Genomic DNA, 113,134 nt, shown 5'->3' on the forward strand with positions numbered 1-113,134 from the left:
GTCGTGGTCGTCTTCGTCGTCGTCGTGATGGCCTTCGTGGCCGGCCTCGACTACGGGTTCTCGAAGCTCAGCCTCTGGATCTTCGGCTGACCGAGCCGCACCGCCTCCACCACAGCCTCCCGACCCGGGCCGATTCTTCGGCCCGGGTCGAGCTGTCGGCGCCGGACGTACGGGGCCGCTACCGTTGACTCGGTACTGTTGAAGTCTCCGAGGCATCCGTCGGCGCCCGCGCGAGCGAGCGGCGCCGGAGCGGTCCCGGAGCGCGCCACCTTCACCATCTCCAGGAAAGAAGCAGCCACCGTGTCTGAGTCCCCCCTGTACGACGCCGACGAGACCGTCCGCGAGGCGGATGTCGCCGCCGAGCTGGACGCGGCCGAGCTGGCTGACGACGCCGAGTCCGCCGAGCAGATCGTGGACGCCGCGGACAGCGACGAGGACGAGGTCGAGGCGTTCGACGAGGCCGAGGCCGGCGAGCCCGCCGAGGAGGCCGCGCTGCACGTGGAGTCCGAGGAGTCCGTGGAGTCCGAGGAGTCCGAGGAGTCCGACGAGGAGCCCGCCGCCGAGGCCGAGGCCGTCGAGCCGGCCGTCGAGGTCGACCCGGTCGCCAAGTTCCGCGAGGACCTGCGCTTCATGCCCGGCGAGTGGTACGTGATCCACACCTACGCCGGCTACGAGAACCGGGTGAAGCAGAACCTGGAGCAGCGCGCGGTCTCCCTCAACGTGGAGGAGTACATCTTCCAGGCCGAGGTGCCCCAGGAGGAGGTCGTCCAGATCAAGAACGGCGACCGCAAGACCATCCGCCAGAACAAGCTCCCCGGCTACGTCCTGGTGCGCATGGACCTCACCCCGGAGTCCTGGGGCGTCGTGCGCAACACCCCCGGTGTCACCGGCTTCGTCGGCAACGCCTACGACCCGTACCCGCTGACCCTGGACGAGGTCGTCAAGATGCTCGCCCCGGACGTCGAGCGCCAGGCGGCCAAGGAGGCCGGCAAGGCCTCGCCGGTGCGCCCGGTCGAGGTCCAGGTGCTCGACTTCGAGGTCGGCGACTCGGTCACCGTCACCGACGGCCCCTTCGCCACCCTGCAGGCGACCATCAACGAGATCAACCCCGACTCCAAGAAGGTCAAGGGCCTGGTCGAGATCTTCGGCCGGGAGACCCCGGTCGAGCTCTCCTTCGACCAGATCCAGAAGAACTAGTCGTCACGTTCTCGGGTTTCGGGGCGGGGGCTGCGGCTCCCGCCCCGAAACCCGTTTTGGTCCAGCGGCGCATCCGCGTTAGCCTGGTCCGATGTGTGTGCTGGCGACCGGGTGTCGCCCCGGTTCGGCACACACCAGCAATCACCTCTCGGAAGGACCCGGAGAGACATGCCTCCCAAGAAGAAGAAGGTCACGGGGCTTATCAAGCTCCAGATCAACGCCGGTGCGGCCAACCCGGCGCCGCCGGTCGGCCCCGCGCTGGGCCAGCACGGCGTCAACATCATGGAGTTCTGCAAGGCCTACAACGCTGCGACCGAGTCGCAGCGCGGCATGATCGTGCCGGTGGAGATCACGGTCTACGAGGACCGCACCTTCACCTTCATCACGAAGACGCCGCCGGCCGCGCGCCTCATCCTGAAGGCCGCGGGCGTCGACAAGGGCTCCAGCGAGCCGCACAAGACCAAGGTCGCGAAGCTCACCAGCGCCCAGGTCCGCGAGATCGCCTCCGCCAAGATGCCCGACCTGAACGCCAACGACCTGGACGCGGCGGAGAAGATCATCGCCGGCACCGCCCGGTCGATGGGCATCACCGTCGAGGGCTGAGCAGCCCCGTCCCGCCAGGGACTGATGTCTCAGTCCCGCCCCCCGTGGTAGGGCCTGCGCAGGCCCGAGGCACCACAACTCCCATCACCATTCAGGAGCAGCAGTGAAGCGCAGCAAGGCTCTGAAGGCCGCGGACGCTCAGGTCGACCGCCAGCGCCTTTACGCCCCCCTCGAGGCGATCCGCCTCGCCAAGGCGACCAGCACCACCAAGTTCGACGGCACCGTCGAGGTCGCCATGCGTCTGGGCGTCGACCCGCGCAAGGCCGACCAGATGGTCCGCAGCACCGTGATCCTCCCGCACGGCACCGGTAAGACCGCTCGGGTCCTGGTCTTCGCGACCGGCGAGCGTGCCGAGGCCGCGCGTGCTGCGGGCGCCGACATCGTCGGTGCCGACGAGCTCATCGACGAGGTCGCCAAGGGCAAGCTGGACTTCGACGCCGTCGTCGCCACCCCGGACCTCATGGGCAAGGTCGGCCGTCTCGGCCGCGTGCTCGGTCCCCGTGGTCTGATGCCGAACCCGAAGACCGGCACCGTCACCCCGGATGTCGCCAAGGCTGTCAACGACATCAAGGGCGGCAAGATCGAGTTCCGCGTCGACAAGCACTCGAACCTGCACTTCATCATCGGCAAGGTCTCCTTCACCGACGAGCAGCTGGTCGAGAACTACGTCGCCGCGCTGGACGAGGTGCTCCGCGCCAAGCCGTCCGCCGCCAAGGGCCGCTACATCAAGAAGACCGCGGTCTCCACCACCATCGGCCCCGGCATCCCGGTGGACCCGAACCGCACCCGCAACCTCCTGGTCGAGGAGGACCCGGCCGCCGTCTGAGCCATGGGCTCCGACCGGTAGTCGCGTCCTGGGCGCAGCAGTAGTCCGTACGGCGGGCCCGTACCCCCTTCTTCGGGGGTGCGGGCCCGCCGTCGTTCCCGGGGACGGTCCGCCGGCGGCGGAGACGGGCGCCGCGGGCGGGTTGTGTCCGGATCGAGACCGGCGCGGGGGTCGAGCTCCGCGCCCCGCGTCGTACGCTCGGCCGGTCCGACGATATGACCGGACCTTCGACCCCGAGCCGACCGCCGGAGTGTGCAGTGCCGCCCGCCCTTCGCCCCGCCGTACAGGGGACCGCCCTGCTGCTGCTCGCCGGCGTCCTGACCGCCTGCAGCCTGATGGCCGTCTCGGGGGACCGAACCCCGGACGACGGGGCCGCGACCGTCCGGCCGCCCAAGCAGGTGCTGCTCTCGGCCGCGCAGGCCCTGGACGACGTGGGCGGCGCGCGGATCGAGGCGGTGGAGGAGGGGCCGGACGGGCGCCGCACCGCCTCCGGCACGGTGTCCTGGGGAGCCCGGGACGACGCGGAGCTGACCGTCACCGACGAGCGGGGCAGCGGCCGGTTGCGGGTCCAGGACGGCACCCTCGACCTCGGCTACGACGGGGCCCCGGGCCGGCGCGCGGAGCGGGCCGACGCCGAGTCGCTCGACCCGCGCGGCAACGGCGGTGGGTACGCGGGCGGCTGGTTCACCGGACTGGTCACCAACCCGGGCGGCCGTGCCCACGCCATGGCGCTGGCCGGCAAGCTCACCTCGCTCGGCGGCGAGCAGCTGGCCGGCACCACCGTGGCGCACTACCGGGGCTCGGCCTCGGTCGCCGAGTTCTTCGCCGCCGACGAGGGGATCGGCGAGGCGCGGCTCGCCGCGGTGCTGGTGTACTACCGCGAGCGCGGGGTCGCCACGATCGGCTACGACTTCTGGGTCGCGCCCGGCGACCACCTGCTGAGGCTCCGGGCCACCGCCCAGGGCAGCGCGGGAACCGTGGTCACCACGACCGACGTCTCGGAGACGGGGACAGCCCCGGAGGGCCCGGCCGCGGCGGGGTGACCCGGCCGGGGATATCCGCTGGGGAGTGGGCTCGGCGATTGGCTAGAGTCTGCTGGGGAACGACCCGGGACCGGGTCGCAACGGGGGGATCTGCTCATGCGCGCTCTGCGGCTCGGCGCCGTCGTCGTCACGTCCGCCGTCCTGGTCGCCGTCCTCGCGGCCTGTGGCAGCAGCGGCACCTCGGACGCCGGGACGGATCCGAAGTCCGCGGCCGACGCGCTCGCGGGCCAGGTGGCCGACCTCGACCCCAAGACGGCGCTGGCCGCCTCGGCCCTGGTGATGCAGAAGGCCGGCAACGGCAGCATCAGTGTGGTCACGCCCGAGGAAACCGGCACCGGCGCCGCCGACTGGAGGCAGAAGCTCGCGGTCGACCTGGTCGGCCAGGGGAGCGGTGGCACCAAGGCCCGCGTCATCGGCGACGACCTCTACCTGGGCGGCGGCCCCGCGACGGCCGCGCTGGGCGGCCGGCACTGGGCCAGGATGGACCCCAAGGACCCGGTCCTCGGGCCGACGGCCGGGGTCTTCCTGACCACCGCGCAGATGGTCAACCCGGTCCTCCAGCTGACCGTCGCGGCCCAGGCCGGCAAGCCGGCGAAGGTCGGAGCGGAGACCGTCGACGGCGTCCAGACCACGCACTTCCACGCGGTCGAGGACACCGCCAAGCTCGTCGAGGGCCTGGGTGCGCTCAGCGCCGACCAACGGGCCGCCGTGCAGAAGTCGCTCGACGAGGACGGCAAGACGCTGACCGTCGACCTCTGGATCAACGCCAAGCAGGAGCTCGTACAGCTCAGGGAGTACGGCGACAAGGGCGGCGAGAAGTCGGCCGTCACGGTCAAGTACTCCGGCCTGGGCGCCGCTCCCAAGATCGAGGCACCCGCCGCGAGCGACGTGGGCAAGGCGGCCGACCTCGCCAAGCTCTTCAACTGAGCCCACCAGGCTCGTCTTCACCGGCTTCCGCTCCGGGCGCACCGTGCGCCCGGGAGCTCCTCGGAGGGGAATCATGGCTGGAACCACCACCCGCAACACCGCCGTGACCGTCGTGCTGGCCGCGCTGGCCCTGACCGCGACCGCCTGCAACGGCGACGACAAGAGCGGCAACGCCGCACCCGCCGCGCCGACCTCGGCCGCCGCCCAGCCGGCCACGGCCACGGCCGCTCCGACCGCCGAGCCGACCAAGGAGGCCCCGGTCAAGCTGACCCCGGCGGCCTACCTGAAGCTGGTCACCGAGAAGACCGGCGCGCAGACCTCCGCGAAGATCACCGAGGAGATCAGCGTCGGCGGCGGGAGGATCACGGCGGCCGGGGCCATCTCCTGGGCCGCAGGACTCCAGGGCGAGTTGCAGATGGACATGTCGGCGACGCCGGCGGGCAAGCAGCTCTCCGGGCTCACCGGCGGTTCGACCCTCACCGCCCGGTACCTCAAGGACGGGATGTACATGCGGGTGGGCGGCCAGGCCGCCCAGGAGCTCGGCGGCAAGCACTGGCTGCACTACACCTACGAGGACCTCGGCAAGGCCCAGGGCGGGATCGGCGGCAACCAGCTGAAGAGCGCCGACCCGGTCGAGGGCGTGCGGACCCTGATCGCGTCGGGCAGGGTCAGCGAGGCCGGCAAGGAGACCGTCGGCGGCAAGCAGACCACCCACTACACCGGCGAGCTGACCGTCGCCGACCTGGCCGCCGCGGCGAGCGGCAGCGGGCTGACCGACGAGCAGCTCGCCCAGGTGAAGAAGAACCTCGGTGCCGCCGGGGTCACCAGCGAGACGGTCGACGTCTGGGTCGACTCGGACAACCTGGTGGTGAAGCGGACCGAGGAGGCCGACACCAAGGCCGGCCCGTTCAAGGTCACCGTCACCTACTCGGACTACGGCACCAAGGTCGCCACCACGGCGCCGGACGCCTCGGACGTCGCCGAGTTGGCGGATGTCGCCGGGGCGGCCAAGGGGGGCGCCGCGAGCTGACCGGCCCGCTGGTGGCATGGTGGCTCGCGGGGACGCGGCGGCGCGGGGCGGACGGTCGGTGACGGGACGGAACGGGGAGACGGGCATGGCGGTTCGGCGGCGGCTGGCGGCCGGGACGGCCGCGGTGCTGCTGGCGGGCGGCCTGACGGCGTGCGGGGGCGACGGGGCGGCCGTGCCGACGCCCCCGCACACGCCCACGCCGACGCCGACCAGTGCCTCCCCGACCGGCCCGGCGAAGCCGACCGACCGCTCGCCGCACGGCGTCCTGCTCTCGGCCCAGCTCGCCGCCCAGACCGCCCGCCGGGCCAAGGTGAACTACCGGCTGGGGTCGGACGCCGGCACCGGCCCGCTGTTCTGGCTGCCGAAGACGGCGCTCCAGGTGAAACGCACCACTCCGGCCGAGGCCGAGCAGCTGATCGTCGTCGACACCGTCGCCTACCAGGGCGGCGACGCGGCCGCCACGGCCCGGCTCGGCGGCCGGCACTGGGAGCGGTTCTCCGTCCCGCCGGGGCCGGACGGCCACAAGGAGATCCCGTACGCAGGTCTGATCGACCTGCTCAACCCGGCCGAGGCGCTGGCCGCCGCCACCGCGGACGGGGTGGAGGCGCAGTTCGTCGGTGAGGAGAAGTTCGAGGACGCGACGGTGGCGCACTACCGGGTCACCACCGACGCCGAGCGGTATGCCGCGGCGCAGACCCAACTGGGCCCGGCCCGGCGGGACGGGCTGCGCGCCGCGCTGACCCCGGGCGGCTCGGTCTCGCTGACCCTGGACCTGTGGCTGAACGACAAGGACCAGCTGGTGAAGCTGCAGCGCACCGGCACGGGGGAGATCGGCCGGGCGGACGACACGGTGCTCTACTCGGAGTTCGCCGGGCCCCTCTCGGTGCAGGCCCCGGCCGAGGGGGACACCGTGGACGCCGGCACCCGCAGCGTCTCCCCGCTGGCCCGCTGACCCCGCCCGCCGGCCGGCGGCGGAGCCCGGTGGCGCCCCTGCGGCAGCCCCGGGGAAGCCCCGCGACGGGCGATTTGCCCCGGACGGCGGAGTCCGGCTACTGTTGCCGAAGCCAAAGACCGCTGGTTGTCGCGGTGCGTCCGAAAGGGTGTTCGCGGCCGAAGGATCTGCGCTTCGTCGCAGGCAGCCCGCGCAGGACTGTTTGGAGCTTGGACTTCCGGGTCGTGTGTGTCCGCACACGGGACCTGTCGAGGTCGTGCTGAGCCCCGTGCGCCTGCGCACCGGGGCTCATCTGCTTTTCCGCAGAGGCCTTCCTTCCGTCCGGTGGTCCGCGGCGCGAATGGTCGACTCTCGCGGTCGGCCGGACTTCGACATCACGGAAGGAGGCGTAAGCCTATGGCTAGGCCCGACAAGGCTGCTGCCGTCGCCGAGATCACGGAGATGTTCCGTGGCTCGAACGCGGCCGTGCTGACCGAGTACCGCGGTCTGACGGTGAAGCAGGTCAAGACCCTGCGTCGCTCGCTGGGTGACAACGCCCAGTACGCCGTGGTGAAGAACACGCTGACCAAGATCGCGGCCAACGAGGTCGGGATCACGGAGCTCGACGACCTGTTCGCCGGTCCGACGGCTGTTGCCTTCGTCACCGGTGACCCGGTGGAGTCGGCGAAGGCTCTGCGTGACTTCGCCAAGGAGAACCCCGCTCTCGTCATCAAGGGCGGTGTTCTTGATGGCAAGGCACTGTCCGCCGATGACATCAAGAAGCTCGCGGACCTTGAGTCCCGCGAGGTGCTGCTCGCCAAGCTGGCGGGTGCCCTGAAGGCCAAGCAGTCCCAGGCTGCCGCGCTCTTCCAGGCCCTGCCGTCGAAGCTCGTCCGCACTGTGGACGCGCTGCGCGACAAGGTCGAGCAGGGCGGTGCCGGTACGCCGGCTCCCGCCGCCGAGGACGAGGCCGCGGAGTAATTCCGCAGGCTCACGCCTCGCTGCGGGCCCGTGCCCGCCCAACCCGTACATACGGCACCACCTGCCGATTTAGTGGAAGGACGCCATCATGGCGAAGCTGTCCCAGGACGAGCTGCTCGCGCAGTTCGAGGAGCTCACCCTCATCGAGCTCGCCGCCTTCGTGAAGGCCTTCGAGGAGAAGTTCGACGTCACCGCTGCCGCCCCGGTCGCCGTCGCCGCCGTCGGTGGCCCGGCCGCCCCGACCGAGGCCGCTGAGGAGCAGGACGAGTTCGACGTCATCCTCGACGCCGCCGGCGACAAGAAGATCCAGGTCATCAAGGAGGTGCGCACCCTGACCTCCCTCGGCCTGAAGGAGGCCAAGGACCTCGTTGACACCGCTGGTGCCAAGGTCCTGGAGAAGGTCGCCAAGGACGTTGCCGAGAAGGCCAAGGCCGCCCTTGAGGGCGCCGGCGCCAAGGTCACCGTCAAGTGACTCTCTCCCGGCCCTAGCGGCCGGGAGGTGCCCCCACGCCCCCTCTGAGGGGCGGGAGCTCCGAGGCCGGGCCGATCACCCTTGCGGGTGGTCGGCCCGGCCTTTTCGCGTTCCCGCTCCCGGGGCGCTCCGCGCGGTCGAACCACCGGTCTGGCCGAGAGCGCACTCGGCACTGTCGGTGCGGGCGGGTATGGTGATCGCTGTCGCCGGCAGTGGCCCCGACCACGGCATCTGTAACGCCGGGCGGGTCCGCGCCGATGGACAGGTCGAGGCCCGCACCGGAGGCGGGCCCTTGACGAACCAGGCGCGGCGCGCGATTCTCAAGGCGCGAGTCCGCCCCGGTTGGTCCACCACTGGATGCATAACCAGTGGCTCCGGCGGGAAGTGACTCCACGTGAGTGGTGGAGGTCCGGGAGTTCCCGGGCCGTGCAGTACCCGGTGGGCGTCCGCGTCCGCCGGCGACCGGGAGGAGTCTCCGATTCGGTTTCCGAATCAGAGCTGGACAGCAGTGTGCCGTTTGGCTACACTGTCCCTTTGCGCTGCCTGTTAGCTGCTCCGTGACTCGTCGCCCGGAGTCTGCGTTGCCCTGAAGGGGTCTGGCATCGCCTCCGCAAAGCGGCTCTGACCTGGGATTTCCCCCGGCGGAGGCCGACGGCGACGGAGGCGGATCCAAGCCCGTGAAGGCCCGGCTGGTATGCGCGTAGTGAGCTCCGAGCCCTCGGAAGGACCCCCCTCTTGGCCGCGCCGCGCAACGCCTCGAACAATTCCGCCGCATCCACCGCCCCGCTCCGCGTCTCCTTCGCGAAGATCAAGGAGCCCCTTGAGGTCCCGAACCTCCTGGCCCTGCAGACCGAGAGCTTTGACTGGCTGCTCGGCAACGCGGCCTGGAAGGCCCGGGTCGAGCAGGCGCTGGAGTCTGGTCTGGACGTCCCCACCAAGTCCGGTCTGGAGGAGATCTTCGAGGAGATCTCGCCGATCGAGGACTTCAGCGGGTCGATGTCCCTGACCTTCCGCGACCACCGTTTCGAGCCGCCGAAGAACTCCATTGACGAGTGCAAGGACCGCGACTTCACGTACGCGGCTCCGCTCTTCGTCACGGCCGAGTTCACCAACAACGAGACCGGTGAGATCAAGTCTCAGACGGTCTTCATGGGCGACTTCCCGCTCATGACCCACAAGGGCACGTTCGTGATCAACGGCACCGAGCGTGTCGTCGTGTCGCAGCTGGTCCGCTCCCCGGGTGTGTACTTCGACTCCACCCTGGACAAGGTGTCCGACAAGGACATCTACTCCTGCAAGGTCATCCCCTCGCGTGGTGCCTGGCTGGAGATGGAGATCGACAAGCGCGACATGGTCGGCGTCCGCATCGACCGCAAGCGCAAGCAGTCCGTCACCGTGCTGCTCAAGGCGCTCGGCTGGACCAACGAGATGATTCTCGAGGAGTTCGGCGAGTACGAGTCGATGCGCGCCACCCTGGAGAAGGACCACACCCAGGGCCAGGACGACGCGCTGCTGGACATCTACCGCAAGCTGCGCCCGGGCGAGCCGCCGACGCGTGAGGCCGCGCAGACGCTGCTGGAGAACCTCTACTTCAACCCGAAGCGCTACGACCTCGCGAAGGTCGGCCGCTACAAGGTCAACCGCAAGCTGGGCAACGCCGAGTCGCTGGACTCCGGCGTGCTCACCGAGCCCGACATCATCGGTGCGATCAAGTACCTGGTGAAGCTGCACGCCGGTGAGACCGAGTGGCGCGACGAGAACGGCCGCGACATCGTGGTCGAGGTCGACGACATCGACCACTTCGGCAACCGCCGCCTGCGCAACGTCGGCGAGCTCATCCAGAACCAGGTCCGTACGGGTCTCGCCCGCATGGAGCGCGTCGTGCGCGAGCGCATGACCACCCAGGACGTCGAGGCGATCACGCCGCAGACCCTGATCAACATCCGGCCGGTCGTCGCCTCCATCAAGGAGTTCTTCGGCACCAGCCAGCTGTCGCAGTTCATGGACCAGACGAACCCGCTGTCGGGCCTGACCCACAAGCGCCGTCTGTCCGCCCTCGGTCCCGGTGGTCTCTCCCGTGAGCGCGCCGGCTTCGAGGTCCGTGACGTGCACCCCTCGCACTACGGCCGCATGTGTCCGATCGAGACCCCGGAAGGCCCGAACATCGGTCTGATCGGGTCGCTGGCCTCGTACGGCCGGGTCAACGCCTTCGGCTTCATCGAGACCCCGTACCGCAAGGTCGTCGACGGTGTGGTCACCGAGCAGGTGGACTACCTGACCGCCGACGAGGAGGACCGCTACGTCATCGCCCAGGCGAACGCGCCGCTGACCGCGGACCTGCACTTCGCCGAGCCGCGCGTCCTGGTCCGCCGCCGTGGTGGCGAGATCGACTACATCCCGGGCACCGAGATCGACTACATGGACGTCTCGCCGCGCCAGATGGTGTCGGTCGCGACCGCCATGATCCCGTTCCTGGAGCACGACGACGCCAACCGCGCGCTCATGGGCTCGAACATGATGCGCCAGGCGGTGCCGCTGCTGAAGAGCGAGGCCCCGCTGGTCGGTACCGGCATGGAGTACCGCTGCGCCGTCGACGCCGCGGACGTGATCACCGCCGAGAAGGCCGGTGTCGTCCAGGAGGTCTCGGCCGACTACGTCACCGTGGCCAACGACGACGGCACGTACACCACGTACCGCGCCGCCAAGTTCACCCGCTCGAACCAGGGCACCTCCTTCAACCAGAAGGTGCTCGTGGACGAGGGCGCCCGGGTCGAGGCCGGCCAGGTGCTGGCCGACGGCCCGTGCACCGACGAGGGCGAGATGGCGCTCGGCAAGAACCTCCTCGTGGCGTTCATGTCGTGGGAGGGCCACAACTACGAGGACGCGATCATCCTGTCGCAGCGCCTCGTGCAGGACGACGTCCTCTCCTCGATCCACATCGAGGAGCACGAGGTCGACGCCCGTGACACCAAGCTCGGCCCCGAGGAGATCACCCGGGACATCCCGAACGTCTCCGAGGAGGTCCTCGCCGACCTCGACGAGCGCGGCATCATCCGCATCGGCGCCGACGTCGTCACCGGCGACATCCTGGTCGGCAAGGTCACCCCGAAGGGTGAGACCGAGCTGACCCCGGAGGAGCGCCTGCTCCGCGCGATCTTCGGTGAGAAGGCGCGCGAGGTCCGCGACACCTCGCTGAAGGTGCCGCACGGTGAGTCCGGCAAGGTCATCGGCGTCCGCGTCTTCGACCGCGAGGAGGGCGACGAGCTTCCCCCGGGCGTGAACCAGCTGGTCCGCGTCTACGTGGCCCAGAAGCGCAAGATCACCAACGGTGACAAGCTCGCCGGCCGCCACGGCAACAAGGGTGTCATCTCCAAGATCCTCCCGGTCGAGGACATGCCCTTCCTTGAGGACGGCACCCCGGTCGACATCATCCTCAACCCGCTGGGTGTCCCGTCCCGAATGAACCCGGGACAGGTCCTGGAGATCCACCTCGGCTGGCTCGCCCAGCAGGGCTGGGACGTCTCCGGCCTGGCCGACGAGTGGGCCCAGCGCCTGCAGGCGATCGGCGCGGACAAGGTCGAGGGCGGCACCAACCTCGCCACCCCGGTCTTCGACGGCGCCCGCGAGGACGAGATCACCGGTCTGCTGGACAACACCACCCTCACCCGTGACGGTGAGCGCCTGGTGAACTCCACCGGCAAGGCCCGGCTGTTCGACGGCCGCTCCGGCGAGCCGTTCCCGATGCCGATCTCGGTCGGCTACATGTACATCCTCAAGCTGCACCACCTGGTCGACGACAAGCTGCACGCCCGCTCGACCGGCCCGTACTCGATGATCACCCAGCAGCCGCTCGGTGGTAAGGCGCAGTTCGGTGGTCAGCGCTTCGGTGAGATGGAGGTGTGGGCCCTTGAGGCATACGGCGCCGCGTACGCGCTGCAGGAGCTGCTCACCATCAAGTCCGATGACGTTCTCGGCCGCGTGAAGGTCTACGAGGCCATCGTCAAGGGCGAGAACATCCCCGAGCCCGGCATTCCCGAGTCCTTCAAGGTCCTCATCAAGGAAATGCAGTCGCTCTGCCTCAACGTGGAGGTGCTGTCCTCGGACGGCCAGTCCATCGAGATGCGGGACTCCGACGAGGACGTGTTCCGCGCCGCCGAGGAGCTCGGCATCGACCTGTCCCGGCGCGAGCCGAGCAGCGTCGAAGAGGTCTGACGGAGGTTGGGCCGGCTGCCCGCTGAGCAGCCGGCCCGCCCCCAGGCCCCCCTCAGACCACACGAACGACTCTCGACTTACGAAAGAGGGCTTGACGACCAGTGCTTGACGTCAACTTCTTCGACGAGCTCCGCATCGGCCTGGCCACCGCCGACGACATCCGCCAGTGGTCGCACGGCGAGGTCAAGAAGCCGGAGACCATCAACTACCGCACCCTGAAGCCCGAAAAGGACGGACTCTTCTGCGAGAAGATCTTCGGCCCCACCCGGGACTGGGAGTGCTACTGCGGCAAGTACAAGCGCGTCCGCTTCAAGGGCATCATCTGTGAGCGCTGCGGCGTCGAGGTGACCCGTGCCAAGGTGCGCCGTGAGCGGATGGGCCACATCGAGCTGGCCGCTCCGGTCACCCACATCTGGTACTTCAAGGGTGTCCCGTCCCGCCTGGGCTACCTGCTGGACCTGGCGCCGAAGGACCTTGAGAAGGTCATCTACTTCGCCGCCTACATGATCACCTGGGTCGACGACGAGCGCCGTCAGCGTGACCTGCCGTCCCTGGAGGCGCACGTCTCGGTCGAGCGCCAGCAGATCGAGAACCGCCGCGACTCCGACCTCGAAGCCCGCGCCAAGAAGGCCGAGACCGACCTGGCCGAGCTGGAGGCCGAGGGCGCCAAGGCCGACGTGCGCCGCAAGGTGCGCGAGGGCGCCGAGCGCGAGATGAAGCAGCTGCGCGACCGCGCGCAGCGCGAGCTCGACCGCCTCGACGAGGTGTGGGCCCGCTTCAAGAACCTCAAGGTCCAGGACCTCGAAGGCGACGAGCTGCTCTACCGCGAGCTGCGCGACCGCTTCGGCACCTACTTCTCCGGCTCGATGGGCGCGGCGGCCCTCAAGGACCGCCTGGAGACCTTCGACCTGGCGGAGGAGTCCGAGCGCCTGCGCGAGATCATCCGCACCGGCAAGGGCCAGAAGAAGACCCGTGCGCTCAAGCGCCTCAAGGTCGTCTCCGCGTTCCTGCAGACCACCAACAAGCCCAACGGCATGGTGCTGGACTGCGTCCCGGTCATCCCGCCGGACCTGCGTCCGATGGTCCAGCTGGACGGTGGCCGCTTCGCGACCTCCGACCTGAACGACCTGTACCGCCGCGTCATCAACCGCAACAACCGCCTGAAGCGGCTTCTCGACCTCGGCGCGCCCGAGATCATCGTGAACAACGAGAAGCGCATGCTCCAGGAGGCCGTCGACGCGCTGTTCGACAACGGCCGCCGCGGCCGTCCGGTCACCGGTCCGGGCAACCGCCCGCTGAAGTCCCTCAGCGACATGCTGAAGGGCAAGCAGGGTCGTTTCCGCCAGAACCTGCTCGGCAAGCGAGTCGACTACTCGGCCCGTTCGGTCATCGTCGTCGGCCCGCAGCTCAAGCTGCACCAGTGCGGTCTGCCGAAGGCCATGGCGCTGGAGCTCTTCAAGCCGTTCGTGATGAAGCGCCTGGTCGACCTGAACCACGCGCAGAACATCAAGTCGGCCAAGCGCATGGTCGAGCGCGCCCGCCCGGTCGTGTGGGACGTGCTCGAAGAGGTCATCGCCGAGCACCCGGTGCTGCTGAACCGTGCACCCACCCTGCACCGCCTCGGCATCCAGGCCTTCGAGCCGCAGCTGGTCGAGGGCAAGGCCATCCAGATCCACCCGCTCGTCTGCACCGCGTTCAACGCGGACTTCGACGGTGACCAGATGGCCGTCCACCTGCCGCTCTCCGCGGAGGCGCAGGCCGAGGCCCGCATCCTGATGCTGTCCTCGAACAACATCCTGAAGCCGGCCGACGGTCGCCCCGTCACCATGCCGACCCAGGACATGGTGCTCGGTCTGTTCTTCCTCACCTCGGACCGCGAGAACGTGAAGGGCGCCGGCCGCTCCTTCTCGTCGACCGCCGAGGCGATCATGGCCTTCGACGCCCGCGAGCTGGACGTCCAGGCCCCGATCGAGCTGCGCCTGCCCATCGGCACCGTCCCGCCCCGCGGCTGGACCGCTCCGGTGGACGAGGAGGGCCGCCCGACCTGGTTCGAGGGCGAGTCCTTCCGCCTGAACACCACCCTGGGCCGTGCGCTCTTCAACGAGCTGCTGCCCGAGGACTACCCGTTCGTCGACTTCGAGGTGGGCAAGAAGCAGCTCTCCGCGATCGTCAACGACCTGGCGGAGCGCTACCCCAAGGTCGTCGTCGCGGCGACCCTGGACAACCTGAAGGCGGCCGGCTTCCACTGGTCGACCCGCTCGGGTGTCACCGTCTCGATCTCGGACGTCATCGTCCCGCCGAGCAAGCCCCAGATCCTGGAGGGCTTCGAGGCGAAGGCGGAGAAGGTCCAGAAGCAGTACGAGCGCGGTCTGATCACCAACGACGAGCGCAAGCAGGAGCTCGTCGGCATCTGGACCCAGGCGACCAACGAGGTCGCGGACGCCATGGCCGCGAACTTCCCGAAGACGAACCCCATCTTCATGATGGTCGACTCGGGTGCTCGTGGAAACATGATGCAGATGCGCCAGATCGCCGGTATGCGTGGTCTGGTGTCCAACGCGAAGAACGAGACCATCCCGCGACCCATCAAGGCGTCGTTCCGTGAGGGTCTCTCCGTGCTGGAGTACTTCATCTCCACCCACGGTGCCCGTAAGGGTCTCGCGGACACCGCCCTCCGTACCGCCGACTCCGGTTACCTCACCCGTCGTCTGGTCGACGTCTCCCAGGACGTCATCATCCGCGAGGAGGACTGCGGCACCGAGCGCGGCCTGAAGCTGGCGATCGGTTCCGTCGGCGCCGACGGCGTGCTGCGCAAGGCCGACGACGTCGAGACCAGCGTCTACGCCCGCATGCTGGCCGAGGACATCACGGTGGACGGCAAGCTCCTCGCCACCGCCAACACCGACCTCGGTGACGTGCTGATCGACGAGCTGATCCGCCACGGCATCAGCGAGGTCAAGACCCGCTCGATCCTGACCTGTGAGTCGGCCGTCGGCACCTGTGCCATGTGCTACGGGCGCTCGCTGGCCACCGGCAAGCTGGTCGACATCGGTGAGGCGGTCGGCATCATCGCCGCCCAGTCCATCGGTGAGCCCGGTACCCAGCTGACCATGCGTACCTTCCACACCGGTGGTGTGGCCGGTGACGACATCACCCAGGGTCTGCCGCGTGTCGTCGAGCTCTTCGAGGCCCGTACCCCCAAGGGTGTGGCCCCGATCTCGGAGGCGCAGGGCCGGGTCCGCATCGAGGACACCGAGAAGACCCGCAAGCTGGTCGTCACGCCGGACGACGGCACCGACGAGATCGCCTACCCGGTCTCGAAGCGTGTGAAGCTGCTCGTCAGCGAGGGCGAGGCGGTCGAGGTCGGCCAGAAGCTGACCATGGGTGCCACCAACCCGCACGACGTCCTGCGCATCATGGGCCAGCGCGCCGTCCAGGTCCACCTGGTCGCCGAGGTCCAGAAGGTCTACAACTCGCAGGGTGTGTCGATCCACGACAAGCACATCGAGATCATCATCCGGCAGATGCTCCGCCGCGTGACGATCATCGAGTCGGGCGACGCCGAGCTGCTCCCGGGCGAGCTCGTCGAGCGCGGCCGCTTCGAGCAGGAGAACCGTCGCGTGGTCTCCGAGGGCGGTCACCCCGCCTCCGGCCGTCCGCAGCTGATGGGTATCACCAAGGCCTCGCTGGCCACCGAGTCCTGGCTGTCGGCCGCCTCCTTCCAGGAGACGACCCGGGTCCTCACCGACGCGGCGATCCACGCCAAGTCGGACCCGCTGCTGGGCCTCAAGGAGAACGTCATCCTCGGTAAGCTCATCCCGGCCGGTACGGGTCTGCCCCGCTACCGCAACATCCGGGTCGAGCCGACCGAGGAGGCCAAGGCCGCCATGTACTCGGCCGTCGGTTACGACGACTACGACCTGTCGCCCTTCGGCGCCGGCTCCGGCCAGGCGGTCCCGCTGGACGACTACGACTACGGCCCGTACACCGGCTGAGTCCACGGTCACTGAACGCCGCAGGGCGGTCACCCCATTCGGGTGGCCGCCCTGCGGCGTTCCCGCGGCCGGATCCGTCGCGCGGGGGAGGCGGGGAAACCGCTCCGGCGGGCGAGGCGCCGGCGGGACGGCCCGGGGGAGCCTCGGGGCATCGGAGCACGGATGCGGGAGGAGCAGGGATGAAGCGGGTGCTGGGTGCGATGGCGATCACGGGGGCGGTGCTGGCCGGGATGTCGGGGTGCTTCGTCGGGGACGACGGCGAGCGGCGGGACGTCGGCTACGCGGTGGCCGAGCCGGTCCGGGTGCTGGTCGTCCAGGGCCGCACCGGCGGGGTGGTCGTGCGCGGTGGCGGCGGCAGCGAGGTGCGGGTCACCGAGCACCAGAGCTACCGGGGTGAGGCGCCCCGGAGCAGCCACGTGCTGAAGGACGGAACGCTGACGCTGACCTACGACTGCGAGGACTGCGGGCTCGGTTACGAGGTGGACGTGCCGGCCGGGACGGCCGTGCGGGTGACGGCGCAGACCGGCGGCGTGCGGCTGAGCGGGCTGGCCGGCGAGGTGGAGGCGACGGTCTCCACCGGCGGCGTGGAGGCGACCGGGCTGACCTCGCGGACGGTGCTGCTGCGGTCCGGCACCGGCGGGATCGAGGCGTCCTTCGCCGCCGCGCCGGCGAAGGTCGAGGCGCGGACCGGGACCGGCGGGGTCCGGCTACGGGTGCCGGCCGGAGACGCCTACGCGGTGGACGCGAGCGCCGGGACGGGCGAGGTGGACGTGGCGGTGCCGCAGCAGCCGGGGGCGCCGCGCGGCATCCTCGCCCGGGCCGAGACGGGTGGCGTGACGGTCGGGCATGGCTGAGATCCGCGTGCCGAGCGTCCTGCCGGTGGGGCATGATCTTCTCCGCGGGGGCGGTGCCCCCGGACTCGGGGGAGGGGTCGTGGTGGGACGAGTGGCACAGTGGTGGGCCCGGTCGGCCGGGGGGAACCCGTATCTGCTGGATGTCCCGCTGGCGTTGTTCTCGTTCGCGGTCTCGCTCTGGTCGGTCCGGAACGACGACACGGACTGGCCCTGGTGGGTCTACGCGATGACGATCGGCACCGCCCTGCCGCTGCCCTGGCGCCGCCGGGCACCGCTGACGGTGGCCGCGCTCAGCGGCCTGGCGTCGATCCCGGTGTCGGTGGTCGCCCATTCGGTGATGCCGCAGATCCCGGTGTACGCGGTGGTCACCATCTACACGGTGGCGGACCGGGCCCGCGACTGGCAGCGGGGGTTGCTGCTGGGGATCCTGGTGGTCTCCAACATCCTGGGCACGCACTCGGTGAACGGCGCGTTCTTCAGCCTGCTGCTGACCATCGGCACCTTCGTCTTCGGCTCGCTGGTGCGCGAGCTGCGCCGGCTGGCCCGGGTGGAGGCGGACCGGGCGCTGGAGGCCGGGCGGCGGGCGGCCAGCGACGCGGCCCGCGCGGTGGCCGAGGAGCGGGCCCGGATCGCCCGGGAGATGCACGACATCCTGGCGCACGCGGTCTCGTTGATGGTCGTTCAGGCCGAGGCGGGGCCGCTGGTGGTGCGCGACAATCCGGACCGGGCGATCCGCGCCTTCGACGACATCGCCGGCGCGGGCCGCGATGCGATGGTCCAACTCCGTCGGGTGCTCGGGGTGTTGAAGGAGGACGGCGCGGCGCCGGAGCTGTCCCCGCAGCCGCGGCTGGCCGAACTCCCGGCGCTGGCCGAGCGGGTGAGCGGTACCGGGCCGGCGGTCGAGCTGGAGGTGGACTCCTCCGCCGGGCCGTGGCCGGTCGAGGTGGAGGCGGCGGCCTACCGGATCGTCCAGGAGGCGCTGACGAACGCCGTGAAGCACGCCGAGGCCTCGCGGGTGTCGGTGCGGGTGGTCCGCGCGGGGGAGGAGCTGTCGGTCACGGTGGCCGACGACGGGCGCGGGCTGCGGCTGTCGTCGGAGCACGTGGCGAGCGGCTGGTCCGGCGGTCGCGGCCTGGTCGGCATCCGGGAGCGGGCGGCGGCCTGCGGCGGCCGGGCCGAGGCCGGGCCGGGCCCGGGCGGCAGGGGTTTCCTGGTGAGCGCCCGGCTGCCCCTGGGCGCAGCGGGCCTGGTGGAGAGGGTGGGCTGATGCAGCCGATACGGGTGGTCGTCGCGGACGACCAGGAGCTGGTGCGGGCCGGGTTCGGGATGATCCTGGACGCGCAGCCGGACATCGAGGTGGTGGGCGAGGCCTGCGACGGGGCCGAGGCGATCGAGGCGGTGCGGGTGCACGAGCCCGACGTGCTGCTCCTGGACGTCCGGATGCCGGTGATGGACGGGCTGGAGGCGGCCCGGCGGGTCTGCGCGGAGCACCCGGCCACCAAGGTGATCATGCTGACCACCTTCGACGTCGACGACTACGTCTTCGACGCGTTGTACGCCGGGGCCAGCGGCTTCCTGCTGAAGGACGTCCGCCGGGACGACCTGGCGCACGGCGTGCGGATGGTGGCCTCCGGTGAGGCGCTGCTGGCACCGTCGGTGACCCGCCGGCTGATCGGTGAGTTCGCCGCCCGCCGGCCGGGCGGGCCGGGCGCCGCGGTCCCGGGGGTGCAGGGCGTCCGGGCGCCGGCCCGGCTGCTGGAGCAGCTGACCGCGCGGGAGCAGGAGACGCTGCGGCTGCTGGCCCGGGGGCTCTCCAACGCGGAGATCGCGGCCGAGCTGGTGGTGAGCGAGCACACGGTGAAGACGCACGTCAGCAATGTGCTGGCCAAGCTCGGACTGCGGGACCGGGTGCACGCGGTGGTGTTCGCCTACGAGGCCGGGGCGGTCGTCGCCGGGCAGGGCTGAGCGCGGCCCCGGGCTGCGCACGGTGCGGGGCCGGGCGCGGCTCACCCACGCGGGGGAGGCGGCCACTTCGCCGGTACGGGCGATCCGCGACGAGGGCCGCAGCGGACAGCATCGGTGGTGTCGGAACGGACCGCAGATTCGGAGCGCAGCCATGGACACCTCGAAGCCCGCCCGCCTCATCCCGCTCGCCGTCGTCGGCGCCCCCGCCCTGATGGGCCTGTACGGCGGCATCCGGCTGCTGGAGGGCTCCCGCGACCCGGGCCCCGGCTGGCTGGTCGGCCACGGTCTGATGTTCGTCGGACTGCTGCTGTTCGGCGTGGTGCTGGCAGCGCTGCGCCGGGGGCTGCGGCCCCGCGGGGCGGCGGGCCGGCTCGCCGCCGACGCGGCGGCCGGGACGGCCTTCGCGGGCCTGGCGGCCTCGCTGGGGCAGATCGGCATCGACCTGTACGTCGGGGCGGTGGCCGTCGACAAGGCGGACCAGCACCGGCTGTTCGACGCCGTCCAGAGCCGGCCGGGGGTGCTGCCGGCGTTCTACTCGGTCGGTCCGACGCTGTTCTACGTCGGCCTGCTGGCTCTGCTGGCGGCCGCCGCGGCGGGCCGGACGCGCACGCTGCGCTGGTGGAGCCCGGTGCTGGTGCTGGTCGGCACCGCGATGACGGCGGCCGACCTGGCGCTGATCCCGGTGGCCGCGGTGCTCTACCTGGTGGCCCTGGCCCCGCTGGCGGGCTTCACCGGACTGCGCCGCCCGGTGGCCGCCCAAGCCTGAGCGGGGCGGTGCCGGCCCGGGCGGGACGGCCAGGTCCGGGCGGTGGCGGGGCGTGGGCGGAATTCGCTGGCGCCCCCGACGGCCGGACCATACCGTCCGGGGCATGAACGCGAAGCGTCCGCTGATCGCCGTACTCACCGGAGCGGGCATCTCCACCGACTCCGGAATCCCCGACTACCGCGGCCCGAACGGGCTCTGGCAGCGAGACCCGAGCGCCCAGGACCTGGTCACCGTCGGCCCGTACCTGGCCGACCCGGACGTCCGCCGCCGGGCCTGGCTACTGCGCCGGGACGCCGGCTCCCTGACCGCCGAGCCGAACGCCGGCCACCGGGCCCTGGTCGAGCTGGAACGCAGCGGGCTGCCGATGCGGGTGCTCACCCAGAACGTCGACGGCCTCCAGCAGCGGGCCGGCCTGACGCCCCGCAAGGTGCTCGAACTGCACGGCACCGCACAGGAGGTGCAGTGCGTGGACTGCCGGACGGTCGGAACGATGGCCGGGGCGCTGGAGCGGGTGGCGGCCGGCGAGCCGGACCCGGCCTGCCGGGACTGCGGCGGCATCCTCCGGCCCCGCACGGTGATGTTCGGCGAGGCTCTGGACCGGACGGTGCTCCAGCAGGCCGACACCGTCGCCAGGTCGTGCGACCTCTTCGTCGCGGTCGGCACCAGCCTCCAGGTCTTCCCCGTGGCGGGACTGCCGTTGGAGGCGGTGCGGAGCGGCGCCCGGCTGGTCATCGTGAACGGCGAGCCCACCCCCTTGGACGAGGCGGCGGCCGAGGTGGTCCGCGAGCCCATCTCCACGGCGCTCCCGGCACTGGTCCGCCGGCTGGTGGAGCAGTACGGGTAGTCGGCCGGGCCCCGGAGGACCGGGAGAAACCGATCCCGGAAGGGACTTAAACCGGACAGGCTGCGTGCGTACGATGATCATCCCGGCTCCCCCTCACGGCCAGGAGTGATCGATCGATGACGACGACGGCGAAGTTCGACCCCTGGTCGGCGGCGTTCGTGGCCCACCCGTACGACGCGTACGCCGAGCTGCGCGAGCACGCGCCGGTGACGTACTTCGAACCGACCGGCCAGTGGCTGGTGTCCCGGTACGAGGACGTCAGCGCGCTGCTGCGGGACCGGCGGCTCGGGCGGACGTACACCCACCGCTTCACCCACGAGGAGTTCGGCCGGTCCGCACCCGACCCGGCTCACGAACCGTTCCACACGCTCAACGACCACGGGCTGCTCGACCTTGAGGGCCCGGACCACACCCGGATCCGCCGGCTGGTCTCCAAGGCGTTCACCCCGCGGATGGTCGAGGGCCTGCGGCCGACCGTGCAGCGGCTCGCCGGCGAACTGGTCGACGGGCTGCTCGCGGCCGGCGGCGGCGACCTGATCGCCGCCGTCGCCGAACCGCTGCCGGTCGCGGTGATCGCCGAGATGCTCGGCGTCCCGGAGGCGGACCGGCACCTGCTGCGGCCCTGGTCCGCCGACATCACCGGCATGTTCGAGCTCAACCCCACCGAGGAGGCCGCCCGCCGGGCCGTCACCGCGAGCACCGAGTTCTCCGAGTACCTGCGGGCGCTGATCCGCGAGCGCCGGGCCGCCCCCGGCGGCGACCTGATCAGCGCGCTGATCCAGGCCCAGGAGGGCGCGGACGCGCTCAGCGAGCAGGAGATGGTCTCCACCTGCGTGCTGCTGCTCAACGCCGGCCACGAGGCGACCGTCAACACCACCGGAAACGGCTGGTGGGCGCTGTTCCGCAACCCCGACGAGCTGGCCCGGCTGCGCGCCGACGTGGACGGCCTGCTGCCGACCGCCGTCGAGGAGCTGATGCGCTGGGACACCCCGCTGCAGATGTTCGAGCGCTGGGTGCTGGAGGACATCGAGGTGCGCGGCGCCACCATCCCGCGCGGCGCCGAGATCGCCCTGCTCTTCGGCTCCGCCAACCGCGACCCGGCCCGTTTCGCCGACCCCGACCGGCTCGACCTCGGCCGTGCCGACAACCCGCACATCACCTTCGGCGCGGGCATCCACTTCTGCCTCGGCGCCCCGCTCGCCAGGCTGGAGCTGAGCGAGTCGTTCGGCGCGCTGCTGCGCCGGGCGCCGGGCCTGCGGCTGGTCCGCGACCCCGAGTGGCGTCCGGGCTACGTGATCCGCGGGCTGCAGGAGCTGCCGGTCGAGGTCTGAGCGGCCGGGCGAAGCGGGCGGGGGCGAGCGGGGCCGCCGGCCGGTGCGGGCCGTGGAACCGGTCCGGCGGCGGGCACGTCGAATCGCCATGACGAGCCGTACGCACGGAACCCGGTTCCCCGTCCGCCGCCCGGCGGTCCTGCTCCTCACCGCCGCGCTCGCCGCGCCGCTGCTCGCCGGGTGCGGCAGCGGCGCGGCCGGCGCGCCGATCGTCGTCCGGGCCTCCGCACCCGCCTCCCTGCCGCCGGCCGACCCGGTCCGGCTCGCCGCGACCGCGGCCGCCGCCAACGCCTTCGGCCTCGACCTGCTGCACACCCTGACCGCGACGCCCGACCAGGCCGGCCGGAACCTGGTGCTCTCCCCGTCCGGCCTGGCGACCGTGCTCGCCATGGTGCTGCCCGGCGCCCGCGGCACCACCGCCGACGAACTCGCCAAGGCGCTGCACACCGACCTCACCCCGCAGCAGTACGCCGTCGCGATGGGCGCCCTCGGCCGCGGCGTCCCGCCCGCCGACGGGCTGACCCTCCGGCAGGCCGACGACCTCTGGGTCCAGCAGGGCTTCCCGCTCGGCCAGGACTACCTGGCCACGCTGGCCGCCGCCTTCGACACCGGCGTCCACCCGGTCGACTTCCTGAAGCACCCGGACGATGCCCGCAAGACCGTCAACGCGGCGGTGGAGAAGGCGACCGAGGGCCGGATCAAGGACCTCTTCGGCCCGAACGGGCTCAACCGGGACACCCGGCTGGCGCTCACCGACGCGCTCTACCTCAAGGCGAAGTGGGCCTCCCCGTTCAAGGCCGGGAACACCGCGGACCGGCCGTTCCACCGTCTCGACGGCTCCACCCCGGCGGTCAGCACGATGAGCCAGAGCGCGCCCCTGCGCTACGCCGAGGGCTCCGGCGGCATCCTCGGCGAGCCGTGGCAGGCCGTCGAGCTGCCCTACGCCGGCGGCCGGCTCGCGATGGATGTGGTGGTGCCCGCGCAGGGAGGGTTCGAGGCCTTCCGCAAGGGTCTGGACCAGACGCAGCTGGCCCTGATCCTGGACTCGCTCGCCGAGCGGCAGGTCGACCTGGCGCTGCCGCGCTTCCACTTCGACACCGCCAACGAGCTCACCCCCGCACTGCGCGCGCTCGGCGTCCAGGCGGCCTTCGGCCCCGCCGACTTCGGCGGCATCCCCGGCCCGGGCACCGACGAACGGCTGGTGATCGGCACGGTCGTGCAGAAGGCCGCCGTCCAGGTGGACGAGGAGGGCACGGTGGCCGCCGCCGGCAGCGGCGTCAGCCTGGAGGCGGCGGCCGCGCAGGCCCCCAAGCAGCCCGCCGTGCTGCACGTCGACCGGCCGTTCCTCTTCGTGGTCCGGGACACCGCCAACGGGCGGCCGCTCTTCCTCGGCCAGGTCACCGACCCCCAGGCGCACTGAGCCGGGACCCCGTACTGAGCCGGGACCCCTCGGCCCGCGACCGGGGCCGACCGGGGCCGACCGGGGCCGACCGGGGCCGCTACCAGGCCGGGTACCGGTCGCCGAGCGCCGGGTGGGCCGGCTCCCGGCTGCCGAACAACACCAGCAGGTCGTCCGCGACCCGCAGCAGCGTCTCGTTGCCCTCCACCGCGTCGGTCCAGGCCGTCGGCAGGGCGGCGGCGCCGTACGCCGCGCCGACCAGGTTGCCGCAGACCGCACCGGTGGAGTCGCTGTCCCCGGAGTGGTTCACCGACAGCAGCAGCGCGCTCCCGGCCGGGTCCGGTCCCGAGGCGGTGGCCAGCAGGCAGTACACCGCGATGGCCAGGCACTCCTCGGCGATCCAGCCGAGCCCGACCCGCTCGACCGCCTCCGCCGACGGCTCGGCCTCCTCGGCCACCCGGACGGCCCTCGCCAGCGCCTGGACGGTCTCCTGGGAGGCCGGCCAGTCCCGGGTCTGCTCGACGGTCAGCCCGACCGCCGTCCACGGCTCCACCCCGTCCGCCAGCCGCTCCACCAGCGACGCGAACGCGCCCGCCGCCAGGTAGCCGGTCGGGTGCCCGTGGGTCAGCTGTGCGCACTGCGCCGCCAGCCCGAAGGACTGCTCCGCGCCCAGCCGGGCCAGCCCGAACGGCGCCGAGCGCATCACCGTGCCGCACCCCTTGGAGTGTGCGTTGATCGGCCCGGGCTGCCCGAACGGGGCCGGCGCCTCGAACTCCGGGTGATAGGACACCCCGGTCAGGCAGGCGTTGCCCGGCGCCCGCCGCGCGTACAGGAACGGCTGCCGCAGCAGCCAGCCGTCGTACGGGCGGGGGAGCGGGTGGCGGTCCGGCGCGCCCTGGTTCTGCGTCAGCAGCCAGCGCCGGTAAGCGCCGTGCACGGCCTCCGGCACCGAGCCGCCGCCGCCCGACCAGCCGCGGACGAAGCCGCGGATCAGGCCCTCGGCGGTGAACAGCGTCATCTGGGTGTCGTCGGTGACCTCGGCGATCCGGCCGCCGGACGGCAGCCCGGCCACGCCGGCCCGGCCGTACTGCCCGCGGATCTGGTGCAGCTGCTGGAACTCCACCGGCCAGCCCAGGGCGTCGCCGACCGCGCCGCCGAGCAGCGCGCCGCGCACCCGGTCCGGGTATTTGGGCTCGGTCACCGTCGCTCCCCCTCGTTCGTCCCGGAGTCCGTTCTATCAGGCCGGCCCGCGGCCGCCGGACCGTCCCGGCCGGGACGACCCCGATCTCCCCGGGATCCGCCCGCTACCGGCGGATCTCCCCGGCCCGGCCGTGCAGAGCGGCCCGGTCGGCCGCCGCACGGCCCGCCACCCAGCCCTCGCCGTCACTCACCCGGACGCGCTGCGAGACCAGCTTCGGGAACATCCGCCCCACCTCCTGGTCCACCGCCTCGGTGCGGGCCGCCAGCGCGGGCAGCAGCCGCTCGTCCGGCACCAGGTGCTCCTCGGTGCCGTCCTCGCGCAGGTGCCGCCCGGCCGCCGCGTCCTCGGTGACCCGCTCGGTCGCGGCGGTCAGCCGCTCGCGGATCCGCGCCGCGTACGCCACCAGGAAGGACTGCCGGAACGCCTTGGTGCGCGAGGCGCCGTCCAGGTGCTGACGGGAGCCCGCCTTCTGCATCGCGTGCGTCATCTGCACCAGCAACGAGGTGTAGAGCAGCTCGACGCCGTCCAGGTCGCCGTCGAAGCCGACGACCGTGCAGAAGCCGAACTCCTTCGCCCAGACCACCCGGCACCGGTTGGCCGCCGCCACCGCGTCCAGCAGCATCGTCTTCGGGCCCTCGTACGGGTTGTCCACGCCGATCCGCAGCGCCCCCGGGGCGTTCCGGTCGGTGCCGACGGCCGCCAGCAGCGCCTCGTCGATGCTGTGCTGCGCCATCAGCTGCTGGGCCTTGGCGGTCAGCGCCTCGGCCTCCTCCGGGTACTCGGTGGACTCGGCCTTCGCCAGCAGCGCCCGGATCCGGGAGAGCATCCGCGGCTCACCCGGCACCGGCCCCTGCGCCCGCTGCTCCACCCGGGGCGCGCCCCCGGCCCGGCCGCCGGGCCCGGGGGCCGGGCCGACCGGTGCGATCGGGGGCAGCCGGCCCCACGTCCGCAGCAGCTCCAGTGCCGTCGTCGCCAGCGCGAAGCGGTCCAGCCGGTGCCAGTGGGCGAAGGCGGCCAGGTACGCCTCGTCGCCCTGCCACCAGACCTCGGCCTCCAGCTCGCGCAGCTGCTCCTGCCAGCGCCGGTCCAGGACGGCCGCCGGGTGGCGCCGGCCCTCGGCGGCGATCAGGTCCACCGCCAGCGCCAGGTGCACCGGCTTCAGCTCCCGCCGGACCACCCGGGCCAGGTCGGCCGGCCGCCAGCCCGCCGACCAGCAGCGCCCGACCGCGGTGTTCGCGTACCCGAGCAGCGCCCGGCTCACCGCCGGCCACTGGGCCGGGACGGCTGCCAGCAACGAGGCGCCGGTGTCCAGGGCGAGGTCCAGCCCGTCCTCGGGTGCGGTCAGCACCGCCCGGACCGCCTGGTCCAGCAGCGGCGCCGCGCCCCCGTCCGCCCCGGCCTGCCCCTGCTGCCTGCGCCTGCCCACGGTGTGCCTGCCCTCGTCGCTCGTCCCGCCCTGCGGTCAGGACAGCCTCCCGCCCATGATGCCGGAGCGCCTGGCCCGGAGACCGGAGCGGGCGCCCCGCACGGGCGGCCGGGGTGCCGCACCCGGTGCCCTGCGCCCGGCCCGGCCCGGCCTCGGCGGGGTCCCGGGACGGTGCCGCGAACGCCGGACAGCGGGCCGGAGCCGTCCGTGCGGGTGGGGCGCGGGACCGGCCCGGAGACGGCTGCGCAAAGTGGCAACTACTCAGGGCCCGGGTTCGTCCTGCACTATGAAGGGCAGTGAGCGCGCGGGGCGCGCCGGGGTGTCGGAGGTGTCGGATGGCCGTTCAGCCGTGGGGCGAGCAGGGCTCCGGGTACGGGGCGCCACCGCCGCACGTGCCGGTCAAGCCGTATGCCCAGCCGTGGCAGCCCGCGCAGGCACCGCACGTGCCGCCGGCACCGCACGTGCCGCAGGCGGCCATGCGGGCCGCGCACACGGACCGGGACCGCACGGTGGACGTGCTGAAGGCCGCGTACGCCGAGGGGCGGCTCTCCGCCGACGAGTACGGTCAGCGCTTCGAGGCCGCGAGCTCTGCGCAGACCTACGGCGAGCTCGCCCGGCTGGTCGCCGACCTGCCGTCCGGCCCGATGGTCACGCCGATGACGATGGCGGGCGCGCCGGTGCCGCAGACCTTCCTGCCGCCCCCACCGCCGCCGTCGCGGCCGACCAACGGCGCCGCGATCGCCTCGCTGGTGCTCAGCCTGGTCGGGCTGGGGCTGCCGGCGGTGATCGCCGGCCACATCGCCAAGGGCCAGATCCGCGAGCGCAACGAGGACGGCGACGCGATGGCCACCGTCGGTCTGGTCCTCGGCTACCTGGAGTGCGTGATGTGGAGCCTCTTCATGCTGGTGGTGCTCTCGGTCGGCTGAGCCCGGCGTCGGCCGCCGCCCCGGTGGCGCTTCCGGTGGCGGGCACCGCCGAGGTGTGATAGAGCGGCATGAGGAGCGGCCCGACACCGGGCGGCCGCGCGCGGGACACCCGCGCGACACCCGGCCGACGGCCGCGACCTGCGGCGTTCCATTTGTTTTGACCGCGCCCGATGCGCTAGGTACGCTCTGACCTTGTGCCTGGGGTGTCCCCGGGTCCTTGTGCGTGCATGCACACCGGTCGCCGCGCCAAGCCGGAGCGCCTCTTCGGCGCGCCGCGCGTGAGCGCCGTCGCTGTACAGCAGCCCATGGGATTCCGTGCCGGAATAAGCCCAACACACCCGACCGCGTGGGTCGACCACGGGGCCGTGTGCGACGGGAACACCGCAGGTTAGTTCCACCAAGCCTTGGCACACAGAAAACGGAGAAACGGTGCCTACGATCCAGCAGCTGGTCCGAAAGGGCCGGCAGGACAAGGTCGAGAAGAACAAGACTCCCGCGCTGAAGGGCTCCCCGCAGCGCCGTGGGGTCTGCACGCGTGTGTACACGACCACCCCGAAGAAGCCGAACTCGGCTCTCCGCAAGGTCGCCCGTGTGCGCCTCACCAGCGGGATCGAGGTCACCGCTTACATCCCGGGCGAGGGCCACAACCTGCAGGAGCACTCCATCGTGCTGGTGCGCGGTGGTCGTGTGAAGGACCTTCCTGGTGTCCGCTACAAGATCATCCGCGGTTCGCTCGACACCCAGGGTGTCAAGAACCGCAAGCAGGCCCGCAGCCGCTACGGCGCCAAGAAGGAGAAGTAAGAATGCCTCGTAAGGGCCCCGCCCCGAAGCGCCCGGTCATCATCGACCCGGTTTACGGCTCCCCGGTCGTCACCCAGCTGGTCAACAAGATCCTGCTGCACGGCAAGCGCTCCACCGCCGAGCGGATCGTCTACGGCGCCCTTGAGGGCGTCCGTGAGAAGACCGGCTCCGACCCGGTCGTGACGCTGAAGCGCGCGCTGGAGAACGTCAAGCCGGCCCTCGAGGTCAAGTCCCGCCGTGTCGGTGGCGCGACCTACCAGGTTCCGGTCGAGGTCCGCCCGGGCCGCGCCAGCACCCTGGCGCTGCGCTGGATGGTCGGTTACTCCCGCGCCCGTCGCGAGAAGACCATGACCGAGCGCCTCATGAACGAGATCCTCGACGCCAGCAACGGTCTGGGCGCTTCCGTGAAGCGTCGCGAGGACACCCACAAGATGGCCGAGTCCAACAAGGCCTTCGCGCACTACCGCTGGTAGTCCGTACCCCGTCACTAGACAGAGAGAGAACGAGCCACCATGGCTGCAACCTCCCTTGACCTGGCCAGGGTCCGCAACATTGGGATCATGGCCCACATCGACGCGGGCAAGACCACCACCACCGAGCGGATCCTGTTCTACACCGGTGTCTCGTACAAGATCGGTGAGGTCCACGATGGCGCTGCCACCATGGACTGGATGGAGCAGGAGCAGGAGCGCGGCATCACGATCACGTCGGCCGCGACGACCTGTCACTGGACGGTCGACGGCGTCGACAACACCATCAACATCATCGACACCCCGGGCCACGTCGACTTCACCGTCGAGGTGGAGCGTTCGCTGCGCGTGCTCGACGGTGCCGTGACGGTGTTCGACGGTGTCGCGGGTGTCGAGCCCCAGTCCGAGACCGTGTGGCGGCAGGCTGACCGTTACGGCGTCCCGCGCATCTGCTTCATCAACAAGCTGGACCGCACGGGCGCGAACTTCTTCTTCTGCGTCAAGACCATCGTGGACCGCCTCGGCGCGACCCCGCTGGTCATGCAGCTGCCGATCGGTGCCGAGTCGGACTTCCAGGGCGTCGTCGACCTGGTCCGCATGAAGGCGCTGGTCTGGTCCGCCGAGGCCGCCAAGGGCGAGATGTACGACGTCGTCGACATCCCGGCCGACCTGCAGGAGCAGGCCGCGGAGTACCGCGAGCAGCTGATCGACACCGTGTCCAACGTCAGCGACGAGATCATGGAGCTCGCCCTTGAGGGCGAGGAGATCCCGGTCGAGCTGCTGCAGGACGCGATCCGCAAGGGCACGCTGAACTCGGACTTCACCCCGATCTTCTGCGGCACCGCGTTCAAGAACAAGGGCGTTCAGCCCCTGCTCGACGCCGTCGTCAAGTACCTGCCGTCCCCGCTGGACATCGAGTCCATCGAGGGCACCAAGCCGGGCGACGACACCGTCAAGATCTCCCGCAAGGCCTCGGACGACGAGCCGCTCGCCGCGCTCGCGTTCAAGATCATGTCGGACCCGCACCTCGGCAAGCTCACCTTCGTCCGGGTTTACTCGGGCCGCCTGGAGTCCGGCACCTCGGTGCTGAACGCCGTCAAGGGCAAGAAGGAGCGCATCGGCAAGATCTACCGCATGCACGCGAACAAGCGTGAGGAGATCGACTCGGTGGGCGCCGGCGACATCATCGCCGTCATGGGCCTGAAGCAGACCACCACCGGTGAGACGCTGTCCGACGAGAAGAACCCGGTCATCCTGGAGTCCATGGACTTCCCGGCCCCGGTCATCCGCGTCGCGATCGAGCCCAAGTCCAAGGGTGACCAGGAGAAGCTGGGTGTCGCCATCCAGCGTCTCGCCGAGGAGGACCCGTCCTTCCAGGTCAACACGGACGAGGAGACCGGCCAGACCATCATCGCGGGTATGGGCGAGCTGCACCTTGAGGTGCTCGTCGACCGTATGCGCCGTGAGTTCAAGGTCGAGGCCAACGTCGGCAAGCCGCAGGTCGCGTACCGCGAGACGATCCGCCAGGCCGTCGAGCGCATCGACTACACCCACAAGAAGCAGACCGGTGGTTCCGGTCAGTTCGCCAAGGTGCAGATCGCGATCGAGCCGCTCGAGCAGACCGAGGGCTACGAGTTCGTCAACCTGGTCACCGGTGGTCGTGTGCCGCGGGAGTACATCCCGTCGGTCGACGCCGGCTGCCAGGAGGCCATGGAGTTCGGTGTGCTCGCCGGCTACCCGCTCCAGGGTGTCCGCGTGAAGCTGCTCGACGGTGCGGCGCACGACGTCGACTCCTCCGAGCTCGCGTTCAAGATCGCCGGTTCGATGGCCTTCAAGGAAGGCGCCAAGAAGGCCAAGCCGGTCCTTCTTGAGCCGATGATGGCCGTCGAGGTCACCACGCCCGAGGACTACATGGGCGACGTGATCGGCGACATCAACTCTCGCCGTGGCCAGATCCGGTCCATGGACGAGCGTCACGGTGCCCGCGTCGTCACGGCGCTGGTGCCCCTCTCCGAGATGTTCGGCTACGTCGGTGACCTGCGCAGCAAGACCTCCGGTCGCGCGAGCTACTCGATGCAGTTCGACTCGTACGCCGAGGTTCCGCGGAACGTGGCGGACGACATCATCGCCAAGGCCAAGGGCGAGTAAGGACCGGCGCCAGCCGGCCCCTTATCCGAGGCCGCAGTACGTCCCGACATTCGGGACGATTGCGAACCCTTAGGCTATTAGGAGACAACCCGGGAGGATCCAGCCGGATTCTCCCGGGGGCCTCCGGCCCCCACCCGCGGGACGGCATGGGGTGCTCCGGCACCCCGTACCCAACCCGATCAAAGACCAACTGACGTCAGCACGGCGTACAGAACTGTCCTCAGGAGGACTGCAGTGGCGAAGGCGAAGTTCGAGCGGACGAAGCCCCACGTCAACATCGGCACCATCGGTCACATCGACCACGGTAAGACGACCCTTACCGCGGCCATCACCAAGGTGCTGCACGACGCGTACCCGGAGATCAACCCCTTCACGCCGTTCGACCAGATCGACAAGGCGCCGGAGGAGCGGCAGCGCGGTATCACCATCTCGATCGCGCACGTCGAGTACCAGACCGAGGCGCGTCACTACGCCCACGTTGACTGCCCGGGTCACGCGGACTACATCAAGAACATGATCACCGGTGCGGCCCAGATGGACGGTGCGATCCTCGTCGTCGCCGCCACCGACGGCCCGATGCCGCAGACCAAGGAGCACGTCCTCCTGGCCCGCCAGGTCGGCGTCCCCTACATCGTCGTCGCCCTGAACAAGGCCGACATGGTGGACGACGAGGAGATCCTGGAGCTCGTCGAGCTCGAGGTCCGTGAGCTCCTCTCCGAGTACGAGTTCCCGGGCGACGACCTGCCGGTCGTCCGCGTCTCCGCGCTGAAGGCGCTGGAGGGCGACAAGGAGTGGGGCGAGAAGCTCCTCGGCCTGATGCACGCGGTCGACGAGAACATCCCGACCCCGGCCCGCGCCGTGGACCAGCCGTTCCTGATGCCGATCGAGGACGTCTTCACGATCACCGGTCGTGGCACCGTCGTCACCGGTCGCATCGAGCGCGGCATCCTCAAGGTCAACGAGACCGTTGACATCATCGGCATCAAGGAAGCCAAGACCACCACCACGGTCACCGGCATCGAGATGTTCCGCAAGCTGCTCGACGAGGGCCAGGCCGGTGAGAACGTCGGTCTGCTGCTCCGTGGCATCAAGCGCGAGGACGTCGAGCGCGGCCAGGTCATCATCAAGCCGGGCTCGGTCACCCCGCACACCGAGTTCGAGGCCCAGTCCTACATCCTGTCGAAGGACGAGGGTGGCCGCCACACCCCGTTCTTCAACAACTACCGCCCGCAGTTCTACTTCCGTACCACGGACGTGACCGGCGTCGTGACCCTCCCCGAGGGCACCGAGATGGTCATGCCGGGCGACAACACCGCCATGTCGGTCGTGCTGATCCAGCCGATCGCCATGGAGGAGGGCCTGAAGTTCGCCATCCGTGAGGGTGGCCGCACCGTCGGCGCCGGCCAGGTCACCAAGATCATCAAGTAATTGACGATCTAGACCTGCCTGCTCCACAGGCATCCGAAGGGCCCCGCACACCCCGGTGTGCGGGGCCCTTCGGCTTCTCACCAGCGCCTCATCGGCCTTCACGGACCGCTCAGAGGCGGCTGCTATCTTTGCCGAAACCAAGCCCAGCAGCGGAAAGCGGGACCAGCTCATGCCCACGGCTCCCCAGTTGTCGATCGTGATACCGATCTACAACGAGCAGGAAGCGCTGCCGCTGACGGTCGAGCGACTGCGACCGATCCTGGACGGGCTCGACGTCACCTACGAGGTCGTCGGCGTCGACGACGGCAGCACCGACGCCACCCCGGTGCTGATGCAGAAGATCCGGCAGGACTGGCCCGAGTTCCGCATCGTGCGATTCGCCCGCAACTCGGGGCACCAGGCGGCGCTGACCGCCGGCATCCACCGGGCCTTCGGCGACCACGTGGTCTCCATCGACGCCGACCTGCAGGACCCGCCCGAGAAGATCCCCGAGATGCTCTCGCTCGCCCGCGAGCAGAACCTCGACATCGTCTACGGGGTGCGCGGGGACCGCGGCACCGACACCTTCTTCAAGCGCCACACGGCCGGCGCGTACTACTGGCTGATGCGCAAGCTGGTCGGCAAGCGGATGCCCAACCAGGCCGGCGACTTCCGGCTGCTCAGCCGCTCCGCGGTCGACGCGCTGAAGGCGCTGCCCGAGCAGCAGCCGGTCTACCGGATGCTCGTGCCGTGGCTGGGCTTCCCGAGCGGTGAGGTCGTCTACGTGCGCGAGGAGCGGGTGGCCGGCAGCACCCACTACCCGCTGTCCAAGATGCTCCGGCTCGCCCTCGACAGCATCACCAACTTCTCCGCCAGCCCGCTGCGGCTGGCCACCTGGCTGGGCCTGCTGAGCTTCCTGGTCTGCATCGGCCTGGCGGTCTACACCACCGTCGAGTACGCGCTCGGCTCGACGGTGCCGGGCTGGTCGTCGCTGTTCATAGGGATGCTCTTCATCGGTGCCGTCCAGCTGGTCTGCGTCGGCCTGCTCGGGGAGTACGTCGGCCGGATCTACTCGGCCGTCCAGGCCCGGCCGGCCTACTTCGTCGGCTACGACTCCGCCGACGACGAGTCGGAGGGGCGGGCCTGATGGCGTCCGCCGGCGGCCCGACGCCGCCCCCCTCGCCGCCCGCCCCCGCGCCCGCCGCGTCGCCGGCGAGCGGATCGACCCGGCGTCAGCTCCCTTCGTTCCTGGTCATCGGCGTCCTCAGCACGCTCTTCTACCTGCTGCTGTTCGTCGTCGCGCGCTGGTTCACCGGCCCGCAGGCCGCCAACCTGATCGCACTCGCCGTCAGCGCGGTCGCCAACACGGCCGCCAATCGGCGTTTCACCTTCGGGATCGCCGGGTCGGAGGGGATGATTCGTCATCAGCTCCAGGGTGCGGTGGCCTTCCTGATCGGTCTCGGCCTCAGCGCCGGGGCGCTCGCCCTGCTCGACCTCGCCGTCCCGGACGCGTCCCGGGTGGTGGAGGTCGCCGGCCTGGTGGCCGCGAACGGGCTCGCCACCGTGGCCCGGTTCCTGTTGTTGAAGGTCTGGGTCTTCCGGAGCAAGCCGTCCGGGCAGTCGGACAGTTGACGGCGTCCCCGCGATCGTTCGGGGACGCAGGCTGTCTATATGATTGCCCTTTGTAGCCTACCCGTGCGCTGTTGTGTCGTTTCGGTGGACGGGGGGCCCGCCTGGCCCAGAGGGGGGCGATGGCGGAGATCCGACCGAAGGGGCACTCCGCGTGTCGACCGCACAGTCCGAGCTGACCACAGGAGCTCGGAGCCGGCAACAGCCGGCCGAGCCGGCCGGACCCGTCGGGCCGAGAAGCCGGGCCGGGGCCCAGCCGCCCCGGCGCAACCCGCTCCACCTGGCCCTGGCCGTGCTGCTGTCCTGGCTGGTGCCGGCCGGACTGGTGGCGGTGCACCTCGGCGTCCTGCTCCTGCCGCTGCTCGTTCTGGCGGTCGCCGTCGTGATCCGCACCGGCGGCGTGCTGCTGGACCGCCTGGTGATCGCCGGCCTGATCGTGGCCGGTTCGGTGCTCACCCTCGGCCTGCTGTACTCGCTCTGGCCGTGGGGCCTCGCCCCGGTGCCGACCACCGGGGTGATGTTCACCCTGATCTCGGTCGGCGGCTGGCTCGCGCGCCGGCGCCCGCGGCTGCCGCTGCGCTTCCGCGGATCGGACCTCCTGGTCCTGGGCACCGTCGCGGTGGTGGGCCGCTACCTCTTCCACCCGCTGATGGGGGAGACGGCGGCCGAGCGCGTCGCGCTGTTCGCCACCTCCGAGGACCGGCTCGCGCACTTCTCCTTCTTCTCCGGCATCCAGGGCGTCGGCGGCTTCAACTTCCTCCACCAGGAGGCGGCCAAGGCGTACCTCATCCCGCCGTCCGAGGTGACCTACCCGCAGGGCTCGCACTTCCTGCTGGCCTGGGTGGACGCGCTGGTCCACTCCTCCGCCGACCCCGGCGCGATGATCTACACGGTCAACCGCTACTTCCTGTACCTGCTGGTCTGCTACGCGCTGTTCTGCGGCGGGCTGGTCTGGGCCGCCCGCTGGATCGGCGGGCCGCGGCTGCGCGGCTGGCGGTGCACCGCGGTCTGCGCGACCGTCGGCGCCGTCATGCTGGCGACCAACTATCTGGACCTGCTCGCCCACGGTTTCGACTCGACCTTCATCGGGCTCTTCTTCGTGACCCTGACGCTCGCGGTCGCCGTCCGCCCGGCCATGGGGGTGGGCGAGTTCCTGCTGGCCGGCGCCGCCGGCATGATCACGGTCACCTACGCGTACAACATCTACGGCGCGTTCGCCGGCGTCGCGCTGTTCGGCGCGCTCGTCGTGCACCGCCGCAGGTTCGCCGGCCGCTGGCCCTGGGTGCTCGGCGCGCTGGTGGTGACGCTCGGTGTCGCGGCACTGCCGAGCGCCCTCTCGCTGATGGGCGACCTGGACGTGGCCAGCGCCTCCAACATGAACGGCCCGTCCGTCAGCGCGGACAACTCGGTGCTGATCGGCGGCGGGCTGCTGGGCCTGCTGGCCGCGGTGATGCCGCGTAACCGCCGTACGGCCACCGGCCAGGCGCACCTGGCGGTGCTGCTCGGCACCGGCGCGCTGCTGAGCGCCTTCGCGCTGTACCAGCTGCACACCATCCAGCGGTACTCCTACTACTTCCACAAGATGACCGGCGTCGGCGTGGTGGTGAGCCTGGTCTCACTCGGCGCGGTCGGCGTCGTCCTGCAGGGCCAGTACCGGGGGAGCGCCCGGACGCTGCCGCGGCGGGCCGGCGAGCTGGTCGTCTCCGTCCTGACCGTCGCCACCGCGCTCAGCCTCTTCGCGGGCGTCCAGTGGGGCTTCCTCAGCACCAAGGACAAGCGCGCCGACTGGTACGCCAACCCGCTGGTGGCCTGGGGTCGCGGCGAGTGGCGCAGCGACATGGGCCCCAAGGGCGCCGAGGCGCTGCAGCTTCCCGGTGTGACCGGACCGGTCGTCTTCCTGGTGGCGAACGACGACTACAAGAACCTCAAGGCGACCTGGCTCGCCTCGCTGCTCAACCGGCGCGGCGGCGACATGGCCGCGCTGTACGACATGCACCCGCACATCGGCATCGGCGGTCCGTCCCCCAAGGAGGAGGACTACCGCAAGTCGGTCGGCAAGCTGAAGGAGTTCATCGCCAAGCTGCCGGCCCCGCCGACGATCGTGACCGCCGATCGCCCCGTGGGTGATCGGATCAAGCGGGACCTGGCCGCCCAGGGCGTCAAGGTGACGGTGCTGAGCGATCCTCAGAACCTCTGGACCGAACCGTGGAAGCGCACCTTCCCCGGTGGCTGACGGCCCCGGGAGGGTCACCGGCCATTCACGGTGACCCGCTACTATTCACAGCAATCGCACGGAGGGGGCCGACCGCGTGCGGAGACGGGAGCCCAGGTCGGCCGGTGAACTCGGTGATCATGTGATGAAGAACCCGATCGCCAAGCTGCTCGGGATTCTCCCCCCGGGGGCCCGGCTCGTGGTCGGTGGCACGGTTGTGCTCGGAGCCTCGGCGTACGTCTACATGGCGCTCGTCGGCTACAGCCTCGGCACCGCCGGGGCCGCCCGGGTGACGATGCTCTGGACCATCGTCATGTCGGTCGGCTGGGGGCTGTTCCAGCCGGTCGAGCTGGAGCTGACCAGGCTGGTGGCCGCCCGCAAGGTGGCCGGAGCCGGCGCACTGCCCGCCGTCCGGCGGATGCTGCTGCTCGCGCTGGCGATCCTGGCCGGTGCCTGCGGCGTCCTGGCCGCCGCCGCGCGCCCGATCGCCGACCTGCTCTTCAGCGGCGACAGCTCGCTCGTGCTGGCGCTCGCCGGCGGGCTGGCCGGCCTCGCGGTGAGCTCCGTCTCCCGCGGCGCCCTGGCCGGCCTCGGCCTGTTCGGCCCGTACGGCACCCAGCTGGCCGTCGACGGCGCCCTGCGGATCGGCCTGGCCGCGCTGACCGCCGTGGCCGGGCTGCACTCCGCCCTGGCCTTCGGCCTGATCCTGGTGGTGGCCCCGGTCGTGGCGGCCCTGATCGGCCTGCGCGGAATCCTGGCCGACCGGGCACCCGGCCCCGAGGTGGCCTGGAAGGAACTCACCGGCGGCCTGGGCCTGCTGATCGCCTCGGTGATGCTCTCCCAGCTGGTGGTCAACGCCACCGTGGTCTGCGTCCGCCTGCTCGCCCCCAGGCACTCCGAGGCCTCCGACGCGCTGGTGTTCGCGCTCGGCCAGGCCGTGGTGATGGCCCGGGTGCCGCTCTTCGCCTACAGCGCGCTCCAGGCCTCGATGGTCTCGGCGCTCTCCGGCGCGGCCGCGGCGGGGGACCACAGCGAGTTCCGCAAGGTGCTGACCCGGACCACCGCGGTGGTCGCGGCGATGTGCATCGGCGGCGGTCTGCCGGTCATCGCGCTCGGTGCCTGGCTCAACCCGCTGCTCTTCAACGCCAAGGACCTGCTCGGCCCGCTCGACTTCACCTGGCTGGTCCTCGGGACGCTCTGCTACGTCCTGGCCACCGTCTTCGGCCAGGCCCTGATGTCGCGCTCGCAGCACCGCCTCCAGTTGGTGGGCTGGGCCGCGGGTTCCGTAGCATTGGTGGCCGTCGCGTGCGCCCCCGGTGCCGTCGGCCTGCGCGCCGAGCTCGCCTACCTGGCCGGTGCGGCGGTCAGCGCCGTGCTGATGCTGTGGGCCCTGTACCGCGCCATGCCCTCCCGTCCCCGCCCGTCCGGCGACGCCCGCCCGCGCCCGGACGGGGACCGGGCGACCGAGCCGCTGCGCACCCCGTGACGGTGAGGACCCGACTGTGACTGGCCGACGACGCCCATGAGCAGCACCGACGACAGACCGACCCAGGCACGCACCGGCGTGCCGATCGCCAAGCATGGAGCCCCTGTGTCCGAGTACGACAACGTCTGGCTGGTGATCCCGGCCTACAACGAAGGCCAGGTGATCGCCGAGGTCGTGGAAGGGGCACGCAAGACCTTCCCCAACATCGTCGTGGTGGACGACGGCTGCACCGACGACACGGCGCAGCACGTCATGACGACCGGTGCGCACCTCGTCCGCCACCCGGTGAACCTCGGCCAGGGCGCCGCGCTGCAGACCGGTCTGAAGTACGCGCTGGAGCAGCAGGGCGCGGAGTACTTCGCGACCTTCGACGCGGACGGCCAGCACCAGACCGGCGACGTCGAGAAGATGGTGGCGCTGCTGCGCCAGGGCGAGGCCGACATCGTGCTCGGCTCCCGCTTCATCGAGCAGACCGGCCAGGTGCCGTGGATCAAGCGCGTGGTGCTGCGGACGGCCGCCGCGGTCAGCCCCACCGCCCGCAAGCTGAAGCTCACCGACGCGCACAACGGTCTGCGCGTCATGAACCGCGAGGCCGCCGGCCGCATCCGGATCACCATGAACGGCATGGCCCACGCTTCGGAGATCGTCTCCTTCCTCGCCGGCTCGGATCTGCGGGTCGCCGAGCTGCCGGTGGACATCCTGTACACCGACTACTCTCGCGCCAAGGGTCAGTCCCTGATCAATGGCGTCAACATCCTCTTCGACATCTCGCTGCGGGAGCGTAACCGCCGATGAACCACCTCTGGATTCAGCTGATCCTCGTCGTGGCCGCCGTGGCCATGGCCCTCCTGTTCGTCCGGCGCTGGGACGCCGCGAACACCAGGGCGTGGAAGCGCATCGCCTTCTCGCTCTTCGTGGTCGCGAACATCGTCGCGATCCTGTGGCCGACCGGCGTGACCAAGCTGGCCACCGCCCTGGGCGTGGGCCGCGGCACCGACCTGGTGCTGTACCTGATGGTGATCGCCATGGGCTTCCTGACGCTCAACACCTACCTGCGCTTCCGCTCGCTGGAGAAGAAGATCACCGACCTGGCGCGCACGGTGGCCATCACCGAGGGCATCCGCCACAACAACGACCGCCTCGACGTCCCGGTCAGCTCCGAGCGCTGACCCGGGCCCGCCGGGCGAGGACACCGACGAGAGAACGGGACCCCCGTGCGGGGTACCGTTCCTCTTCGCGTCACCGGGCAGGCGCGCCGGTGCACCGAAGCGCGATCAAGACCAGGAGGTGCGGCGCCGCCATGAGCGTCGATTTCGTCATTCCGTACTACGGCGACCCGGAGTACCTGTTCGCCACCATCGACAGCATCCGGGCGCAGCACCAGGAGGACTGGCGGCTGACGATCGTGGACGACCAGTACCCGGGCTTCCGGGCGCTGGAGTACATCGAGAGCCTGGGCGACGAGCGGATCCGCTACGTCCGCAACGAGGAGCGGCTGGGCCCCAACGGGAACACCTACAAGGCCTCGACCCTGGCCGAGCGCGAGTTCGTCTCGATGATGGGTGCCGACGACCTTCTGGAGCCGGACTACCTCGACGTCGTCCTGGAGCGCCTGCGGGCCGACCCGAAGGCGATCGCGGTCCAGCCCGGGGTGCGGGTGATGGACAGCGAGGGCACGATCCTCACCTCGGTCGGCATCGGCGACAAGGTCAAGCGCAAGATCAGCGCCCCGGCCCGCAAGGCCGGCGTGATCAGCGGCGAGGAGGCGGTGAAGAGCCTGCTCTCCGGCAACTGGCTGTACACACCCTCGCTCACCTACCGCCAGTCCGCCCTGTCGAAGATCCCCTACCGGCCGGACATCGACGCCATCCACGACCTGGCCTTCATGGTCGACATGCTGATGGAGGGCGGCAACCTCCTGGTCGACGAGCGCGAGGTGTTCCGCTACCGCCGCCACCAGGCCAGCGACTCCTCGACCCGGGTGAAGGACGGCAAGCGCTTCGACGAGGAGCTGCACTACTACGGGCTGATCGCCAAGGAACTGCGCGCCAAGGGCTGGAACGCCGCCGCCCGCTCCGCCGACCTGCACCTGTCCTCGCGTCTGCACGCGCTGATGGTGGCGGCCGGCCGACTCGGCGCCGGTGACTTCGCGCACGCCGGGGCCATGGTGGGACGGGCCGTCCGCACCGGCTGACCGCCCGGGCAGCGCCGAAGCAGGCATTCGGCGGAGGCCGGGGGACCGGGCGGCGCCCCCACGACGTCCGATTGACCGTCGCCACATCCGCGCCACTCCACGAAAGCGACTGACATGACTGATCTGGCTGCCGACCCGGTCGGCGGCTCCACCACGGAGCCGCGCCGGCCGGGCGGTGTGACGACGGAACCGGTCGGCTCGCGGGCTCCGGGCCTGCTGGCCCGGCCCTGGGCGGCCCGCACCGCCGAGGCGGTGGTGTCGGTCGTGGCGGCCTTCGGCTTCGCCCTGCTCTGCACCCGCATCGACGTCAACCCGCTAGCCCGGGTCGGCCAGGTCAGCGGCCTGGCCATGATCCAGAAGTACGCGGCGCTGGTGGGCCTGCCGGTCCTGGCCGTGCTGCTCTACACCGCCTACCGCGGCAGCGTGGCGCGCGCCCAGCTCGCCCAGCGGCTGGTCTGCGCCGCCGTCGCGGGTCTGTCCACCGGCGTGGTGGCCGGCGGCATCGTGGTGGCGCTGAACGGCACCCAGTGGGGGCTCGGCGGCCAGGAGGGCGACCCGGGCAACCTCATCGGCATGGCCAACGACATGCTGCGCGGCCAGGGCGTTCCCGGCGTCTACCCGCCCGGGTTCCCGGGGGCGCTGGCGATCTGGTCGAAGCTCTTCTACGGCGGTGTCGGCGGCGGTGGCTACGCGCTCAAGGACCTCCAGCTGATCTGCAGCGCGCTGGTCGGCCCGATGGCCTACCTGTCCTGGCGGCTGCTGCTGCGTCCGTTCTGGGCCCTGCTGATCGCCGTCCCGTCGGCGATCCTCTTCCTCGACCCGATCCGCCCGTACAGCCACGTCACCATGATCGTGATGGTGCCGATGCTGGCGGGCGCCCTGCGCGAGCTGCGCCGCGCCCACGAGCTGTCGACCCGCTCGGTCGTGCTCCGCGCCCTGGGCTTCGGCGGCTCGTTCGGCGTGATGTTCCTCTGGTACAACGGCTGGTTCGTCTGGGCGGCCCCCGGGGTCTTCGTCCTGACGATGTTCGTCGTTCCGTGGCGGCAGGGCGCCGCGCGGCTCAAGCGGGCCCTGCTGTTCGTCGGCGTGACGGTGCTGAGTGCCGGCGTCGTCGCCTCGCCGCTGCTGTACCAGCTGGTCAAGCTGGGGGCGCAGGCCAAGGACCGGTACGCCTACCTGCCGGTCTACATCGACCCGGCGTACATCATGGGCTGGGCCTCGGACCGTTCCGGCCGCCTCACGTACCACGACTGGCCGTGGCACGGCGAGCTCGCCGGCCAGAGCGCCTACACCCTGCTGCTGCTGGCCGGCGCGGCGCTGGCGCTGGGCCTGGGCCTGCGCAGCATCGCGGTCCGGACGGTCGCGGCGACCCTGATCGGCGCCTGGCTGCTGCGCTTCTGGTTCGCCTCGCACCTGGCCCAGGACAAGGCGATCCAGCTCTACCCGCGCACCACCTGGATCATCCTGTACGCCCTGATGATCCTCGCCGTGCTCGGCCTGATGTTCGCCGTTCAGCGTGGGACGAGCTGGGTCCGCACCCTCCAGCGGGTCGAGGACGGCAAGCCGGTGGCGGGGGCGATCCGCCCGGCGGTCACCGGCCGGATGGTCGCGGGCGCGGTCTGTGCGCTCGCGCTGTTCGCGACCATGGGCGCCTCCTGGTCGGCCGACCGCTACATGCCGACGACCGACCCGAAGGCCATCCCGGACGGCAAGTCGGAGATCATCGACATGGGCGCGGACGCCTGGCGTGCGCACATCCTGGTGAACCGCGACGGGAAGTGCCCCAAGTACGACCCGGCCGGTCCGACGGACTGCGCGCCGGTGAACTACAAGCTCAAGGAGTACAACAACGAGCCCGACAAGGGGCAGCTGTGGTGCGCCAACGTGAAGTCCGAGGAGTGGGCCCTGGTCTGCGGCTCCAAGCGCCCCTGGTAGCGGAGCGGATCGGCTGAGCGGCCCCGGTGTGGTACGGACCACGCCGGGGCCGATTGGCATCCGGGCTGCTCCATGTGGCAGTATGTCCAAGTTGCTCGGTTGAGTGCCGATGCTGCGCGCCTCCCGCCGGGAGGACCGGAAGCGAGTCCCATGTACTCGTCGTTCCCGTGATGGCCGTTCATGTGTTCACGTGAAGTGTGTGAATGCAGTGGTGTGAAGTCGACACCGCGGCAGCTGCGGGGCGGACGTACGGGAATCTTCCGGGAAGCGTGGGCGGGGCCTCGACCCGACATCCGGTGGGTGCAAGACCTCACCGACTCACAGCGAGAACACCGAGAAGAGGACACACTCTTCCGGTTTTTTGCAAGCGGGAGTGCGACACGCCCGACCGCGTGGGTCGAAGGTAACCACCCGGGGATGCCACCGGACACAGTCCACCCGGACGAATCCGGCCGTAGAAGCAGCAGACGACACAAAGGACTACTGAGTAGCCATGGCGGGACAGAAGATCCGCATCCGGCTCAAGGCCTACGACCACGAGGTCATCGACTCCTCGGCGAAGAAGATCGTCGAGACGGTGATCCGTACTGGTGCGCAGGTCGCGGGCCCGGTGCCGCTGCCCACTGAGAAGAACGTGTACTGCGTCATCCGCTCGCCGCACAAGTACAAGGACTCGCGCGAGCACTTCGAGATGCGTACTCACAAGCGTCTGATCGACATCCTCGACCCCACGCCGAAGACGGTTGACTCGCTCATGCGTCTCGACCTGCCGGCTGGTGTCGACATCGAGATCAAGCTCTGAGAGGCGCACCGAAGATGGCTAAGCAGATTAAGGGCATCCTGGGCGAGAAGCTCGGCATGACCCAGGTCTGGGACGAGAACAACCGGATCGTTCCGGTGACCGTCGTCAAGGCTGGGCCCAATGTCGTGACCCAGGTCCACACCGCCGACAGCCCGGCCGGCTACGACGCCGTCCAGATCGGCTTCGGCGAGATCGACCCCCGCAAGGTGAACAAGCCCCTCGCGGGCCACTTCGCCAAGGCCGGTGTCACCCCGCGCCGCCACCTGGTCGAGCTGCGTACCTCGGACGCGTCCGAGTACACCCTGGGCCAGGAGATCACCGCCGAGCTGTTCGAGGCGGGTGTCAAGGTCGACGTGACCGGCACCTCCAAGGGCAAGGGCTTCGCCGGTGTCATGAAGCGTCACAACTTCAAGGGTCTCGGCGCCGGCCACGGCACCCAGCGCAAGCACCGTTCGCCCGGTTCCATCGGTGGCTGCGCCACCCCGGGCCGCGTGTTCAAGGGCCTGCGCATGGCCGGTCGGATGGGTCACGAGCGTGTGACCACCCAGAACCTGACCGTGCACGCGGTCGACGCGGAGAAGGGCCTGCTGCTCATCAAGGGCGCCGTCCCGGGCCCGAACGGCGGCCTCGTCCTCGTCCGCACCGCGGCGAAGGGGCTGTGAGGAAATGAGCACCATTGACATCCTGTCGCCGGCTGGCGACAAGACCGGCAGCATCGAGCTGCCGGCCGAGATCTTCGACGCGAAGGTCAGCGTTCCGCTGATGCACCAGGTCGTCGTGGCGCAGCTCGCTGCGGCTCGTCAGGGCACCCACAAGACCAAGACTCGTGGCGAGGTCCGCGGCGGCGGCAAGAAGCCGTACCGCCAGAAGGGCACCGGCCGCGCCCGTCAGGGCTCGACCCGTGCGCCGCAGTTCGCCGGCGGTGGCGTCGTGCACGGTCCCGTGCCGCGCGACTACTCGCAGCGGACCCCGAAGAAGATGATCGCCGCCGCCCTGCGCGGTGCGCTCACGGACCGGGCCCGCCACAACCGCATCCACGTCGTCACCGACGTGACCGCGACCGAGGCGCCGTCGACCAAGGCCGCCAAGAGCCTGTTCGGCAAGATCACCGACCGCAAGAACGTCCTCCTGGTCGTCGAGCGCTCGGACGAGCTGGGCCTCAAGTCCGCTCGCAACCTGCCGCACGTGCACATCCTGGACGCCGGTCAGCTGAACACCTACGACGTGCTCGTCTCCGACGATGTGGTCTTCACCCAGGCCGCCTTCGAGCGTTTCGTGGCCGGTCCGGCCGCGTCCGCCAAGGCCGTTGCCGCTGAGGGCGAGCTCGAAGGGAGCGCCGCCTGATGAGCGACGTTACGAGCAAGACGTTCACGGACCCCCGTGACGTCCTGGTGAAGCCGGTCATCTCCGAGAAGAGCTACAGCCTTCTCGACGAGAACAAGTACACGTTCATCGTGTCGCCGGGCGCCAACAAGACCCAGATCAAGCAGGCCGTCGAGGCGGTCTTCTCGGTCAAGGTCGAGGCTGTCAACACGATCAACCGTCAGGGCAAGCGCAAGCGCTCCAAGACGGGCTTTGGCAAGCGCAAGGACACCAAGCGCGCCATCGTGACGCTGGCCGAGGGCAACCGCATCGACATCTTCGGTGGTCCGGTCTCCTGAATAGGGAGATCGTGATCGTCGATTAGGACGAGGACGAGAGAGCCAAATGGGCATCCGCAAGTACAAGCCGACTACGCCGGGCCGTCGTGGCTCCAGCGTGGCCGACTTCGTAGAAATCACGCGGTCCACGCCGGAGAAGTCGCTGGTTCGCCCCCTGCACAGCAAGGGCGGCCGTAACAACGCCGGTCGTGTCACCGCTCGCCACCAGGGTGGCGGTCACAAGCGCGCCTACCGCGTGATCGACTTCCGTCGTCACGACAAGGACGGCGTGCCGGCCAAGGTCGCGCACATCGAGTACGACCCGAACCGCACCGCGCGCATCGCGCTCCTGCACTACGCGGACGGCGAGAAGCGCTACATCATCGCTCCGCGCGGCATCACGCAGGGTGACCGGATCGAGAACGGCCCCGCGGCCGACATCAAGCCGGGCAACAACCTGCCGCTGCGCAACATCCCGGTCGGTACCACCATCCACGCGGTGGAGCTGCGTCCCGGCGGCGGTGCCAAGCTGGCCCGCTCGGCCGGCTCCGGCATCCAGCTGCTGGCGCGTGAGGGCAAGATGGCGCACCTGCGCATGCCCTCCGGTGAGATCCGCCTGGTGGACGCGCGCTGCCGCGCCACCGTCGGCGAGGTCGGCAACGCGGAGCAGTCGAACATCAACTGGGGCAAGGCCGGCCGTATGCGCTGGAAGGGCGTTCGCCCGACCGTGCGTGGTGTGGCCATGAACCCGATCGACCACCCGCACGGTGGTGGTGAGGGTAAGACCTCCGGTGGTCGCCACCCGGTCTCGCCGTGGGGTAAGCCCGAGGGCCGTACCCGTCGCCCGAACAAGGCGTCGGACAAGCTCATCGTGCGCCGCCGCAAGACCAACAAGAAGCGCTAGGAGCAGGTCAGATGCCGCGCAGCCTCAAGAAGGGCCCCTTCATCGACGGCCACCTCATCAAGAAGGTGGACGCTCAGAACGAGGCGGGTACCCAGAACGTCATCAAGACCTGGTCCCGTCGCTCCGTGATCTCCCCGAGCATGCTCGGCCACACGATCGCGGTTCACGATGGTCGCAAGCACGTCCCGGTGTTCGTCACCGAGTCGATGGTCGGCCACAAGCTGGGCGAGTTCGCTCCGACCCGCACCTTCCGCGGCCACGTCAAGGACGACCGCAAGTCGAAGCGTCGCTAGTCGCCTGAGCTTCACCGCCAGAACGACTCAATGACTTACTCCATTAAGGGGACAACCATGGAAGCCAGGGCCCAGGCGCGGTACATCCGCGTCACGCCCATGAAGGCCCGCCGCGTGGTGGACCTCATCCGTGGCCTGAACGCCACGGAGGCCCAGGCCGTCCTGCGTTTCGCTCCGCAGGCCGCCACCGTGCCGGTCGGCAAGGTGCTCGACAGCGCCATCGCCAACGCCGCGCACAACTACAACCACTCCAACGTGGACGACCTCTACATCTCTGAGGCGTACGTTGACGAGGGTCCGACCCTGAAGCGGTTCCGTCCGCGCGCCCAGGGCCGTGCCTACCGGATCCGCAAGCGGACCAGCCACATCACCGTGGTCGTCAGCAGCAAGGAAGGGACCCGGTAATGGGCCAGAAGGTTAACCCGCACGGGTTCCGCCTCGGCATCAGCACGGACTTCAAGTCCCGCTGGTACGCCGACAAGCTGTACAAGGACTACGTCAAGGAAGACGTCGCCATTCGTCGCATGATGACGAAGGGCATGGAGCGCGCCGGCATCTCCAAGGTCGAGATCGAGCGCACCCGCGACCGCGTCCGCGTTGACATCCACACCGCTCGCCCCGGCATCGTCATCGGCCGCCGTGGCACCGAGGCCGACCGCATCCGCGGCGACCTCGAGAAGCTGACCGGCAAGCAGGTCCAGCTGAACATCCTCGAGGTCAAGAACCCCGAGCTGGACGCCCAGCTCGTGGCTCAGGGCGTCGCGGAGCAGCTGTCCTCCCGCGTCTCCTTCCGCCGTGCCATGCGCAAGTCGATGCAGGGCACCATGAAGTCCGGCGCCAAGGGCATCAAGGTCCAGTGCTCCGGTCGTCTCGGCGGCGCCGAGATGAGCCGTTCGGAGTTCTACCGCGAGGGCCGTGTGCCGCTGCACACCCTGCGCGCGAACGTCGACTACGGCTTCTTCGAGGCCAAGACGACCTTCGGCCGCATCGGCGTGAAGGTCTGGATCTACAAGGGCGACGTCAAGAACATCGCCGAGGTCCGCGCTGAGAACGCCGCTGCCCGCTCGGGCAACCGCCCGGCCCGTCCCGAGGGTGGTCGTCCCGCCCGCGGTGGCGAGCGCCGTGGTGGCGAGCGCGGTGGCCGCGGCCGTCGTCCCGCCGCCGAGGCCCCCGCGGCCCCGGTGACCGAGGCTCCGGCTGCTGAGAACACCGGAACGGAGGCCTGACCCCAATGCTGATCCCCCGTCGGGTCAAGCACCGCAAGCAGCACCACCCGAAGCGCCGCGGCGCTTCGAAGGGTGGCACCGAGCTGGCGTTCGGCCAGTTCGGCATCCAGGCCGTGACCCCGGCCTACGTGACGAACCGTCAGATCGAGTCCGCTCGTATCGCGATCACCCGTCACATCCGTCGTGGCGGCAAGGTCTGGATCAACATCTACCCGGACCGCCCGCTGACCAAGAAGCCGGCCGAGACCCGCATGGGTTCCGGTAAGGGTTCGCCGGAGTGGTGGATCGCGAACGTGCACCCGGGTCGGGTCATGTTCGAGCTGTCGTACCCGAACGAGAAGGTTGCTCGTGAGGCGCTCACCCGCGCTGCTCACAAGCTGCCGATGAAGTGCCGGATCGTCCGGCGCGAGGACGGTGAGAGCTGATGTCGGCCGCTACCAAGGCTGCTGACCTCCGCCAGCTGGACAACGAGGCTCTCGTTGCCAAGCTGCGTGAGGCCAAGGAGGAGCTGTTCAACCTCCGCTTCCAGGCGGCGACCGGGCAGCTCGACAACCACGGACGGCTGAAGCTCGTCCGTAAGGACATCGCGCGGATCTACACCCTGATGCGCGAGCGCGAGCTGGGCATCGAGACGGTGGAGAGCGCCTGATGACTGAGAACACCAACGAGACGCGCGGTTTCCGCAAGACCCGTGAGGGTCTCGTCGTCAGCGACAAGATGGACAAGACCGTCGTCGTCGCCGTCGAGGACCGCGTCAAGCACGCTCTGTACGGCAAGGTCATCCGCCGTACGAACAAGCTGAAGGCGCACGACGAGCAGAACGCGTGCGGCATCGGTGACCGGGTCCTCCTCGCGGAGACCCGCCCGCTGTCCGCGACGAAGCGCTGGCGCGTCGTCGAGATCCTCGAGAAGGCCAAGTAACGAAGCCGATGAGGTACGGCCGTATGTGCACCGGGTCCCCCGTGGACGCCGGTGTGAGCAGCGGCCGGCCCGTCGACTCTCGTTGACGATCAGGAGAAAGCTGTGATCCAGCAGGAGTCGCGACTGCGCGTCGCCGACAACACTGGTGCCAAGGAGATCCTTTGCATCCGTGTTCTCGGTGGCTCCGGTCGCCGCTACGCCGGTATCGGGGACGTCATCGTCGCGACCGTCAAGGACGCGATCCCCGGTGGTTCGGTGAAGAAGGGTGACGTCGTCAAGTGCGTCGTCGTCCGCACCGTCAAGGAGCGTCGTCGTCCGGATGGCTCGTACATCCGTTTCGACGAGAACGCCGCGGTCGTTCTGAAGAACACCGAGGGTGACCCGCGCGGCACCCGCATCTTCGGCCCGGTCGGCCGTGAGCTGCGCGACAAGAAGTTCATGAAGATCATCTCGCTTGCGCCGGAGGTGCTCTGACTCATGGCGAACAGCATGAAGATCAAGAAGGGTGACCTGGTCCAGGTCATCACCGGCAAGGACCGCGGCAAGCAGGGCAAGGTCATCCAGGCCCTCCCCGCCGAGAACAAGGTCCTGGTCGAGGGTGTCAACCGGGTCAAGAAGCACACCAAGCCGGGCCCGGGCACCCAGGGTGGCATTGTCACCGTCGAGGCCCCGGTGCACGTCTCCAACGTCCAGCTGGTCGTGGAGAAGGACGGCAAGAAGGTCGTCACCCGCGTTGGCTACCGCTTCGACGACGAGGGCAACAAGATCCGCGTTGCCAAGCGAACCGGTGAGGACATCTGATGTCTGAGACGTCTGTTGAGAAGGTGACCCCCCGTCTCAAGGAGCGTTACAACTCCGAGATCAAGGGTCAGCTGCAGGAGCAGTTCTCGTACGAGAACGTCATGCTGACGCCCGGCCTGGTCAAGGTCGTCGTCAACATGGGTGTCGGCGAGGCCGCCCGTGACAGCAAGCTGATCGAGGGCGCGATCCGCGACCTGACCGCGATCACCGGTCAGAAGCCGGCCGTGACCAAGGCTCGCAAGTCCATCGCGCAGTTCAAGCTGCGCGAGGGCCAGCCGATCGGCACCCACGTCACCCTCCGTGGTGACCGCATGTGGGAGTTCCTGGACCGTCTGGTGACGCTGGCCCTGCCGCGTATCCGTGACTTCCGTGGCCTCTCCCCGAAGCAGTTCGACGGCCGTGGCAACTACACCTTCGGTCTGACCGAGCAGGTTATGTTCCACGAGATCGACCAGGACAAGGTCGACCGTCAGCGCGGTATGGACATCACCGTCGTGACCACCGCTCAGACCGACGACGAGGGCCGGGCGCTCCTGCGCGCCCTGGGCTTCCCGTTCAAGGAGGCGTGAGCCAATGGCGAAGAAGTCCCTCATCGCGAAGGCCGAGCGGAAGCCGAAGTTCGGCGTCCGGGCCTACACCCGGTGCCAGCGCTGCGGCCGTCCGCACTCGGTGTACCGCAAGTTCGGCCTCTGCCGTGTCTGCCTCCGTGAGATGGCGCACCGCGGCGAGCTGCCGGGCGTGACCAAGAGCTCCTGGTAGTCCAGGCGGTTCTAGTCAGCTAGCGAAGCAGAGGTGCCCGACCCCACATCGCCCGTTTTTGGGCTCCCGTACGGAATCCCGTAAGGTAGTGGGGTCGGGCCCCCTGTCACGGCCGTCCCATGGCGGCAGGTGATCCTCTTCGGAGGGCTCGCACCCAGTCTTACTACGTCGTAGGTCCCCTGCGTCTGTGCCCCGTACTCCACAGGAGTACGGGGGACCTTGCGCGGAGAAACCACGGCGAGAGAGGCCTGAGGCCATCATGACCATGACCGACCCCATCGCAGACATGCTCACGCGTCTGCGTAACGCTAACTCGGCGTACCACGACTCCGTGGCGATGCCGGCCAGCAAGATCAAGGCGCACGTCGCCGAGATCCTGCAGCAGGAGGGGTACATCTCCTCCTACAAGGTTGAGGAGCCCGCTGAGGGCGAGGTCGGCAAGAAGCTGACCATCGAGCTCAAGTTCGGCCCCAACCGTGAGCGCTCGATCGCTGGCATCAAGCGGATCAGCAAGCCGGGCCTGCGGGTCTACGCAAAGTCCACCAACCTGCCGAAGGTCCTCGGCGGCCTGGGCGTGGCGATCATCTCCACGTCCTCCGGCCTCCTCACGGACAAGCAGGCTGCCAAGAAGGGCGTAGGCGGAGAAGTTCTCGCCTACGTCTGGTAATTCGGGAAACGGAGGTACAGCAATGTCGCGCATTGGACGGCTGCCCATCCCGGTTCCCGCCGGCGTGGACGTCACCATCGATGGCCAGGCGGTCTCGGTGAAGGGTCCCAAGGGCACCCTCACCCACGTTGTCGCCGCGCCGATCGAGATCGGCAAGGGCGAGGACGGCACTCTGGCTGTCACCCGCCCCAACGACGAGCGTCAGTCGAAGGCCCTGCACGGCCTGACCCGCACGCTGGTGGCGAACATGATCACCGGCGTGACCGCGGGCTACCGCAAGTCGCTGGAGATCAGCGGTGTTGGTTACCGAGTCGCTGCGAAGGGCTCCTCCATGGAGTTCCAGCTCGGCTACAGCCACCCGATCCTGGTCGAGGCCCCGGAGGGCATCTCCTTCGTGGTCGAGTCGCCCACCAAGTTCCACGTGGACGGCATCGACAAGCAGAAGGTCGGCGAGGTCGCCGCGAACATCCGCAAGCTGCGCAAGCCCGACCCGTACAAGGCCAAGGGTGTCAAGTACGCGGGCGAGGTCATCCGCCGCAAGGTCGGAAAGAGTGGTAAGTAAGCGATGAGCGTCTCTGTCAAGATCGGCAAGGGCAACGCCTACAAGAGCGCCGCTCGCAAGCGCCGCGCGATCCGCGTTCGCAAGCGCGTCGTCGGCACCGAGGTGCGTCCGCGTCTCGTCGTGACGCGCTCGAACCGTCACATGGTCGCCCAGGTCATCGACGACGCCAAGGGTCACACCCTGGCGTCGGCGTCCACCCTCGACGTGTCCATCAAGGGCGCCGAGGGCGACAAGACCGAGCTGGCCAAGAAGGTCGGGAGCCTGGTCGCCGAGCGCGCCAAGGCCGCCGGCATCGAGGCGGTCGTCTTCGACCGCGCGGGCAACCGGTACGCCGGCCGCATCGCCGCCCTGGCGGACGCGGCCCGTGAGGCCGGGCTCGACTTCTAAGCCGCTCGTCGGCTCTGTCGACGGACGTAAACGAGAGAGGTAATTCCAATGGCTGGACCCCAGCGCCGCGGTAGCGGCGCCGGTGGCGGCACCGGTGGCGAGCGGCGCGACCGTAAGCGTGACGACCGGGGCGGCGCCCAGGTTGTCGAGAAGACCGCTTACGTCGAGCGCGTCGTCGCGATCAACCGTGTCGCCAAGGTTGTCAAGGGTGGTCGTCGTTTCTCCTTCACCGCGCTGGTCGTGGTGGGCGATGGCGAGGGCACCGTGGGTGTTGGTTACGGGAAGGCGAAGGAGGTTCCGGCCGCCATCGCCAAGGGTGTTGAGGAGGCCAAGAAGAACTTCTTCAAGGTCCCCCGTATCCAGGGCACCATCCCGCACCCCGTTCAGGGCGAGAAGGCCGCCGGCGTCGTGCTGCTGAAGCCGGCCGCCCCCGGTACCGGTGTTATCGCCGGTGGCCCGGTGCGTGCCGTCCTGGAGTGCGCCGGCATCCACGACATCCTGTCGAAGTCGCTCGGCTCGGACAACGCGATCAACATCGTGCACGCCACCGTGGCTGCTCTGAAGGGCCTCGTGCGCCCCGAGGAGATCGCCGCCCGTCGTGGCCTGCCGCTGGAGGACGTGGCCCCCGCCGCTCTGCTGCGGGCGCGTGCTGCTGGGGTGAGCGCCTGATGGCTCGCCTGAAGATCACGCAGACCAAGTCGTACATCGGCAGCAAGCAGAACCACCGTGACACCCTGCGTTCGCTTGGCCTCAAGCGCATGCACGACGTCGTGGTGAAGGAGGACCGTCCCGAGATCCGCGGGATGGCCCACACGGTCCGTCACCTGGTGACGGTTGAGGAGGTGGACTGATCATGGGCGACAACCCGATCAAGATCCACAACCTGCGGCCCGCCCCGGGTGCCAAGACCGAGAAGATCCGTGTGGGTCGTGGTGAGGGCTCCAAGGGTAAGACCGCCGGTCGTGGTACCAAGGGCACCAAGGCCCGCTACCAGGTTCCGCAGCGCTTCGAGGGTGGCCAGATGCCGCTCCACATGCGTCTGCCGAAGCTGAAGGGTTTCAAGAACCCGTTCAAGATCACGTTCCAGGTCGTCAACCTCGACAAGCTGGCCGAGCTCTACCCGCAGGGTGGCGAGGTCACCGTCGAGGACCTGGTCGCCAAGGGCGCGGTTCGCAAGAACTCCCTCGTCAAGGTGCTCGGCACCGGCGAGATCTCGGTTGCGCTGCAGGTGACGGTCGACGCCGTCTCCGGCTCCGCCGCCGAGAAGATCACCGCCGCCGGCGGTACCGTCACCGAGCTCGTCTGAGCCCGCTGACCTTCCGCGAGCCCCGCACCGCCCGTTCCGGGTGGTGCGGGGCTCGCGCCTTTCCCCGGCTGCGGCGGCGCGCCGGCCGGGCCGCGTTCCCCGGCGGCCGGGGCCCTCGTTCTTTTGTGTGGCAAACCCGGGCATCCCGTACCCCGTGAGTGGGGGAGGGGCCGTACGCGCTTCTTTCGAGTGGCCGCGCACTGTTAGAGTCCCTGGAGTTCCCTTGTAGGCTGCGCGTAGGCTCGCCTGTGCCGTCTGTACGGGGGCCCGAACCGCAAACTCCCCATTCAGGACCGACCCTCCCGCCGACGACGCGCGGGAGGCGCAGGAGGCACCGTGCTCAGTGCGTTCGCGCGGGCGTTCCAGACGCCCGACCTGCGCAAGAAGCTGCTGTTCACGCTGGGCATCATGGTGCTGTTCCGGCTGGGATCGCACATCCCGGTACCCGGGGTGGATTTCCAGGCCGTCAACGCCTGTGTGAAGGAGACCAAGAACAGCGGCCTGTTCGGGCTCGTCAACCTGTTCAGCGGTGGCGCGCTCCTCCAGCTGACGATTTTCGCGCTCGGCATCATGCCGTACATCACGGCCAGCATCATCCTCCAGCTCCTCACCGTCGTGATCCCGCGACTTGAGGCGTTGAAGAAGGAGGGCCAGGCCGGGACCGCCAAGATCACCCAGTACACCCGCTACCTGACCATCGCGCTCGCCGTGCTCCAGGGCACCGGCATCGTGGCGACGGCGTCCAGCGGTGCGCTGTTCTCGGGCTGCCCGTACGCGAACCAGATCGTGCCGGACACCGGCGTGTTCCGGATCGCCGTCATGGTGCTCACCATGACCGCCGGCACGACCGTGATCATGTGGCTCGGCGAGCTGATCACCGACCGCGGCATCGGCAACGGCATGTCGCTGCTGATCTTCACCTCGATCGCGGCGCAGTTCCCGTCCTCGATGTGGGCGATCAAGCAGTCCGGCACCATCGGCGACGGCTGGGTCGAGTTCCTCTCCGTGGTCGCGGTCGGCATCATCGTTGTGATGCTGGTCATCTTCGTGGAGCAGGCCCAGCGCCGGATCCCGGTCCAGTACGCGAAGCGGATGATCGGCCGCCGCGCGTTCGGCGGCACCTCGACCTACATCCCGCTCAAGGTGAACCAGGCCGGTGTCATCCCGGTCATCTTCGCCTCGTCGCTGCTGTACATCCCCGCGCTGGTGGTTCAGCTGACCAACAGCCAGGCCAGCTGGGCGGTGTGGATCCGGACGAACTTCGTCAAGGGTGACCACCCGATCTACATGGCCACCTACTTCCTGCTGATCGTCTTCTTCGCCTTCTTCTACGTCGCGATCTCCTTCAACCCCGAAGAAGTTGCCGACAATATGAAGAAGTATGGTGGGTTCATCCCGGGTATCCGGGCCGGCCGGCCGACGGCCGAGTACCTGAACTACGTGCTCACCCGAATCACGTGGCCGGGTTCGCTCTACCTGGGCCTGATCGCGTTGATCCCGATGATCGCCCTGGTCGCCTTCGGACAGCAGACCAACTTCCCGTTCGGCGGCACCAGCGTGCTCATCGTCGTCGGCGTCGGACTCGAAACTGTGAAGCAGATCGAGAGCCAGCTCCAGCAGCGCAATTACGAAGGGTTCCTCCGCTGATGCGTATCGTCCTCGTCGGGCCTCCCGGGGCCGGGAAGGGTACTCAGGCGCACCTGCTCGCCAAGACCCTGTCCATCCCCCACATCTCCACCGGTGACCTGTTCCGCGCCAACATCGGCCAGGGCACCCCGCTGGGGCTTGAGGCCAAGAGCTACATGGACGCGGGTCGGCTGGTGCCGGACGAGGTCACCATCGGGATGGCCAAGGACCGCATGCTCCAGGCGGACGCCGCCAACGGCTTCCTGCTCGACGGCTTCCCGCGCAACCTCGGCCAGGCCAAGGCGCTGGACGAGTTCCTCGTGGAGCAGGGCATCGAGCTCGACGGCGTGCTGGACCTGGAGGTCCCCGAGGACGAGGTCGTCAAGCGCATCGCCGGCCGGCGGCTCTGCCGCAACGACGGTGGTCACGTCTTCCACGTCGACTACAACCCGTCGAAGGTCGAGGGTGTCTGCGACGAGTGCGGTGGCGAGCTGTACCAGCGCTCGGACGACACCGAGGAGAAGGTGCGCACGCGCCTGGAGGTCTACCACACGGAGACCGAGCCGATCATCGACTACTACCGTCAGCAGGGCCTGGTGGAGGTCATCCCGGCCCTCGGCAAGGTGGACGAGGTCACCCAGCGCGCGATCGAGGCGCTGAAGCAGGACAGCTGAGTCCGATCGACGTTCGTACGGTGGAACGAGTGCACGGCCGCCCGGCAAGGACCGGGCGGGAACCCAAGGAAGGCGTGACCAGATGGTGGAGATCAAGACCCCCGAGCAGATCGCGAAGATGCGAGCGGCCGGGCTGGTCGTCGCCGAGGCGCTGAAGGCCTGCCGCGAGGCGGTCGCTCCGGGGGTGACCACCCAGGAGCTCAACGACGTCGCGGACAAGGTCATCACCGAGCACGGCGCCACCTCGAACTTCCGCGCCCACCACGGCGGCCTCTGGTTCCCGGGCGTGATCTGCGCCTCGGTGAACAACGAGGTCGTCCACGGCATCCCCGGCGAGCGGGTGCTGCAGGAGGGCGACGTCATCTCGATCGACTGCGGCGCCATCCTGGACGGCTGGCACGGTGACGCGGCGATCACCGTCGCGGTCGGCGAGGTCCGCCCCGAGGTCGAGATGCTGAGCCGGGTCACCGAGGGCTCGATGTGGGCCGGCATCGCCCAGATGAAGAAGAACAACCGCCTGGTCGACGTCTCCAAGGCGATCGAGGGCTTCATCCGGCGCCAGCCGCTGCCGCCCAAGGGCAAGTGGGGGATCACCGAGGGCTACGGCGGCCACGGCATCGGCACCGCGATGCACATGGAGCCGCACGTGCTGAACTACGTCGAGCGCGGCCGCGGCAAGGGCCCCAAGCTGGTCCCCGGCACCGTGCTGGCGATCGAGCCGATGGTCTCGCTCGGCACCCCGCACACCACGGTGCTGGAGGACGACTGGACCGTCGTGACCAACGACGGCACCTGGGCCTCGCACTGGGAGCACTCGGTGGCGGTCACGGAGCAGGGTCCGCTGGTGCTGACCGCCTTCGACGGAGGCAGGGCCGAGCTCGCGAAGCTGGGCGTCACCGCGGCCCCGGACCCGCTGGCCTGACCGTCGGTCCGGGCGTCGGCCGCGGCGCCGGCGCCGCGGACCGCCGCTGAGAGCGGATCGAAGCCCTGGAGGTTTGGACCTCCAGGGCTTCTGTCCTACTTTTATCGGCTGGCAGTGGCTGTTGCCGTTGGACTGGCTTCGAGCGAGCAGGAGAGAGCAGTGCTCAAGGGATTCCGCGACTTCATGATGCGCGGCAACGTCGTCGACATGGCGGTCGGTGTGGTGATCGGTGCCGCCTTCACCGCGGTGGTGACCGGCTTCGTCTCCGCCTTCCTCACCCCGCTGGTCGGCGTGGTGGTCGGCGCGGCCGGCGACTTCAGCTCGTACAAGGCCACCGTGGCCGGCGTCACGTTCCCGTACGGGCAGTTCCTGAACGTGCTGATCGCCTTCTTGATGACCGCCGCGGTGCTGTACTTCTGCATCGTGCTGCCGGTCACCAAGGCCACCGCCCGGTACATGCCGAAGAAGCCGAAGACCCCGAAGCGCCCCTGCCCGGAGTGCCTGACGGAGATCCCGGAGGCGGCCCGCCGCTGCTCGGCCTGCACCGCCCACGTCCAGCCGCTGGCCGTGGCGGCCAAGCACTGATTCGGGTGCCCCCGGTTTTGGTCCATCCCGTCCACTGGCGTAGGATGGACCGTCGGCTCACTCGTAGCGTGCTTCAGCACGCCCTCTTCCCCTCCGGGGGGTGGGGTGGACCCAGGTTCGCACGAGCGTTCCGCATACGGTAGCCGGTCCCGGAAGGTGGATCTCGCAGTTCATGGCTAAGAAGCAAGGCGCCATTGAGATCGAGGGCACCGTGATCGAGTCTCTTCCGAACGCGATGTTCAAGGTCGAGCTGCAGAACGGTCACAAGGTCCTCGCGCACATCAGTGGCAAGATGCGCATGCACTACATCCGCATCCTGCCGGACGACCGGGTCGTGGTGGAGCTCAGCCCCTACGACCTCACGCGCGGCCGGATCGTCTACCGCTACAAGTAAAGAACCACCGCCTGACGGCGGTGGCGCCAGATCTAGACCCGGAGAACCTGAGACATGAAGGTCAAGCCGAGCGTCAAGAAGATCTGCGACAAGTGCAAGGTGATCCGCCGTCACGGCCGGGTCATGGTGATCTGCGACAACCTGCGCCACAAGCAGCGCCAGGGCTGATCTCTCCCCAGCATTTCTCGTAGTACTTCGCGCGACGCGAAAACGTCATAAGCGGGCTGCCCGATCCCCCTCTCGCAGGGCGGACTGCCGCCCCCGGTCAGAGGCCGGGGCTCCCTCACCGTGAGGTGTCGGAGTAGGCAGCACGCAAGACCTCTGAAGAACCACAGGAGCCTTGAATGGCACGCCTCGCCGGCGTTGATCTCCCCCGTGAGAAGCGGATCGAGATCGCCCTCACCTACGTGTACGGCATCGGCCGTACCCGCGCCCAGCAGACCCTGGCCGAGACCGGCGTCAACCCGGATGTCCGCGTTCGCGACATCTCCGAGGAAGACCTCGTCAAGCTGAGCCAGTACATCGACGCCAACTTCACGGTCGAGGGTGACCTCCGCCGCGAGGTGGCCGCCGACATCCGCCGCAAGGTCGAGATCGGCTGCTACGAGGGTCTGCGTCACCGCCGTGGCCTGCCGGTCCGCGGCCAGCGCACCCACACCAACGCGCGTACCCGCAAGGGCCCGCGTCGCGCGATCGCCGGTAAGAAGAAGCCGGGCAAGAAGTAGTCCGTCCCGTAACCGGACATCCCTCCGGCCCGCGGGTCAGCGGACCGACCACCTCAGTAGGAGAACAGACTTATGCCCCCCAAGGGTCGTCAGGCTGCCGGCGCGAAGAAGATCCGCCGCAAGGAAAAGAAGAACGTCGCTCACGGCCACGCGCACATCAAGAGCACGTTCAACAACACCATCGTTTCGATCACCGACCCGTCGGGCAACGTGATCTCCTGGGCCTCCGCCGGCCACGTCGGCTTCAAGGGCTCGCGCAAGTCCACCCCGTTCGCCGCGCAGATGGCCGCCGAGGCCGCTGCCCGTCGCGCGCAGGAGCACGGCATGCGCAAGGTTGACGTCTTCGTGAAGGGTCCGGGCTCCGGCCGCGAGACCGCGATCCGTTCGCTCCAGGCCACCGGCCTGGAGGTCGGCTCGATCCAGGACGTCACCCCCACCCCGCACAACGGCTGCCGTCCGCCGAAGCGCCGCCGCGTCTGACGCGGTGCCTTCGGGCACGCGGGTAACGCTTTAAACCTCGTACGGGGTCCCGTTCTGTGCGGGACCCCGTACGCTTGGCGTGAGGCCACCGCCTCACGGCCATTCGTTCGGCGTCAAATAGTGGGCGTCGAAGACTGGAGGATCGAAACATGCTCATCGCTCAGCGTCCCTCGCTGACCGAAGAGGTCGTCGACGAGTTCCGCTCGCGGTTCGTGATCGAGCCGCTGGAGCCGGGCTTCGGCTACACCCTCGGCAACTCCCTGCGCCGCACGCTGCTCTCCTCGATCCCGGGTGCCGCTGTCACCAGCATCCGCATCGACGGCGTCCTGCACGAGTTCACCACCGTGCCGGGCGTCAAGGAGGACGTGACCGACCTCATCCTCAACATCAAGCAGCTGGTCGTCTCCTCGGAGCACGACGAGCCGGTCGTGATGTACCTGCGCAAGCAGGGCCCGGGTGTGGTCACCGCCGCCGACATCGCGCCGCCGGCCGGTGTCGAGGTGCACAACCCCGAGCTCGTCCTCGCCACGCTGAACGGCAAGGGCAAGCTGGAGATGGAGCTGACCGTCGAGCGCGGTCGCGGCTACGTCTCCGCCGTGCAGAACAAGGCCTCCGGCCAGGAGATCGGCCGCATCCCGGTCGACTCGATCTACAGCCCCGTGCTGAAGGTCACCTACAAGGTCGAGGCCACCCGTGTCGAGCAGCGGACCGACTTCGACAAGCTGATCGTCGACGTCGAGACCAAGCCCGCCATGCGTCCGCGCGACGCCATGGCCTCGGCCGGCAAGACCCTGGTGGAGCTGTTCGGCCTCGCCCGCGAGCTGAACATCGACGCCGAGGGCATCGACATGGGCCCGTCCCCGACGGACGCCGCCCTGGCCGCCGACCTGGCGCTGCCGATCGAGGAGCTGGAGCTCACCGTTCGGTCCTACAACTGCCTCAAGCGCGAGGGCATCCACACCGTGGGTGAGCTCGTCGCCCGCTCCGAGGCCGACCTGCTCGACATCCGCAACTTTGGTGCGAAGTCGATCGACGAGGTCAAGGCGAAGCTGGCCGGCATGGGCCTGGCCCTCAAGGACAGCCCGCCCGGGTTCGACCCGACCGCCGCCGCCGACGCCTTCGGCGCCGACGACCTGGACGACGCGGGTTACGCGGAGACCGAGCAGTACTGAAAGACTTGACCGCGGGGGCGGTTCCCCGGAACCGCCCCCGCCGTCGTGAAAGTCGTGCGGGCACAGTGCCCGTACGCCCGCTGCGGTACCTGGTACGGCCGCAGTCGGAGAATCGAGGAGTAATTCCATGCCGCGTCCCACCAAGGGTGCCCGCCTCGGCGGCGGCCCGCACCACGAGCCGCTGCTGCTCGCCGGTCTGGCCCGTGAGCTGTTCCAGTACGGCCGCATCACCACCACCGAGGCCAAGGCCCGCCGCCTGCGCCCGCTGGCGGAGAAGCTGATCACCAAGGCGAAGAAGGGCGACATCCACAACCGTCGCCTGGTGCGCAAGACCATCACCGACATCTCGGTGCTGCACACCCTCTTCACCGAGATCGCGCCGCGCTACGAGAACCGCCCGGGTGGCTACACCCGCATCACCAAGATCGGTCCCCGTCGTGGCGACAACGCCCCGATGGCCGTGATCGAGCTGGTCGAGGCGCTGACCGTCGCGCAGACCGCCGTCGGCGAGGCCGAGGCCGCCACCAAGCGCGCCGTCAAGGAGGCCGACGCCAAGGCCGAGGAGACCAAGGTCGAGGAGGCCCCCGCGGCCGCCGAGGCCGAGGCCGCCGAGCAGGCCTGACACCGCTAGGTGCCGTCGCGGGCCCGCTTCCCCATCCGTGGGGGAGCGGGCCCGTTCCTCATGTCCAGGGAGTGGAGAGCAGTGGTCAACGATTGCGCCGAGCAGCCGCCGGTGAAGGACGGCCCGGCCGACGGGTACGTCCGGGTCCGGCTGGACCTCGCCTACCACGGCGCCGAGTTCTCCGGCTGGGCCCGCCAGCGCGGCGGCCGCCGGACGGTGCAGGAGGAGATCGAGACCGCGCTGCAGATCGTGACCCGCAGCTCCGAGCTCTTCCCGCTCACCGTGGCCGGCCGCACCGACGCCGGGGTGCACGCCCGCGGCCAGGTCGCGCACGTGGACCTGCCGGCCGAGCTCTGGGCCGCCCACCGGGAGAAGCTGCTGCGCCGGCTGGCCGGGCGGCTGCCCGGGGACGTCAGGATCTACCGGCTCGGCGAGGCGCCGGCCGGCTTCGACGCCCGGTTCTCCGCGATCTGGCGCCGCTACGCCTACCGGGTCGCGGACCACCCCGGTGGTGTGGACCCGCTGCTGCGCGGTCACGTCCTCTGGCACGACCGGCCGCTGGACCTCGACCGGATGAACGCCGCGGCCGAGCTGCTCGTCGGCGAGCACGACTTCGCGGCGTACTGCAAGAAGCGCGAGGGCGCGACGACCATCCGCACCCTGTTGGAGCTCCACTGGGACCGCGTCCCGGTGGACGCCTACGCCGCGCAGGAGGGCTCGCTGGCGGTCGCCACCGTGCGCGCCGACGCCTTCTGCCACAACATGGTCCGGGCCCTGGTCGGTGCGATGCTGCTGGTCGGCGACGGACACCGGCCGGTGGAGTTCCCCGGCGAGGTGCTGGCCGGCGGGGTGCGCAACTCCGCGGTCAACGTGATCCGGCCGTACGGGCTGACGCTGGAGGAGGTCGGCTACCCGGCCGACGACCAGCTCGCCGAGCGCAGTCGGCTCGCCCGCCGGATCCGAACGCTGCCGGGGCAGCCGGCGCCGGTCGCCGGGTAATCCGTTTTGGTCCTGGGCGGACGATGGGGACAATCGTCCGCATGGGACACGTCGAGATTTCGCACCTGGAGTACTACCTGCCGGACGGGCGGGTGCTGTTCGACGACGCGTCCTTCCGGGTCGGCGAGGGCGCCGCGGTCGCCCTGGTGGGCGCCAACGGTGCCGGCAAGACCACGCTGCTGCGCATGATCGCGGGCGACCTCCAGCCGCACGGCGGCTCGGTGACGATCAGCGGCGGGCTCGGCGTGATGCGCCAGTTCGTCGGCACCACCGGCCGCGAGGACCAGAAGGAGACGCCGGGCGCGCTGCCCGCCGACGCCTCCGTCCGCGACCTGCTGGTCTCGGTCGCCCCCGAGCGGATCGCCGTCGCGGCGCGCGCGGTGGACGCCGCCGAGCTGGCGATGATCGCCCAGGACGACGAGAAGACGCAGATGGCGTACGCCCAGGCTCTCTCCGACTGGGCCGACGTCGGCGGCTACGACTACGAGACCGACTGGGACGTCTGCACCATGGCGGCCCTCGGGATGCCCTTCGAGAAGGCGCAGTGGCGCGGGCTGAACACCCTCTCCGGCGGCGAGCAGAAGCGGCTGGTGCTGGAGGCGCTGCTGCGCGGCCCCGAAGAGGTGCTGCTGCTGGACGAGCCTGACAACTACCTCGACGTGCCGGGCAAGCGCTGGCTGGAGGAGGCGATCCGGTCCACCTCGAAGACCGTGCTGTACATCTCGCACGACCGCGAGCTGCTCTCCCGGACCGCCGAGAAGATCATCAGTGTCGAGGCCGGCGCGGCCGGCTCCACCGTCTGGGTGCACGGCGGCGGCTTCGACTCCTTCCACGACGCCCGCAAGGACCGCTTCGCCCGCTTCGAGGAGCTCGGCCGGCGCTGGGACGAGGAGCACGCCAAGCTCAAGAAGCTGGTCGTCACGCTGCGCCAGGCCGCCTCGGTGAGCCACGCGCTCGCCACCCGCTACGCGGCCGCCCAGACCAGGCTGAAGAAGTTCGAGGAGGCCGGCCGGCCGGAGGAGCCCCCGCGCGAGCAGACCATCACCATGCGGCTCAAGGGCGGCCGGACCGGCGTGCGCGCCTTCACCATGGAGCAGCTGGAGCTCACCGGCCTGATGAAGCCCTTCGACCTGGAGGTCTTCTACGGCGAGCGGGTGGCCGTGCTGGGCTCCAACGGCTCCGGCAAGTCGCACTTCCTCCGGCTGCTGGCCGGTGACGAGACGGTCTCGCACACCGGCAGCTGGAAGCTCGGCGCCCGGGTGGTGCCCGGCCACTTCCGGCAGACCCACGCCCACCCGGAGCTGTTCGGCCGGACGGTCCGCTCGATCGTCGAGGAGGAGCACGCGCTCAGCCGCGGCGCCGCGATGGGCGTGCTGCGCCGGTACGAGCTGGACCGCCAGGAGGAGCAGAAGTTCGAGTCGCTGTCCGGCGGGCAGCAGGCCCGGTTGATGATCCTCAAGCTCGAACTCTCCGGTGTGACGGCCCTCTTGCTGGACGAGCCGACCGACAACCTGGACCTGGAGAGCGCCGAGGCGCTGCAGGCCGGCCTGGAGGCCTTCGAGGGCACGGTGCTCTGCGTCACCCACGACCGCTGGTTCGCCAAGACCTTCGACCGCTTCCTGGTCTTCGGCGCGGACGGCCGGGTCTACGAGTCGCCCGAGCCGGTCTGGGACGTCACCCGGGTCGAGCGCGAACGCTGACGGGGCCCGGACTCCCGCTCCCGGCGCCGCCGTTGGCCCTGCCTGCGGTGGCGGTCGGGCGGGTCGGCGCCGGGGGATTTTGACCCACCCCGGCGCGCCCGGTAATCTGGGTGCTTGTTGTGCGTATTGGCTCGCTCTATCTCACGTGAGAGGTCGGTACGCCGGAGATACCAGGTCGACGACCCAGCGGCCCCCCTTGAATTGCGTCCAAGGCGGCCAGGCTGATGCCCTCGACCAGGTGCTCCTGTCAGGACTCACTCACTGAAAAGCGAAGGCTACGACCGTGCGTACGTACAGCCCCAAGCCCGGCGACGTCCAGCGTCAGTGGCACGTCATCGACGCGACCGACGTCGTGCTCGGCCGCCTGGCCTCCCAGGCCGCCAACCTCCTCCGGGGCAAGCACAAGGCGATCTACGCGCCGCACGTTGACACTGGTGACTTCGTCATCATCATCAACGCGGACAAGGTGCACCTGTCGGGTAACAAGAAGACCCAGAAGATGGCCTACCGCCACAGCGGCTTCCCGGGCGGTCTCCGCTCGGTCCGCTACGACGACCTCCTGGACAAGAACCCGGAGAAGGCCGTCGAGAAGGCCATCAAGGGCATGATCCCCAAGAACAGCCTGGGCCGTCAGATGCTCTCCAAGCTGAAGGTCTACTCGGGCGACCAGCACCCGCACGCTGCCCAGCAGCCGGTGCCGTTCGAGATCACCCAGGTCGCGCAGTAATTCCGGCCACCAAGCCCCCCATCACTGAAAAGAGCTGAGGAACACCGTGGCCGAGACCACTGAAACCCTTGAGGTCGACTTCGACGAGAACGTCGAGGGCGAGTACACCTCCGAGGAGAGCTACACCTCCGAGTCGCTGGCCGGCCGCTTCGGCGAGGCCACCCCGGGCGCCGGCCTCGGCCGCCGCAAGGAGGCGATCGCCCGCGTGCGCATCGTCCCCGGCACCGGGCAGTGGAAGATCAACGGTCGCACCCTGGAGAGCTACTTCCCCAACAAGGTGCACCAGCAGACCGTCAACGAGCCCTTCAAGCTGCTGGAGCTCGACGGTCGCTACGACGTCGTCGCCCGCATCTCGGGTGGCGGCGTGTCCGGCCAGGCCTACGCGCTGCGCCTCGGCGTGGCCCGTGCCCTGAACGAGGCCGACGTGGACAACAACCGCGGCGCCCTCAAGAAGGCCGGCTTCCTGACCCGTGACTCCCGCGCCGTCGAGCGCAAGAAGGCCGGTCTGAAGAAGGCCCGCAAGGCGCCGCAGTACAGCAAGCGCTAATCGCGCCCGAGGGGTGTGTACCGCCCTGGTGGTGCACACCCCCGGTTGCGCTCTCACGCCCCGGAGTACCCCGTGTACTCCGGGGCGTCGTGCTCCCCGGCCATTGTGCGGTGGCCGGGGATTCGATCGGATTTGATGCTGGACGACTGCCAGCAGCGGCGATGGAGGACGGGACAGTGGGACGACTCTTCGGTACGGACGGCGTACGCGGTGTGGCCAACGAGGGACTGACGGCCGAGCTGGCGCTCGGGCTGTCGGTCGCGGCGGCGCACGTCCTCGGCGAGGCGGGGGCCTTCGACGGCCACCGGCCGGTCGCGGTCGTCGGCCGTGACCCCCGGGCCTCGGGCGAGTTCCTGGAGGCCGCGGTGATCGCGGGCCTGGCCAGCGCGGGCGTCGACGTACTGCGGGTCGGAGTGCTGCCCACCCCGGCGGTGGCCTACCTCACCGGCGCCCTCGGTGCCGACTTCGGCGTGATGCTCTCCGCCAGCCACAACGCGATGCCGGACAACGGCATCAAGTTCCTCGCCCGCGGCGGCCACAAGCTGGACGACCGGATCGAGGACGCCATCGAGGCGCACTACCGGACGTACTCCGTCGGCAGCGACGAGTGGAAGCGCCCGACCGGCGCCGCCGTCGGCCGGGTCCGCGAGTACACCGAGGGCTTCGACAAGTACGTCGCCCACCTGATCGGCGTGCTGCCCAACCGTCTGGACGGCATCCGGGTCGTCATCGACGGCGCCCACGGCGCGGCCGCCTACGTCGCCCCCGAGGCCTTCGCCCGGGCCGGCGCCGAGGTCGTCCACACCCTGGGGGCGGAGCCCACCGGCCTCAACATCAACGACGGCGTCGGCTCCACCCACCTCGACCGGCTGCGCACCACGATGAGGGAGTACCGGGCCGACCTCGGGATCGCGCTCGACGGCGACGCCGACCGCTGCCTGGCCGCCGACGCGGACGGCAACGAGGTCGACGGCGACCAGATCATCGCGATCCTGGCCGTCGCGATGAAGGAGGCCGGCACTCTGCGGCGCAACACCGCCGTCGCCACCGTGATGTCCAACCTGGGCTTCAAGCTGGCGATGGAGCGCGAGGGCATCGAGCTGGTGGAGACCGCGGTCGGCGACCGCTACGTGCTGGAGGCGATGAAGGAGCACGGCTTCGCGCTGGGCGGCGAGCAGTCCGGCCACGTGATCCTGCTGGACCACGCCACCACCGGCGACGGCACCCTCACCGGCCTGATGCTGGGCGCGCGGCTGGCCGCCACGAAGCAGCCGCTGGCCGACCTGGCCGCCGTGATGACCCGGCTGCCGCAGGTGCTGATCAACGTCAAGGGCGTCGACAAGAGCCGGGTGAAGACCAGCACCGAGCTGGCCGCCGCGGTCGCCGAGGCGGAGGCCGAGCTGGGCGCCACCGGCCGGGTGCTGCTGCGGCCCTCCGGCACCGAGCCGCTGGTGCGGGTGATGGTCGAGGCCGCCGACGAGGTGCAGGCCAAGGCCGTCGCCGACCGGCTGGCCGAGGCGGTCCGTACCCACCTGGGCTGACCCCGCCTCATCCGGACGGTTCGTCAGCAGGCCCCCGCCGTGCAGGGCGGCGGGGGCCTGCGGCGTCAGAGCTTGCGCAGCAGTGCGCGACGGACCTTGTGGTCCTGGCCCTTCTGCAGGATCAGCGTGGCGCGGCCGCGGGTGGGCAGCACGTTCTCCAGCAGGTTGGGCTTGTTGATGGTGCGCCAGACCTGGCGGCCGTAGTCCATCGCCTCCTCCTCCGGCACCTCGGTGAAGCGGCGGAAGTAGGAGTTCGGGTCCTGGAAGGCGGTCTGCCGCAGCTTGCGGAACCGGTCCAGGTACCAGCTCTCGATGTCGTCGGTGCGGGCGTCGACGTAGATCGAGAAGTCGAAGTAGTCGGCGACCGCGAGGCGGGTCCGGCCGTCGGTGCCCGGCAGGGCCGGCTGGAGCACGTTCAGCCCCTCGACGATCAGGATGTCCGGGCGCTCCACGGTGAGCTTCTCGTCCGGCACGATGTCGTACACCAGGTGGGAGTAGACCGGGGCGGTGACCTTCTCCTTCCCGGCCTTCACGTCGGCGACGAAGCGCATCAGCGCGCGCCGGTCGTACGACTCGGGGAAGCCCTTGCGGGCCATCAGACCGCGCCGGCGCAGCTCGGCGTTGGGCAGCAGGAACCCGTCGGTGGTGACCAGTTCGACCCGGGGGTGTTCGGGCCAGCGGGCGAGCAGCGCCTGCAGGAGGCGGGCGGTGGTGGACTTGCCGACGGCGACCGAGCCGGCCACGCCGATGATGAACGGCGTGCGGGTGCGCTCGGTGTCCGGGGTGTCCAGGAAGGTGCCCAGCGCGCCGCGCAGCTCGTGCGTGGCGTGGATGTAGAGGTTCAGCAGCCGGGACAGCGGCAGGTAGACGTCCCGGACCTCGTCCAGGTCGAGGGCGGTGCCCAGGCCGCGCAGCCGTTCCACCTCCTCCGCGGTGAGCGGCAGCGGCGTACGCTCGCGCAGCGCGCTCCACTCGGCCCGGCTGAGGTCCACGTAGGGGGACGGCGACGGGCCGGGCGTGGCGGCGCCCCGCGTACAGAGTTCGGTCAGCACATGCTCCATTGTGGGCCGTAGCGGCGTTCACGGTGGCTGTGGTGTCGGTCACGCGCTGTGGGCGAACGGTGAGAAACGGGCATCCTGAGCGCCCTTATGCTGGCACGCATGTGCGGAATTGTTGGATACGTGGGCGCGCAGCCCGCCCTTGACGTAGTAATCGCCGGCCTGCGGCGCCTTGAGTACCGGGGTTACGACTCCGCCGGTGTCGCGGTGCAGGTGCAGGGCTCCGACGGGCAGTGGAGCCTGGCCACCGACAAGCGGGCCGGAAAGCTCGCCAACCTGGAGAAGTCGCTCGCCGAGACCCCTCTTCCCGGCGGCACCACCGGTATCGGCCACACCCGCTGGGCCACCCACGGCGGTCCGACCGACGCGAACGCCCACCCCCACCTGGACGACGCCGCCCGGGTCGCGGTGGTCCACAACGGCATCATCGAGAACTTCGCCCAGCTGCGGGCGGAGCTGGCCGAGCGCGGCCACACGCTGCGCTCCGAGACCGACACCGAGGTCGTCGCACACCTGCTGGGCGAGGTGTACGAGGGCGACCTGGCCGAGGCCATGCGGGCGGTCTGCCGCCGCCTGGACGGCGCCTTCACCCTGGTCGCGGTGCACGCCGACGCCCCGGACGTGGTGGTCGGAGCCCGCCGCAACTCCCCGCTGGTCGTCGGGCGCGGCGAGGGCGAGAACTTCCTCGCCTCGGACGTGGCCGCGTTCATCGCCCACACCCGTGAGGCGATCGAGCTGGGCCAGGACCAGGTCGTCGAGCTGCGCCGGGACGGCGTCACGGTGACCAACTTCGACGGCACCCCGGCGGACGTGCGCGAGTACCACGTCGACTGGGACGCCTCGGCCGCCGAGAAGGGCGGCTACGACTACTTCATGCTCAAGGAGATCGCCGAGCAGCCGAAGGCCGTCGCCGACACCCTGCTCGGCCGGATCGGCACCGACGGCCGGCTGACCCTGGACGAGCTGCGGATCTCCGACGCCGACCTGCGCTCGGTCGACAAGGTCGTCATCGTCGCCTGCGGCACCGCCTTCCACGCGGGCATGATCGCCAAGTACGCGATCGAGCACTGGACCCGCATCCCCTGCGAGGTCGAGGTGGCCTCGGAGTTCCGCTACCGCGACCCGATCATGGGCCCGGGCACGCTGGTCATCGCGATCTCGCAGTCCGGCGAGACCATGGACACCCTGATGGCGCTGCGCCACGCGCGCGAGCAGGGCGCCAAGGTGCTGGCGATCTGCAACACCAACGGCTCCACCATCCCGCGCGAGTCGGACGCCGTGCTGTACACGCACGCCGGCCCCGAGGTCGCCGTCGCCTCGACCAAGGCCTTCCTGACCCAGCTGGTCGCCTGCTACCTGGTCGCGCTGTACCTGGGCCAGGTGCGCGGCACCAAGTGGGGCGACGAGATCTTCACCATCATCCGCGAGCTCGGCGACGCGCCGAAGCAGGTCGAGCAGGTGCTGGAGACCATGGAGCCGGTGCGCGAGCTGGCCCGCTCCCTGGCGGACGCCCGCTCGGTGCTCTTCCTGGGCCGTCACGTCGGCTTCCCGGTGGCGCTGGAGGGCGCGCTCAAGCTGAAGGAGCTGGCGTACATGCACGCCGAGGGCTTCGCGGCGGGCGAGCTGAAGCACGGGCCGATCGCGCTGATCGAGGAGGGGCTGCCGGTCGTGGTGGTCGTGCCCTCGCCGCGCGGGCGGTCGATCCTGCACGACAAGATCGTCTCCAACATCCAGGAGATCCGGGCCCGTGGCGCCCGCACGATCGTCATCGCGGAGGAGGGCGACGAGGCGGTCGTCCCGTACGCGGACCACCTGATCCGCATCCCGGCGACGCCGACCCTGCTGCAGCCGCTGGTCTCCACCGTGCCGCTGCAGGTCTTCGCCTGCGAGCTGGCCACGGCCAAGGGCCACGAGGTCGACCAGCCGCGCAACCTGGCGAAGTCGGTCACGGTCGAGTAGCCGACCCCGCTCGTTCCCCGGTGCCCCCGCGGTGGCTGCGTCCTACCGCGGGGGCACCGTGCTTTCCGGGGACGGGGCGGGCGGCGCGGCCGGGGGGCGGACCGGGCGGGCCGGAGCGCGTCGGCCGTGCCGCGTGTCGCGTGGCCGGGCTGCGGGCGTAGCGTCGGCGGTAGTCGTCGCCGAGGGGTTAGGGCTTCCGCATGCGCAACGCTCACCGTGTCGAACAGGTCCGGGCCGCCGAGGCCGAACTGATGGCCCGACTGCCGGAGGGGGCGTTGATGCAGCGGGCGGCTGCCGGCCTCGCCGCGACCTGCGCACGGCTGCTGACCCGCCGTCGCGGCCGGGTGTACGGCAGCCGGGTGGTGGTGCTTGCCGGCAGCGGGGACAACGGGGGCGACGCGCTGTACGCGGGCGCGGCGCTGGCCCGCCGCGGGGCCCGGGTGTCGGCGGTGCTGCTCGCACCGGAGCGGGCCCACGCCGGGGGCCTCGCGGCCCTGCGGGCGGCCCGCGGGCGCGTGGTTCTGGAGCAGGAAGTCGGTCTGGCCGACTTCTCGTGCGCGGACCTGGTGCTGGACGGCATCGTCGGCATCGGCGGCCGGGGCGGGCTGAGGGCCGAGGCCGCCCCGTACGCCCGTGCGGCGCGGCGCGGGACGGTGGTGGCCGTCGACGTGCCGAGCGGCGTGGACGCGGACACCGGCGAGGTGGCCGGCGTGGCGCTGCGGGCGGACGTCACCGTCTGCTTCGGGACGTACAAGCCGGGGCTGCTGATCGACCCGGGTGCCGCGTACGCGGGCGCGGTGCAGCTGGTGGGGATCGGGCTGGACCTGCCGCCTGCCGACGTGTCGGCGCTGCAGCACCTCTCGGTGGCGGAGCTGCTGCCGGAGCCCGGGGTGGAGAGCGACAAGTACCGGCGCGGCGTCGTCGGGGTGGCGGCCGGCTCGGCCACCTACCCGGGGGCGGCACTGCTCGCGGTCGCGGGGGCGCTGCACGGTGGTGCGGGCGCGGTCCGCTACGTCGGGACCGCGGCCGAGGAGGTGGTGCGGCGGTTCCCGGAGACGCTGGTCACCGAGGGCGGGCCGGCCGGCGCCGGGCGGGTCCAGGCCTGGGTGGTCGGCCCGGGCGGCGGCGAGGGGGCCCGGCAGGCGCTCGCCGAGGCGCTGGCGAGCGACGTGCCGGTACTGGTGGACGCGGACGGCCTGACCGAGCTCGGGCGGCTCGGCCCGGACGCGCTCGCCGGGCGGACGGCGCCCACCCTGCTCACCCCGCACACCGGCGAGGCGGCCCGGCTGCTGGCCGGGGCGGACGGCGGGACCCCGCCGCCCGCCGACGAGCTGGCCGCCGCCCGGCTGGCCACCGCACGGCGGCTCGCGGCCGCGTACCGGGCCACGGTGCTGCTGAAGGGGTCCACGACGGTGGTCGCCGACCCGGGCGGTGTGGCCCGGGTCAACCCGTCCGGCACCTCGTGGCTGGCCACGGCCGGCAGCGGGGACGTGCTCGCCGGCCTGGCCGGCTCCCTGCTCGCGGCCGGCCTCCCGGTCCTGGACGCCGCGTCGGTGGCCGCGTACCTCCACGGCCTCGCGGGCCGGTACGCCGCAGGCTCCCCGGGCGCCCCGATCACGGCGCTGCAGGTGGCCGCCGCCCTGCCGGCCGTCTGGCGCCGGGTGCGCGCCTCGGCGGCCGCGGACTCCGCGGCCGCCGCAGGCGAATAGACCCGACCGGTCCAGCGGCTTCCCGGGGGGTTCCGGGTGCGCGGCGGAGGGGGTGGAACCGGGTCTGCTTCGTGGGCGTCCGGTAGGTCGGGGAGGGGTGTGGGGGACGCCGCGCCGAAGGGTCGTTCGGCGAGGACTCTGGCACGTCTGGGAGACTGACCCTGATGACAACTGCGAAGACGACCGGCACGGCCACCCTCACCGACGGCGAACGGGCCGAGGCGACCATCGATCTGGCCGCCCTGCGCGGCAACCTCGACGCACTGCGCGAGCGCGTCGGCAGCGCCACTGTGATGGCCACAGTCAAGGCCGACGCCTACGGCCACGGCGCGGTTCGGTGTGCCCGCGAGGCGGTCGCCGCAGGCATCGGCTGGCTCGGCACGGCGCTCCCGCAGGAGGCGCTCGCCCTGCGCGCCGCCGGCATCCGCCCCGACCAGGCCCGCATCCTCTGCTGGCTGTGGACGCCCGGGGGCCCCTGGCGCGAGGCGCTGCTCGCCGACGTCGACATCTCGGTCGGTGGCCGGTGGGCGCTGGACGAGCTGCTGGCCGCCGTCCGCACGACCGGCATCCCGGCCCGGGTGCACCTGAAGGCCGACACCGGCCTGGGCCGCAACGGCTGCCAGCCGCACGACTGGCCCGAGCTGGTCGCCGCCGCCCGCCGGGCCGAGGCCGAGGGCCTGCTCACCGTGGTCGGCGTCTGGTCGCACTTGGCCGCAGCCGACGAGCCCGGCCACCCGTCCATCCAGGCCCAGCTGGACGCCTACCGCGACGCGCTCGCCCACGCCGAGGCCGCCGGGCTGCGCCCCGAGGTCCGGCACCTGGCCAACTCGCCGGCCACCCTGCTGCTCCCGCACTCGCACTACGACCTGGTCCGCACCGGCCTGGCGGTGTACGGGCTCTCGCCCGTCCCGGAGGTCGGCTCGCCGGCCGACTTCGGCCTGCGCCCGGTGATGGCGCTGACCGCCCGCCTGGCCCTGGTGAAGAGCGTCCCCGGCGGGCACGGCGTGAGCTACGGCCACCACTACACGACGCCGGGCCCGACCACCCTCGGCCTCGTCCCGGTCGGTTACGGAGACGGCATCCCGCGGCACGCCAGCAACACCGGCCCGGTGCAGATCGGCGGCAAGTGGCGCACGGTGGCCGGCCGGGTGGCGATGGACCAGTTCGTCGTCGACCTCGGCGGGGACACCCCGGCTGCCGGCGAGGAGGTGCTGCTCTTCGGCAACGGCGCGCAGGGCGAGCCGACCGCCGAGGACTGGGGCCGTGCCTGCGGCACCATCGCGTACGAGATCGTGACCCGGATCGGCGCCCGGGTGCCGCGCCGCTACGTCGGCGGTATCGCCGAGGAGCCCACCGCGGCCGGTGCGGCCGAGTTCCCGGTGGAGGACGCCGCCGTCCAGGGCCTGCTCGCATGAGCGAGGAGCCCGGTTCCGGCCCGGCGGGTCCGGTCGCGTCGGTGGTCAAGGCGGCGGGCGGGGCGTCCGGGGTGAGCCGGGCAGGCCTGATCGGCATCTCGGTCGGCGTGGTCGCGGCCGGTGCGGCCGCCGGCGTGGCGATCGAGCGGCTGACGGTCCACCGGGCGACCAGGCGCCGGGCCCGTGCCGAGCTGGACGCCAACGCCCCGTACGGTTCGCTGCGCGGCCGCCCGCAGACGGTGACCGCCGCCGACGGCACCGAGCTCTACGTCGAGCTCGACGACAGCGGCCGGGACGAGCCCGTCGACGGCGACCGGCCGCCGCTCACGGTCGTCTTCTGCCACGGCTACTGCCTCAACCAGGACAGCTGGCACTTCCAGCGGGCCGCCCTGCGCGAGGGCATGCGGCTGGTCTTCTGGGACCAGCGCAGCCACGGCCGCTCCGAGCGCTCCCGGTCGTACCTGGCCGGCGAGCCCGCGAGCATCGATCAGCTGGGCGGGGACCTCAAGGCCGTGATCGACGCGGTCGCGCCGACCGGGCCGCTCGTCCTGGTCGGCCATTCGATGGGCGGCATGACGGTGATGGCCCTCGCCGACCAGCACCCGGAGCTGTTCCGGGAGCGGGTCGCCGGGGTCGCGCTGATCGGCACCATGGCCGGGAACTGGGAGGCGGTCACCCTCGGCCTGCCGTCGGCCGGCGCCAAGCTGTTCAAGAAGGTCGCGCCCGGTGTGGTGAAGCTGCTCGGCCGGCAGGTCGAGCTGGTGGAGGCGACGCGGCGGCTGGGCGCGGACGTGAGCGCCGTCTTCTACCGGAAGTTCTCCTTCGGGGGTAAGGACGTCGATCCGGGCGTGGTCCGGTTCGCCGAGCAGCTGCTCGACGCCACCCCGATCGACGTGGTGGCCGAGTTCTACCCGGTCTTCGGGGCGCACGAGAAGAACGAGGCGCTGGTCGCCCTGCGTGGCATCCCCACCCTGGTGCTGGCCGGCACCAGGGACCTGCTGACCCCGCCGGGCCACAGCGAGGCGATGGCCCGGCAGCTGCCCGGTGCCGAGCTGCTGCTGATCGAGGAGGCCGGGCACCTGGTGATGCTGGAGCGCCCCGACCTGGTGGACCGGCGGCTGGCCGCACTGCTCAGGCAGGCGGTCGACCACCGCCGGACGGCCCCGCTGCCGCCCTCGGTGTCCGACCTGGCCTGAGCGGCGCACCCGGTCCGAACGAGCCCGGCCCGAGCGCCGTCCGGCGGAGCCGCCGAGCCGTCCCGAACACCCGGTGGCCCGGGCCCCGTCTTGAGGGCCCGGGCCACCGGTCTCTGCCGCGCGGCCGCGGCGGGCGGCCGGGTCGGGCGGCGGCGAGGCGTCAGGCGCTCGCGTCGCCCTTGCGGCGGCGCAGCACGAACAGCGTGCCGACGCCGGCGGTCAGGACGGCGCCGCCGGCCAGCGCGATGGCAGTGGTGTCGTCGCCGCCACCGGTGGTCGCCAGGTTGGCGCCGCCGGACGGGCGCTCGGCGGCCTTCGCCTTGGCCTTGGCCACCGTGCCGGCGGACGGCTTCGGCGCCTTGGCCGCGACCGGGGTGATGTGCGCGGCCGGGACGACCCTGGTGCCGGAGGCGGTTGCGGCCGGCGTGGCGGCGGAGGTGGCGGAGGTGGCCGGCACGGGCCCGGCGGAGCCGGTGGTGGCGCCCGCGGTGGCCGAGGCGCTCGGGCCGGTCGAGGCGGACGCCGTCGCCGTCGCCGTCGCCGTCGCGGTGGCCGAGGCCGAGGCCGAGGCCGTCGCGGAAGCGGAAGCCGAGGCGGAGGGGGAAGCCGAGGCGGAGGGGGAGGCCGAGGCGGAGCCCGACGGAGACGCCGTGGCCGTCGTGGTGGGCTCGGCCGTCGCGGACGGCGAGGCCGTCCCGCCGCCCGGCGAGGTGATGGTGAACCAGGCCGGCGCGCTCGCGGAGGTCACCGGCAGCGGCTCGGCCGACTCCAGGTCGAAGGAGGTGGTGACGAACTGCAGGGCCGCGGTGTCCGCGACGGCATCGCCGGTCAGGGAGAGCCGGACCTGGATGCTCACGGTCTCCCCTTCGGGCAGGAACAGGTAGGCGTCGTCGGCCTCGACACCGTCCTTCATCGGGCCGAGCAGGGCGACCGGGTAGGCCGCGTCCTCCGGCGTGACCCAGGAGGCGTCGTGCCAGGCCTTCGTGTCCACGTCCTGGTACTGGAGCTTCTGGCGCCCGGCGTACAGCGGGGAGTGGTCCGCGCCGGTGCCGATGAACGGCAGGAACACGATGTCCCGGTGGACGGTGTTCTCGATCTCGACCATGAAGGTCGCTGCGGCGCCGCCGGCGGCGATCTGGGCGGGGAGGTTCCTGACCGTCAGGCGCGGGTGGACGTCGTACTCGGCCGCGGAGGCGGCGGCGCCGGTGCTCTGCGGGGCGGCGAGCGCGGCGGGAGCGGCAGCGAGGACGGAGGCGGACGCCAGGGCGGCGACCGCGGATATCGCGAGACCGCGACGGAGCTTCATGGAGCGTGACCTCACCGGGTCGGCCGGGCCGTCGGGAGGCCCGGGTGCATGGGTTCGGACCGGCACGAAGCAAGGCCTCGCACCGGTGCGGAACGGGGAACAGAAGCAGGACGCTATAGGCAACCTGGGAACTGCCTGGGAGCGGGGTGGGGTATCGATCCTGAGCGCGGGTGTCAAACCCGGTCACTCCGGGACGGACCGGGTCCGGAGCGCGGCCGGGCGGGGATGTGGCACCGTAGCGGTGGCGCCCGGCGGTCGGTGCGCCGCCGTCCGCACCGAAGGGCTTGATTCACGCATGGGCTCGCACGCCACTCTCACCGTCGCCACCCCCGAGCGGATGGGCCGGCTCGGCCGGGAGCTGGCCGCGCTGCTACGGCCGGGGGACCTCGTGCTGCTCTCCGGCGAGCTGGGCGCGGGGAAGACGACGCTGACCCGTGGGCTGGGGGAGGGGCTGCAGGTGCGCGGCGCCGTCACCTCGCCGACCTTCGTGATCGCCCGGGTCCACCCGTCGCTGGTCGGCGGCCCGGCGCTGGTCCACGTGGACGCGTACCGGCTCGGCGGTGACCTGGACGAGATGGAGGACCTCGACCTGGACGTCTCGCTGCCGGAGTCGGTGGTGGTGGTCGAGTGGGGTGAGGGCAAGGTCGAGCGGCTGTCCGAGGACCGGCTGGAGGTCCGGATCGAGCGGGCCCTCGGCGACACGGCGAACGGGGACGACCACGATCCGCGCCGGGTGGTGCTGAGCGGGCTCGGGTCGCGCTGGGACGGGGTCGAGCTGGACGCGCTGGTCTGAGCGGGCCGCCTGCCGCCGGTGGCCGACCGGCCCGCTCCTCCCGTGCGGACGAGGCCCCGGCCCGCCGCGGCGGGCTCTTGCCGACAGGCTGTCGGCAAAGTGTTGCGGGCGGGGGACCGGGCGTGATGGGATGGGTGCTGCGGTTAGGTCTGCCTAACTAGGGAGGCGCCATGTCGAGCACCACCCCCGCCCCGGAGCGCGCGCCGCGCGGTGCCGGGGCCGGAGAGCCCGCCCGCAGCGTTCCGGGTGGGTCGATGCGAGCCCTGCTGGCCGCGTGCGCGGCCGCGGAGGCGGTCTCCACCCCGCCGGAGCGCCGTGAGGGCGCGGAGCGGTCCGAGGCCGGCACCGAAGCTCCGGCGGCCGAGGCGAGGCGCGCCGCCTGACCCGGGGAAGCCCTGCGCTCGGCCCGGACGGTGAGGGTGGTCCCCCGTGCCGATGCCGGCCCGCGCACAGCTCCTGCCGGGCCTCAGGCGACCACGACCACCTTGGTGCCGTTCGGTGCGAAGTCCCAGATCAGCTGGCCGTCCGCCCGGCTGCTGCGGATGCCGCCGGTCTTGGTCTTCGGATCGGCGGTCGGCGTGGCTCCGTCCACGGCCGCGCTGAAGCCGAACACCACACCGTTCTGCTGGGCGAACCGCACCACGTGCTCGATCTGCCGGCCGTCGGTGCCCGTGGTGGCCGGGGTGCGGCTGTAGACCGGGTAGCTGCCCGGGTTCGGCTCCACCGAGCCCGGGGTGACCGCGAAGGCGGCCACCACCTGCGGGTTCTTCTTCGGGTCGACCAGCCAGACGTGGTGGCCGCCGACCGAGTAGACGACCCGCAGCCCGGTGCCCGAGGTGGTGGGCAGCGCCGGGACGGTCGGGGTGGCCGAGGCGGTCGGGGCGGCCGTGGCGGCCGGTCCGCTCGTCGAGGCGGTGACGCTCGCCGTAGGACGGGTGCCGCCCGCGCGCTCCTGGGCGCCGTTGGCCTGGAAGGCCAGCAGGCTCACCACCGTCAGGGCCCCCAGGGTCAGCCCCGTGACCACCACTCCAGGACCCATCTTCGCCACGTGTGCTCCCACCGCCGTCCCAAAACCCGTCGGCCTTATCGTGCCAGGTCCGCGCGCTCGGACCCGCACCACGTAGGACGTGTGTTCCGGATCCGTACGCCCGGTCGATCCGGCGGGCCGGCGGTGACCTGCGGCGGTCCTGCGACGGACCGCCGGCCGGGGCGGCCGAGGACCGGGAACCGCCCGCCGCTCCGACCGGTCTAACCTTGACCCGTGCTGCTGCTCGCGTTCGACACCGCTACCCCCGCCGTCACCGCGGCCGTCCACGACGGGACGACCGTCCTCGCCGAGACCGACCAGGTCGACGCCAGACGTCACGGCGAACTGCTCCTGCCCGCCATCGACCGGGTGCTGCAGTCGGCCGGTGTCGACAAGCGCCTGCTGACCGGCATCGCCGTCGGCGTCGGCCCGGGCCCCTACACCGGCCTCCGGGTCGGCCTGGTCACCGCCGCCGCGCTCGGCCACGCGCTCGACCTGCCCGTGTACGGCGTCTGCACCCTGGACGCGATCGCGCACCAGGCCCGCACCGAGGGGCTCACCGGCCCGTTCACGGTGGCCACCGACGCGCGGCGCAAGGAGGTCTACTGGGCCTCGTACGACGCCGACGGCCGCCGTGCCGAGGGCCCCGGTGTGGACCGCCCGGCCGAACTGTCGCCGTGCCCGCGCGCGGTCGGCGCGGGCGCGCTGCTCTACCCGGACACCTTCCCCGGTGCGCACGGACCGGAGCACGTCTCGGCCGGCGCGCTGGCCGCCTTCGCCGCCGCCGAGCTGGCCGCCGGACGCGAGCTGCTGCCCAACGCGCCGCTGTACCTGCGCCGCCCGGACGCCCAGGTGCCCGCCGGCTACAAGGCGGTGCTCCCGGCGTGAGCGCCCCAGGCGTGAGCGCGCCCGGAACCGGTGCACCCGGGACCGCCGAGCCCGCCGCCGGCGCGGCGATCCTCCGGCCGATGCGCTGGTGGGACATCCCCCCGGTGATGGAGCTGGAGCTGGAGCTGTTCCCGGAGGACGCCTGGTCCGCCGGGATGTTCTGGTCCGAGCTCGCCGAGACCCACCCCGGCGGCACCCGGCACTTCACCGTCGCCACCGCCCCGGACGGCGCGATCGTCGGCTACGCCGGCCTGATGGCCGTGGCAGGTGAGGGCGACGTGCAGACCATCGCCGTCGACGTGCGCCACCAGGGCTCCGGCCTCGGCGCGGCGCTGCTCGCCGACCTGATCCGGGAGGCCGCCCGGCGCGGCTGCACCGAGCTGCTGCTGGAGGTGCGGGTGGACAACCCGCGCGCCCAGCGGCTCTACGAGCGGTTCGGCTTCGAACCGGTCGGCATCCGGCGCGGCTACTACCAGCCGGCCAACGTCGACGCGCTGGTGATGCGCCTCGACCACCCAAGCATCGAACCGAAGGACCTGAAGGAAACCCGCCATGGCTGACGAACCGCTCGTCCTCGGCATCGAGACCTCCTGCGACGAGACCGGCGTCGGGATCGTGCGCGGCACCACGCTGCTCGCCGACGCGGTGGCCTCCAGCGTCAACGACCACGCCCGGTTCGGCGGCGTGGTGCCGGAGATCGCCAGCCGCGCGCACCTGGAGGCGATGGTCCCGACCATCCAGCGCGCCCTGGACACCGCCGGCGTCAAGGCGAGCGACCTGGACGGCATCGCCGTCACCGCCGGCCCCGGTCTGGCGGGCGCCCTGCTGGTCGGCGTCAGCGCCGCCAAGGCCTACGCGTGGGCGCTGGACAAGCCGCTGTACGGGGTCAACCACCTCGCCTCGCACATCTGCGTGGACCAGCTGGAGCACGGCCGGCTGCCGTCGCCGACGATGGCCCTGCTGGTCTCCGGCGGGCACTCCTCGCTGCTGCTCAGCGAGGACATCACCAGCGACGTCCGCCCGCTCGGCGCGACCATCGACGACGCGGCCGGCGAGGCCTTCGACAAGGTGGCCCGGGTGCTCGGCCTGGGATTCCCGGGCGGCCCGGTGGTCGACCGCACCGCCCGCGAGGGCGACCGGAAGGCGATCGCCTTCCCGCGCGGCCTGACCGGCCCCAGGGACCCGGAGTACGACTTCTCCTTCTCCGGCCTGAAGACCGCCGTCGCCCGCTGGGTCGAGGCCAAGCGCCGGGCCGGTGAGGACGTGCCCATCGCCGACGTGGCGGCCTCCTTCCAGGAGGCGGTGACCGACGTGCTCACCCGCAAGGCGGTCAAGGCGTGCAAGGACAACGGCGTCGACCACCTGATGATCGGTGGCGGGGTGGCGGCCAACTCGCGGCTGCGCGAGATGGCCCAGCAGCGCTGCGACCGGGCCGGCATCCGGCTGCGGGTGCCGCGTCCCGGCCTGTGCACCGACAACGGCGCCATGGTCGCCGCGCTCGGCGCCGAGATGGTCTGGCGCGACCGCGCGCCGTCCTCCTTCGACCTGTCGGCGGACTCCTCGCTGCCCGTCACCGACGTGCACGTGCCGGCCGGGTCGACCGGGCACGGCGACGTCCACGGCCGGGCGTACGACGCGCTGGGCGGCGGCGGCCGGTGACCACCACCGCCGCCATGTGGGAGGCCCGGGCCGCCGACGGGCGCGGGGCCGACCTGGCCGCCTGGGTGCGCGGGACGGCGCTGCCCGCACTGCGGGGTTCGGCCGGACTGGTCCGCACCGAGCTGTTCGGCGCCGCGGGGGACCGGGTGCTGCTGATCACCTGGTGGGCGGGTGAGCGGCCGGTGCCGGTCGCGGACCCGCCCGCCGAGCTGCTCGGCCGCCCGGTGCACCGCTGGTCCTTCACCAGCGAGCACGTGGAGTAGGGCCTGATCCACGCGACGGGCCCCGCCCGTTCGCCGGGGCCGAGCCGCCGCGCCCGGGCCCGTCCGGGAACCGAACGACCGATCGCTACCGTGCATAGCTGAGAGATCGCTGAACGGGACCGGGGAGCGCGGCGCGGTGAAGAGGTACGGGCGGGGCAGGGCGGGGACGTACGCGGTGGGGGCACTGGCGCTGCTGGCCGCCGCCACCGGCTGCGGCAGCGGAGGCACGACCGGGCCCGCCGGGGCCGGAGGCACGTCGTCGGCGGCCGCGCCGTCCGCCGGAACCACCGCCGGCCGGCCGGTCCCGGCCCCGGTCGGCACCACGCCGGCCGCCGCGCCCGCGCCCGCGGCCGGGGACGCGGCCGCCTGGGCCAAGTGGAACCTCAAGCCGCTGCCGCCGGCCCCGGCGGCGCCCGCCGACAAGCCGGTCAAGCTCCAGCGGACCGGCCCCGTCCCGGTCTTCAGCGACGTGAAGACCACCGACAAGGTCGTCTTCATCACCATCGACGACGGCGCCGAGAAGGACCCGAGGTTCGTCGAGATGCTGACCGACCTCAAGGTGCCGGTCTCGATGTTCCTGACCCGCGACATCGTCAAGGACGACTACGGCTACTTCAAGCCGCTCCAGGCGCTCGGCAACCACATCCACAACCACACCGTGGACCACGCGATCATGAGCAAGGCCGCGCCGGAGAAGCAGAAGTCGGAGATCTGCGACGCGCAGTCCGCGCTCACCCAGCAGTACGGCGCCGCGCCGCTGCTGTTCCGCCCGCCGTACGGTGACGGCGCCAACACCCCGGCGCTGAACACCGCGGTGCAGCAGTGCGGGCCGCGGGCCGTCGTGCTCTGGCGCGAGTCGATGCAGATCCACGACATGCAGTACCAGGCGGCCGACAAGAGGCTCCGGCCCGGGGACATCGTGCTCGCCCACTTCCGCGGCCCGAAGGACCTCAAGGGCGAGACGATGACGCAGATGTTCGGGGAGATGCTCGCCCGGATCCAGGAGCAGGGCTTCGCGGTGGCCCGCCTGGAGGACTACATCCAGGCGCCGGGCTCCTAGGGAGCGCCCGGGCCGGGAGCCGGGGCGTCGGCCCTGACGGGCCGGCCGAGCATCATCAGCGGGCCGTGGTCGGTGCGGCTGAGGATCACCGTGACGGTGTTCGGGCCGCTCGGCTTCAGCTGGCGGCGCAGCTCCTCGGGGGTGATCGCCATTCCGCGCTTCTTGATCACCACGGTGCCGACGGTCCGCTCGCGCAGCAGCGCCTTCAGCTTCTTGATGTGGAACGGCAGCACGTCGGTGAGCTCGAAGGCGTGCGCGTACGGGGTGGCGACCAGCTCGTCCGAGGTGACGTAGGCGATCTTCGGGTCGATCAGCCGGCCGCCGACCTGCTCCGCCACCTCGGCCACCAGGTGGGCCCGGATCACCGCGCCGTCCGGCTCGTAGAGGTAGCGCCCGACCGGTCCGGCCGGTGGGTCGGGCAGGTCGCCGCCGGTGAGCGAGGCGCCCTGCGGAAGCAGCGTGGCGCGGTGCGGCCGCTCCGCGCGGGTGCCGAACCAGAGCACCGCCTCCTTGACGTCGCCGTGGTCGGAGACCCACTCGGCCTCGGCGTCCGCCGGGACGGCCTCGTGCGGGATGCCCGGGGCCACCTTGAGCGCCCCGACCGGGGTGCGCCGGCCGGTCTCGATCGCCCAGGACAGCGGCGGCGCGTACGCCTCGGGGTCGAAGACCCGGCCGCGCGAGGTGCGGCGGGCGGGGTCGGTGAAGACCGCGTCGTAGCCGGCGACGTCGACCTCGGCGACGTCGGCGCAGCGCACCTCGACCAGGTCGGCCAGGCCCAGTGCGGCGGCGTTGGCGGCCGTTGCCGCGCAGGCCGCCGGGTCCCGGTCGACCGCGAGCACCTCGATGCCGGCCCGGGCCAGGGCGAGCGCGTCCCCGCCGATCCCGCAGCAGAGGTCGGCCAGCCGCTTCACGCCCAGCTCGGCGAAGCGCCGGGCCCGCCACTCGGCGACGCCGCGCCGGGTGGACTGCTCGACGCCGTTGGGCGTGAAGTACATCAGGTCGGCGTCGGCACCGAACTTGGCCCGGGCCCGCTGCCGCAGCCGGGCCTGCCCGAACGCCGCCGACACCAGCTCCGCCGGGTGCCCGCGGCGCAGCCGGGTGGCCAGTGCGAGCTCCTCCTCGGGGGTGAACTCGCGCAGCTCGGCGAGCAGGGCCTGGCCCTCGGGCGTCAGCAGGGGCTGCAGGTTCTCGGTCTCCACGGGGCCATTCTCGCCGGTGCCGCGGCCCCGGGCGTCCCCCGGCGGCCCGGGGCCCGAGCGCGCGGCGGCCCGGGGCGGCGCACGAGTGCGGCCCCTCGTCCCGTTCCGCGGAATCGGCGGGCGCGTCGTTGGCACTCTGGTTGACTGAGTGCTAACAGCGGCCTAAGGTCTTCCTTGGCACTCTCCCCATGGGGAGTGCTAACGCGATGACGCGCGTCTGACCCCCGCGACGGCAGACCCGCAGGTTCGCCACCTACCCGTTAGAAAACCCCGTAATCTCCGAAGGGGAGCTCGGACGTGACCACCAGCAGCAAGGTTGCCATCAAGCCGCTCGAGGACCGCATCGTGGTCCAGCCGCTCGACGCCGAGACCACCACGGCCTCCGGCCTGGTTATCCCGGACACCGCCAAGGAGAAGCCCCAGGAGGGCGTCGTCCTGGCCGTCGGCCCGGGCCGCTTCGAGGACGGCCAGCGTCTGCCGCTCGACGTCGCCGTCGGTGACATCGTCCTGTACTCGAAGTACGGCGGCACCGAGGTGAAGTACCAGGGCGAGGAGTACCTGGTCCTCTCGGCTCGCGACGTTCTCGCCATCATCGAGAAGTAAGACGTTCCAGCCCGCCCCGGATCCGTGTCCCAAGTGACAGGGGCCCGGGGCGTGGTTGTTGGTTCACGTAGTCCGGCGGCCGCCGTGCCGGCCGTCGCCCCGAGGGAATAGGGAACATGGCGAAGATCCTGCAGTTCGACGAGGACGCCCGCCGCTCGCTGGAGCGCGGTGTCAACAAGCTGGCCGACACCGTCAAGGTGACCATCGGCCCCAAGGGCCGCAACGTCGTCATCGACAAGAAGTTCGGCGCCCCGACCATCACCAACGACGGCGTCACCATCGCCCGTGAGGTCGAGCTGGACGACCCGTACGAGAACCTTGGCGCGCAGCTCGTCAAGGAGGTCGCCACCAAGACCAACGACGTCGCGGGCGACGGCACCACCACCGCCACCGTGCTGGCCCAGGCCCTGGTCAACGAGGGTCTGCGCAACGTCGCCGCCGGCGCCGGCCCGGCCGCCCTGAAGAAGGGCATCGACAAGGCCGTCGCCGCCGTCTCCGAGCACCTGCTCTCGGTCGCCCGCGAGATCGAGGGCAAGGACGACGTCGCCGCCGTCGCCTCCCTCTCCGCGCAGGACACCCAGGTCGGCGAGCTGATCGCCGAGGCGATCGACAAGGTCGGCAAGGACGGTGTCATCACCGTCGAGGAGTCGAACACCTTCGGCGTGGAGCTGGACTTCACCGAGGGCATGCAGTTCGACAAGGGCTACCTGTCGCCGTACTTCGTCACCGACGCGGAGCGGCAGGAGGCGGTCCTGGAGGACCCGTACATCCTGATCAACCAGGGCAAGATCTCCTCCATCCAGGAGCTGCTGCCGCTGCTGGAGAAGATCCTTCAGGGCGGTGCCTCGAAGCCGCTGCTGATCATCGCCGAGGACGTCGACGGCGAGGCGCTGTCCACCCTCGTGGTGAACAAGATCCGCGGCACCTTCAACGCCGTCGCCGTCAAGGCCCCGGGCTTCGGCGACCGCCGCAAGGCGATCCTCGGCGACCTGGCCACCCTGACCGGTGCCACCGTCATCTCCGAGGAGGTCGGCCTCAAGCTCGACCAGGCCGGTCTGGACGTGCTGGGCACCGCCCGCCGCGTGACCATCACCAAGGACGACACCACGATCGTCGACGGTGCCGGTGACGCCGAGGCCGTGGCCGGCCGCGTCGCCCAGATCAAGGGCGAGATCGCGGGCACCGACTCGGACTGGGACCGCGAGAAGCTGCAGGAGCGCCTGGCCAAGCTGGCCGGCGGCGTCTGCGTCATCAAGGTCGGCGCCGCCACCGAGGTGGAGCTGAAGGAGCGCAAGCACCGCCTCGAGGACGCCATCTCGGCGACCCGCGCCGCGGTCGAGGAGGGCATCGTCGCCGGCGGTGGCGCCTCCCTCGTCCACGCCGCCAAGGTGCTGGACGGCGGCCTGGGCCTGTCGGGTGACGAGGCGACCGGTGTCGCGGTCGTCCGCAAGGCGCTGCACGAGCCGCTGCGCTGGATCGCCCAGAACGCGGGCCTGGAGGGCTACGTCATCACCTCCAAGGTCTCCGAGCTGGAGCAGGGCCAGGGCTACAACGCCGCCACCGGCGAGTACGGCGACCTGGTCAAGGCCGGCGTCATCGACCCGGTGAAGGTGACCCGCTCCGCTCTGGAGAACGCCGCCTCCATCGCCTCCCTGCTCCTCACCACCGAGACCCTCGTGGTGGAGAAGAAGGAGGAGGAGGCCGACAACGGTCACGGCCACTCGCACGGCGGTCACGGCCACTCCCACTGACGCCTGACCGGTGAACGGTGACCGGAGGCCCGGTCCGCGCCCCCAGGGGTTCGGGCCGGGCCTCCGGCGTTGATCCGCTCCGCGCGTGTTCCGGTCCGTCCGACGCGCGTTTCAGCATTTAATCATCAGTAGAATTTTGCAGACGGCAAAGCCTGCCTTATAACTGAGGCATGATCGAGGCCCGCCACCTGCGCGTCCTGCGTGCCGTCGCCCGCACCGGCTCCTTCTCCGCCGCCGCCCGCGAGCTGGGTTGCACCCAGCCTGCCGTCAGCCAGCAGATGAAGGCCCTGGAGAAGTCCGTCGACACCCCGCTGGTGGTCCGTTCGGGCCGCGGGATGCAGCTCAGCGAGGCCGGTCGGGTCCTGCTCAAGCACGCCACCGGGATCCTGGCCGGGCTCTCCGCGGCCGAGGAGGAGGTGGCGGCGATCGCCGGCCTGCGGGCCGGACGGGTGCGTCTGGTGTCCTTCCCGACCGCGAGTTCCACCCTCGTGCCGCCGGCTGTCGCCCGGCTGCGGGACGGCCATCCGGGGGTCCGCGTGTCGTTGGTCGAGGCGGAGCCGCCGGAGTCGCTGGCGATGCTGCGCGGCGGCGAGTGCGAGGTGGCGCTGGCCTTCCGGTACCCGCAGTCGCCCGACGGCGCCCCGGCGCCCGCCCCGCCCCCGGCGCACGGCACCCCGCGCGAGGCGCGGGCCGAGGCGAACCTGGAGGCGCAGCAGCTCAGTGCGGGCGCCGACTGGTCCGACCTGGTGGTCACCCCGCTGCTGGACGACCCGCTGGTCGGCCTGCTGCCCGCCGCGCACCCGCTGGCGGGGCGCGGCGGCGGGAACGGGCCGGTGGAGCTGTCCGAGCTGGCCGGGGAGCAGTGGATCGCCGGCTGCCCGCAGTGCCGGGGGCATCTGGTGGAGCTCTGCGCGGGGGCCGGCTTCGAGCCCCGGATCGACTTCGCGACCGACGACTACCCGGCGGTGGTCGGCCTGGTGGCGGCCGGGCTCGGGGTGGCGGTGCTGCCCGGCCTGGCGCTGGAATCGGTGCGTCCTGACGGCGTGTCGGCGGTGCCGGTGCGGACCGCCTCGGGGGTGCCGGCGGTGCGGCAGGTGGTCGCCCTGACCCTGCCGGACCTCGCGGAGGTGCCGGCCGTGGCGCTGATGCTGGAACGGCTGGCGGGCGCGGCCGCCGGGCGCTGACCGGACTTCACGGCCCGGACGGTCGAACGGCCCGGGCGGACGTCACGGCCCGGACGGCTCCTGCCCAGCTTCGGGCACAGGCGGCAGAGTGTGCCGAGAAGAAACGTTTCTTCCCGGTGCGGGCAAGGCGTCGGGTCAGTGCTGCAGCCCCGTCGGCGCCGCCAGCGGCACCTCCGCCAGGCGGTTGCGCGAGCGGCCCATCATCTCCTCGCGCTCGTCCTCGGTCAGCCCTCCCCAGACGCCGTAGGGCTCCCGGACCGCCAGCGCGTGCGCGGCGCACTCGGTGCGTACCGGGCAGCGCATGCAGACCTCCTTGGCGCTCGCCTCGCGCGAGCTGCGGGCGGCACCGCGTTCGCCCTCCGGGTGGAAGAAGAGCGAGCTGTCCACGCCGCGGCAGGCCGCGGAGAGCTGCCAGTCCCATAGGTCCGCGTTGGGGCCGGGGAGGCGGGAGAAATCTGCCATGGCTCATTCCCTTCAGAGGCTCGTCGACCGCGGGCCGACCGCCGGCGGGCTGTGCGGTACGGCGAGGCTTCGATGCGCTGGTGTGGACACCTGGAAATATGACTTACGGCAACTCCATGGACAAGTCACCCACAGAGTGGCACAACAGTCAATGACCATACAAAAGCTATAAAACCGGGCAAAGTGGGCATGGGATTCGGCGGGTGCGGGCATGGCAATCGGGTGGCCGACGGGCGCGCGGCACCCCGCACCGGTGTGCGGGTGGTGCGCCGACCGCGCGCGAGCTGCACAAAAGTGCGGCGTGTGCACCGCGATGCGGCTGATCGGTAACGGGTTGGCCACGTACAGTGGTGGAGATGGCCCTGAAGGCCGTAACTCATTCGAGTGACGGTCGTTGGAAGTGCGGAGGCGGTTAGCGGGCGCCGGAGGTCGGGAACGATCGCGGGGAAGTTCAGGCGATCGGCACCGGGTCCGTCGCCAATCGGCCGTGTCGGAGAGATTCGTACCAGCCAGGAGGCTCAACGTGACGCGGATCAGCTGCGGAGGACGACGGTCATGACTTCCGTTCTCGTTTGCGACGATTCCCCGCTCGCCCGCGAGGCGCTTCGCCGCGCGGTCGCGACCGTACCCGGCGTCGACCGGGTCACCACCGCGACGAACGGGGAGGAGGTCCTCCGCCGCTGGGTGGCCGACCGCTCCGATCTCGTTCTGATGGACGTCCGGATGCCCGGCCTCGGCGGGGTCGAGACGGTGCGGCGGCTGCTGTCCGCCGACCCGGGCGCCCGCATCATCATGCTCACCGTCGCCGAGGACCTCGACGGCGTCGCCCTCGCGGTGGCCGCCGGTGCCCGCGGCTACCTGCACAAGGACGCCTCGCGCGCCGAGCTGCGGGCCACCGTCACCCAGGCGCTCGCCGACCCGACCTGGCGGCTCGCCCCGCGGCGGCTGCGCAGCCCTGACATGGGCGCGGCGCCCACGCTGACGGCGCGTGAGATCCAGGTGCTGGAGGGCATGAGCCACGGCCGCAGCAACGCCGAGATCGGCCGCGAGCTCTTCCTCTCGGAGGACACCGTCAAGACCCACGCCCGGCGGCTGTTCAAGAAGCTCGGCGCCTCGGACCGTGCGCACGCGGTGGCCCTGGGCTTCCGCTGGGGCCTGGTCCGCTGACCGCCGGCGGCCCCGCCGGTCGCGGCGGGCTGCTCAAGGTTCCTCCGCCGGGGCGTGTGACGTTACGGTCCCGAGGTTGCACCATGGAGTAGTGGAGCACCTCGGGGACCAGCGGACAGGCGCTGCGGCGAACCACACAGCCGCAGGACACTCGGCGGACGGCGCGGCGGACGGGACCACCGGAGGCTGCGGGGCGGGAGACGGCGCGGTGCAGGAGGGGCCGGTGGTGCGCGGCGGTCACGGGCCGGGCGGCCTACCGCATAACGTTCCGGTGCACAACTCCGGACGCGGTGCCGCGTTTTCCCGTTCGACCAGGCACCATGGACCGATGCGTGACGACGTTGCCGGTGCGGCCGGCGAGGCGGACCCGGTGGAGGCGGTCGAGCCCTCCGGCCCGGGTCGCGATCCGTCGTGCGCGGATCAGGACGGCCCCGGCGGACCCGCCGGCGACGCGCCGGGCGACGGCTCCGCCGGGCGCGCGGGCACCGGGAGCGGGATCGGGCGGGCGCCGGTGCTCGGCGCCGGCGGCTCCTCCCCGCTGGTCGGCGAGCTGGTCGCGGCCGCCGTCCGCGGCGAGGGCCCGGCGATCGACGCGCTGCTCGCCTATGTCCACCCGCTGGCGCTGCGCTACTGCCGCGGCCGCCTGGTCCGGCTGCCCGGCGGTGCCCGGCACCACGTGGACGACATCGCGCAGGAGGTCTGCGTCGCGGTGCTGTGCGCGCTGCCCCGGTACAAGGACCAGGGGCGCCCGTTCGAGGCCTTCGTCTACGGCATCGCCGCCCACAAGATCGCCGACCTGCAGCGCGCCGCGATGCGCGGCCCCGGGTCGACGGTGATCCCGCCGGACGACCTGCCGGAGGTGCCGGACGAGGCGCTCGGCCCGGAGGAGCGCGCACTGCTGAGCAGTGACGCCGCCTGGGCCAAGGAGCTGCTCTCCAACCTGCCGGCCCGTCAGCGCGAGCTGGTGCTGCTGCGGGTGGCCGCAGGGCTCTCCGCGGAGGAGACCGGCGAGGTGCTCGGGATGTCGCCCGGGGCCGTCCGGGTCGCCCAGCACCGCGCGCTCAGTCGGCTGCGGGCGCTCGCGGAGGAGTCCTCCTGACGCGGTGGAGCGGTTCGCCGGCTCCGGGTGCCGGACGGCGGTGCTCCCTGTTCCTTGCTCCGGCCGGGTCGGCCCGAGTTCCTTGCTCCGGCCGGGTTCGGCTGCGAACGGAATGGCCCACGGGTGCCGGGTGTTGTCAAGGGCACACGAGGACACATTCCCGGTGCCAGTACCATGGGGTATCGGCGCCTGGGCGGGTCGCCAAAGTTCCGTGGGTGCGAGCGGGGATTCCCTGGAGGTTCCTCCAAAGGCACCGAGCTTTCGGCGGCCTGAGCGAGTGAGCGACGACAGTGCCCCCACCCTCAGGGCGCGAGCGGATTAGGCCGGCCACGGAAGGTACCCCCGAAATGTCTTACAACGCCGCAGGCGTACCCGAGAAGTTCGCGATGCTCGGGCTGACGTACGACGACGTGCTGCTGCTGCCCGGGGCCTCCGAGGTGCTGCCGAACCAGGTCGACACCTCCTCGCGGGTCTCCCGGAACGTGCGCGTCAACATCCCGCTGCTCTCCGCGGCCATGGACAAGGTCACCGAGTCCCGGATGGCGATCGCCATGGCCCGCCAGGGCGGCGTCGGCGTGCTGCACCGGAACCTCTCCGTCGAGGACCAGGTCAACCAGGTCGACCTGGTGAAGCGTTCCGAGTCCGGCATGGTCACCGACCCGATCACGGTCGGCCCGGAGACCACCCTGGCCGAGGCCGACGCGCTCTGCGCCAAGTTCCGGATCAGCGGTGTGCCGATCGCGGACGAGGCCGGCAAGCTGCTCGGCATCGTCACCAACCGCGACATGGCCTTCGAGTCGGACCGCAGCCGCCAGGTCCGCGAGATCATGACCCCGATGCCGCTGATCACCGGCAAGGTCGGCATCTCCGGCGAGGACGCCATGGCGCTGCTCCGCCGCCACAAGATCGAGAAGCTGCCGCTGGTCGACGACGAGGGCCGGATCAAGGGCCTCATCACCGTCAAGGACTTCGTCAAGGCCGAGAAGTACCCGAACGCCGCCAAGGACGCCGAGGGCCGGCTGCTGGTCGGTGCCGCGGTGGGCGCGAGCGCCGAGGCGTTCGACCGGGCCCAGGCCCTGGTCGGAGCGGGCGTGGACTTCCTGGTCGTGGACACCTCGCACGGCCACAGCCACAACGCGCTGGCCTGGATCGCCAAGATCAAGTCGGCCGTCGGCGTCGACGTGGTCGGCGGCAACGTGGCCACCCGGGACGGTGCCCAGGCGCTGATCGACGCCGGCGTGGACGGCGTCAAGGTCGGTGTCGGCCCCGGCTCCATCTGCACCACGCGCGTGGTCGCCGGCATCGGCGTCCCGCAGGTCACCGCGATCTACGAGGCCGCGGTGGCGTGCCAGGCGGCCGGCGTCCCGGTCATCGGCGACGGCGGCCTGCAGTACTCCGGCGACATCGGCAAGGCGCTGGCCGCCGGTGCCGACACCGTGATGCTGGGCTCGCTGCTGGCCGGCTGCGAGGAGTCCCCGGGCGAGCTGCTGTTCATCAACGGCAAGCAGTTCAAGTCCTACCGCGGCATGGGCTCACTGGGCGCCATGCAGTCCCGCGGGCAGGGCCGCTCGTACTCCAAGGACCGCTACTTCCAGGCCGAGGTGGCCTCGGACGACAAGCTCGTCCCCGAGGGCATCGAGGGTCAGGTGCCCTACCGCGGCCCGCTGGCCGCCGTGCTGCACCAGCTGGTCGGCGGCCTGCGCCAGACCATGGGCTACGTGGGCGCGGCCACCGTCGCCGAGATGGAGAGCAAGGGCCGGTTCGTCCGGATCACCTCGGCGGGCCTCAAGGAGAGCCACCCGCACGACATCCAGATGACGGTCGAGGCGCCGAACTACACCAGCCGCGGCTGATCGCGCGCACCGCACGCATCCGAGGGGCCCGTCACCACCTAGTGGCGGGCCCCTCGCGCGTGCGGTGCGCGCCTGTGGACGCGAGAGCGCGACCCGCAACCAGTGCGGGATACTGGGGGCGGCCGGGGTGACCCGGCGGGCATGAGCAACAAACCAGAAGGGCTCGAAGTGACTGAGATCGAGATCGGGCGAGGCAAGCGCGGCCGCCGGGCGTACTCCTTCGACGACATCGCCGTCGTCCCCAGCCGCCGTACGCGTGACCCGAAGGAGGTCTCGATCGCCTGGCAGATCGACGCCTACCGCTTCGAGCTGCCGTTCCTGGCCGCCCCGATGGACAGCGTGGTCTCCCCGCAGCAGGCCATCGCGATCGGACGCCTCGGCGGCCTGGGCGTGCTCAACCTGGAAGGTCTCTGGACCCGCTACGAGGACCCGCAGCCGCTCCTGGACGAGATCGCCTCGATCCCGGACGAGGCCGCCGCCACCCGCCGCCTGCAGGAGATCTACTCCGCCCCGATCCAGGCCGAGCTGATCAAGCAGCGGATCCAGGAGGTCCGCGACTCCGGCGTGGTCACCGCCGCCGCACTCTCGCCGCAGCGCACCGCCGAGTTCTCCAAGGCCGTCGTGGACGCCGGCGTCGACGTCTTCGTCATCCGCGGTACCACGGTCTCGGCCGAGCACGTCTCCAGCGGCGCCGAGCCGCTCAACCTGAAGCAGTTCATCTACGAGCTGGACGTCCCGGTCATCGTCGGCGGCTGCGCCACCTACACCGCCGCGCTGCACCTGATGCGCACCGGCGCGGCCGGCGTGCTGGTCGGCTTCGGCGGCGGCGCCGCCCACACCACCCGCAACGTCCTCGGCATCCAGGTGCCGATGGCCACCGCCGTCGCCGACGTGGCGGCCGCGCGCCGCGACTACATGGACGAGTCCGGCGGCCGCTACGTGCACGTGATCGCGGACGGCGGCGTCGGCTACAGCGGCGACATCCCCAAGGCCGTCGCCTGCGGCGCCGACGCGGTGATGATCGGTGCGGCGCTGGCCCGCGCCACCGACGCGCCCGGCAAGGGCTTCCACTGGGGCATGGAGGCCGTGCACGATGAGCTGCCGCGCGGCAAGCGGGTGGACCTCGGCACCGTCGGCAGCACCGAGGAGATCCTCACCGGCCCGTCGCACACCCCCGACGGCACCATGAACCTGTTCGGCGCACTGCGCCGCGCGATGGCCACCACGGGCTACACGGAGCTCAAGGAGTTCCAGCGCGTCGAGGTGACGGTCAACCCGGCGCTCAACCACCGCTGAGCCCGACGACTGCAGCAGGGCCCCCGCCGGATCGCGATCCGGCGGGGGCCCTGCCGTCAGTCGGGGTTGGCCGTGCGGCGGGTGAGCAGGAAACCGCCGATCAGGGCGATCCCGTAGAAGGCGAGGTCCAGCGGGTGGCGCTCGGCCCGCCAGGTCGTCAGCGCGCCGTGCAGCAGCTCGCCGTACGGGGTTCCGGCCAGGTCGTGCAGGCGCAGCGTCTGGCCGAGCAACTGGCCGAGGAGGAGCGAACCGGCCGCCAGCAGGGCGCCGAGCGGGGGCAGCAGGCGGTTGCGGCCGCCGAGCCGGCCGAGCGGCCAGGCGACGGCGGCGGCCAGGGCGATGGCCAGCCAGCCGATGGTGCTCTCGACCCGGGCCGGGGCGGTGCCGTACGCGGCCGCGCCGGCCAGCATCGCGGTGACGGCGGCCGCGACCGCCGCCCCGGTCCGGCGGGGGCGTGCCCGCTCGGCGGCGGGTTCGGGCCGGTAGTCGGCCGCCGGGGTGCCGGGCATGCCGGGGGCGACGTAACCCTCGGGGGCGGCCTGCGCCGGTGCCACCGAGTAGTGCTCGGCCGTCCGCGGCCGTCCCGACTGGCCGTCAGCGCCTTCTGCGGGTGCGGTCATGGGCGTCGAATCCCCCCGGAAAGACTGTGAGCTGCCGAACGGTAGCAGCGGCCCGGCGTGCTCGAACAGCGTTTTCGATCACAGATCGGGCACGGAGCGCCGGTTCGCGCCGGGTACGGAGCCAGGGTGGCCGGGGGGCGGGTGGTCGCGACCCCGCGGGACAGGGGATGATGGAGGCTTGGCGTTCGGGCCCGGCGTCGGGCCGATGCGTCGTCACGACCGGCCAGCACCACATGGGGGAACGTTCCGAATGACCCAGGCGCAGGGTTCCACCGGCCGGCTCCTGGCCGGCCGATACCGGCTGAACGCCGTGCTCGGGCGCGGCGGCATGGGCACCGTCTGGCGCGCCGAGGACGAGATGCTCGGTCGGATCGTCGCGGTCAAGGAACTGCGGATGAACGGCAGCGTCGAGGAGGACGAGAAGCACCGGCTGATCGTCCGTACGCTGCGGGAGGCCAAGGCGACGGCCCGGATCCGGCACAACTCGGCGGTCACCGTCTTCGACGTGGTCGAGGAGGACGACCGGCCCTGGATCGTGATGGAGCTGGTCGAGTCCCGCTCGCTGGCCGACGTGATCAAGGAGGACGGCCCGCTGGAGCCCGCCCGGGCGGCCGAGATCGCGCTGGACGTGCTGGGCGTGCTCGTCGCGGCACACGCGCTGGGCATCCTGCACCGCGACGTGAAGCCGTCCAACGTGCTGATCGGCGAGGACGGCCGGGTGGTGCTCACCGACTTCGGCATCGCCAGCGTGGAGGGGGACGCTTCGGTGACCTCCACCGGCATGCTGGTCGGGGCCCCCTCGTACATATCCCCGGAACGGGCCCGCGGGCAGAAGCCCGGCCCGCCGGCCGACCTCTGGTCGCTGGGCGGAACGCTGTACGCGATGGTCGAGGGGCGGCCGCCGTACGACCGGGGCTCGGCGCTGGCCACCCTGACGGCGGTGATGACCGAGGAGCTCAGCACGCCGCTGAACGCCGGGCCGCTGCGGCCGGTGATCGAGGGCCTGCTGGCCAAGGACCCGGCCGAGCGGCTGGACGCCTCTCAGACCCGGTCGATGCTCAAGCGGGTGGTCGCCGAGGCCGTCGCACGGGCGGAGTCGACCACCGAGCACGCGATGCCGGTGAAGGCGGCCGGCACCGGCGCAGCCACCGACGTCGAGAAGCCGGCGGGTGCGCCCGAGAGCCCGGCGAAGCCGACGAAGCCGGCCGGGAAGCCGCCGGTCGGCGGGCTGCTCGGCACCGTCCGGGTCGGCAGCCGGGCCAAGGACGAGAAGCAGCCGGCGGCCGGGGCCGCCGACGGCGGTGCGGCGGCCGTGGAACCGCGTGGCGCCGGTGAGGCCGCCGAGCGCGCCGCCACGCCGCCGACCGAGCCGATCCGGCCGGTGACCAGCGAGTGGACCCTGGGCGCGACCCAGGCGGCCGGCGCCGACCCGCGCACCGGCCGGCGGCGGCTGGCCGTGGCCACCGCGGTCGTCGTGCTGCTGCTGATCGCCGGCGTGGTCGCGGTGGTGCAGGCCTTCGGCGGTTCCGACCAGCGGTCGCCCAAGGGCACCGGCCACAGCTCCGCGGCGGCGGCCACCACCGGCGCGAGCGCCACCGGCACCTCGCCGGCGGAGCAGGAGTCCTCGGCGCCGGCGGCGAGCACCCCGGGCGCGAGCACGCCCGCGGGGGCCACCCCGCCGGCCGCGCCCACCGGTGCGGCGCCCCCGGCGCCCCCCGCGCAGACCGCGGCCGCGCCCGGCGGTGCCACCCCGGCCGCCACGGCCCCCGGCACCGCGGCCGGCAGCCCGGCGGCCCCGTCCTCCGCGGCGGCGCCGACCCCGGCCGGCCCGGCGGTGCCCGCCGGGTTCCGTGAGTACAAGGACCCCTCCGGCTTCTCGGTGGCGCTGCCCGACTGGTTGCAGCCCGCCGGATCCGACTCCAACCGGCGCATCTTCAAGGGTGCCAACGGCAGCCAGCTGCGGATCGAGTGGACCAACACGCCCGGCCCCAGCGCCGTCGCCGACTGGCAGGAGTCGGAGCCCTCGGTGCGCGGCCAGGTGAGCAACTACCAGCGGCTGAACCTGACGGCGATCACCTACCGGCAGTGGACCAACGCGGCGGACTGGGAGTGGACCAACGGCACGCCCAAGATGCACTCGCTCAACCGGGGCTTCGTCACCGGCACGCCCGCCAAGTACGGCTACTCGATCTACTGGATCGTGCCGGACGCGGACTGGGGTGCGCAGGCGAGCGTCCGGGACGTCGTGTTCAGCACCTTCCAGCCCGCGCCCTAGCGCCGGGTGGTCAGCCGATCAGGCGCTGCTTGGCGCGGCTGAACTCCTCGTCGGTGAGCGCCCCGGAGGTGTGTAGGGCGGCGAGGCGTTCCAACTGGTCCAGCAGGTCGGCGCCGGACGAGGGCACCGCGGCCGGGGCGGCGGCCGGGGAGGTCTGCTTCGCCTCCCGGGCCAGCCGGGCGGCGGTGCGGACCTGGTCGGCGAAGACCTCGGCCTTGACCACGTCCTCGAAGCGGTGCGAGCCGGTGAGCGCGACCACCAGCAGCACCTCGCCGTTGATCCGGCTCTTCGTCACGGTCGCGTCGGTGACCGCGGAAAGCGGAACCGGGACGGGCGGTTTGCCGTCCTTGAGGAAGAGCAGCCGGTGGGTCGTGAGGACCAGCACCCCCTTGCGGAAGTGGTCGGGATGGCGCCCGGCCGTCGACGCGACCGGCTTCTCGTCGGGCACGACGCTCGCCTCGACGGTTCGCAGAGCCTCGGCCCGCGTGCTACTGCTGCTGTTGCCGGCCACGTCGAAGGCCGTGTCGATCAGATCGGTCCAGTCCATGGGATCGAGCCTAATGCGGCGGCGCCAACTAGGCTGGGGCGCGAGCGAGAGGAACACGCATGCGAGCGGGCCCGGGTCGGACACTGGCAGGGCGCTACCGGCTGACGGACCGTCCGGAGGCGCTGCGTGCGTACGCGGTGGACGAGCGGACGGGCGGTACCGTCCGGCTGCGCGGCCTGGAGCTGCCGCCCGTGCTGACAGGCGGCCACGAACCCGACGAACCGATGCCCGAGCAGGGCGAGCGGCTGGTGCGGAAGGTGGCGGCCGCCGGGTCGGCGGCGCCGGCGCACCCCCGACTGCTGCAGGGGGCCGGGGCGTTCGTCGACGGCGACGTGCTCTGGACGGTCGAGGAGTCGCCGGTCGGCGTCGCGCTCGCCGACTTGGTGGCGGACGGTCCGCTCCCGCCCTACCGGGTGGCCGAGGTGACGGCCGATCTGGCGGGCGCGCTGCGGGCGCTGCACGAGGCCGGGCTCGTGCACGGCAATCTGACCGTCGATTCGGTGCTGGTCTGCGAGGACGGCGCGGCGATGCTCGGCGGGTTGCTGCCCGGGGTGGCCGAGGAGGCGTTGGCCGAGGAGCTGGGCGGACCGGCCGGTCGCCGCCGCTACGACGTGCGGGCCGCCCTGGTCGGGCCGGTCGCCGAGCGGTGGCCGCTGGACGGCGGCGCGGCCGGCGACTGCTGGGCGCTCGGCGTGCTGCTGCAAAGGCTGGTGACCGGCCGGTCGCCGTTCCCCGAGCCGGATGTACCGGAGCTGGTGACGGCGGTGCGGGACGGCCGGCGGGAGCCCGCGGCGGCGTGCGGGCCGCTGGCGCCGCTGGCGGAGCGGCTGCTGCAGCCGGACCCGGGGCGGCGGCCGAGCGCGGCGGCCGTACGCCGGGAGCTGGCGGCGCTGCTGGTGGGCGTGCCCGAGCCGGTCGACGGCGAGCGGCCGGCCCGGGCGCTCGCGGTGCGACCGGAGGGCCCGCTGGTGCCGCTGGACCCGCGTCGGCGCGGGCGGGGCGGTGCGGACCGGGGGGTGGCGGCGGCCGACGCCGGGCCGGAGCCGCGGCCGCCGCGGATTCCGCCGGCGCTGCTGGGCCCCGTCCTGGTCGGCGGGGTCCTCCTGCTGCTGGTGTTAGGCGTGGCCGCCGTGGTGATGTTCGCAGGCTGACGGTGCCCGCCGGGCGGCCGTGGCCGGTTCGGGCGCCGGGGGAGATTACCGGGGCGGGGACGGGCCGCCTAATCTGTGCGTGGGATTTGTTCGAACTGTGGTCTGCACCAGGCCCTCCGTCGCGGTGACGGCAGGTGGATGAGGGGGAGCGGTCGCCGATGGGCGTGCAGGACCGGCCGGACGCGGCCGAGGTGGAGCGGCTGCTGGCCGGGCGGTACGAGCTGGGGGACCGTCTGGGCCGCGGCGGGATGGGCACGGTCTGGCGGGCCTGGGACCGGATGCTGGACCGCGAGGTCGCGGTCAAGGAGCTCACCGTCAGCCACCTCCCCGAGGAGGAGCTCCAGATCCTGCACGCCCGGATGAAGCGGGAGGCCAGCGCGGCCGCCCGGATCAAGCACCCCGGCGTGATCACCGTCCACGACGTGCTGGAGCAGGACGGCCGACCGTGGATCGTGATGGAGCTGGTCGACGGCCGCTCGCTGGCCGATGTGATCAGCCAGGACGGGACCCTGCAGCCGCGCGCCGTCGCCGAGGTCGGCAGCCAGGTGCTGGCGGCCCTGCACCGGGGTCACCAGCTGGGCGTGCTGCACCGGGACGTGAAGCCGGCCAACGTCCTGCTGGAGCGCGGCACCGGGCGGGTGGTGCTGCTGGACTTCGGCATCGCGACCTACGAGGGCTCGACCGAGCTGACGCGGCCGGGTGACCTGGTCGGCTCGCCGGACTACCTGGCGCCGGAGCGGGCCCAGGGCGAGCGGCCGGGCCCGGCCTCGGACCTCTGGGGCCTCGGCGCGACGCTGTACGCGGCGGTGGAGGGCGAGTCGCCGTTCCGCCGGACCTCGCCGCTGACCACGCTCGCCGCCGTCGTCGGCGACCCGCTGCCGGAGCCGCGCCGGGCCGGCGCGCTGGGCCCGGTCCTGGCGGCGCTGATGGCCAAGGACCCGGCCGACCGGCCGACCGCCGACGAGGCGGCCCGGATGCTGGCCGACGTGAAGGCCGGGCACACCATGGGCTTCAAGCCGGTCGCGTCGGTGAAGACGCCGACCCAGTCGGTGCCGGTGGCGGACCGGACCGAGGGGCCGGAGCAGCCGGCGGCCGCCGAGTCGGAGCCGCCGACCGCGGCGCGCCCGGCGGTGCCGGCCCCCGGGGCCGACACGGGGTCGGTGCCCGAGGTCGACGGTGGAGCCGGTGCGGGCCCCGCCGTGCTCGGGACCGCCGGGGTGGTGGGGGCGCCTCCCGAGGCGGCTGCGGCGTACACCTCACCGACCGCGCCGGTGGCGCACCCCGTCGCGCCCGCGCGCGGTCCGGCCAAGCGCCGCAACGTGCTTCGGCTGGCCGCGGCCGCGCTGGCGGTGGCCGTCCTGGCCGCCGGGGCGACCTTCCTGGCCACCCGGCACTCCGGGCCACCGGCCGTGGACCCGTTGCCGACCGCCTCGGACGAGCCGCAGCCCTCCGGCACCGCCGACCCGCCGCCCACCGGATTCCGGTGGGCGGACGATCCGGCCGGCTTCCGCTTCCCGCTGCCGGTGGCCAAGCCGGCCTGGCAGCGGAGCACGGACACCGCCAACCAGATCTTCTACAGCCCGGACAACAAGTCCCACTACCTGCAGTTCGCCGTCACCGTCGGCCAGTCCGTCAAGCCGCTGGAGCACATGCGGCAGATGGAGACGACCGTCTCCAAGCTGAAGGACTACCGTCAGCACAGGCTGACCGGCGTCGCGGTCAACGGGCACGACGCGGCGGTCTGGGAGTTCAGCTACGCGGCCAAGGAGGGCGGCCGCCGCCGGGCGATCGAGGCGGAGTTCATCGACGACGACGGCACCAGCTACGCGATCTACTCGTCCAGCCCGGAACACGGCACCGAGTGGGACGAGGCCGAGCAGCGCTTCAACACGGTGCTGCACTACTTCACGCCGACCCGTTGACGACCGGCGACCGCATGCGCCCGATCGGGGCAGATACTTGTTACCGACGGGTACCGAACGGGCCGTCGACCGCCTAGGCTGCGCCGTATGACGGACCTCACAGCAGATGCCCCGGCCATCGCGCAGCCCGGCGCCGGTGCCGCGGACCGCAACCCCGCCGCCCCCGGTGGCGGCCGCACCGTCGCCGCAGCCGTCCCGCCGTCGCTGGTGACCCGCCTCACCGCCGGCATCACCGCGGCCGGCGAGCCGGCCCTGGTGGAGACCGTCGCCCCGCTGACCGGCGAGCTCCTGGCCGGCCTGCCGCAGTCCACCCCGGCCGACGTCGAGGTCGCCTTCCAGCTGGCCCGCCGCGCCCAGCCGGCCTGGGGCGCGCTGCCCGTGCGCCGCCGGGCCGCCGTCCTGCTGCGCTTCCACGACCTGCTGCTCAAGCGGCAGGACGAGGTGCTGGACCTGATCCAGGCCGAGACCGGCAAGGCCCGGCTGCACGCCTTCGAGGAGGTGCTGGCCGTCGCCATGGCCGCCCGCCACTACGGCCGCGCCGCGCACTCCTACCTGCGGGACAAGCGGCACGGCGGCGCGCTGCCGGTACTCACCCAGGCGATCGAGGCCCGTCGGCCGAAGGGCGTGATCGGGCACATCTCGCCGTGGAACTACCCGCTGGAGCTCTCCATCGGCGACGCGCTGCCCGCCTTCGCGGCCGGCAACGCCGTGGTCAACAAGCCGGACACGCAGACCGCGCTGACCGCCCTCTGGGCCCGTGAGCTGCTGGTCGAGGCCGGGCTTCCGGCCGACCTCTGGCAGGTCGTGATCGGCGACGGCCCGGTGATCGGCCCGGCCGTGGTCGAGCACGCCGACTACGTCTCCTTCACCGGCTCCACCCGTACCGGCCGTGAGGTGGCCCAGCGCGCCGCCGCCCGGCTGGTCGGCGCCTCGCTCGAACTCGGCGGCAAGAACGCCATGCTGGTGCTGGCCGACGCCGACCTCGACCGGGCCGCCGAGGGCGCCGTCCGCGCCTGCTTCTCCTCGGCCGGCCAGCTCTGCATCTCGATCGAGCGGCTGCTGGTGCACCGCTCGGTGGCGGACGAGTTCCTGGCGAGGTTCGCCGCGCGCACCCGCGCGCTGCGCCTCGGCGGCGGCCTCGCCTACGGCGCGGACATGGGTTCCCTCGTCTCGGTCCGGCAACTGGACGCCACCGTCCGGCACGTGGAGGACGCGGTCAAGGCCGGTGCCACCGTGGTGGCCGGCGGTCGGGCCCGGCCGGACCTCGGCCCGTTCTTCCACGAGCCGACCATCCTGGACGGCGTCACCGCGGAGATGGCGGTCTGCGCCGAGGAGACCTTCGGCCCGGTGGTCTCGGTCTACCGCTTCGACACCGAGGACGAGGCGGTCACCGCGGCCAACTCCACCCCGTACGGCCTCAACTCCAGCGTCTGGACCAAGGACCTGCGGCGCGGCCGGCAGCTGGCGGCCCGTCTGCGCACCGGCACGGTCAACGTCAACGAGGGCTACGCGGCGGCGTACGGCTCGGTCTCGTCGCCGATGGGCGGAATGGGCGACTCCGGGCTCGGCCGGCGGCACGGCGCCGAGGGCATCCTGCGGTACACCGAGGCGCAGACCGTCGCGAGCCAGCGGCTGGTGCCGATCGCGCCCGCCTTCGGCCTGGACGACCGGCAGTTCGCCGCGGTGCTCACCGGCGGGCTGCGGGTGCTGAAGGCGCTGCGGTTCAAGTAGGCCGGTCCGGGCCGGTCCCGTCCGGGCCGGTCCCGTCCGGGCCGGTGCACGGCCGTCCCGAGCCGGGGCGCGCCCGTTCCGCGTTTCGTCGTCGCGTTTCGTTTCCCGAAGGAGCAAGGCACATGGTGGGGTCCCGCGATGAGGCGGAGTTCGACTACGACGTGGTCGTGGTCGGCTCCGGCTTCGGTGGTTCGGTCTCCGCGCTGCGGTTGACCGAGAAGGGCTACCGGGTCGCCGTCCTGGAGGCCGGCCGGCGCTTCGAGCGCGACGAGCTGCCCCGGAACTCCTGGGACCTCGCGAAGTACCTGTGGGCGCCGAAGCTCGGCCTCTACGGCATCCAGCGGATCCACCTGCTGGCCAACGTGCTGATCCTGGCCGGCGCCGGGGTCGGCGGCGGCTCGCTGAACTACGCCAACACCCTGTACGTGCCGCCGAAGGCCTTCTTCGAGGACCGCCAGTGGCGGCACATCACCGACTGGCAGGAGGAGCTGGCGCCGTTCTACGACCAGGCGCAGCGGATGCTGGGCGTCCGGCTCAACCCGACGGTCACCCCGTCCGACGTCCACCTGAAGGCGGCCGCCGAGAAGATGGGCGTCGGCGACACCTTCCACATGGCGCCGGTCGGGGTGTTCTTCGGCGACGGCAAGGATGCCGACGGCCGGGCCGAGGCGGCCCCCGGCGACGAGATCGCGGACCCGTACTTCGGCGGTGCCGGCCCCGCCCGGAAGGCCTGCGTGGAGTGCGGCGAGTGCATGACCGGCTGCCGGCACGGCGCCAAGAACATGCTCACCGAGAACTACCTCCACCTGGCCGAGCGCGGCGGCGCCGAGATCCACCCGCTCACCACGGTGGCCCGGATCCGCGAGCACCGCGGCGCCCGCGGGACCGAGGGCTTCGCCGTGGACGTGCGCCGCACCGACGCCCGCTCGACCACCGACCGGGTCAAGGCGGGCGCGCGCACCATCACCGCCGCCCGGGTGGTGGTCGCGGCCGGCACGTACGGCACCCAGTCGCTGCTGCACCGGATGCGCGACGCCGGCCACCTGCCGGGGCTGTCGGCCCGGCTCGGCGAGCTGACCCGGACCAACTCGGAGGCGCTGGTCGGAGCCCAGACCACCGACCGGCGGTACGGCAGCCGGGCGGACTTCACCAAGGGCGTCGCGATCACCTCCTCGATCCACCCGAACGAGAACACCCACATCGAGCCGGTGCGCTACGGCAAGGGGTCCAACGCGATGGGCGCGCTCTCGATCGCGCAGGTCAGGGGTGCCGGGAAGGGACCGCGCTGGCTGCGCTACCTGGGCAACTCGGTCCGGCACCCGGTCACCTTCGCCCGCTCGATGAACCAGCGCCGCTGGTCGGAGCGGACGATCATCGGCCTGGTGATGCAGTCGCTGGACAACTCGATCACCGTCTCGCTCAAGAAGAGCGGCCTCGGAAAGGGCCAGCTGACCTCCACCCAGGGCCACGGCGCGCCGAACCCGACCTGGATCCCGGCCGCCGAGCAGGGCGCCCAGGCGCTGGCCGGGGAGATCAACGGCTTCGCGGGCAGCACCGTCGGGGAGATCTTCGACATCCCGATGACCGCGCACTTCCTCGGCGGCTGCCCGATCGGCGACTCCGCCGAGACCGGCGTGGTCGACCCGTACCACCGCCTCTACGGCCACCCGGGCATCAGCGTGGTGGACGGGGCGGCCGTCTCCGCCAACCTCGGGGTCAACCCCTCGCTGACGATCACCGCCCAGGCCGAGCGCGCCATGTCGATGTGGCCCAACAAGGGCGAGCAGGACCCCCGCCCGGCCCCGGGCGACGCCTACCGGCGGGTCGAACCGGTCGTGCCGGTGCGCCCGGCGGTGCCGGCGGACGCCTTCGGTGCGCTGCGGCTGCCGCTGCTGGCCGTCCCGAAGGTGCCGAAGAAGGCCGAGCCGGCTGACTCCTGATCCTGCGTCAGGACGGGGCGGCGGCGCGCCGGCGCCGGTTGACATCCCTCCGGGCGCGGTGGGATAAACGGGCTCCCTGGGGGGACCAGGGGCTCGTTCGACCGGGGGGAACGCGGTTCATGGCCATCTGCGCAGCGTGCGGTGCGGCTTCGGCGGAGGGGGCGCTCGGCTGCGCCTCGTGCGGACGGCCGCTCGCGCCGTCCCTGCCGCCGCCCGCCCCACCCGCGGCCCCGGCGGTGCCGCCGCCCCCGGTCGCGGCGCCGGCTGCGGTGCCGGCCGCTCCACCGGCCCCGCCGGTACAGCCCGCCGCGCCGCCGGCTCCGTCGGTTCAGCCCGCCGCGCCCGGGTACCCGCCGCCCGCCGTGCCGCTCGCGGTTCCCCCTGCCGTGGGCAGCTGGGGCGCGGGCCTGCCGTACGACCCGGCCGCGGCGCAGCCGGCCGCCCTGCGCTGGCTCACCGGCGAGGACTGGCGTCCGGCGCTGCGTGCGCTGATCGCGCCGACCGTGGTGCTCCTGCTCGCCGCCCTGATCGCCGCGATCCCGGACGACTACGGGTATTCGTTCTACTTCGAGGCGCCCGGGTTCGACGACCGCTTCGGCTCCGCGCTGGCCATGGCCCTGGCCGCGCTCGGCGCGCCGTTCCGGCTGGGCGTCGACCTCGGCACGCTGCGTGGCGCCGGCGCCAGTGAGACCACGGTGCGGCTGGTGCCGATGACGGTCACCGCGGCCTGGCTGTTCGCACTCTGGCTGGGCCTGCGCGCGGGTGCGCGCGCCCGGCAGGCCCGGACCGGTGAGCAGCAGACCCGGAGGCAGGCGGTCGGCGAGGCGCTGCGGACCGCGCTGGTCGCGGGCGGCGTGACGCTGCTGCTGGGCCTCGTCGCCGGTGCCGAGTGGCACCCCGGCGGGTCGCGCGGTGGCGACCGCCCCGGCGACTTCGACTACGGCAGTTTGTTCGGCCGGGCCACGTACACCACGGACGCCGGCTGGCTGCAGGCGGCCGGCTGGACCGCCCTGCTCGCCGGGCTGCTCGCCCTCGCCGTACACGGCACCGACGCGCTGCGCTGGGCGGCCTGGCGCAACCGGGCGGTGCGCGGCTGGGCGGTGGCCGGCCTCAGCGCGGGCCGGGCGCTGGCGTTCACGGTCGGCCTGTCCGCGCTCACCGCCTTCGTGCTGATCGCTGTCCAGGGCGAGGGCTGGCAGACCGGCGTCTCCGTGGCCTTCCTGCCGAACGCCGGCCTGCTGCTGCTCGGCATCGGCTCGGGCGCGACCCTCCGGGGCGGCAGCGACGACGGGCGCGGCGGGTCCACCGGGCCATGGGAGGCCGGCGGCCGCGCGGACGACGCCGACTTCTCCTTCTTCGACCTGCACGGGGAGAGCGCCGACTGGCGGTGGACCGGCCTGCTCGCGCTGGTCGCCGCGGCCTACCTGGGCTGGACGGCGTACCGGCGGCAGCTCGACGCGGCCGACCGGCTCCGGCTCGCTGCGGTCCACGCGGTGGGGCTGACGCTGCTGATGACGGTGGCCGGGGCACTGGTCAGCTCCGGCGCCACGTCGACGTACTCCGGTCGCAGTCGGGACCTCAGCCAGGAGTACTCGGCCGGCCTGGTGTTCGGCACGGTGCTGGCGGCCAATGCGATCTGGGCGGCGGTCGGTGCGCTCGCGCTGCCGCCGCTGCTGACGGCGGTCCGCGGCGGCGCACCCGATGGCGCGGTCGCCGCGGTACCCCGGCAGGGCGGCCCGCTGGACGCCGCCGGCCTTGCGCCCGGGGCCGCGCCCGACTCCGCGCCCGCGCCCGCGGCGGAGCCGTTCGCGCCGGGCCTGGGGGTGAGCGAGGTGATCGGCTCCCACAGCGACCCGATCCCGCCCGCCGACCCCCCGGCGGACCCGAGCGTCTGGCGCAAGCACCTCTAGCGGGTCGACCGGGCGCACGCCGCGCACCGGGCCGCGGGGCCGTCCCGCGCCCGGCGCACAGGACGTGGCGCACGACCGGTGCGCAGCACGGGCCGGCAGGGCGGACGGGCCGGCAGGGCGGACCGGGCGAGGGGGCGCGGACAGGGCAAAGGGCCCCGCGGGGGAACGGGGCCCTTTGTCGTTCAGCACACGGCGTCAGGGCTGCGCCGGTGCTGGGGTGACGGCGCCGGGGGAGGAGCGCCGTCGGGTCGGTCGGCTTCGGGTCGCACCGTCGCGATCCGGCGCGGGTGGGCCGGTCGCGCGGGGCGCGCACGCTCGCGGTACGGGGCCGGCGTGCAGGTCTGCAGCGGACCTTCGCTCACGGAGCGTGAGGTGATAATCGTTGCCACCGCGGGTCTCGGCGGCACCGGGACGGTACTCCGCAGTAGGCCTTCGGCCATCGGGAGAACCTCTTCCACGCAGCATCGTGCTGGACGAAGGGCTTGCTCTGCAACCGATTCGGCATGATTCGGCACAGTCCATTTTCGGCCCGGCCGTTCCGGTCCGGCCCGGCCGGGGCCGCGTGGAGGCACTCTGTGACACCCGGGCAGGGTGGGTTGGATGATCACGGTGCGTAGTGGTGGCGCCGGAGCGCACGAGGACGCGCGTAGCGGCGCGGGGCGGTGAACGGTGTGCGCCCGGGGCGGGCCGGGGTGCGGCGGCCGGCCTCCGGGCGTCCCCGGGCGCCGACCGCCCCACCTCCTTGGTCCAGTCGCGGCCGGGGTCGCTGTCCCCTGCTGGCCGGCCGCTGCACCCGCGCACGGTCCCACGGCGCCCCCGCTCCCGGCGGGCCGGGACGGCGGTGGCACCACGTGCGCCGGTGGACTGGGATGAGCTCCACGCGTGGTCCTGCAAGTCCGTGCGGCGGTGCCCCGGCCGGGGCGGAGGCGGCGCGCCTGGCGGGCGCGGCGCGGTGGCACGGTCGTCTGAAGCAACGAACCGGCGGCCCGCGCGGTCACGGTCTCTTGGACGGGCAGACGAGTGAAACCGGCCAGCCCGGTAGACTCGGGGTGAGACCCCCGCCCGTCGCCGCCGCCCCAGCCGGGGGCGCCAAGCGTGCGACACGCTAGATACCGCTGCCGGAAGGCCGTCCGTGTCCTCTGCTATTCCCGACCAGAACGCACCCGAGACCGACACCGTCCTGGTCGTCGACTTCGGTGCCCAGTACGCCCAGCTCATCGCCCGACGGGTGCGTGAGGCCCGGGTCTACAGCGAGATCGTGCCGAGCAGCATGCCGGTCGCCGAGATGCTCGCCAAGAACCCGAAGGCGATCATCCTCTCCGGCGGCCCGTCCTCGGTGTACGAGGAGGGCGCGCCGCGGCTCGACCGCGCGCTCTTCGAGGCCGGCGTCCCGGTCTTCGGCATGTGCTACGGCTTCCAGCTGATGGCCATCACCCTCGGCGGCACCGTCGACAACACCGGCGCCCGGGAGTACGGCCGTACCCCGCTGGCCGTCTCCCGCGCCGGCTCCACCCTGTTCGAGGGCGTCCCGGCGCAGCACTCGGTGTGGATGTCGCACGGCGACGCCTGCTCCGCCGCCCCGGAGGGCTTCACCGTCACCGCCTCCACCGACCTGGTGCCGGTCGCGGCCTTCGAGAACGACGAGGCGCGTCTCTACGGCGTCCAGTACCACCCCGAGGTGCTGCACTCCGACCACGGCCAGCAGATCCTGGAGCACTTCCTCTACCGCGGCGCCGGCATCGCGCCGACCTGGACCACCGGCAACGTGGTCGACGAGCAGGTCGCGCTGATCCGCGCCCAGGTCGGCGACAAGCGCGCCATCTGCGGCCTCTCCGGCGGCGTGGACTCGGCGGTCGCGGCCGCCCTGGTCAACAAGGCCATCGGGGACAAGCTCACCTGCGTCTACGTCGACCACGGCCTGATGCGCAAGGGCGAGACCGAGCAGGTCGAGAAGGACTTCGTCGCGGCCACCGGCGTCCAGCTGAAGGTCGTCGACGCGCAGGAGCGCTTCCTGGACGCGCTGAAGGGCGTCAGCGACCCGGAGGAGAAGCGCAAGATCATCGGCCGGGAGTTCATCCGGGTCTTCGAGCAGGCGCAGGCCGAGATCGTGGCCGAGGCCGGCGAGCACGGCGAGTCGGTCGAGTTCCTGGTCCAGGGCACCCTGTACCCGGACGTGGTGGAGTCCGGCGGCGGTACCGGCACCGCCAACATCAAGTCCCACCACAACGTCGGCGGCCTGCCCGAGGACCTGCAGTTCCAGCTGGTCGAGCCGCTGCGCAAGCTGTTCAAGGACGAGGTCCGGATGGTCGGCCAGGAGCTCGGCCTGCCGGAGGAGATCGTCCAGCGCCAGCCGTTCCCGGGCCCGGGTCTGGGCATCCGGATCGTCGGCGAGGTCACCAGGGAGCGCCTGGACCTGCTCCGCGAGGCCGACGCGATCGCCCGCGAGGAGCTGACCGCCGCCGGTCTGGACCGCGAGATCTGGCAGTGCCCGGTCGTCCTTCTGGCGGACGTCCGCAGTGTCGGCGTCCAGGGCGACGGCCGCACCTACGGCCACCCGATCGTGCTGCGCCCGGTCTCCTCCGAGGACGCCATGACGGCCGACTGGTCGCGCCTGCCCTACGAGGTGCTCGCGAAGATCTCCACCCGGATCACCAACGAGGTCCGTGACGTGAACCGCGTCGTGCTGGACTGCACCAGCAAGCCGCCGGGCACCATCGAGTGGGAGTGATCACTCCCGACCGGTTCTGAACCGGCATTGAACGGTCGCGCCGTCGTTCCCGTATACAAGGGAGCGGCGGCGCGGCCGTTCGCGGTGGACGGGGAGCCACCGGGTGGGCCCTCCCACCGAAAGCGCTCACAACCGTGCAGAATGCGGACCGGACCTGTCAGACGTTGGCGGGCCGTGAAGGAAGGTGTGAGGAATGTCGGAGGCCAGCGGCGCCGGGGCGACCGTCGCGGACGCGGGCGGCAGGGCCGAGCGAGCGGCCCTGCGGAAGGCGGTGGCGTCGCAGTACGCGCTGCTGCCGCTGCGGATCTTCCTCGGGGTCACCTTCGTCTACGCGTCCCTGGACAAGCTCTCGGACGCGCACTACCTGGCCGGCGCGGGCGACCCGGCCTCCTTCGTCTCGCAGACCCAGGCCGTGAAGGGCACCAGCCCGATCTCCTTCCTGCTCGGCCTCGCGCTGGACGCGCCCACCCTGTTCGCGCTGGCCGTCGTGTTCGGCGAGCTGGCGGTCGGCCTCGGCACCCTGCTCGGCCTCTGGGGCCGGGTGGCGGCGCTCGGCGGTGCACTGATCAACCTGAGCCTCTGGCTGACGGTGAGCTGGAACGTCTCGCCGTACTACCTCGGCAACGACCTCGCCTACCTGATGGCCTGGACCCCGCTGGTGCTGGCCGGCACCCCGTACCTCTCGCTGGACGGCTACCTGGCCAAGCGCGCCGCCCGGGACCGCGAGCGCGGGCTGGCCGAGAGCCACGTCCGCCGGCGGGCCGTGATGGACGGCGGCATCGCGGCCGTCGCGATCGGCGGTGCCGGGCTGCTCACCGGCTCGCTGACCAACACCTTCGGGCGGGACAAGAACGCCGCCAAGCCCAAGCAGTCCGCCGCCCCGGCCCCCGCCGGCCCGCCCGCCTCGGTGGCCGCCGCGAACGTCCCGGTCGGCGGCTCGGCCCAGGTCAAGGACCCGGCCACCGGCGACGCGGTCTACATCGTGCAGCCCAAGGCGGGCCAGTACTGCGCCTTCTCCTCGGTCTGCACGCACTCCGGCTGCGCGGTCGACGCGCCGAAGAACGGGCAGATGTACTGCCCCTGCCACGGCTCCCGGTTCGACGCCGCCACCGGCGCGGTGGTGAACGGCCCGGCCACCAAGCCGTTGCCGAAGTACAGCGTCACCAGGGACGGCGACGAGTTGAACCTCGGGCCGCTGCAGAGCTGAGCCGCTCGCCCGACGGCGGAGGCCGGGTCGTACGGCGACCCGGCCTCCGCCGTCTCGTGCTCAGAACGTGTCGTCCTGCTCCGGCTCCTCCGGGCGGCCGCGCCGGGCCATCGCCGCGACCGCGCCGACCAGTCCGCCGACACCCAGCACGATGAAGGTCACCGGGAGGACGATCCGGCCGTTCACCGACTGGTGGTTGAGCGCGGCCACCAGGTAGAGCACCGCGAGCACGGTGAACAGCCCGCCCGCGATCAGGGAGAAGAGATCGAGCTGGTGCTTCCTCACGACTGGACCACCTTGATGTCGCCGAGCCCGACCGTCAGCCTCAGGTCGAGCGTGCCCTTGGATGTCTGACCGTTCAACGGGTGGTACTGGTACCGGCGGGTCACGTTCTGTCGGCTGACCGGCTCCCCGGGGGCCTTGACGTCGCCGAGCAGCACCCGGGCCGTCAGGTTCACCGTCACGTCCCGGGGCAGGGTCACGGTCAGCTGTCCCGCGCCGAGCTCCACGGTGGTCGCCAGGGTGGCGCCCGCCGGGTCCAGCCCGCCGAGGTCGAGCCTCATCTCGCCGGCGCCGAGGCTGTAGCGCTCCTCCAGCTCGGCGGGCGCGGTGACCGTCCAGCTGCGCTCGCCGGCCGCGTTCTGCATCGACGTCGGCGAGTGGCCGACGAAGGTGAGCGCCAGCGTCAGCAGCAGCCCGGGCACGACCAGCTTGCGGGCCCGGCCGAACTTCGCGCCGACCAGCAGCGTCACCCCGATCACCAGCAGCGCCGTCGCCAGCCCGGCGGCGCTCACCACGGTGACGCCGTGCCCCCGGGAGGAGGCCGACCAGACCGCGGTGGCCGCACCGGCCGCCAGTAGCAGCCCGATCAGGCCGAGCGGCGAGTGCTCGCGCCGGCGCCGGTGCACCACGACCGGCGGCCGGGGCGGGGCGGCCGGGCCGCTCTTGCGCAGCGGGTCGCCCTGCGGCAGGTCGGTGCGCTGCCACCAGGGCTGGGCCGTGCACCCGGGCGGCGGGGTCGCCCCGGCCTCGCCGTACGGGTTGCGCTCGGGGTGGCGCGGGTCCCACAGGTAGCCGGTCGGGCCGGCGTGCGGGGTGTCGACCGGCACCGTCCCGGCGGCCCGCTCCCGGGCGTGCCGCTCGCGGACCGCCTCGTCCTCGGCCGGGCGCGTCCAGGCGGCGGCGGGGGCCGTCGGCTCCGCCTCCGGGAAGAGCCGGTCGTACGGGCCGTGCGGGTGCCCCCGGCCGCGCCGGCGTCCGCGCACCCGGCCGCGGTGGCGCTCCGGGTCGTAGCGGACGGCCAGGAAGACCAGCGCGGCGAGCAGCAGCAGCGGGAAGAACTGGCCGCCGTCGCCCATCGAGGAGAAGAAGACGCCGGTGCCGATCACGGTCAGCAGCACCGCGCCGACCGACTGGCCGTCCACCCGGCCGGTGAGCACCCGCTGGAGCTCGGTGCGGCCCGCCCGACTGCCGCCCTTGCCGTCCGGCACCGGCTCGGTCGGGACGATCAACCAGGCCAGCCCGTACAGGAAGAGGCCGAGGCCGCCGGAGAGGCAGAGCACCACCGTCACCACGCGGAAGACCACCGGGTCGATGTCCAGATGCCGGCCCAGGCCGCCGCAGACGCCGGCGACCACGCGGTGGTGCTCGGTCCGGTTCAGCGGAGGGCGGTCCGGCGCAGGCGGGGCGCTCGGCCCGGCCTCCTGGGTGCGGTGGTCCTCGGTCATGCCCACCATCCTGGTGGCTCCCGGACGCCCGCCCAACCGCTCGCGGCCCTGTCCGTACCCTGACTTGTCCCTGAGAGGGGGTAGGGACCGACCCTGATGCGCCCGCACCCGCCCGCGTGGAACGATCGGTGGCGTGGCAGCCCCCGGTACCGACCCCCGTCCGCTCGTTCCCGACGCCCCGCCGTCGCCGGGCGGCGACCCGACCGCGCCCGGCGAGGACAGGTCGCCCTACCGGCGGCTCTACCGCAGCCCGCAGGGCCGGATGCTCGGCGGGGTCGCGCACGGTCTCGCGGTGCACCTGGGGCTCCCGGTGGCCTGGGTCCGGGTCGCCTTCGTCCTGCTCTTCTTCGCACAGGGGATCGGCGCCCTGCTGTACGCGGCGTTCTGGTTCGTGGTGCCGATCGGCATCGGCGAGCCCGCGCAGCGTGGCGGCGCGCACTGGGTGTACGTCAACGGAGCCTTCGTACCGGCCGGCTCCTGGCAGGCCTCCGGCGGGCCCGGCACGGAGCTGAGCAAGGGCCGGCGCGGCCGGATCGGCCGGCTGAGGGAGCTGCTGCAGCACGCCCTGCAGGGCGAGCCCGCCACCGTGCCGGGCGCCGAGCCCGCGCAGGTCCGGGTGGCCGCGCCGCGCCAGGGCGGCCTCGGGCAGCTCGCCGCGCTGGTCATGGTGGTGATCGGCCTGATCGCCCTGCTGAGCGCACTCGGCGTGCAGACCGCCCGGCCCTACACCTGGCCGCTGCTGGCCATCGGCGTCGGTGTCGCGCTGGTCTGGCGGCAGGCCGACGACTCGCGCTGGCAGCGCTGGTTCGGTCTGGAGGAGGGCGAGAAGCGCCGCGGTGCCTACACCCGGGTCGGCGCCGGCGTGCTGCTGGTGGTGGTCGGCACCATCGCCTTCCTCGCCCTGCAGGGCAGCGGCTCCACCATCGGCTCGGTGGTCGAGGCCGCGATCGCCGTGCTGGCCGGCGTGCTGGTGCTGGTCGGCCCGTACGCGCTGCGGATGTGGCAGGACCTCGGTGCCGAGCGCACCGCCCGCATCCGCGCCCAGGAGCGCGCCGAGATCGCGGCGCACGTCCACGACTCGGTGCTGCACACCCTGACCCTGATCCAGCGCCGGGCCGAGGACCCCAAGGAGGTGCTGCGGCTCGCCCGGGCCCAGGAGCGCGAGCTGCGGCTCTGGCTGTACCGGCCGGAGGCCGCGGCCGAGGCCGCGCCGGACACCATGGCGGAGAGCCTGCGCGCGGTGGTCGCCGAGGTCGAGGACCGCCACGGCGTCCCGGTCGAGCTGGTCGTCGTCGGCGACTGCCCGATGGACGAGCGGATCGCGGCCCAGATGCAGGCCGCGAGGGAGGCGACGGTCAACGCGGCCAAGTACGGTGGCGGGGGACCGGTCCAGGTCTACGCCGAGGTCGAGGGGAGGACCGTGATGGTGTTCGTCCGCGACCACGGACCCGGCTTCGACCCCGACTCGGTGCCCGAGGACCGGATGGGAGTACGGGAGTCGATCCTCGGCCGGATGAAGCGCAACGGCGGCACCGCACGGGTGCGGCCCGCGCCGGACGGCGGGACCGAGGTCGAGCTGGAGATGGAGAGAGCGAATGACTGAGGCAGCGCCGGACAGGACCGCGCGGGTCGTGCTGGTCGACGACCACCGGATGTTCCGGACGGGGGTCCGGGCCGAGATCGGGCGCACCGAGGCGACCGGCATCGACGTGGTCGGCGAGGCCGACGACGTCGAGTCCGCGGTCCAGGTGGTCGCCGAGACCAGGCCGGACGTGGTGCTGCTCGACGTCCACCTGCCCGGCGGCGGCGGCGTCGAGGTGCTGCGCCGCTCGGCCGGGCTGATGGGGGAGCCGGGTGGGGTCAGGTTCCTCGCGCTCTCGGTCTCCGACGCGGCGGAGGACGTGATCGGCGTGATCCGCGGCGGCGCCCGCGGCTACGTCACCAAGACCATCACCGGCACCGACCTGGTGGACGCGATCTTCCGGATCGCCGACGGCGACGCGGTGTTCTCGCCCCGGCTGGCCGGCTTCGTGCTCGACGCCTTCGCGGCCACCGACACCCCGCCGGTGGACGAGGACCTCGACCGGCTGACCCAGCGCGAGCGCGAGGTGCTGCGGCTGATCGCCCGCGGCTACGCGTACAAGGAGATCGCCAAGCAGCTGTTCATCTCGGTGAAGACGGTGGAGAGCCACGTCTCGGCGGTGCTGCGCAAGCTCCAGCTGAGCAACCGGCACGAGCTGACCCGCTGGGCCACCGCCCGCCGCCTGGTCTGAGGCCGTCGGCGGGGCCGCCGGCCGCCGGCCGCCCTTCCGCCCGGGCGGTCGGTCCCCGGTCGCCCCGGTCGCCGGTCCCCGCCCGGTCCGCCGTTCCCGCCCGCCCGGTCCGCCTGGGCCGGGCGGGCTTGTCGGTGCGGGGCCATAGACTCGATGTGCCATGAGTAGCCTCTTTGACGACCTCCCGCTCCCCGGCTTCGAGGCCCCCGCCGCCGGGTCGAAGCACCAGCCCGCGCCCATCGACGAGGAGCCGCCGCCGTACGAGGACGACCTCCCGTACGAGGCGTACGAGGAGTCGATCCCGGAGGGCCTCTTCCAGACCGACCACGCCGCCGAGGCCGAGCGGGACGCCTGGTACCGCAACGGCGCCGCCCGTACGGTGGTGGACCCGGCGCAGCTGCTGGAGGGCATGAACGACCCGCAGCGCGAGGCGGTGCTGCACGCGGGCTCGCCGCTGCTCATCGTGGCCGGCGCCGGTTCCGGCAAGACGCGGGTGCTCACCCACCGGATCGCCCACCTGCTGGGTGCGCGCGGGGTGCAGCCGGGCGAGATCCTGGCCATCACCTTCACCAACAAGGCCGCCGGCGAGATGCGCGAGCGCGTCGAGCAGTTGGTCGGCCCGCGCGCCCGGGCGATGTGGGTCTCCACGTTCCACAGCGCCTGCGTGCGGATCCTGCGCCGCGAGTCCAAGCTGCTCGGCTTCACCTCGTCGTTCTCGATCTACGACTCGGCGGACTCGCAGCGGCTGATGTCGCTGGTCTGCCGGGACCTCGACCTGGACCCGAAGCAGTTCCCGCCGAAGTCCTTCACCGCGAAGATCAGCAACCTCAAGAACGAGCTGATCGACGAGGAGACCTACGCCGACCAGGCGGCCAACCCGATGGAGAAGAAGCTCGCCGAGGCGTACTTCCTCTACCAGCGGCGGCTGCGCGAGGCCAACGCGCTCGACTTCGACAACATCATCATGACGACGGTGAACCTGCTGCAGGCCTTCCCGGACGTCGCCGAGCACTACCGCCGCCGGTTCCGGCACATCCTGGTCGACGAGTACCAGGACACCAACCACGCCCAGTACACGCTGGTCCGCGAGCTGAGCGGCGGCGCGGTCGCGGACGCCCCGAAGCGCACCGCCGACGGCGACTACGTGAACCCGGCGGCCGGCCGGCTGGCCGAGGTGCCGCCCGCCGAGCTCTGCGTGGTCGGTGACGCGGACCAGTCGATCTACGCCTTCCGCGGCGCGACGATCCGCAACATCCTCCAGTTCGAGGAGGACTACCCCGACGCGACGACCATCCTGCTGGAGCAGAACTACCGCTCCACGCAGACCATTCTGAGCGCCGCCAACGCCGTCATCGAGCGCAACGCCAACCGGCGGGAGAAGAAGCTCTGGACGGCCGGCGAACACGGTGAGAAGGTCGTCGGCTACGTCGCGGACGACGAGCACGGCGAGGCCCAGTTCATCGCCGACGAGATCGACCGGCTCACCGACAAGGGCGAGGCCAAGCCCGGCGACGTCGCGATCTTCTACCGGACCAACGCCCAGTCCCGCGTGTTCGAGGAGGTGTTCATCCGGGTCGGCCTGCCGTACAAGGTGGTCGGCGGGGTGCGCTTCTACGAGCGCAAGGAGGTCCGGGACGTCCTGGCGTACCTGCGGGTGCTCTCCAACCCGGAGGACACCGTGCCGCTGCGCCGGATCCTCAACGTGCCCAAGCGCGGCATCGGCGAGCGGGCCGAGGCGATGATCGACGCGCTGGCCTCGCGGGAGCGGATCTCCTTCGCCCAGGCGCTGGTGCGGGTCGACGAGGCGTACGGCATGGCCGCGCGCTCGGCCAACGCGGTGAAGAAGTTCAACCAGCTGATGGCCGGGCTGCGACAGGTCGTCGAGTCGGGCGCCGGGCCGGCCGCGGTGCTGGAGGCGGTGCTGGAGGAGACCGGCTACCTCGCCGAGCTGCAGTCCTCGACCGACCCGCAGGACGAGACCAGGGTGGAGAACCTCCAGGAGCTCGCCTCGGTCGCCCTGGAGTACGAGCAGGACCCGGGCGAGCGGCCCGACGCCGAGGAGGAGGGCACGCCGCCGGTCGGTTCGCTGGCCGACTTCCTGGAGCGGGTCGCGCTGGTCGCCGACTCCGACCAGCTCCCGGACGAGGACGAGGAGGGGCAGGGCGTCATCACGATGATGACCCTGCACACCGCCAAGGGCCTGGAGTTCCCGGTGGTCTTCCTGACCGGCATGGAGGACGGGATCTTCCCGCACATGCGGGCGCTCAACCAGGTCAAGGAGCTGGAGGAGGAGCGCCGGCTCGCGTACGTCGGACTCACCCGGGCGCGGGAGCGGCTCTACCTGACCCGCTCGGTCCTGCGCAGCGCCTGGGGCCAGCCCGCGTACAACCCGGCGTCGCGGTTCCTGGAGGAGATCCCGGACTCGCTGGTGGAGTGGAAGCGGACCGGGGCGGCTACGGCGCCGGCCGCGCGGGGCTACTCCTCGGGGGCGTCCTGGGGCGGCCGCGGGGCCGCTTCGGGCGGCGGCTCCGCGCGGGGCACGGTGCGCGGTTCGGCGGCGGCCTCGCCGAAGGCCGGCTGGGGCCAGTCGGCGCGGCGCTCCGGTTCGGCGGTCGAGCGCGAGGTCGTGGCGCTGGCGGTCGGGGACCGCGTCACCCACGACACCTTCGGCCTGGGCACGGTGGTGGCCACCACCGGCGTCGGCGACAAGGCGCAGGCCACGGTGGACTTCGGAACGGAGGGCCGCAAGCAGCTGCTGCTGCGGTACGCGCCGGTCGAGAAGCTCTGAGGCCCCGTCCTGCCGGTCGGGCCGCGGCGCGACCGGCAGGACGGGCTCCGGGCGCGGCCCGCGCCGGCGGATCGGCGCCGGCGGATCAGCGCGGGTCGACGCCCTGGGCGAGGAACCAGGGCAGCGGGTCGACCGGGCCGGTGCCGTTCGCCGGGCGGATCTCGAAGTGCAGGTGCGGGCCGGTGCTGTTGCCGCTGCTGCCGACGAAGGCGATGACGTCGCCGGCCTTCACCGTTCCCTTGCGGATCTTGTACGAGCGCAGGTGGCAGTACCACGCCTCGGTGCCGTCGGCCATCTTCAGTATCGTCATGTAGCCGTACGACGGGTTCCACTGCGTACGGATCGTGCCGTCGGTGACGGCCATCACCGGGGTGCCGCCGTCCACCGGGAAGTCGATGCCGGTGTGCCGCTTCGCCCAGTGCGTGCCGGCGGCGCCGAACGTCTCGCCCAGCCCGTGCTGGGCCACCGGGAGCGAGACGGCCGGGCGCTGCTGCTGCGGCGCCTCGGCTGCCTCGGCCTCGGCCGGGTCGGTGCTCCCGGGGTCGGCCGCGACGGCGGGCTGGGCCCCGGCGAGCGGCTCGCGGGCGTCGGCGCGGGACGCCTGTGGGGCGTCGTTCCCGGCGAGCGCCTGCTGGGCGGCGTCCCGGGCCGACGTGTTGTCGGCGGCGGTGACGGCCCGGTCGGGCACCATGCCGGCCGCCTGGGCGCGCCGCTGATCGGCCTCCCCCTGGACGGTGATCGCGGCCGCGGCGGCCACTCCGAGCGCGGCCATCGAGGGCAGCGCGACGCGCAGCAGAGCCGTACGGGTGGCGGCTCGGGCGGCGTCGCGGCGCTGGGAGCGCGACTGCTCACGGGCGGCCATCCGCATCTCCGCACGGGTCGGGCGGGCGGCTACATCGGGAGCCATCGGGGGCTGCCTCCTCGGTGGGCCTCGGGCACGTCGTCGGGCGAGGGAAAGCTGCCGAGACTGTAGCCGCAACGCCGACATCCGGACAAAAGTCCGGAAGTCAAGAGGTGAGTCGGCAGGTCGTGGGCGGGCTGGGCGCGGATTCCGCGGGTATACCGGCAGGTGGTGGGCGGGTCGGGGGCGGGGCCCGCTGTGATTTTCCCCTCCAATTGAGGGGCGGCGCGGCCAGGGTGGCCGGGTGGCGCTAACCTCCCCTCAGGTTGGTTAT

109 protein-coding genes and 1 pseudogene (1 of these 110 running past the window's edge) are annotated in these 113,134 nt (G+C 71.8%); 98 read left to right on the forward strand and 12 right to left on the reverse strand.

Features of this window, described 5'->3' with window-relative positions; genetic code table 11:
* The 19 genes from secE to ACF9IK_RS21410 all read left to right on the forward strand — a co-directional run.
* Positions 1-90: the 3' portion of a preprotein translocase subunit SecE gene (gene secE, locus ACF9IK_RS21320; RefSeq protein ID WP_238863785.1), read on the forward strand. Its footprint begins 246 nt before the window's first position; 90 of the gene's 336 nt are visible here — the last part of the coding sequence; the start codon falls outside the window, past its left edge; the stop codon is at positions 88-90.
* A 210-nt stretch (positions 91-300) separates the two neighbouring features.
* Complete coding sequence (gene nusG, locus ACF9IK_RS21325; RefSeq protein ID WP_395295758.1) at positions 301-1,197, forward strand: transcription termination/antitermination protein NusG; 897 nt, start codon at positions 301-303, stop codon at positions 1,195-1,197.
* A gap of 168 nt (positions 1,198-1,365) precedes the next feature.
* On the forward strand, positions 1,366-1,800 hold the full coding sequence (rplK, locus tag ACF9IK_RS21330; protein WP_395295759.1) for a 50S ribosomal protein L11: 435 nt from the start codon (positions 1,366-1,368) through the stop codon (positions 1,798-1,800).
* A gap of 103 nt (positions 1,801-1,903) precedes the next feature.
* Positions 1,904-2,626 (forward strand): 50S ribosomal protein L1, encoded by a 723-nt coding sequence (gene rplA, locus ACF9IK_RS21335; protein WP_395295760.1) that lies wholly within the window; start codon positions 1,904-1,906, stop codon positions 2,624-2,626.
* Between the two features lie 257 nt (positions 2,627-2,883).
* Positions 2,884-3,669, forward strand: coding sequence for a hypothetical protein (locus ACF9IK_RS21340; RefSeq protein WP_395295761.1), 786 nt, complete (start codon positions 2,884-2,886; stop codon positions 3,667-3,669).
* A gap of 96 nt (positions 3,670-3,765) precedes the next feature.
* A complete protein-coding gene (locus tag ACF9IK_RS21345; protein WP_395295762.1) occupies positions 3,766-4,596 on the forward strand; it encodes a hypothetical protein in 831 nt (276 codons plus the stop codon).
* Between the two features lie 73 nt (positions 4,597-4,669).
* Complete coding sequence (locus ACF9IK_RS21350; protein ID WP_395295763.1) at positions 4,670-5,626, forward strand: hypothetical protein; 957 nt, start codon at positions 4,670-4,672, stop codon at positions 5,624-5,626.
* A gap of 85 nt (positions 5,627-5,711) precedes the next feature.
* Positions 5,712-6,578, forward strand: a complete 867-nt coding sequence (locus ACF9IK_RS21355) for a hypothetical protein (protein ID WP_395295764.1) — start codon at positions 5,712-5,714, stop codon at positions 6,576-6,578.
* A gap of 396 nt (positions 6,579-6,974) precedes the next feature.
* Positions 6,975-7,538: a 50S ribosomal protein L10 gene (rplJ, locus tag ACF9IK_RS21360; RefSeq protein ID WP_238863793.1), complete on the forward strand. Its 564-nt coding sequence runs from the start codon at positions 6,975-6,977 to the stop codon at positions 7,536-7,538.
* An 88-nt stretch (positions 7,539-7,626) separates the two neighbouring features.
* Entirely contained in the window at positions 7,627-8,010 is a 384-nt protein-coding gene (gene rplL / locus ACF9IK_RS21365) for a 50S ribosomal protein L7/L12 (protein ID WP_395295765.1), read from the forward strand.
* Between the two features lie 735 nt (positions 8,011-8,745).
* Positions 8,746-12,222 (forward strand): DNA-directed RNA polymerase subunit beta, encoded by a 3,477-nt coding sequence (gene rpoB, locus ACF9IK_RS21370; protein ID WP_395295766.1) that lies wholly within the window; start codon positions 8,746-8,748, stop codon positions 12,220-12,222.
* Positions 12,223-12,323: 101 nt separating this feature from the next.
* On the forward strand, positions 12,324-16,217 hold the full coding sequence (locus tag ACF9IK_RS21375; RefSeq protein WP_395295767.1) for a DNA-directed RNA polymerase subunit beta': 3,894 nt from the start codon (positions 12,324-12,326) through the stop codon (positions 16,215-16,217).
* Between the two features lie 179 nt (positions 16,218-16,396).
* Complete coding sequence (locus ACF9IK_RS21380; protein WP_395295768.1) at positions 16,397-17,071, forward strand: hypothetical protein; 675 nt, start codon at positions 16,397-16,399, stop codon at positions 17,069-17,071.
* 79 nt (positions 17,072-17,150) lie between these two features.
* A complete protein-coding gene (locus ACF9IK_RS21385; RefSeq protein ID WP_395295769.1) occupies positions 17,151-18,338 on the forward strand; it encodes a sensor histidine kinase in 1,188 nt (395 codons plus the stop codon).
* Positions 18,338-19,036, forward strand: a complete 699-nt coding sequence (locus tag ACF9IK_RS21390) for a response regulator (protein WP_395295770.1) — start codon at positions 18,338-18,340, stop codon at positions 19,034-19,036. Before ACF9IK_RS21385 ends, ACF9IK_RS21390 begins: the two co-directional genes overlap by 1 nt.
* Positions 19,037-19,187: 151 nt before the next feature.
* Entirely contained in the window at positions 19,188-19,802 is a 615-nt protein-coding gene (locus ACF9IK_RS21395) for a hypothetical protein (RefSeq protein ID WP_395295771.1), read from the forward strand.
* A gap of 103 nt (positions 19,803-19,905) precedes the next feature.
* Entirely contained in the window at positions 19,906-20,646 is a 741-nt protein-coding gene (locus ACF9IK_RS21400; RefSeq protein ID WP_395295772.1) for an SIR2 family NAD-dependent protein deacylase, read from the forward strand.
* A 116-nt stretch (positions 20,647-20,762) separates the two neighbouring features.
* Positions 20,763-21,977: a cytochrome P450 gene (locus ACF9IK_RS21405; RefSeq protein ID WP_395295773.1), complete on the forward strand. Its 1,215-nt coding sequence runs from the start codon at positions 20,763-20,765 to the stop codon at positions 21,975-21,977.
* Between the two features lie 88 nt (positions 21,978-22,065).
* Positions 22,066-23,397: a serpin family protein gene (locus tag ACF9IK_RS21410; RefSeq protein WP_395295774.1), complete on the forward strand. Its 1,332-nt coding sequence runs from the start codon at positions 22,066-22,068 to the stop codon at positions 23,395-23,397.
* Between the two features lie 79 nt (positions 23,398-23,476).
* Here ACF9IK_RS21410 and ACF9IK_RS21415 read toward each other — a convergent pair whose 3' ends face one another.
* Positions 23,477-24,577 (reverse strand): ADP-ribosylglycohydrolase family protein, encoded by a 1,101-nt coding sequence (locus tag ACF9IK_RS21415; RefSeq protein WP_395295775.1) that lies wholly within the window; start codon positions 24,575-24,577, stop codon positions 23,477-23,479.
* Between the two features lie 103 nt (positions 24,578-24,680).
* Positions 24,681-26,003 carry a DUF2786 domain-containing protein gene (locus ACF9IK_RS21420; protein WP_395295776.1) on the reverse strand — a complete coding sequence of 441 codons (1,323 nt, stop codon included), beginning with the start codon at positions 26,001-26,003 and terminating at the stop codon, positions 24,681-24,683.
* A 335-nt stretch (positions 26,004-26,338) separates the two neighbouring features.
* Between ACF9IK_RS21420 and ACF9IK_RS21425 the strand changes: the two genes are divergently transcribed.
* The 49 genes from ACF9IK_RS21425 (at position 26,339) to glmM (ending at position 64,193) form a co-directional block, all read left to right on the forward strand.
* Positions 26,339-26,929, forward strand: coding sequence for a DUF1707 and DUF4190 domain-containing protein (locus ACF9IK_RS21425; RefSeq protein WP_395295777.1), 591 nt, complete (start codon positions 26,339-26,341; stop codon positions 26,927-26,929).
* Between the two features lie 429 nt (positions 26,930-27,358).
* Positions 27,359-27,730 (forward strand): 30S ribosomal protein S12, encoded by a 372-nt coding sequence (gene rpsL, locus ACF9IK_RS21430; RefSeq protein WP_014144289.1) that lies wholly within the window; start codon positions 27,359-27,361, stop codon positions 27,728-27,730.
* A gap of 2 nt (positions 27,731-27,732) precedes the next feature.
* Positions 27,733-28,203, forward strand: coding sequence for a 30S ribosomal protein S7 (gene rpsG, locus ACF9IK_RS21435; protein WP_030055803.1), 471 nt, complete (start codon positions 27,733-27,735; stop codon positions 28,201-28,203).
* A gap of 39 nt (positions 28,204-28,242) precedes the next feature.
* Positions 28,243-30,348 (forward strand): elongation factor G, encoded by a 2,106-nt coding sequence (gene fusA / locus ACF9IK_RS21440; protein ID WP_395295778.1) that lies wholly within the window; start codon positions 28,243-28,245, stop codon positions 30,346-30,348.
* A gap of 234 nt (positions 30,349-30,582) precedes the next feature.
* Entirely contained in the window at positions 30,583-31,776 is a 1,194-nt protein-coding gene (gene tuf, locus ACF9IK_RS21445; RefSeq protein ID WP_395295779.1) for an elongation factor Tu, read from the forward strand.
* A 169-nt stretch (positions 31,777-31,945) separates the two neighbouring features.
* The gene (locus ACF9IK_RS21450; protein ID WP_395295780.1) at positions 31,946-32,902 is read left to right on the forward strand and encodes a glycosyltransferase family 2 protein; all 957 of its coding nucleotides are present in this window, start codon (positions 31,946-31,948) and stop codon (positions 32,900-32,902) included.
* Positions 32,902-33,387 (forward strand): GtrA family protein, encoded by a 486-nt coding sequence (locus tag ACF9IK_RS21455; RefSeq protein WP_395295781.1) that lies wholly within the window; start codon positions 32,902-32,904, stop codon positions 33,385-33,387. Before ACF9IK_RS21450 ends, ACF9IK_RS21455 begins: the two co-directional genes overlap by 1 nt.
* 151 nt (positions 33,388-33,538) lie before the next feature.
* Entirely contained in the window at positions 33,539-35,617 is a 2,079-nt protein-coding gene (locus ACF9IK_RS21460) for a hypothetical protein (RefSeq protein ID WP_395295782.1), read from the forward strand.
* Between the two features lie 124 nt (positions 35,618-35,741).
* Positions 35,742-37,082 (forward strand): hypothetical protein, encoded by a 1,341-nt coding sequence (locus ACF9IK_RS21465; RefSeq protein ID WP_395295783.1) that lies wholly within the window; start codon positions 35,742-35,744, stop codon positions 37,080-37,082.
* A gap of 105 nt (positions 37,083-37,187) precedes the next feature.
* Entirely contained in the window at positions 37,188-37,877 is a 690-nt protein-coding gene (locus tag ACF9IK_RS21470) for a glycosyltransferase family 2 protein (RefSeq protein ID WP_395295784.1), read from the forward strand.
* Positions 37,874-38,251, forward strand: coding sequence for a DUF2304 domain-containing protein (locus tag ACF9IK_RS21475; protein WP_395295785.1), 378 nt, complete (start codon positions 37,874-37,876; stop codon positions 38,249-38,251). The genes ACF9IK_RS21470 and ACF9IK_RS21475 overlap by 4 nt, the downstream gene beginning before the upstream one ends.
* 131 nt (positions 38,252-38,382) lie before the next feature.
* The gene (locus ACF9IK_RS21480; RefSeq protein WP_395295786.1) at positions 38,383-39,276 is read left to right on the forward strand and encodes a glycosyltransferase family 2 protein; all 894 of its coding nucleotides are present in this window, start codon (positions 38,383-38,385) and stop codon (positions 39,274-39,276) included.
* A 114-nt stretch (positions 39,277-39,390) separates the two neighbouring features.
* The gene (locus ACF9IK_RS21485; RefSeq protein ID WP_395295787.1) at positions 39,391-41,211 is read left to right on the forward strand and encodes a hypothetical protein; all 1,821 of its coding nucleotides are present in this window, start codon (positions 39,391-39,393) and stop codon (positions 41,209-41,211) included.
* Between the two features lie 493 nt (positions 41,212-41,704).
* The gene (gene rpsJ, locus ACF9IK_RS21490; RefSeq protein WP_012785157.1) at positions 41,705-42,013 is read left to right on the forward strand and encodes a 30S ribosomal protein S10; all 309 of its coding nucleotides are present in this window, start codon (positions 41,705-41,707) and stop codon (positions 42,011-42,013) included.
* Between the two features lie 14 nt (positions 42,014-42,027).
* Positions 42,028-42,675, forward strand: coding sequence for a 50S ribosomal protein L3 (gene rplC / locus ACF9IK_RS21495; RefSeq protein ID WP_030263524.1), 648 nt, complete (start codon positions 42,028-42,030; stop codon positions 42,673-42,675).
* Between the two features lie 4 nt (positions 42,676-42,679).
* On the forward strand, positions 42,680-43,357 hold the full coding sequence (rplD, locus tag ACF9IK_RS21500) for a 50S ribosomal protein L4 (RefSeq protein ID WP_395295788.1): 678 nt from the start codon (positions 42,680-42,682) through the stop codon (positions 43,355-43,357).
* Positions 43,357-43,674, forward strand: a complete 318-nt coding sequence (rplW, locus tag ACF9IK_RS21505; RefSeq protein WP_030280768.1) for a 50S ribosomal protein L23 — start codon at positions 43,357-43,359, stop codon at positions 43,672-43,674. Before rplD ends, rplW begins: the two co-directional genes overlap by 1 nt.
* Before the next feature lie 46 nt (positions 43,675-43,720).
* Positions 43,721-44,557: a 50S ribosomal protein L2 gene (gene rplB, locus ACF9IK_RS21510; protein ID WP_209414068.1), complete on the forward strand. Its 837-nt coding sequence runs from the start codon at positions 43,721-43,723 to the stop codon at positions 44,555-44,557.
* Between the two features lie 11 nt (positions 44,558-44,568).
* Positions 44,569-44,850: a 30S ribosomal protein S19 gene (rpsS, locus tag ACF9IK_RS21515; protein WP_035848164.1), complete on the forward strand. Its 282-nt coding sequence runs from the start codon at positions 44,569-44,571 to the stop codon at positions 44,848-44,850.
* Positions 44,851-44,907: 57 nt separating this feature from the next.
* The gene (gene rplV, locus ACF9IK_RS21520; protein WP_030232471.1) at positions 44,908-45,255 is read left to right on the forward strand and encodes a 50S ribosomal protein L22; all 348 of its coding nucleotides are present in this window, start codon (positions 44,908-44,910) and stop codon (positions 45,253-45,255) included.
* A complete protein-coding gene (gene rpsC, locus ACF9IK_RS21525; RefSeq protein WP_209414069.1) occupies positions 45,255-46,076 on the forward strand; it encodes a 30S ribosomal protein S3 in 822 nt (273 codons plus the stop codon). Before rplV ends, rpsC begins: the two co-directional genes overlap by 1 nt.
* A gap of 5 nt (positions 46,077-46,081) precedes the next feature.
* The gene (gene rplP / locus ACF9IK_RS21530; protein ID WP_030300385.1) at positions 46,082-46,501 is read left to right on the forward strand and encodes a 50S ribosomal protein L16; all 420 of its coding nucleotides are present in this window, start codon (positions 46,082-46,084) and stop codon (positions 46,499-46,501) included.
* Positions 46,501-46,725, forward strand: a complete 225-nt coding sequence (gene rpmC, locus ACF9IK_RS21535; protein ID WP_395295789.1) for a 50S ribosomal protein L29 — start codon at positions 46,501-46,503, stop codon at positions 46,723-46,725. The genes rplP and rpmC overlap by 1 nt, the downstream gene beginning before the upstream one ends.
* Positions 46,725-46,997, forward strand: a complete 273-nt coding sequence (gene rpsQ / locus ACF9IK_RS21540) for a 30S ribosomal protein S17 (protein WP_110670527.1) — start codon at positions 46,725-46,727, stop codon at positions 46,995-46,997. Before rpmC ends, rpsQ begins: the two co-directional genes overlap by 1 nt.
* Positions 46,998-47,099: 102 nt before the next feature.
* On the forward strand, positions 47,100-47,471 hold the full coding sequence (rplN, locus tag ACF9IK_RS21545; protein ID WP_030232481.1) for a 50S ribosomal protein L14: 372 nt from the start codon (positions 47,100-47,102) through the stop codon (positions 47,469-47,471).
* A gap of 15 nt (positions 47,472-47,486) precedes the next feature.
* Positions 47,487-47,798, forward strand: coding sequence for a 50S ribosomal protein L24 (rplX, locus tag ACF9IK_RS21550; protein WP_148644962.1), 312 nt, complete (start codon positions 47,487-47,489; stop codon positions 47,796-47,798).
* A complete protein-coding gene (rplE, locus tag ACF9IK_RS21555) occupies positions 47,798-48,367 on the forward strand; it encodes a 50S ribosomal protein L5 (protein ID WP_209414071.1) in 570 nt (189 codons plus the stop codon). The genes rplX and rplE overlap by 1 nt, the downstream gene beginning before the upstream one ends.
* Positions 48,368-48,371: 4 nt before the next feature.
* On the forward strand, positions 48,372-48,557 hold the full coding sequence (locus ACF9IK_RS21560) for a type Z 30S ribosomal protein S14 (protein WP_030393303.1): 186 nt from the start codon (positions 48,372-48,374) through the stop codon (positions 48,555-48,557).
* A 259-nt stretch (positions 48,558-48,816) separates the two neighbouring features.
* Complete coding sequence (gene rpsH, locus ACF9IK_RS21565) at positions 48,817-49,224, forward strand: 30S ribosomal protein S8 (protein WP_238862988.1); 408 nt, start codon at positions 48,817-48,819, stop codon at positions 49,222-49,224.
* Positions 49,225-49,246: 22 nt separating this feature from the next.
* Positions 49,247-49,786, forward strand: coding sequence for a 50S ribosomal protein L6 (rplF, locus tag ACF9IK_RS21570; protein WP_238862987.1), 540 nt, complete (start codon positions 49,247-49,249; stop codon positions 49,784-49,786).
* A 3-nt stretch (positions 49,787-49,789) separates the two neighbouring features.
* A complete protein-coding gene (rplR, locus tag ACF9IK_RS21575; protein WP_030232494.1) occupies positions 49,790-50,173 on the forward strand; it encodes a 50S ribosomal protein L18 in 384 nt (127 codons plus the stop codon).
* A gap of 48 nt (positions 50,174-50,221) precedes the next feature.
* Positions 50,222-50,842, forward strand: coding sequence for a 30S ribosomal protein S5 (rpsE, locus tag ACF9IK_RS21580; RefSeq protein WP_238862986.1), 621 nt, complete (start codon positions 50,222-50,224; stop codon positions 50,840-50,842).
* Positions 50,842-51,024 carry a 50S ribosomal protein L30 gene (gene rpmD / locus ACF9IK_RS21585; RefSeq protein WP_030055835.1) on the forward strand — a complete coding sequence of 61 codons (183 nt, stop codon included), beginning with the start codon at positions 50,842-50,844 and terminating at the stop codon, positions 51,022-51,024. Before rpsE ends, rpmD begins: the two co-directional genes overlap by 1 nt.
* A 2-nt stretch (positions 51,025-51,026) precedes the next feature.
* Entirely contained in the window at positions 51,027-51,479 is a 453-nt protein-coding gene (rplO, locus tag ACF9IK_RS21590) for a 50S ribosomal protein L15 (RefSeq protein ID WP_380234346.1), read from the forward strand.
* A gap of 336 nt (positions 51,480-51,815) precedes the next feature.
* A complete protein-coding gene (gene secY, locus ACF9IK_RS21595) occupies positions 51,816-53,126 on the forward strand; it encodes a preprotein translocase subunit SecY (protein WP_395295790.1) in 1,311 nt (436 codons plus the stop codon).
* Positions 53,126-53,779: an adenylate kinase gene (locus ACF9IK_RS21600; RefSeq protein ID WP_395295791.1), complete on the forward strand. Its 654-nt coding sequence runs from the start codon at positions 53,126-53,128 to the stop codon at positions 53,777-53,779. Before secY ends, ACF9IK_RS21600 begins: the two co-directional genes overlap by 1 nt.
* Positions 53,780-53,861: 82 nt before the next feature.
* On the forward strand, positions 53,862-54,701 hold the full coding sequence (gene map / locus ACF9IK_RS21605; protein WP_395295792.1) for a type I methionyl aminopeptidase: 840 nt from the start codon (positions 53,862-53,864) through the stop codon (positions 54,699-54,701).
* A gap of 159 nt (positions 54,702-54,860) precedes the next feature.
* Positions 54,861-55,286: a large conductance mechanosensitive channel protein MscL gene (gene mscL, locus ACF9IK_RS21610; RefSeq protein ID WP_395295793.1), complete on the forward strand. Its 426-nt coding sequence runs from the start codon at positions 54,861-54,863 to the stop codon at positions 55,284-55,286.
* A gap of 172 nt (positions 55,287-55,458) precedes the next feature.
* Entirely contained in the window at positions 55,459-55,680 is a 222-nt protein-coding gene (gene infA / locus ACF9IK_RS21615) for a translation initiation factor IF-1 (protein WP_003956442.1), read from the forward strand.
* 54 nt (positions 55,681-55,734) lie between these two features.
* Positions 55,735-55,848 carry a 50S ribosomal protein L36 gene (rpmJ, locus tag ACF9IK_RS21620; RefSeq protein ID WP_003956441.1) on the forward strand — a complete coding sequence of 38 codons (114 nt, stop codon included), beginning with the start codon at positions 55,735-55,737 and terminating at the stop codon, positions 55,846-55,848.
* A 176-nt stretch (positions 55,849-56,024) separates the two neighbouring features.
* Entirely contained in the window at positions 56,025-56,405 is a 381-nt protein-coding gene (gene rpsM / locus ACF9IK_RS21625) for a 30S ribosomal protein S13 (RefSeq protein ID WP_238862981.1), read from the forward strand.
* 72 nt (positions 56,406-56,477) lie between these two features.
* Positions 56,478-56,885, forward strand: a complete 408-nt coding sequence (gene rpsK / locus ACF9IK_RS21630) for a 30S ribosomal protein S11 (RefSeq protein ID WP_014136257.1) — start codon at positions 56,478-56,480, stop codon at positions 56,883-56,885.
* A gap of 149 nt (positions 56,886-57,034) precedes the next feature.
* Positions 57,035-58,057, forward strand: coding sequence for a DNA-directed RNA polymerase subunit alpha (locus tag ACF9IK_RS21635; RefSeq protein ID WP_030055844.1), 1,023 nt, complete (start codon positions 57,035-57,037; stop codon positions 58,055-58,057).
* A 127-nt stretch (positions 58,058-58,184) separates the two neighbouring features.
* Positions 58,185-58,679, forward strand: a complete 495-nt coding sequence (gene rplQ, locus ACF9IK_RS21640; RefSeq protein WP_238862980.1) for a 50S ribosomal protein L17 — start codon at positions 58,185-58,187, stop codon at positions 58,677-58,679.
* An 81-nt stretch (positions 58,680-58,760) separates the two neighbouring features.
* On the forward strand, positions 58,761-59,678 hold the full coding sequence (gene truA / locus ACF9IK_RS21645; RefSeq protein ID WP_238951760.1) for a tRNA pseudouridine(38-40) synthase TruA: 918 nt from the start codon (positions 58,761-58,763) through the stop codon (positions 59,676-59,678).
* Positions 59,679-59,719: 41 nt separating this feature from the next.
* Positions 59,720-61,378: an ABC-F family ATP-binding cassette domain-containing protein gene (locus ACF9IK_RS21650; RefSeq protein WP_395295794.1), complete on the forward strand. Its 1,659-nt coding sequence runs from the start codon at positions 59,720-59,722 to the stop codon at positions 61,376-61,378.
* A gap of 283 nt (positions 61,379-61,661) precedes the next feature.
* Positions 61,662-62,105, forward strand: a complete 444-nt coding sequence (gene rplM, locus ACF9IK_RS21655) for a 50S ribosomal protein L13 (RefSeq protein WP_030263432.1) — start codon at positions 61,662-61,664, stop codon at positions 62,103-62,105.
* A 46-nt stretch (positions 62,106-62,151) separates the two neighbouring features.
* Complete coding sequence (gene rpsI, locus ACF9IK_RS21660; protein ID WP_395295795.1) at positions 62,152-62,652, forward strand: 30S ribosomal protein S9; 501 nt, start codon at positions 62,152-62,154, stop codon at positions 62,650-62,652.
* A 176-nt stretch (positions 62,653-62,828) separates the two neighbouring features.
* Positions 62,829-64,193 (forward strand): phosphoglucosamine mutase, encoded by a 1,365-nt coding sequence (gene glmM, locus ACF9IK_RS21665; RefSeq protein ID WP_395295796.1) that lies wholly within the window; start codon positions 62,829-62,831, stop codon positions 64,191-64,193.
* 65 nt (positions 64,194-64,258) lie between these two features.
* Here glmM and coaA read toward each other — a convergent pair whose 3' ends face one another.
* Complete coding sequence (gene coaA / locus ACF9IK_RS21670) at positions 64,259-65,254, reverse strand: type I pantothenate kinase (protein WP_395295797.1); 996 nt, start codon at positions 65,252-65,254, stop codon at positions 64,259-64,261.
* A gap of 99 nt (positions 65,255-65,353) precedes the next feature.
* Here coaA and glmS point away from each other — a divergent pair, with 99 nt between their 5' ends.
* From glmS to ACF9IK_RS21690, 4 genes are all read left to right on the forward strand, one after another.
* Complete coding sequence (gene glmS, locus ACF9IK_RS21675) at positions 65,354-67,210, forward strand: glutamine--fructose-6-phosphate transaminase (isomerizing) (RefSeq protein WP_395295798.1); 1,857 nt, start codon at positions 65,354-65,356, stop codon at positions 67,208-67,210.
* Positions 67,211-67,410: 200 nt separating this feature from the next.
* A complete protein-coding gene (locus ACF9IK_RS21680) occupies positions 67,411-68,919 on the forward strand; it encodes an NAD(P)H-hydrate dehydratase (RefSeq protein ID WP_395295799.1) in 1,509 nt (502 codons plus the stop codon).
* A gap of 164 nt (positions 68,920-69,083) precedes the next feature.
* Complete coding sequence (gene alr, locus ACF9IK_RS21685) at positions 69,084-70,334, forward strand: alanine racemase (RefSeq protein ID WP_395295800.1); 1,251 nt, start codon at positions 69,084-69,086, stop codon at positions 70,332-70,334.
* Positions 70,331-71,530, forward strand: a complete 1,200-nt coding sequence (locus ACF9IK_RS21690) for an alpha/beta fold hydrolase (protein ID WP_395295801.1) — start codon at positions 70,331-70,333, stop codon at positions 71,528-71,530. The genes alr and ACF9IK_RS21690 overlap by 4 nt, the downstream gene beginning before the upstream one ends.
* A gap of 160 nt (positions 71,531-71,690) precedes the next feature.
* On the opposite strand, the gene ACF9IK_RS21695 is transcribed toward ACF9IK_RS21690, so the two are convergent.
* Positions 71,691-72,836, reverse strand: a complete 1,146-nt coding sequence (locus ACF9IK_RS21695; protein ID WP_395295802.1) for an LPXTG cell wall anchor domain-containing protein — start codon at positions 72,834-72,836, stop codon at positions 71,691-71,693.
* Positions 72,837-73,131: 295 nt separating this feature from the next.
* On the opposite strand from ACF9IK_RS21695, the gene tsaE reads away from it, so the two are divergent.
* Together tsaE and ACF9IK_RS21705 are read left to right on the forward strand one after the other, a co-directional pair.
* The gene (tsaE, locus tag ACF9IK_RS21700; protein ID WP_395295803.1) at positions 73,132-73,629 is read left to right on the forward strand and encodes a tRNA (adenosine(37)-N6)-threonylcarbamoyltransferase complex ATPase subunit type 1 TsaE; all 498 of its coding nucleotides are present in this window, start codon (positions 73,132-73,134) and stop codon (positions 73,627-73,629) included.
* A gap of 170 nt (positions 73,630-73,799) precedes the next feature.
* Complete coding sequence (locus ACF9IK_RS21705) at positions 73,800-74,012, forward strand: hypothetical protein (RefSeq protein WP_395295804.1); 213 nt, start codon at positions 73,800-73,802, stop codon at positions 74,010-74,012.
* Positions 74,013-74,095: 83 nt separating this feature from the next.
* Here ACF9IK_RS21705 and ACF9IK_RS21710 read toward each other — a convergent pair whose 3' ends face one another.
* Positions 74,096-74,668 carry a hypothetical protein gene (locus tag ACF9IK_RS21710; protein ID WP_395298641.1) on the reverse strand — a complete coding sequence of 191 codons (573 nt, stop codon included), beginning with the start codon at positions 74,666-74,668 and terminating at the stop codon, positions 74,096-74,098.
* Between the two features lie 222 nt (positions 74,669-74,890).
* Between ACF9IK_RS21710 and tsaB the strand changes: the two genes are divergently transcribed.
* The 5 genes from tsaB to ACF9IK_RS21735 all read left to right on the forward strand — a co-directional run bounded on the left by tsaB (position 74,891) and on the right by ACF9IK_RS21735 (position 78,526).
* The gene (gene tsaB / locus ACF9IK_RS21715) at positions 74,891-75,544 is read left to right on the forward strand and encodes a tRNA (adenosine(37)-N6)-threonylcarbamoyltransferase complex dimerization subunit type 1 TsaB (RefSeq protein ID WP_395295805.1); all 654 of its coding nucleotides are present in this window, start codon (positions 74,891-74,893) and stop codon (positions 75,542-75,544) included.
* Positions 75,545-75,624: 80 nt separating this feature from the next.
* Positions 75,625-76,104, forward strand: a complete 480-nt coding sequence (rimI, locus tag ACF9IK_RS21720; RefSeq protein ID WP_395298642.1) for a ribosomal protein S18-alanine N-acetyltransferase — start codon at positions 75,625-75,627, stop codon at positions 76,102-76,104.
* The gene (tsaD, locus tag ACF9IK_RS21725) at positions 76,097-77,203 is read left to right on the forward strand and encodes a tRNA (adenosine(37)-N6)-threonylcarbamoyltransferase complex transferase subunit TsaD (RefSeq protein ID WP_395295806.1); all 1,107 of its coding nucleotides are present in this window, start codon (positions 76,097-76,099) and stop codon (positions 77,201-77,203) included. Before rimI ends, tsaD begins: the two co-directional genes overlap by 8 nt.
* Positions 77,200-77,466, forward strand: coding sequence for a hypothetical protein (locus ACF9IK_RS21730; protein ID WP_395295807.1), 267 nt, complete (start codon positions 77,200-77,202; stop codon positions 77,464-77,466). Before tsaD ends, ACF9IK_RS21730 begins: the two co-directional genes overlap by 4 nt.
* A gap of 136 nt (positions 77,467-77,602) precedes the next feature.
* A complete protein-coding gene (locus ACF9IK_RS21735) occupies positions 77,603-78,526 on the forward strand; it encodes a polysaccharide deacetylase family protein (protein ID WP_395295808.1) in 924 nt (307 codons plus the stop codon).
* Here the strand turns inward: ACF9IK_RS21735 and ACF9IK_RS21740 are convergent.
* On the reverse strand, positions 78,523-79,725 hold the full coding sequence (locus tag ACF9IK_RS21740) for a THUMP-like domain-containing protein (protein WP_395295809.1): 1,203 nt from the start codon (positions 79,723-79,725) through the stop codon (positions 78,523-78,525). The genes ACF9IK_RS21735 and ACF9IK_RS21740 overlap by 4 nt on opposite strands.
* Positions 79,726-80,022: 297 nt before the next feature.
* On the opposite strand from ACF9IK_RS21740, the gene groES reads away from it, so the two are divergent.
* From groES to ACF9IK_RS21755, 3 genes are all read left to right on the forward strand, one after another.
* Complete coding sequence (groES, locus tag ACF9IK_RS21745; RefSeq protein ID WP_014136232.1) at positions 80,023-80,328, forward strand: co-chaperone GroES; 306 nt, start codon at positions 80,023-80,025, stop codon at positions 80,326-80,328.
* A 116-nt stretch (positions 80,329-80,444) separates the two neighbouring features.
* Positions 80,445-82,079: a chaperonin GroEL gene (gene groL / locus ACF9IK_RS21750; RefSeq protein ID WP_238862963.1), complete on the forward strand. Its 1,635-nt coding sequence runs from the start codon at positions 80,445-80,447 to the stop codon at positions 82,077-82,079.
* A gap of 170 nt (positions 82,080-82,249) precedes the next feature.
* On the forward strand, positions 82,250-83,263 hold the full coding sequence (locus tag ACF9IK_RS21755) for a LysR family transcriptional regulator (protein ID WP_395295810.1): 1,014 nt from the start codon (positions 82,250-82,252) through the stop codon (positions 83,261-83,263).
* A gap of 135 nt (positions 83,264-83,398) precedes the next feature.
* Here the strand turns inward: ACF9IK_RS21755 and ACF9IK_RS21760 are convergent, their stop codons facing one another.
* The gene (locus ACF9IK_RS21760) at positions 83,399-83,725 is read right to left on the reverse strand and encodes a WhiB family transcriptional regulator (RefSeq protein ID WP_395295811.1); all 327 of its coding nucleotides are present in this window, start codon (positions 83,723-83,725) and stop codon (positions 83,399-83,401) included.
* Between the two features lie 555 nt (positions 83,726-84,280).
* Between ACF9IK_RS21760 and ACF9IK_RS21765 the strand changes: the two genes are divergently transcribed.
* The 4 genes from ACF9IK_RS21765 (at position 84,281) to ACF9IK_RS21780 (ending at position 89,140) form a co-directional block, all read left to right on the forward strand.
* Entirely contained in the window at positions 84,281-84,892 is a 612-nt protein-coding gene (locus ACF9IK_RS21765; protein ID WP_014136228.1) for a response regulator transcription factor, read from the forward strand.
* Between the two features lie 538 nt (positions 84,893-85,430).
* Positions 85,431-85,991: an RNA polymerase sigma factor ShbA gene (gene shbA / locus ACF9IK_RS21770; RefSeq protein ID WP_395298643.1), complete on the forward strand. Its 561-nt coding sequence runs from the start codon at positions 85,431-85,433 to the stop codon at positions 85,989-85,991.
* Between the two features lie 347 nt (positions 85,992-86,338).
* Entirely contained in the window at positions 86,339-87,844 is a 1,506-nt protein-coding gene (guaB, locus tag ACF9IK_RS21775) for an IMP dehydrogenase (RefSeq protein WP_395295812.1), read from the forward strand.
* A 168-nt stretch (positions 87,845-88,012) separates the two neighbouring features.
* Positions 88,013-89,140 carry a GuaB3 family IMP dehydrogenase-related protein gene (locus tag ACF9IK_RS21780; RefSeq protein ID WP_395295813.1) on the forward strand — a complete coding sequence of 376 codons (1,128 nt, stop codon included), beginning with the start codon at positions 88,013-88,015 and terminating at the stop codon, positions 89,138-89,140.
* A 56-nt stretch (positions 89,141-89,196) separates the two neighbouring features.
* Here ACF9IK_RS21780 and ACF9IK_RS21785 read toward each other — a convergent pair whose 3' ends face one another.
* Positions 89,197-89,760: a hypothetical protein gene (locus tag ACF9IK_RS21785; protein ID WP_395295814.1), complete on the reverse strand. Its 564-nt coding sequence runs from the start codon at positions 89,758-89,760 to the stop codon at positions 89,197-89,199.
* Between the two features lie 250 nt (positions 89,761-90,010).
* On the opposite strand from ACF9IK_RS21785, the gene ACF9IK_RS21790 reads away from it, so the two are divergent.
* Positions 90,011-92,035, forward strand: a complete 2,025-nt coding sequence (locus ACF9IK_RS21790) for a serine/threonine-protein kinase (RefSeq protein WP_395295815.1) — start codon at positions 90,011-90,013, stop codon at positions 92,033-92,035.
* Between the two features lie 10 nt (positions 92,036-92,045).
* On the opposite strand, the gene ACF9IK_RS21795 is transcribed toward ACF9IK_RS21790, so the two are convergent.
* Positions 92,046-92,582 (reverse strand): SHOCT domain-containing protein, encoded by a 537-nt coding sequence (locus ACF9IK_RS21795; protein ID WP_395295816.1) that lies wholly within the window; start codon positions 92,580-92,582, stop codon positions 92,046-92,048.
* Positions 92,583-92,641: 59 nt separating this feature from the next.
* Between ACF9IK_RS21795 and ACF9IK_RS21800 the strand changes: the two genes are divergently transcribed.
* The 8 genes and pseudogenes from ACF9IK_RS21800 to ACF9IK_RS21835 all read left to right on the forward strand — a co-directional run bounded on the left by ACF9IK_RS21800 (position 92,642) and on the right by ACF9IK_RS21835 (position 105,171).
* Positions 92,642-93,733 carry a protein kinase domain-containing protein gene (locus ACF9IK_RS21800; protein WP_395295817.1) on the forward strand — a complete coding sequence of 364 codons (1,092 nt, stop codon included), beginning with the start codon at positions 92,642-92,644 and terminating at the stop codon, positions 93,731-93,733.
* 158 nt (positions 93,734-93,891) lie between these two features.
* Positions 93,892-95,655, forward strand: coding sequence for a protein kinase domain-containing protein (locus ACF9IK_RS21805; RefSeq protein ID WP_395295818.1), 1,764 nt, complete (start codon positions 93,892-93,894; stop codon positions 95,653-95,655).
* A gap of 87 nt (positions 95,656-95,742) precedes the next feature.
* A complete protein-coding gene (locus ACF9IK_RS21810; protein WP_395295819.1) occupies positions 95,743-97,386 on the forward strand; it encodes a succinic semialdehyde dehydrogenase in 1,644 nt (547 codons plus the stop codon).
* A 122-nt stretch (positions 97,387-97,508) separates the two neighbouring features.
* Complete coding sequence (locus ACF9IK_RS21815; RefSeq protein ID WP_395295820.1) at positions 97,509-99,326, forward strand: GMC oxidoreductase; 1,818 nt, start codon at positions 97,509-97,511, stop codon at positions 99,324-99,326.
* Between the two features lie 386 nt (positions 99,327-99,712).
* Positions 99,713-101,236 carry a hypothetical protein gene (locus tag ACF9IK_RS21820; RefSeq protein WP_395295821.1) on the forward strand — a complete coding sequence of 508 codons (1,524 nt, stop codon included), beginning with the start codon at positions 99,713-99,715 and terminating at the stop codon, positions 101,234-101,236.
* A gap of 1,132 nt (positions 101,237-102,368) precedes the next feature.
* Positions 102,369-103,964, forward strand: a complete 1,596-nt coding sequence (guaA, locus tag ACF9IK_RS21825; RefSeq protein ID WP_395295822.1) for a glutamine-hydrolyzing GMP synthase — start codon at positions 102,369-102,371, stop codon at positions 103,962-103,964.
* A gap of 193 nt (positions 103,965-104,157) precedes the next feature.
* Positions 104,158-104,682, forward strand: a pseudogene (locus ACF9IK_RS21830) (DoxX family membrane protein); the annotation flags it as partial.
* Between the two features lie 48 nt (positions 104,683-104,730).
* On the forward strand, positions 104,731-105,171 hold the full coding sequence (locus ACF9IK_RS21835) for a Rieske (2Fe-2S) protein (RefSeq protein WP_395298644.1): 441 nt from the start codon (positions 104,731-104,733) through the stop codon (positions 105,169-105,171).
* 60 nt (positions 105,172-105,231) lie between these two features.
* On the opposite strand, the gene ACF9IK_RS21840 is transcribed toward ACF9IK_RS21835, so the two are convergent.
* Together ACF9IK_RS21840 and ACF9IK_RS21845 are read right to left on the reverse strand one after the other, a co-directional pair.
* Entirely contained in the window at positions 105,232-105,456 is a 225-nt protein-coding gene (locus tag ACF9IK_RS21840) for a hypothetical protein (RefSeq protein ID WP_395295823.1), read from the reverse strand.
* A complete protein-coding gene (locus tag ACF9IK_RS21845) occupies positions 105,453-106,898 on the reverse strand; it encodes a PspC domain-containing protein (protein WP_395295824.1) in 1,446 nt (481 codons plus the stop codon). The genes ACF9IK_RS21840 and ACF9IK_RS21845 overlap by 4 nt, the downstream gene beginning before the upstream one ends.
* A gap of 133 nt (positions 106,899-107,031) precedes the next feature.
* On the opposite strand from ACF9IK_RS21845, the gene ACF9IK_RS21850 reads away from it, so the two are divergent.
* The 3 genes from ACF9IK_RS21850 to pcrA all read left to right on the forward strand — a co-directional run bounded on the left by ACF9IK_RS21850 (position 107,032) and on the right by pcrA (position 111,959).
* Complete coding sequence (locus ACF9IK_RS21850; protein WP_395295825.1) at positions 107,032-108,501, forward strand: PspC domain-containing protein; 1,470 nt, start codon at positions 107,032-107,034, stop codon at positions 108,499-108,501.
* On the forward strand, positions 108,494-109,171 hold the full coding sequence (locus tag ACF9IK_RS21855) for a LuxR C-terminal-related transcriptional regulator (RefSeq protein WP_395295826.1): 678 nt from the start codon (positions 108,494-108,496) through the stop codon (positions 109,169-109,171). The genes ACF9IK_RS21850 and ACF9IK_RS21855 overlap by 8 nt, the downstream gene beginning before the upstream one ends.
* A 160-nt stretch (positions 109,172-109,331) precedes the next feature.
* The gene (gene pcrA / locus ACF9IK_RS21860; RefSeq protein ID WP_395295827.1) at positions 109,332-111,959 is read left to right on the forward strand and encodes a DNA helicase PcrA; all 2,628 of its coding nucleotides are present in this window, start codon (positions 109,332-109,334) and stop codon (positions 111,957-111,959) included.
* 85 nt (positions 111,960-112,044) lie between these two features.
* On the opposite strand, the gene ACF9IK_RS21865 is transcribed toward pcrA, so the two are convergent.
* Positions 112,045-112,866 carry a M23 family metallopeptidase gene (locus tag ACF9IK_RS21865; protein ID WP_395295828.1) on the reverse strand — a complete coding sequence of 274 codons (822 nt, stop codon included), beginning with the start codon at positions 112,864-112,866 and terminating at the stop codon, positions 112,045-112,047.
* Between the last annotated feature and the right edge of the window lie 268 nt (positions 112,867-113,134).

Source organism: Kitasatospora hibisci (assembly GCF_043950205.1).
Classification (GTDB): domain Bacteria; phylum Actinomycetota; class Actinomycetes; order Streptomycetales; family Streptomycetaceae; genus Kitasatospora; species Kitasatospora hibisci.

Coding starts and splice junctions, on each gene's coding strand:
- ACF9IK_RS21475 (WP_395295785.1), top strand. CDS start 37,874: ATGAACCACCTCTGGATTCAGCTGATCCTCGTCGTGGCCGCCGTGGCC.
- rplX (WP_148644962.1), top strand. CDS start 47,487: ATGAAGATCAAGAAGGGTGACCTGGTCCAGGTCATCACCGGCAAGGAC.
- ACF9IK_RS21835 (WP_395298644.1), top strand. CDS start 104,731: ATGGACGGCGGCATCGCGGCCGTCGCGATCGGCGGTGCCGGGCTGCTC.
- ACF9IK_RS21680 (WP_395295799.1), top strand. CDS start 67,411: ATGCGCAACGCTCACCGTGTCGAACAGGTCCGGGCCGCCGAGGCCGAA.
- rplE (WP_209414071.1), top strand. CDS start 47,798: ATGTCTGAGACGTCTGTTGAGAAGGTGACCCCCCGTCTCAAGGAGCGT.
- rpsE (WP_238862986.1), top strand. CDS start 50,222: ATGGCTGGACCCCAGCGCCGCGGTAGCGGCGCCGGTGGCGGCACCGGT.
- ACF9IK_RS21690 (WP_395295801.1), top strand. CDS start 70,331: ATGAGCGAGGAGCCCGGTTCCGGCCCGGCGGGTCCGGTCGCGTCGGTG.
- rplK (WP_395295759.1), top strand. CDS start 1,366: ATGCCTCCCAAGAAGAAGAAGGTCACGGGGCTTATCAAGCTCCAGATC.
- ACF9IK_RS21845 (WP_395295824.1), bottom strand. CDS start 106,898: ATGACCGAGGACCACCGCACCCAGGAGGCCGGGCCGAGCGCCCCGCCT.
- ACF9IK_RS21600 (WP_395295791.1), top strand. CDS start 53,126: ATGCGTATCGTCCTCGTCGGGCCTCCCGGGGCCGGGAAGGGTACTCAG.
- rplV (WP_030232471.1), top strand. CDS start 44,908: ATGGAAGCCAGGGCCCAGGCGCGGTACATCCGCGTCACGCCCATGAAG.
- rpsS (WP_035848164.1), top strand. CDS start 44,569: ATGCCGCGCAGCCTCAAGAAGGGCCCCTTCATCGACGGCCACCTCATC.
- ACF9IK_RS21560 (WP_030393303.1), top strand. CDS start 48,372: ATGGCGAAGAAGTCCCTCATCGCGAAGGCCGAGCGGAAGCCGAAGTTC.
- pcrA (WP_395295827.1), top strand. CDS start 109,332: ATGAGTAGCCTCTTTGACGACCTCCCGCTCCCCGGCTTCGAGGCCCCC.
- rpsH (WP_238862988.1), top strand. CDS start 48,817: ATGACCATGACCGACCCCATCGCAGACATGCTCACGCGTCTGCGTAAC.
- rpmC (WP_395295789.1), top strand. CDS start 46,501: ATGTCGGCCGCTACCAAGGCTGCTGACCTCCGCCAGCTGGACAACGAG.
- ACF9IK_RS21785 (WP_395295814.1), bottom strand. CDS start 89,760: ATGACCGCACCCGCAGAAGGCGCTGACGGCCAGTCGGGACGGCCGCGG.
- rpsK (WP_014136257.1), top strand. CDS start 56,478: ATGCCCCCCAAGGGTCGTCAGGCTGCCGGCGCGAAGAAGATCCGCCGC.
- ACF9IK_RS21410 (WP_395295774.1), top strand. CDS start 22,066: ATGACGAGCCGTACGCACGGAACCCGGTTCCCCGTCCGCCGCCCGGCG.
- ACF9IK_RS21350 (WP_395295763.1), top strand. CDS start 4,670: ATGGCTGGAACCACCACCCGCAACACCGCCGTGACCGTCGTGCTGGCC.
- ACF9IK_RS21790 (WP_395295815.1), top strand. CDS start 90,011: ATGACCCAGGCGCAGGGTTCCACCGGCCGGCTCCTGGCCGGCCGATAC.
- infA (WP_003956442.1), top strand. CDS start 55,459: ATGGCTAAGAAGCAAGGCGCCATTGAGATCGAGGGCACCGTGATCGAG.
- rplC (WP_030263524.1), top strand. CDS start 42,028: ATGGCTAAGCAGATTAAGGGCATCCTGGGCGAGAAGCTCGGCATGACC.
- rimI (WP_395298642.1), top strand. CDS start 75,625: ATGCGCTGGTGGGACATCCCCCCGGTGATGGAGCTGGAGCTGGAGCTG.
- rplQ (WP_238862980.1), top strand. CDS start 58,185: ATGCCGCGTCCCACCAAGGGTGCCCGCCTCGGCGGCGGCCCGCACCAC.
- fusA (WP_395295778.1), top strand. CDS start 28,243: ATGGCTGCAACCTCCCTTGACCTGGCCAGGGTCCGCAACATTGGGATC.
- ACF9IK_RS21450 (WP_395295780.1), top strand. CDS start 31,946: ATGCCCACGGCTCCCCAGTTGTCGATCGTGATACCGATCTACAACGAG.
- ACF9IK_RS21755 (WP_395295810.1), top strand. CDS start 82,250: ATGATCGAGGCCCGCCACCTGCGCGTCCTGCGTGCCGTCGCCCGCACC.
- ACF9IK_RS21855 (WP_395295826.1), top strand. CDS start 108,494: ATGACTGAGGCAGCGCCGGACAGGACCGCGCGGGTCGTGCTGGTCGAC.
- ACF9IK_RS21425 (WP_395295777.1), top strand. CDS start 26,339: ATGGCCGTTCAGCCGTGGGGCGAGCAGGGCTCCGGGTACGGGGCGCCA.
- coaA (WP_395295797.1), bottom strand. CDS start 65,254: ATGGAGCATGTGCTGACCGAACTCTGTACGCGGGGCGCCGCCACGCCC.
- ACF9IK_RS21710 (WP_395298641.1), bottom strand. CDS start 74,668: ATGGGTCCTGGAGTGGTGGTCACGGGGCTGACCCTGGGGGCCCTGACG.
- rplJ (WP_238863793.1), top strand. CDS start 6,975: ATGGCTAGGCCCGACAAGGCTGCTGCCGTCGCCGAGATCACGGAGATG.
- rpsM (WP_238862981.1), top strand. CDS start 56,025: ATGGCACGCCTCGCCGGCGTTGATCTCCCCCGTGAGAAGCGGATCGAG.
- rplP (WP_030300385.1), top strand. CDS start 46,082: ATGCTGATCCCCCGTCGGGTCAAGCACCGCAAGCAGCACCACCCGAAG.
- rplW (WP_030280768.1), top strand. CDS start 43,357: ATGAGCGACGTTACGAGCAAGACGTTCACGGACCCCCGTGACGTCCTG.
- guaB (WP_395295812.1), top strand. CDS start 86,339: ATGTCTTACAACGCCGCAGGCGTACCCGAGAAGTTCGCGATGCTCGGG.
- ACF9IK_RS21480 (WP_395295786.1), top strand. CDS start 38,383: ATGAGCGTCGATTTCGTCATTCCGTACTACGGCGACCCGGAGTACCTG.
- rplL (WP_395295765.1), top strand. CDS start 7,627: ATGGCGAAGCTGTCCCAGGACGAGCTGCTCGCGCAGTTCGAGGAGCTC.
- rplF (WP_238862987.1), top strand. CDS start 49,247: ATGTCGCGCATTGGACGGCTGCCCATCCCGGTTCCCGCCGGCGTGGAC.
- ACF9IK_RS21355 (WP_395295764.1), top strand. CDS start 5,712: ATGGCGGTTCGGCGGCGGCTGGCGGCCGGGACGGCCGCGGTGCTGCTG.
- rplO (WP_380234346.1), top strand. CDS start 51,027: ATGGGCGACAACCCGATCAAGATCCACAACCTGCGGCCCGCCCCGGGT.
- rplR (WP_030232494.1), top strand. CDS start 49,790: ATGAGCGTCTCTGTCAAGATCGGCAAGGGCAACGCCTACAAGAGCGCC.
- rpsC (WP_209414069.1), top strand. CDS start 45,255: ATGGGCCAGAAGGTTAACCCGCACGGGTTCCGCCTCGGCATCAGCACG.
- rplB (WP_209414068.1), top strand. CDS start 43,721: ATGGGCATCCGCAAGTACAAGCCGACTACGCCGGGCCGTCGTGGCTCC.
- ACF9IK_RS21400 (WP_395295772.1), top strand. CDS start 19,906: ATGAACGCGAAGCGTCCGCTGATCGCCGTACTCACCGGAGCGGGCATC.
- map (WP_395295792.1), top strand. CDS start 53,862: ATGGTGGAGATCAAGACCCCCGAGCAGATCGCGAAGATGCGAGCGGCC.
- ACF9IK_RS21765 (WP_014136228.1), top strand. CDS start 84,281: ATGACTTCCGTTCTCGTTTGCGACGATTCCCCGCTCGCCCGCGAGGCG.
- ACF9IK_RS21760 (WP_395295811.1), bottom strand. CDS start 83,725: ATGGCAGATTTCTCCCGCCTCCCCGGCCCCAACGCGGACCTATGGGAC.
- rpmD (WP_030055835.1), top strand. CDS start 50,842: ATGGCTCGCCTGAAGATCACGCAGACCAAGTCGTACATCGGCAGCAAG.
- ACF9IK_RS21810 (WP_395295819.1), top strand. CDS start 95,743: ATGACGGACCTCACAGCAGATGCCCCGGCCATCGCGCAGCCCGGCGCC.
- ACF9IK_RS21650 (WP_395295794.1), top strand. CDS start 59,720: ATGGGACACGTCGAGATTTCGCACCTGGAGTACTACCTGCCGGACGGG.
- ACF9IK_RS21705 (WP_395295804.1), top strand. CDS start 73,800: ATGTCGAGCACCACCCCCGCCCCGGAGCGCGCGCCGCGCGGTGCCGGG.
- alr (WP_395295800.1), top strand. CDS start 69,084: ATGACAACTGCGAAGACGACCGGCACGGCCACCCTCACCGACGGCGAA.
- tsaD (WP_395295806.1), top strand. CDS start 76,097: ATGGCTGACGAACCGCTCGTCCTCGGCATCGAGACCTCCTGCGACGAG.
- groL (WP_238862963.1), top strand. CDS start 80,445: ATGGCGAAGATCCTGCAGTTCGACGAGGACGCCCGCCGCTCGCTGGAG.
- ACF9IK_RS21380 (WP_395295768.1), top strand. CDS start 16,397: ATGAAGCGGGTGCTGGGTGCGATGGCGATCACGGGGGCGGTGCTGGCC.
- ACF9IK_RS21485 (WP_395295787.1), top strand. CDS start 39,391: ATGACTGATCTGGCTGCCGACCCGGTCGGCGGCTCCACCACGGAGCCG.
- ACF9IK_RS21695 (WP_395295802.1), bottom strand. CDS start 72,836: ATGAAGCTCCGTCGCGGTCTCGCGATATCCGCGGTCGCCGCCCTGGCG.
- glmS (WP_395295798.1), top strand. CDS start 65,354: ATGTGCGGAATTGTTGGATACGTGGGCGCGCAGCCCGCCCTTGACGTA.
- ACF9IK_RS21815 (WP_395295820.1), top strand. CDS start 97,509: ATGGTGGGGTCCCGCGATGAGGCGGAGTTCGACTACGACGTGGTCGTG.
- rpsQ (WP_110670527.1), top strand. CDS start 46,725: ATGACTGAGAACACCAACGAGACGCGCGGTTTCCGCAAGACCCGTGAG.
- ACF9IK_RS21805 (WP_395295818.1), top strand. CDS start 93,892: ATGGGCGTGCAGGACCGGCCGGACGCGGCCGAGGTGGAGCGGCTGCTG.
- ACF9IK_RS21390 (WP_395295770.1), top strand. CDS start 18,338: ATGCAGCCGATACGGGTGGTCGTCGCGGACGACCAGGAGCTGGTGCGG.
- ACF9IK_RS21345 (WP_395295762.1), top strand. CDS start 3,766: ATGCGCGCTCTGCGGCTCGGCGCCGTCGTCGTCACGTCCGCCGTCCTG.
- ACF9IK_RS21635 (WP_030055844.1), top strand. CDS start 57,035: ATGCTCATCGCTCAGCGTCCCTCGCTGACCGAAGAGGTCGTCGACGAG.
- rpsJ (WP_012785157.1), top strand. CDS start 41,705: ATGGCGGGACAGAAGATCCGCATCCGGCTCAAGGCCTACGACCACGAG.
- ACF9IK_RS21865 (WP_395295828.1), bottom strand. CDS start 112,866: ATGGCTCCCGATGTAGCCGCCCGCCCGACCCGTGCGGAGATGCGGATG.
- ACF9IK_RS21405 (WP_395295773.1), top strand. CDS start 20,763: ATGACGACGACGGCGAAGTTCGACCCCTGGTCGGCGGCGTTCGTGGCC.
- ACF9IK_RS21465 (WP_395295783.1), top strand. CDS start 35,742: ATGAAGAACCCGATCGCCAAGCTGCTCGGGATTCTCCCCCCGGGGGCC.
- rplD (WP_395295788.1), top strand. CDS start 42,680: ATGAGCACCATTGACATCCTGTCGCCGGCTGGCGACAAGACCGGCAGC.
- ACF9IK_RS21800 (WP_395295817.1), top strand. CDS start 92,642: ATGCGAGCGGGCCCGGGTCGGACACTGGCAGGGCGCTACCGGCTGACG.
- rpsG (WP_030055803.1), top strand. CDS start 27,733: ATGCCTCGTAAGGGCCCCGCCCCGAAGCGCCCGGTCATCATCGACCCG.
- ACF9IK_RS21395 (WP_395295771.1), top strand. CDS start 19,188: ATGGACACCTCGAAGCCCGCCCGCCTCATCCCGCTCGCCGTCGTCGGC.
- tsaE (WP_395295803.1), top strand. CDS start 73,132: ATGGGCTCGCACGCCACTCTCACCGTCGCCACCCCCGAGCGGATGGGC.
- ACF9IK_RS21455 (WP_395295781.1), top strand. CDS start 32,902: ATGGCGTCCGCCGGCGGCCCGACGCCGCCCCCCTCGCCGCCCGCCCCC.
- ACF9IK_RS21795 (WP_395295816.1), bottom strand. CDS start 92,582: ATGGACTGGACCGATCTGATCGACACGGCCTTCGACGTGGCCGGCAAC.
- rpmJ (WP_003956441.1), top strand. CDS start 55,735: ATGAAGGTCAAGCCGAGCGTCAAGAAGATCTGCGACAAGTGCAAGGTG.